At 72.8% G+C, this 113670-nt stretch carries 97 protein-coding genes and 1 tRNA gene (1 of these 98 only partly in view); 61 read left to right on the forward strand and 37 right to left on the reverse strand.

Annotation, left to right across the window (positions count from 1 at the left end):
• A protein-coding gene (locus ACIBCT_RS12085) for a BTAD domain-containing putative transcriptional regulator (RefSeq protein ID WP_399187579.1) crosses the window boundary here: on the reverse strand, positions 1 to 765 show its 5' portion. The gene continues 2715 nt to the left of window position 1, outside the view; 765 of the gene's 3480 nt are visible here — the first part of the coding sequence; the start codon lies at positions 763 to 765; the stop codon falls past the left edge of the window.
• A gap of 212 nt (positions 766 to 977) precedes the next feature.
• A complete protein-coding gene (locus ACIBCT_RS12090) occupies positions 978 to 1406 on the reverse strand; it encodes a hypothetical protein (RefSeq protein WP_399187581.1) in 429 nt (142 codons plus the stop codon).
• A gap of 210 nt (positions 1407 to 1616) precedes the next feature.
• On the opposite strand from ACIBCT_RS12090, the gene ACIBCT_RS12095 reads away from it, so the two are divergent.
• The 5 genes from ACIBCT_RS12095 to ACIBCT_RS12115 all read left to right on the forward strand — a co-directional run bounded on the left by ACIBCT_RS12095 (position 1617) and on the right by ACIBCT_RS12115 (position 4694).
• Positions 1617 to 2480, forward strand: coding sequence for a helix-turn-helix domain-containing protein (locus tag ACIBCT_RS12095; protein ID WP_399187583.1), 864 nt, complete (start codon positions 1617 to 1619; stop codon positions 2478 to 2480).
• 148 nt (positions 2481 to 2628) lie between these two features.
• Positions 2629 to 2808: a DUF397 domain-containing protein gene (locus ACIBCT_RS12100; RefSeq protein WP_344888781.1), complete on the forward strand. Its 180-nt coding sequence runs from the start codon at positions 2629 to 2631 to the stop codon at positions 2806 to 2808.
• A 143-nt stretch (positions 2809 to 2951) separates the two neighbouring features.
• Positions 2952 to 3200 (forward strand): DUF397 domain-containing protein, encoded by a 249-nt coding sequence (locus ACIBCT_RS12105; RefSeq protein ID WP_399187585.1) that lies wholly within the window; start codon positions 2952 to 2954, stop codon positions 3198 to 3200.
• A gap of 43 nt (positions 3201 to 3243) precedes the next feature.
• The gene (gene mscL, locus ACIBCT_RS12110) at positions 3244 to 3672 is read left to right on the forward strand and encodes a large conductance mechanosensitive channel protein MscL (RefSeq protein ID WP_399187587.1); all 429 of its coding nucleotides are present in this window, start codon (positions 3244 to 3246) and stop codon (positions 3670 to 3672) included.
• Positions 3673 to 4031: 359 nt separating this feature from the next.
• A complete protein-coding gene (locus ACIBCT_RS12115) occupies positions 4032 to 4694 on the forward strand; it encodes a hypothetical protein (RefSeq protein WP_399187589.1) in 663 nt (220 codons plus the stop codon).
• Between the two features lie 85 nt (positions 4695 to 4779).
• Here ACIBCT_RS12115 and ACIBCT_RS12120 read toward each other — a convergent pair whose 3' ends face one another.
• A complete protein-coding gene (locus ACIBCT_RS12120) occupies positions 4780 to 5379 on the reverse strand; it encodes a TetR/AcrR family transcriptional regulator (RefSeq protein WP_399187591.1) in 600 nt (199 codons plus the stop codon).
• Positions 5380 to 5434: 55 nt separating this feature from the next.
• Here ACIBCT_RS12120 and ACIBCT_RS12125 point away from each other — a divergent pair, with 55 nt between their 5' ends.
• On the forward strand, positions 5435 to 6238 hold the full coding sequence (locus ACIBCT_RS12125) for an SDR family NAD(P)-dependent oxidoreductase (protein WP_399187593.1): 804 nt from the start codon (positions 5435 to 5437) through the stop codon (positions 6236 to 6238).
• A gap of 146 nt (positions 6239 to 6384) precedes the next feature.
• Here the strand turns inward: ACIBCT_RS12125 and ACIBCT_RS12130 are convergent, their stop codons facing one another.
• Positions 6385 to 7374 carry a Gfo/Idh/MocA family protein gene (locus ACIBCT_RS12130; protein ID WP_399187595.1) on the reverse strand — a complete coding sequence of 330 codons (990 nt, stop codon included), beginning with the start codon at positions 7372 to 7374 and terminating at the stop codon, positions 6385 to 6387.
• A gap of 100 nt (positions 7375 to 7474) precedes the next feature.
• Positions 7475 to 9058: a peptide chain release factor 3 gene (locus tag ACIBCT_RS12135; protein ID WP_399187597.1), complete on the reverse strand. Its 1584-nt coding sequence runs from the start codon at positions 9056 to 9058 to the stop codon at positions 7475 to 7477.
• A 250-nt stretch (positions 9059 to 9308) separates the two neighbouring features.
• On the opposite strand from ACIBCT_RS12135, the gene ACIBCT_RS12140 reads away from it, so the two are divergent.
• Together ACIBCT_RS12140 and ACIBCT_RS12145 are read left to right on the forward strand one after the other, a co-directional pair.
• Positions 9309 to 10070, forward strand: coding sequence for a PP2C family protein-serine/threonine phosphatase (locus ACIBCT_RS12140; RefSeq protein WP_399187599.1), 762 nt, complete (start codon positions 9309 to 9311; stop codon positions 10068 to 10070).
• Positions 10071 to 10553: 483 nt separating this feature from the next.
• Positions 10554 to 11129, forward strand: a complete 576-nt coding sequence (locus tag ACIBCT_RS12145) for a dihydrofolate reductase family protein (protein WP_399187601.1) — start codon at positions 10554 to 10556, stop codon at positions 11127 to 11129.
• Here ACIBCT_RS12145 and ACIBCT_RS12150 read toward each other — a convergent pair.
• Positions 11111 to 11821, reverse strand: a complete 711-nt coding sequence (locus ACIBCT_RS12150) for a helix-turn-helix domain-containing protein (RefSeq protein ID WP_399187603.1) — start codon at positions 11819 to 11821, stop codon at positions 11111 to 11113. The genes ACIBCT_RS12145 and ACIBCT_RS12150 overlap by 19 nt on opposite strands.
• Before the next feature lie 269 nt (positions 11822 to 12090).
• Between ACIBCT_RS12150 and ACIBCT_RS12155 the strand changes: the two genes are divergently transcribed.
• From ACIBCT_RS12155 to ACIBCT_RS12170, 4 genes are all read left to right on the forward strand, one after another.
• Positions 12091 to 12729 carry a hypothetical protein gene (locus ACIBCT_RS12155; RefSeq protein ID WP_399187605.1) on the forward strand — a complete coding sequence of 213 codons (639 nt, stop codon included), beginning with the start codon at positions 12091 to 12093 and terminating at the stop codon, positions 12727 to 12729.
• 12 nt (positions 12730 to 12741) lie between these two features.
• The gene (locus ACIBCT_RS12160; protein ID WP_399187607.1) at positions 12742 to 14850 is read left to right on the forward strand and encodes a flotillin family protein; all 2109 of its coding nucleotides are present in this window, start codon (positions 12742 to 12744) and stop codon (positions 14848 to 14850) included.
• A complete protein-coding gene (locus ACIBCT_RS12165; protein ID WP_399187609.1) occupies positions 14847 to 20099 on the forward strand; it encodes a DNA repair ATPase in 5253 nt (1750 codons plus the stop codon). The genes ACIBCT_RS12160 and ACIBCT_RS12165 overlap by 4 nt, the downstream gene beginning before the upstream one ends.
• A 486-nt stretch (positions 20100 to 20585) precedes the next feature.
• The gene (locus ACIBCT_RS12170) at positions 20586 to 21428 is read left to right on the forward strand and encodes a nitroreductase/quinone reductase family protein (RefSeq protein ID WP_399187611.1); all 843 of its coding nucleotides are present in this window, start codon (positions 20586 to 20588) and stop codon (positions 21426 to 21428) included.
• 176 nt (positions 21429 to 21604) lie between these two features.
• Here the strand turns inward: ACIBCT_RS12170 and ACIBCT_RS12175 are convergent, their stop codons facing one another.
• Both ACIBCT_RS12175 and ACIBCT_RS12180 read right to left on the reverse strand, forming a co-directional pair.
• The gene (locus ACIBCT_RS12175) at positions 21605 to 22999 is read right to left on the reverse strand and encodes an MFS transporter (protein ID WP_399187613.1); all 1395 of its coding nucleotides are present in this window, start codon (positions 22997 to 22999) and stop codon (positions 21605 to 21607) included.
• Complete coding sequence (locus ACIBCT_RS12180) at positions 22996 to 23493, reverse strand: SRPBCC domain-containing protein (RefSeq protein ID WP_399187615.1); 498 nt, start codon at positions 23491 to 23493, stop codon at positions 22996 to 22998. Before ACIBCT_RS12180 ends, ACIBCT_RS12175 begins: the two co-directional genes overlap by 4 nt.
• 201 nt (positions 23494 to 23694) lie before the next feature.
• On the opposite strand from ACIBCT_RS12180, the gene ACIBCT_RS12185 reads away from it, so the two are divergent.
• The 5 genes from ACIBCT_RS12185 (at position 23695) to ACIBCT_RS12205 (ending at position 26388) form a co-directional block, all read left to right on the forward strand.
• Positions 23695 to 24072, forward strand: a complete 378-nt coding sequence (locus ACIBCT_RS12185) for a VOC family protein (protein WP_399187617.1) — start codon at positions 23695 to 23697, stop codon at positions 24070 to 24072.
• On the forward strand, positions 24069 to 24200 hold the full coding sequence (locus ACIBCT_RS12190) for a hypothetical protein (protein WP_399187619.1): 132 nt from the start codon (positions 24069 to 24071) through the stop codon (positions 24198 to 24200). The genes ACIBCT_RS12185 and ACIBCT_RS12190 overlap by 4 nt, the downstream gene beginning before the upstream one ends.
• A 114-nt stretch (positions 24201 to 24314) precedes the next feature.
• Positions 24315 to 24647 carry a hypothetical protein gene (locus ACIBCT_RS12195; protein WP_399187621.1) on the forward strand — a complete coding sequence of 111 codons (333 nt, stop codon included), beginning with the start codon at positions 24315 to 24317 and terminating at the stop codon, positions 24645 to 24647.
• A 38-nt stretch (positions 24648 to 24685) separates the two neighbouring features.
• The gene (locus tag ACIBCT_RS12200) at positions 24686 to 25366 is read left to right on the forward strand and encodes a winged helix-turn-helix transcriptional regulator (protein WP_399187623.1); all 681 of its coding nucleotides are present in this window, start codon (positions 24686 to 24688) and stop codon (positions 25364 to 25366) included.
• A 191-nt stretch (positions 25367 to 25557) separates the two neighbouring features.
• Positions 25558 to 26388: a phosphoribosylaminoimidazolesuccinocarboxamide synthase gene (locus ACIBCT_RS12205; RefSeq protein ID WP_399187625.1), complete on the forward strand. Its 831-nt coding sequence runs from the start codon at positions 25558 to 25560 to the stop codon at positions 26386 to 26388.
• A 165-nt stretch (positions 26389 to 26553) separates the two neighbouring features.
• Here ACIBCT_RS12205 and ACIBCT_RS12210 read toward each other — a convergent pair whose 3' ends face one another.
• A complete protein-coding gene (locus ACIBCT_RS12210) occupies positions 26554 to 27357 on the reverse strand; it encodes a PP2C family protein-serine/threonine phosphatase (RefSeq protein ID WP_399187627.1) in 804 nt (267 codons plus the stop codon).
• A gap of 84 nt (positions 27358 to 27441) precedes the next feature.
• Between ACIBCT_RS12210 and ACIBCT_RS12215 the strand changes: the two genes are divergently transcribed.
• Positions 27442 to 29361, forward strand: coding sequence for an N-6 DNA methylase (locus ACIBCT_RS12215; protein WP_399187629.1), 1920 nt, complete (start codon positions 27442 to 27444; stop codon positions 29359 to 29361).
• A gap of 26 nt (positions 29362 to 29387) precedes the next feature.
• Entirely contained in the window at positions 29388 to 30281 is an 894-nt protein-coding gene (locus tag ACIBCT_RS12220; protein ID WP_399187631.1) for a serine/threonine-protein kinase, read from the forward strand.
• Between the two features lie 107 nt (positions 30282 to 30388).
• Here ACIBCT_RS12220 and ACIBCT_RS12225 read toward each other — a convergent pair whose 3' ends face one another.
• Positions 30389 to 30931 carry a PadR family transcriptional regulator gene (locus ACIBCT_RS12225; protein WP_399187633.1) on the reverse strand — a complete coding sequence of 181 codons (543 nt, stop codon included), beginning with the start codon at positions 30929 to 30931 and terminating at the stop codon, positions 30389 to 30391.
• Positions 30932 to 31018: 87 nt separating this feature from the next.
• Between ACIBCT_RS12225 and ACIBCT_RS12230 the strand changes: the two genes are divergently transcribed.
• Positions 31019 to 32344: a carotenoid oxygenase family protein gene (locus ACIBCT_RS12230; protein WP_399187635.1), complete on the forward strand. Its 1326-nt coding sequence runs from the start codon at positions 31019 to 31021 to the stop codon at positions 32342 to 32344.
• Between the two features lie 130 nt (positions 32345 to 32474).
• Here the strand turns inward: ACIBCT_RS12230 and ACIBCT_RS12235 are convergent, their stop codons facing one another.
• Positions 32475 to 33443 carry a helix-turn-helix transcriptional regulator gene (locus ACIBCT_RS12235; protein WP_399187637.1) on the reverse strand — a complete coding sequence of 323 codons (969 nt, stop codon included), beginning with the start codon at positions 33441 to 33443 and terminating at the stop codon, positions 32475 to 32477.
• A gap of 62 nt (positions 33444 to 33505) precedes the next feature.
• Between ACIBCT_RS12235 and ACIBCT_RS12240 the strand changes: the two genes are divergently transcribed.
• Together ACIBCT_RS12240 and ACIBCT_RS12245 are read left to right on the forward strand one after the other, a co-directional pair.
• Positions 33506 to 34759 carry an epoxide hydrolase family protein gene (locus ACIBCT_RS12240; protein ID WP_399187639.1) on the forward strand — a complete coding sequence of 418 codons (1254 nt, stop codon included), beginning with the start codon at positions 33506 to 33508 and terminating at the stop codon, positions 34757 to 34759.
• A gap of 51 nt (positions 34760 to 34810) precedes the next feature.
• On the forward strand, positions 34811 to 35809 hold the full coding sequence (locus tag ACIBCT_RS12245; protein WP_399187641.1) for an MBL fold metallo-hydrolase: 999 nt from the start codon (positions 34811 to 34813) through the stop codon (positions 35807 to 35809).
• A gap of 96 nt (positions 35810 to 35905) precedes the next feature.
• Here ACIBCT_RS12245 and ctaD read toward each other — a convergent pair whose 3' ends face one another.
• Complete coding sequence (gene ctaD, locus ACIBCT_RS12250) at positions 35906 to 37570, reverse strand: cytochrome c oxidase subunit I (protein ID WP_399187768.1); 1665 nt, start codon at positions 37568 to 37570, stop codon at positions 35906 to 35908.
• A 356-nt stretch (positions 37571 to 37926) separates the two neighbouring features.
• Here ctaD and ACIBCT_RS12255 point away from each other — a divergent pair, with 356 nt between their 5' ends.
• The 3 genes from ACIBCT_RS12255 to ACIBCT_RS12265 all read left to right on the forward strand — a co-directional run bounded on the left by ACIBCT_RS12255 (position 37927) and on the right by ACIBCT_RS12265 (position 41757).
• Positions 37927 to 39267, forward strand: coding sequence for an NAD(P)/FAD-dependent oxidoreductase (locus tag ACIBCT_RS12255; RefSeq protein WP_399187643.1), 1341 nt, complete (start codon positions 37927 to 37929; stop codon positions 39265 to 39267).
• A gap of 191 nt (positions 39268 to 39458) precedes the next feature.
• Complete coding sequence (locus ACIBCT_RS12260; protein ID WP_399187645.1) at positions 39459 to 40424, forward strand: TIGR03557 family F420-dependent LLM class oxidoreductase; 966 nt, start codon at positions 39459 to 39461, stop codon at positions 40422 to 40424.
• 175 nt (positions 40425 to 40599) lie between these two features.
• Entirely contained in the window at positions 40600 to 41757 is a 1158-nt protein-coding gene (locus ACIBCT_RS12265; RefSeq protein ID WP_399187647.1) for an NAD(P)/FAD-dependent oxidoreductase, read from the forward strand.
• Between the two features lie 71 nt (positions 41758 to 41828).
• Here ACIBCT_RS12265 and ACIBCT_RS12270 read toward each other — a convergent pair whose 3' ends face one another.
• A complete protein-coding gene (locus tag ACIBCT_RS12270) occupies positions 41829 to 42698 on the reverse strand; it encodes an SIS domain-containing protein (RefSeq protein WP_399187649.1) in 870 nt (289 codons plus the stop codon).
• Between the two features lie 148 nt (positions 42699 to 42846).
• Between ACIBCT_RS12270 and ACIBCT_RS12275 the strand changes: the two genes are divergently transcribed.
• From ACIBCT_RS12275 to ACIBCT_RS12305, 7 genes are all read left to right on the forward strand, one after another.
• Entirely contained in the window at positions 42847 to 43632 is a 786-nt protein-coding gene (locus ACIBCT_RS12275) for a DeoR/GlpR family DNA-binding transcription regulator (RefSeq protein ID WP_399187651.1), read from the forward strand.
• Positions 43633 to 43991: 359 nt separating this feature from the next.
• Complete coding sequence (locus ACIBCT_RS12280; RefSeq protein ID WP_399187653.1) at positions 43992 to 45386, forward strand: cellulase family glycosylhydrolase; 1395 nt, start codon at positions 43992 to 43994, stop codon at positions 45384 to 45386.
• Positions 45387 to 45431: 45 nt separating this feature from the next.
• Positions 45432 to 46232, forward strand: a complete 801-nt coding sequence (locus ACIBCT_RS12285) for a class I SAM-dependent methyltransferase (protein WP_399187655.1) — start codon at positions 45432 to 45434, stop codon at positions 46230 to 46232.
• A 133-nt stretch (positions 46233 to 46365) separates the two neighbouring features.
• Positions 46366 to 46935 carry a dihydrofolate reductase family protein gene (locus ACIBCT_RS12290; protein ID WP_399187657.1) on the forward strand — a complete coding sequence of 190 codons (570 nt, stop codon included), beginning with the start codon at positions 46366 to 46368 and terminating at the stop codon, positions 46933 to 46935.
• Positions 46936 to 47059: 124 nt separating this feature from the next.
• Positions 47060 to 47758 carry a carbon-nitrogen hydrolase family protein gene (locus ACIBCT_RS12295; RefSeq protein WP_399187659.1) on the forward strand — a complete coding sequence of 233 codons (699 nt, stop codon included), beginning with the start codon at positions 47060 to 47062 and terminating at the stop codon, positions 47756 to 47758.
• On the forward strand, positions 47662 to 48210 hold the full coding sequence (locus tag ACIBCT_RS12300; RefSeq protein WP_399187661.1) for an RNA polymerase sigma factor: 549 nt from the start codon (positions 47662 to 47664) through the stop codon (positions 48208 to 48210). Before ACIBCT_RS12295 ends, ACIBCT_RS12300 begins: the two co-directional genes overlap by 97 nt.
• Positions 48203 to 48937, forward strand: a complete 735-nt coding sequence (locus ACIBCT_RS12305) for a hypothetical protein (RefSeq protein WP_399187663.1) — start codon at positions 48203 to 48205, stop codon at positions 48935 to 48937. The genes ACIBCT_RS12300 and ACIBCT_RS12305 overlap by 8 nt, the downstream gene beginning before the upstream one ends.
• Positions 48938 to 49239: 302 nt before the next feature.
• Here ACIBCT_RS12305 and ACIBCT_RS12310 read toward each other — a convergent pair.
• Positions 49240 to 49314: transfer RNA gene (locus ACIBCT_RS12310), tRNA-Arg, on the reverse strand.
• Positions 49315 to 49630: 316 nt separating this feature from the next.
• Complete coding sequence (locus tag ACIBCT_RS12315; RefSeq protein ID WP_399187665.1) at positions 49631 to 50116, reverse strand: C40 family peptidase; 486 nt, start codon at positions 50114 to 50116, stop codon at positions 49631 to 49633.
• A gap of 1136 nt (positions 50117 to 51252) precedes the next feature.
• On the opposite strand from ACIBCT_RS12315, the gene ACIBCT_RS12320 reads away from it, so the two are divergent.
• Positions 51253 to 52461 (forward strand): serine hydrolase domain-containing protein, encoded by a 1209-nt coding sequence (locus ACIBCT_RS12320; RefSeq protein ID WP_399187667.1) that lies wholly within the window; start codon positions 51253 to 51255, stop codon positions 52459 to 52461.
• A 79-nt stretch (positions 52462 to 52540) separates the two neighbouring features.
• On the opposite strand, the gene ACIBCT_RS12325 is transcribed toward ACIBCT_RS12320, so the two are convergent.
• Positions 52541 to 53749 (reverse strand): Cmx/CmrA family chloramphenicol efflux MFS transporter, encoded by a 1209-nt coding sequence (locus tag ACIBCT_RS12325; protein WP_399187669.1) that lies wholly within the window; start codon positions 53747 to 53749, stop codon positions 52541 to 52543.
• Between the two features lie 501 nt (positions 53750 to 54250).
• On the opposite strand from ACIBCT_RS12325, the gene ACIBCT_RS12330 reads away from it, so the two are divergent.
• A complete protein-coding gene (locus ACIBCT_RS12330) occupies positions 54251 to 54652 on the forward strand; it encodes a response regulator (RefSeq protein ID WP_344888907.1) in 402 nt (133 codons plus the stop codon).
• Between the two features lie 151 nt (positions 54653 to 54803).
• Here ACIBCT_RS12330 and ACIBCT_RS12335 read toward each other — a convergent pair whose 3' ends face one another.
• Positions 54804 to 57692 carry an AAA family ATPase gene (locus ACIBCT_RS12335; RefSeq protein WP_399187671.1) on the reverse strand — a complete coding sequence of 963 codons (2889 nt, stop codon included), beginning with the start codon at positions 57690 to 57692 and terminating at the stop codon, positions 54804 to 54806.
• A gap of 113 nt (positions 57693 to 57805) precedes the next feature.
• On the opposite strand from ACIBCT_RS12335, the gene ACIBCT_RS12340 reads away from it, so the two are divergent.
• Positions 57806 to 58426, forward strand: coding sequence for a LysE family translocator (locus ACIBCT_RS12340; RefSeq protein ID WP_399187673.1), 621 nt, complete (start codon positions 57806 to 57808; stop codon positions 58424 to 58426).
• Here the strand turns inward: ACIBCT_RS12340 and ACIBCT_RS12345 are convergent.
• On the reverse strand, positions 58378 to 59163 hold the full coding sequence (locus tag ACIBCT_RS12345; protein ID WP_399187675.1) for an alpha/beta fold hydrolase: 786 nt from the start codon (positions 59161 to 59163) through the stop codon (positions 58378 to 58380). The two genes, ACIBCT_RS12340 and ACIBCT_RS12345, sit on opposite strands and share 49 nt — an antisense overlap.
• Before the next feature lie 86 nt (positions 59164 to 59249).
• Between ACIBCT_RS12345 and ACIBCT_RS12350 the strand changes: the two genes are divergently transcribed.
• Entirely contained in the window at positions 59250 to 59804 is a 555-nt protein-coding gene (locus ACIBCT_RS12350; protein WP_399187677.1) for a TetR/AcrR family transcriptional regulator, read from the forward strand.
• A gap of 50 nt (positions 59805 to 59854) precedes the next feature.
• Here ACIBCT_RS12350 and ACIBCT_RS12355 read toward each other — a convergent pair whose 3' ends face one another.
• The 4 genes from ACIBCT_RS12355 to ACIBCT_RS12370 form a co-directional block, all read right to left on the reverse strand.
• Positions 59855 to 61066, reverse strand: coding sequence for a hypothetical protein (locus ACIBCT_RS12355; protein ID WP_399187679.1), 1212 nt, complete (start codon positions 61064 to 61066; stop codon positions 59855 to 59857).
• Positions 61067 to 61096: 30 nt separating this feature from the next.
• Complete coding sequence (locus ACIBCT_RS12360; RefSeq protein ID WP_399187681.1) at positions 61097 to 61483, reverse strand: Rid family detoxifying hydrolase; 387 nt, start codon at positions 61481 to 61483, stop codon at positions 61097 to 61099.
• A gap of 43 nt (positions 61484 to 61526) precedes the next feature.
• Positions 61527 to 62636, reverse strand: a complete 1110-nt coding sequence (locus tag ACIBCT_RS12365; RefSeq protein WP_399187684.1) for an alanine racemase — start codon at positions 62634 to 62636, stop codon at positions 61527 to 61529.
• Between the two features lie 178 nt (positions 62637 to 62814).
• Complete coding sequence (locus ACIBCT_RS12370; RefSeq protein ID WP_399187686.1) at positions 62815 to 64338, reverse strand: amidohydrolase family protein; 1524 nt, start codon at positions 64336 to 64338, stop codon at positions 62815 to 62817.
• A gap of 239 nt (positions 64339 to 64577) precedes the next feature.
• Between ACIBCT_RS12370 and ACIBCT_RS12375 the strand changes: the two genes are divergently transcribed.
• Positions 64578 to 66272: a glycosyl hydrolase family 8 gene (locus ACIBCT_RS12375; protein ID WP_399187688.1), complete on the forward strand. Its 1695-nt coding sequence runs from the start codon at positions 64578 to 64580 to the stop codon at positions 66270 to 66272.
• A gap of 146 nt (positions 66273 to 66418) precedes the next feature.
• On the opposite strand, the gene ACIBCT_RS12380 is transcribed toward ACIBCT_RS12375, so the two are convergent.
• The gene (locus tag ACIBCT_RS12380; protein WP_399187690.1) at positions 66419 to 70264 is read right to left on the reverse strand and encodes a DUF4153 domain-containing protein; all 3846 of its coding nucleotides are present in this window, start codon (positions 70262 to 70264) and stop codon (positions 66419 to 66421) included.
• A gap of 248 nt (positions 70265 to 70512) precedes the next feature.
• On the reverse strand, positions 70513 to 71202 hold the full coding sequence (locus ACIBCT_RS12385) for a response regulator transcription factor (RefSeq protein ID WP_399187692.1): 690 nt from the start codon (positions 71200 to 71202) through the stop codon (positions 70513 to 70515).
• A gap of 243 nt (positions 71203 to 71445) precedes the next feature.
• On the opposite strand from ACIBCT_RS12385, the gene ACIBCT_RS12390 reads away from it, so the two are divergent.
• The 6 genes from ACIBCT_RS12390 to ACIBCT_RS12415 all read left to right on the forward strand — a co-directional run bounded on the left by ACIBCT_RS12390 (position 71446) and on the right by ACIBCT_RS12415 (position 79988).
• On the forward strand, positions 71446 to 71967 hold the full coding sequence (locus ACIBCT_RS12390) for an SSI family serine proteinase inhibitor (protein ID WP_399187694.1): 522 nt from the start codon (positions 71446 to 71448) through the stop codon (positions 71965 to 71967).
• Positions 71968 to 72069: 102 nt separating this feature from the next.
• Positions 72070 to 72924: an arylamine N-acetyltransferase gene (locus ACIBCT_RS12395; protein ID WP_399187696.1), complete on the forward strand. Its 855-nt coding sequence runs from the start codon at positions 72070 to 72072 to the stop codon at positions 72922 to 72924.
• Positions 72925 to 73199: 275 nt separating this feature from the next.
• Positions 73200 to 74777: a protein kinase gene (locus tag ACIBCT_RS12400; protein ID WP_399187698.1), complete on the forward strand. Its 1578-nt coding sequence runs from the start codon at positions 73200 to 73202 to the stop codon at positions 74775 to 74777.
• Between the two features lie 92 nt (positions 74778 to 74869).
• On the forward strand, positions 74870 to 76903 hold the full coding sequence (locus ACIBCT_RS12405; RefSeq protein ID WP_399187700.1) for a hypothetical protein: 2034 nt from the start codon (positions 74870 to 74872) through the stop codon (positions 76901 to 76903).
• On the forward strand, positions 76896 to 78500 hold the full coding sequence (locus ACIBCT_RS12410) for a serine/threonine-protein kinase (RefSeq protein ID WP_399187702.1): 1605 nt from the start codon (positions 76896 to 76898) through the stop codon (positions 78498 to 78500). Before ACIBCT_RS12405 ends, ACIBCT_RS12410 begins: the two co-directional genes overlap by 8 nt.
• A 105-nt stretch (positions 78501 to 78605) precedes the next feature.
• Positions 78606 to 79988 (forward strand): hypothetical protein, encoded by a 1383-nt coding sequence (locus ACIBCT_RS12415; protein WP_399187704.1) that lies wholly within the window; start codon positions 78606 to 78608, stop codon positions 79986 to 79988.
• 92 nt (positions 79989 to 80080) lie between these two features.
• Here the strand turns inward: ACIBCT_RS12415 and ACIBCT_RS12420 are convergent, their stop codons facing one another.
• Positions 80081 to 81088: a winged helix-turn-helix transcriptional regulator gene (locus ACIBCT_RS12420; RefSeq protein WP_399187706.1), complete on the reverse strand. Its 1008-nt coding sequence runs from the start codon at positions 81086 to 81088 to the stop codon at positions 80081 to 80083.
• Between the two features lie 286 nt (positions 81089 to 81374).
• Here ACIBCT_RS12420 and ACIBCT_RS12425 point away from each other — a divergent pair, with 286 nt between their 5' ends.
• A complete protein-coding gene (locus tag ACIBCT_RS12425) occupies positions 81375 to 81566 on the forward strand; it encodes a hypothetical protein (protein ID WP_344888966.1) in 192 nt (63 codons plus the stop codon).
• Between the two features lie 190 nt (positions 81567 to 81756).
• Here the strand turns inward: ACIBCT_RS12425 and ACIBCT_RS12430 are convergent, their stop codons facing one another.
• Together ACIBCT_RS12430 and ACIBCT_RS12435 are read right to left on the reverse strand one after the other, a co-directional pair.
• A complete protein-coding gene (locus ACIBCT_RS12430; protein WP_344888969.1) occupies positions 81757 to 82068 on the reverse strand; it encodes a DUF3817 domain-containing protein in 312 nt (103 codons plus the stop codon).
• Positions 82069 to 82221: 153 nt separating this feature from the next.
• Positions 82222 to 83073, reverse strand: coding sequence for an SURF1 family protein (locus ACIBCT_RS12435; RefSeq protein WP_399187708.1), 852 nt, complete (start codon positions 83071 to 83073; stop codon positions 82222 to 82224).
• A 176-nt stretch (positions 83074 to 83249) separates the two neighbouring features.
• On the opposite strand from ACIBCT_RS12435, the gene ACIBCT_RS12440 reads away from it, so the two are divergent.
• Together ACIBCT_RS12440 and ACIBCT_RS12445 are read left to right on the forward strand one after the other, a co-directional pair.
• Positions 83250 to 83426 (forward strand): hypothetical protein, encoded by a 177-nt coding sequence (locus ACIBCT_RS12440; RefSeq protein ID WP_399187710.1) that lies wholly within the window; start codon positions 83250 to 83252, stop codon positions 83424 to 83426.
• Positions 83427 to 84008: 582 nt separating this feature from the next.
• Complete coding sequence (locus ACIBCT_RS12445) at positions 84009 to 85466, forward strand: flavin-containing monooxygenase (RefSeq protein ID WP_399187712.1); 1458 nt, start codon at positions 84009 to 84011, stop codon at positions 85464 to 85466.
• Between the two features lie 84 nt (positions 85467 to 85550).
• Here the strand turns inward: ACIBCT_RS12445 and ACIBCT_RS12450 are convergent, their stop codons facing one another.
• The gene (locus ACIBCT_RS12450; RefSeq protein ID WP_399187714.1) at positions 85551 to 87371 is read right to left on the reverse strand and encodes a gamma-glutamyltransferase family protein; all 1821 of its coding nucleotides are present in this window, start codon (positions 87369 to 87371) and stop codon (positions 85551 to 85553) included.
• 132 nt (positions 87372 to 87503) lie between these two features.
• Here ACIBCT_RS12450 and ACIBCT_RS12455 point away from each other — a divergent pair, with 132 nt between their 5' ends.
• From ACIBCT_RS12455 to ACIBCT_RS12470, 4 genes are all read left to right on the forward strand, one after another.
• Complete coding sequence (locus ACIBCT_RS12455) at positions 87504 to 88682, forward strand: sensor histidine kinase (RefSeq protein WP_399187715.1); 1179 nt, start codon at positions 87504 to 87506, stop codon at positions 88680 to 88682.
• Complete coding sequence (locus ACIBCT_RS12460) at positions 88679 to 89326, forward strand: response regulator (RefSeq protein ID WP_399187717.1); 648 nt, start codon at positions 88679 to 88681, stop codon at positions 89324 to 89326. Before ACIBCT_RS12455 ends, ACIBCT_RS12460 begins: the two co-directional genes overlap by 4 nt.
• Before the next feature lie 126 nt (positions 89327 to 89452).
• A complete protein-coding gene (locus ACIBCT_RS12465; RefSeq protein ID WP_399187719.1) occupies positions 89453 to 89743 on the forward strand; it encodes an SHOCT domain-containing protein in 291 nt (96 codons plus the stop codon).
• A gap of 236 nt (positions 89744 to 89979) precedes the next feature.
• On the forward strand, positions 89980 to 91392 hold the full coding sequence (locus ACIBCT_RS12470) for a tetratricopeptide repeat protein (RefSeq protein ID WP_399187721.1): 1413 nt from the start codon (positions 89980 to 89982) through the stop codon (positions 91390 to 91392).
• 101 nt (positions 91393 to 91493) lie between these two features.
• Here ACIBCT_RS12470 and ald read toward each other — a convergent pair whose 3' ends face one another.
• Positions 91494 to 92609 carry an alanine dehydrogenase gene (ald, locus tag ACIBCT_RS12475; protein WP_399187723.1) on the reverse strand — a complete coding sequence of 372 codons (1116 nt, stop codon included), beginning with the start codon at positions 92607 to 92609 and terminating at the stop codon, positions 91494 to 91496.
• A gap of 91 nt (positions 92610 to 92700) precedes the next feature.
• Positions 92701 to 94095, reverse strand: a complete 1395-nt coding sequence (locus tag ACIBCT_RS12480; protein ID WP_399187724.1) for an aspartate aminotransferase family protein — start codon at positions 94093 to 94095, stop codon at positions 92701 to 92703.
• 279 nt (positions 94096 to 94374) lie between these two features.
• Between ACIBCT_RS12480 and ACIBCT_RS12485 the strand changes: the two genes are divergently transcribed.
• Complete coding sequence (locus ACIBCT_RS12485) at positions 94375 to 95721, forward strand: M20/M25/M40 family metallo-hydrolase (protein ID WP_399187726.1); 1347 nt, start codon at positions 94375 to 94377, stop codon at positions 95719 to 95721.
• 164 nt (positions 95722 to 95885) lie between these two features.
• Here ACIBCT_RS12485 and ACIBCT_RS12490 read toward each other — a convergent pair whose 3' ends face one another.
• The gene (locus tag ACIBCT_RS12490; protein WP_399187728.1) at positions 95886 to 96410 is read right to left on the reverse strand and encodes a cysteine dioxygenase; all 525 of its coding nucleotides are present in this window, start codon (positions 96408 to 96410) and stop codon (positions 95886 to 95888) included.
• A 74-nt stretch (positions 96411 to 96484) separates the two neighbouring features.
• On the opposite strand from ACIBCT_RS12490, the gene ACIBCT_RS12495 reads away from it, so the two are divergent.
• Together ACIBCT_RS12495 and ACIBCT_RS12500 are read left to right on the forward strand one after the other, a co-directional pair.
• On the forward strand, positions 96485 to 97375 hold the full coding sequence (locus tag ACIBCT_RS12495; protein WP_399187730.1) for a LysR family transcriptional regulator: 891 nt from the start codon (positions 96485 to 96487) through the stop codon (positions 97373 to 97375).
• A gap of 142 nt (positions 97376 to 97517) precedes the next feature.
• Complete coding sequence (locus ACIBCT_RS12500; RefSeq protein WP_399187732.1) at positions 97518 to 98162, forward strand: LysE family translocator; 645 nt, start codon at positions 97518 to 97520, stop codon at positions 98160 to 98162.
• Positions 98163 to 98233: 71 nt separating this feature from the next.
• On the opposite strand, the gene ACIBCT_RS12505 is transcribed toward ACIBCT_RS12500, so the two are convergent.
• Positions 98234 to 99211, reverse strand: a complete 978-nt coding sequence (locus ACIBCT_RS12505) for an aldose epimerase family protein (protein ID WP_399187733.1) — start codon at positions 99209 to 99211, stop codon at positions 98234 to 98236.
• Complete coding sequence (locus ACIBCT_RS12510; protein WP_399187735.1) at positions 99208 to 100179, reverse strand: LacI family DNA-binding transcriptional regulator; 972 nt, start codon at positions 100177 to 100179, stop codon at positions 99208 to 99210. The genes ACIBCT_RS12505 and ACIBCT_RS12510 overlap by 4 nt, the downstream gene beginning before the upstream one ends.
• A gap of 260 nt (positions 100180 to 100439) precedes the next feature.
• Between ACIBCT_RS12510 and ACIBCT_RS12515 the strand changes: the two genes are divergently transcribed.
• The 5 genes from ACIBCT_RS12515 (at position 100440) to ACIBCT_RS12535 (ending at position 107223) form a co-directional block, all read left to right on the forward strand.
• Positions 100440 to 101354, forward strand: a complete 915-nt coding sequence (locus ACIBCT_RS12515) for a carbohydrate ABC transporter permease (RefSeq protein WP_399187737.1) — start codon at positions 100440 to 100442, stop codon at positions 101352 to 101354.
• On the forward strand, positions 101351 to 102232 hold the full coding sequence (locus ACIBCT_RS12520; RefSeq protein WP_399187739.1) for a carbohydrate ABC transporter permease: 882 nt from the start codon (positions 101351 to 101353) through the stop codon (positions 102230 to 102232). The genes ACIBCT_RS12515 and ACIBCT_RS12520 overlap by 4 nt, the downstream gene beginning before the upstream one ends.
• Positions 102233 to 102340: 108 nt before the next feature.
• The gene (locus ACIBCT_RS12525; protein ID WP_399187741.1) at positions 102341 to 104377 is read left to right on the forward strand and encodes a DUF6807 family protein; all 2037 of its coding nucleotides are present in this window, start codon (positions 102341 to 102343) and stop codon (positions 104375 to 104377) included.
• Positions 104378 to 104468: 91 nt separating this feature from the next.
• Positions 104469 to 105788: an ABC transporter substrate-binding protein gene (locus tag ACIBCT_RS12530; RefSeq protein ID WP_399187743.1), complete on the forward strand. Its 1320-nt coding sequence runs from the start codon at positions 104469 to 104471 to the stop codon at positions 105786 to 105788.
• A gap of 121 nt (positions 105789 to 105909) precedes the next feature.
• Positions 105910 to 107223 carry a polysaccharide lyase family 1 protein gene (locus ACIBCT_RS12535; RefSeq protein ID WP_399187745.1) on the forward strand — a complete coding sequence of 438 codons (1314 nt, stop codon included), beginning with the start codon at positions 105910 to 105912 and terminating at the stop codon, positions 107221 to 107223.
• A gap of 19 nt (positions 107224 to 107242) precedes the next feature.
• Here ACIBCT_RS12535 and ACIBCT_RS12540 read toward each other — a convergent pair whose 3' ends face one another.
• The 4 genes from ACIBCT_RS12540 to ACIBCT_RS12555 form a co-directional block, all read right to left on the reverse strand.
• A complete protein-coding gene (locus ACIBCT_RS12540) occupies positions 107243 to 107563 on the reverse strand; it encodes a hypothetical protein (RefSeq protein ID WP_399187770.1) in 321 nt (106 codons plus the stop codon).
• The gene (locus ACIBCT_RS12545; RefSeq protein WP_399187747.1) at positions 107466 to 107885 is read right to left on the reverse strand and encodes a transposase; all 420 of its coding nucleotides are present in this window, start codon (positions 107883 to 107885) and stop codon (positions 107466 to 107468) included. The genes ACIBCT_RS12540 and ACIBCT_RS12545 overlap by 98 nt, the downstream gene beginning before the upstream one ends.
• 104 nt (positions 107886 to 107989) lie before the next feature.
• Positions 107990 to 109738, reverse strand: a complete 1749-nt coding sequence (locus ACIBCT_RS12550; protein WP_399187749.1) for an ABC transporter ATP-binding protein — start codon at positions 109736 to 109738, stop codon at positions 107990 to 107992.
• The gene (locus ACIBCT_RS12555) at positions 109735 to 110757 is read right to left on the reverse strand and encodes a radical SAM protein (protein ID WP_399187751.1); all 1023 of its coding nucleotides are present in this window, start codon (positions 110755 to 110757) and stop codon (positions 109735 to 109737) included. Before ACIBCT_RS12555 ends, ACIBCT_RS12550 begins: the two co-directional genes overlap by 4 nt.
• 404 nt (positions 110758 to 111161) lie before the next feature.
• Between ACIBCT_RS12555 and lxmK the strand changes: the two genes are divergently transcribed.
• Genes lxmK through ACIBCT_RS12570 form a run of 3 tightly spaced genes read left to right on the forward strand, consistent with a single transcriptional unit; the run spans position 111162 to position 113484 of the window.
• Positions 111162 to 112250, forward strand: coding sequence for a class V lanthionine synthetase subunit LxmK (gene lxmK, locus ACIBCT_RS12560; protein WP_399187753.1), 1089 nt, complete (start codon positions 111162 to 111164; stop codon positions 112248 to 112250).
• The gene (locus ACIBCT_RS12565) at positions 112247 to 113320 is read left to right on the forward strand and encodes a T3SS effector HopA1 family protein (RefSeq protein WP_399187755.1); all 1074 of its coding nucleotides are present in this window, start codon (positions 112247 to 112249) and stop codon (positions 113318 to 113320) included. The genes lxmK and ACIBCT_RS12565 overlap by 4 nt, the downstream gene beginning before the upstream one ends.
• Before the next feature lie 5 nt (positions 113321 to 113325).
• Positions 113326 to 113484: a hypothetical protein gene (locus tag ACIBCT_RS12570; protein ID WP_344941908.1), complete on the forward strand. Its 159-nt coding sequence runs from the start codon at positions 113326 to 113328 to the stop codon at positions 113482 to 113484.
• The last annotated feature ends 186 nt before the right edge of the window (positions 113485 to 113670 follow it).

Below are 113670 nucleotides of genomic sequence, written 5' to 3' on the forward strand. Positions count from 1 at the left end.
GGTCAGGGCGGGGTCCTGGGCCAGGATGCGCCGCTCCATCTCCCTGGAACCCGCGTCGGGGTCCAGCCCCAGGTCCTCCATCAGCAGCCGCCGTCCTTCGGCGAGCACGGCGAGCGCGTCGGCCTGCCGGCCCGCCTGGTAAAGGGCGTGCGCCGCGAGCACCCGCAGCCGCTCCCTGAACGGGTGCGCGGCGACCAGCTGGGCCAGCCGGCCGTTCAGCGCCGCCCCCCGGCCCAGCGCCAGCTCCGCCCCGGCCAGGTCCTCCTCGATCGTCAGCCGGAACTCGGCCAGGTGCGCGGCCTCCTCGGCCGCCCAGGAGGAGGCCGCGAGGTCCGCGAGCGGCTCACCGCCCCACTCCCCCAGCGCCCGCCGCAGCTCCCGGGCCGCCCCCTCGTGGTCGCCCTCGGCCGTCCGGCCCGCGCCCGCGGCCGCGTGCTCCCGGGCCCGGCCCAGGTCGATCGCGGTGACCGGCACGTCCAGGGCGTACCCGCCCGGCCTGGTGACCAGGACCGTCGGGGCCGCCCTGCGCGTCCGGCCGGGCTCGAAGAGCCGTCGGAGCTTGGAGACGTACGCCTGCACGGTGTTGAGCGCCCCCGGGGGAGGATCGCCCTCCCAGAGCGCGTCGATCATCCGGTGCGGCCCGACCGGCCGTGGCGCGGCGAGGACGCACATGGCCAGCACCAGCCGTTGCTGGTAGGGACCGGCGTCCAGCGCCGTCCCGTCACCTGCGAGCACCCCGACCGGGCCCAGCACGCGAAAGTCCATCCGGCCCACCTCGCATTGAACTGCGCCGATAGTACCTTTCGCCTGTCCTGCCGGCCCTCACGCGACCGACCCTCACGCGACCGGCCCTCACGCGACCGGCCCTCGCCGTCACCGGATCCCGCCCCGCCGCTCCGGTCAGGCCCGGCTCCTCGGACGGGGTCACCGCCCTCCGCGTCGTGGAGGGTCGCGGAGGTCCCCCGGCCGGTGGCCCCTCACGGTTCGAGGCCCGCCCCCGCCCGCAGCCGCCGTATCCGCCCGTCCCCCTCGCAGAGCCCGCACACGTCGCCGTCGCGCTCGGCCGGCTCGACCGCCGCCCGGCCGTTCTGGCGCGCCACCGCGCCGCTCCCGCCCGGCACCGCGCCGGCGGGCTCGTCGGCACCGGCCGCGGCCAGGGCCCGCGCGGGGCCGCGCGCGCCGGTCCGCCCCTCGCCGCCGCACAGCCCGCACCGTTGCAGGGCGTCGAAGCCCGGGGAGCGGTACGCGTGCGAGGTCAGGCGACCGCGGTCGATCTCCCACCCCTGCACCCAGGCGAACGCGTCGATCTCCCCGAAGATCCAATCGTCCAGCGCCCGGAGGCCGATGATCGCTAAGCTTCGTACTCCGATCGAGCGGCCGCTCCCGCCTTCGACGTCGTGCTTCAAGGCTTCACCCCCTGAAGATTCGCCCTTCCCGGGCCTTACCCTTTGCCTACCCCTGTTTTGTGCCGCTGGCAATATGCGTCTGGCAATTGCCATGTAGTATTTGCCAGTAGATCTTTCCGTTGGTTCGTGCCACCGCTCCGTGCCGGGTCGTACCGGAGGCCGGACAGAGACCGGTCCGCCCGTCGGTGGCATCGAGAAGAGGGTGCGCCGATGGCCGAGAACAACCCGACCCTTCGTCGGCGCCGTCTCGGGGGCCGGCTACGGGAGCTGCGCAAACAGGCCGGGCTGACGGTCGAGCAGGCGGCCGAGGTGCTGCTCTGCACCCCCTCGAAGATCAGCAGGATGGAGAACGCCCAGCGTGGCGCCAGCCAGAGGGACGTGCGCGACCTCTGCGCCGCCTACGGCATCACGGACGAGGAACTGATCGACCAGCTCATGACGCTGGCCCGGGAGATCCGCAAACCCGGCCTGAAGCACGAGCACGGCGATCTCGGCAACGACGCCCTGTACACGTACATGGAGCTGGAGGCCGGGGCGTCGTCGATCACCGAGTTCCAGACCGCGTGCTTTCCCGGCCTGCTCCAGACCGAGGACTACGCCCGGGCCCTGATCCGGGGTCTGCTGCCACGGATGGCCGACGACGTGCTGGAGCGGCGCGTCGCCGCCCGCATGGCGCGCCAGCCGGCCGTGCTGGAGCGGCCGAAGCCCCCGCGCTACTGGGCCTTCATCGACGAGGCAGTGCTGCACCGGCGGGTCGGCGGCACCGAGATCATGAGGGCCCAGCTGGAGCACGCCCTGGTGGTCGCGGAGAAGCGCCACGTCACCCTTCAGGTCGTCCCCTTCGACAAGGGGGCCTACATGGGAGCGGGCAGCCCGTTCGTCTACCTGGAGATGGAGGAGGGCGTGGGCTCGCACGTCGTCTACATCGAGATCCTCGTCCGGAACGAGTATCTCGAGAGAGCCGACGACCTGGACGTGCACCGGGAGGCGATCGACCAGATCCGCGCCACGGCGCTGGATCCCCACGCCTCACTGGAACATATCGCCCGGATGATGCGGGCCTATATGGATTAAAAGAGAAAAAATGCACATTTCGTAATAAATAAAACGAACTCCCGCGTCACACCGGTGGTGTCAGGACGCCCGCGCAACAGGGGTCCTATTCTTTCCAAAGACACCGGGAGTGTCAATGAACTCACCGCAAGGCACGACCACTCCCCCCATGGAGTGGCGCATCTCTTCCCGCTGCAACGCGGGGAACTGCGTCCAAGTGGCCTTCGCGTCCGATATGGTCAGTGTTCGTGATTCCAAGAATCCCGACGGCGGCCTGCTGCGCTACTCGCGCGGCGATTGGGCCGTCTTCGTCCACGCCATCAAGCAGGGCGAATACGACCTCTCATAGATGGACTTAAACATGTACCGGGACCGAAATCACGGTCCCGGTACATAGTACAGCCAAAAAGAAACACTTACATTTTGGTGACGTATATTACGATGCTCCCGGCATGACATCCCGGCTTCACGACCGATCTTCTGGGAGAGCGCATGACGGGCCGACCTCGGTTCAGCAACAGCGTCTGGCACCGGCCGGCGTGCAACAACGGAAGCTGCGTGGAGGTGGCCTTCGAGCACGGCAGCGTCGGCGTGCGCGACGGCAAGCACGGAACGAACGGACCGGTCCTCGTCTTCACCCTGGCGGAGTGGGACTCCTTCGTCCGGTCCATCCGCCGAGGACGCTTCGACATCCCCTGGTTCCGGCGGATCGCCCGCAGGAACAGGAGGTTTGACCGCTGATCGATGGGTAGTCCAGCGTCTTCGCGATTGGAGGGCGCCAAGGATGGGCGGATTCAAGAAGTTCCTGCTGAGGGGCAACCTCGTCGAGCTGGCCGTCGCGGTCGTGGTCGGGGCGACCTTCAGCGGGCTGATCCAGGCACTGGTCAAGGATCTCATCACCCCCCTGATCGGAGCCGTCACGGGCGGCAGGCAGCCGGACTTCTCGCAGTACATGTTCACGATCAACGGCTCCAAGTTCATGTACGGCGACTTCATCAACCACCTTCTGACCTTCCTGATCATCGCCGCGGTCGTCTACTGGCTGGTCGTGATGCCGATGACCCGCCTGATCGGTTTCTTCGACCGGGACAAGAAGGCAACCGAGAAGGAATGCCCGGAGTGCCTGAGCGACATCCCGATCGAGGCCAAGCGCTGCGCGTTCTGCACCGTGGAACTGTCGCGGGTCGCGGTCGGCGACCGGCCCCCGGCCTGACGGGAAGCCCGGAGAACACCCCGCACCCCGGTTCACACCGGGCGGACGAAAGAGCGTCGCCGAGAGAGCGCGGCCCGATATCCCCTCGGGGAGTCCCGTCCCGCGTCTCGTTCCTCCGGAAATCGAGCCGATCGTTCATCGGCCCGGCCGTCCCGATGAAACGGACCGGCCGTTCCTGTGAAACGGCTCGGCTGTTCCTGTGAAACGGCCCTGCCGTCCTCGGTCGAAAGGCCGGGCCGCCCTTCCCTTCCGAGGTCGCCGGTGAAATCGGCGCCCGCGGAACGGCGGCCCTTTCCATGAGCCCGTCCGGGTGAACCCTCCGGGTCGGCGGGGCCGCGCCGACCGGGGACAATGGAATCGTGAGCTTCGAACTGGCCGTCTGGTACGAGCCCGAACCGATCTCCCGGGAGCAGGCCCGGAGCGTTCTCCAGGAGGCGCGCCACGCGGCACCGGAGGGCGTACGGGCCCGTCCGGGTGAGGCCGACCACCGTGGAGAGGACGAGGCCGAGGTCGCGGAGCCGCACCCCGGGGTGGTCGCGTTCGCCGAGCGCCTCCCCGGTGCCGGGTGGCTCTCCCCCGATCTCGTCCTGGTCACCCTGACCCCGCAGGAGGCCGACCAGGTCTCGGCCGAGGTCTTCGCGCTGGCGGCCGAGTGCGGGCTGGTCTGCTACGACCCGCAGCGGCACCTGGTGCACAACCTGGGCCCTCGGGGCGTCTACCCCACCATGGAGATGCGCACCGGTGACGGGATGATCGTGGTGGGCCCCGACCTGCGGCTCGTCTCGGACGCGCTCACCACCCTGTCCCCGCAGAACCCGTTCATGGCATTGATCGTCTTCGGCGAGCACTTCGTCCAGACCTCCCCGGAACCGTCCGGCTACGAGCTGGAGTACCGCGACAGCGTGCGCGGGCGGATGTTCCGCACGCACGTCGCCGACCTCTCCGCGGTCCAGGACGCCTTCACCGAGTACGCCACCGGCGTGCGGGCCTTCCTGGACCGGCACGACTGGCAGCCCGTCTGACGGCCCGCCCGAGCCCTGTCCGATGCCCGTCCGAGGACGTCGAGCGGACGATCCGGCGGCCCCGTGACGGCACGGCCGTGTCCGCTCAGCCGCACCCGTCCAGCGCCGCGCGCGTCTGCTCGACCGACATGGGCGGGACGGGGAGCGGGTGGGCCGCGGTGGCGCGCAGGCCGTCGAGGGTGAGCGCGAGGTGCCGCCGCCAGGCGGTGGGCGCGACGCGGGAGGTGGCGCGTACCGTCGCCGCGACCCCCCAGATCACGAAAGCCATGTCGGTGATGGTGACGTCGTCGCGCAGGGCGCCCGACTCCCGGGCGCGCTCGACGATCCGCAGCATCGACGCGTACCCGGGGTCCGTCGCGGTCGCGGCCCCGCGTACGGCGAGGTCGTTGTAGCCCAGGTCGGCGGCCTGCAGCTCGCACACCGCGGTGACGAACGTGGTGAAGCCCTCCCAGGCGTCGTCCGCCTCCAGCGCCCGCCCGGCCAGCCGCGCGACCGTCGCCACCCGGTCCTCGAACACCGCCTCCACCAGCTCCGCCCGGGTGGGGAAGCGGTTGTACAGCGTGCCGATGCTGACCCCGGCCGTACGGGCGATCTCTTCGAGCGGCACGTCGAGCCCGCGGTCGGCGAAGAGCCCTCTGGCCGCCGCCAGGAGGCGTTCCCGGTTCTGCAGGGCGTCCTTGCGCATGTCCCGGAGTCTAGCTAAGTTGAGGTCGATCTCAACTTGAGGAGGGCCTCAACATATGCGACGGACCATCGTGATCACCGGAGGCACCGGTGGCATCGGCATGGCCCTGGCCCGCCACCACGCGGGGCGGGGCGACCTGGTCGTCGCCGTGGGAAGCACCGAGGAGGGTGGCCGGCGCCTTCTGGAACGGGTTCCCGGGGCGCGCTTCGTCCGGGCCGACCTCGCCTCCGTCCGGCGGACCCGCGATCTGGCCCGGCGGCTCCGGGACGAGTTCCCGGTGGTCGACGCGCTGGTCCTGGGGGCCTTCAGGTACAACACGGTGAGGGCCGAGACCGAGGAGGGGTTCGAGCGCACCTTCGCGCTGTACGTGCTCAGCCGTCTGCTCCTGGCCGAGGGCCTGCGGGGGTCGCTGCAGGGGGCACCGGCACCGGTGATCGTCAACCTGTGCGGCGTCGGGGGTCCCCGCTCGGCGGGGATCCGCTGGGACGACCTCCAGCTGACCCGGGGCTACCGTCCCTTCACCGCGACGATGCAGGGCGCCAGGGCCGTCGAGCTGCTGGCCTCGCTCCACGACGGCGGGCGGACGCGGTACGTGCTCTACAACCCCGGGTTCGTGGCGACCGGGATGCACGAGTCCTTCGGGCAGCCGGTACGCGGCGTCGTCCGGGTGGTGTCGGCGCTGTTCGCCCAGCGGGTGGACGACGCCGTGCCGCCGATCACCGCCCTCCTCGACCGTCCCCCGGCCGCGCCGCTCACCGCGTACCGCAGGGGCAGGCCCTTCGAGCTCGCCGTGGACCGCGCCTCGGCGCTGAGGATGGAGGCGGCCGTCCGCGCGATGGTGGCGGCCGTCCCCGGCTGAGCGGGCGGATCCCGGTCCCGGCACCCGGTCCTGCCGGCGGGCCGGTCCTCCCCCGTCGCACGGCCCGTCACGCGGCCGTCGCACGGCCCGGCCTTCGCACGGCCCGGCCGTCGCACGGCCCGGCCGTCGCGCGGGCGGGCCGCGGTTCACTCGCCGGGGAAGCGGACCCCCACCTGCGCGCGGACCTCGTCCAGGATGCCCATCACGTCCAGGGTGGCCTGCCAGGGGACCAGCGGGCTCTCCAGCAGGCCCTCGCGCAGGCAGCGCATGGCCTCGGCCGCCTCGTGCAGCATGCCCTTGCCCTCGAAGGGGACGTGCACGGTCTCGGGCTCCTCGCCCGCGCGGTACAGGACGAACGTGTCGGGACGGAAGAACAGGTGCGGCAGCTCGATCCGGCCGAGCGGGCCGGAGACGGACGCGGTGACCGGGCTGTCGGTGGTGATCCCGCAGGAGAGCAGGGCGACCGCGCCGCTGTCGTAGCCGAGCAGCACCCCGGTGTTCTCGTCCACCCCCTCGGGGGTGAGCCGCGCCCAGGACCGCACCCCGGCCGGGACGCCGAGCATGAGGTGGGCGAACGAGACGGGGTAGACGCCCAGGTCGAGCAGGGCGCCGCCGCCCAGCCTCGGGTCACGGAGCCGGTGGCCGGGGTCGACCGACACGGAGATCGAGAAATCGGCGTGCACGGCGTTGACCGGCCCGATCGCGCCCTCCCCGATCAGCTCGACGATCCTGCGGATGGCCGGGATGCAGCGCATCCACATGGCCTCCATGAGGAACAGGCCGCGCTCCCTGGCCAGGTCGATCAGGCTCGCTGCCTCGGCCCGGTTGAGGGTGAACGTCTTCTCGCACAGGACGGCCTTGCCCCCCTCCAGGCAGGTCCGTACCGCGTCGTGGTGGGCGTTCTGGGTGTTGGCGACGTAGACGATGTCCACCTCGGGGTCGGCGGCGAGCTCGGCCCAGCTCCCGTGGGCGCGGGGGATGCCGTGCCGGTCCGCGAAGGCCCGCGCGGACTCCACCGACCTCGATCCGACCGCGGTCACCTCGGCGTCCGGCAGCAGCTTCAGATCCTCGGTGAAGGTCGCGGCGATACCGCCGGTCGCCAGAATGCCCCACTTGATCGGCTTAATCGCGCTCATAGCCCCATATCTCACCATGCGTCGTTGTATCAGCTCCCACCGCGGGTGCCCCCTGGGTCACGCCCGCGGGGTCCGCTCAGCCGCCCGTGTCGGCTTCCGCTCAGCCGCGCGTGTCGGCGAGCAGGGCGTTCAGCACCAGGTCGGGGTGGTCGCGCATCACGCCCCGCATCCGCCACTCGTCGGTGAACAGCGCCAGCAGGACCCCGTCCAGCGAGCGGGTGAAGACCTCCACCCCGCGCTGGCGGGCCAGGATCGGCGCCGACTCGGCGTCGGTGAGCCTGGCGATGCTGAAGTCGAGCCGGTCCATCAGGATCTCGGTGTTGAACTCGGCGGCCATCCGGTGCTTGACCACGTCGAACTGCATCGGGCCCACCGCGGCGAGCACCGGCGACTGGTCGCCCCGGACGTCGGAGCGGAGCACCTGCACCACGCCCTCGGCGTCGAGCTGCTCGATGCCCTTGCGGAACTGCTTGGACCGGCTGGAGTCGCGCACCCGGGCGGTGGAGAAGTGCTCGGGGGCGAAGCTGGGGATCCGCGGGAACTCCACGGGCGGGCCGTCGTAGAGCGTGTCACCCGGACGCAGCGCGCTGGCGTTCACCAGCCCGACCACGTCCCCGGGGTAGGCCTCGTCGATCGTGGCGCGCTCCTGGCCGAAGACCGACTGGGCGTACTTGGTGGCGAACGGGCGGGCGGTGGCCGCGTGGACGAGCACCATGCCGCGCTCGAACCTGCCCGAGCAGACCCGGACGAAGGCGATCCGGTCGCGGTGCGAGGGGTCCATGTTGGCCTGCACCTTGAAGACCAGCCCGGAGAACGGCTCCTCCAGCGGGCGCGGGTCCTCGTGCACGTCCGGGCGGGGCGTGGGCGCGGGGGCGATGTCGACCATGGCGTCCAGCAGGCGGCCGACGCCGAAGTTGGACAGCGCGGCACCGAACAGCACCGGGGTGGCCTCGTGCGCCTCGAAGGCCTTCTGGTCGTGGTCGGCGCCGATCGCGGAGAGCAGGTCGATCTCGTCCTTGGCCCGCTCCCAGTCCTCGCCCAGCTCGGCCAGGGCCCGCTCCGCGGTCAGGTCGGTCTCGATGGCCTTGGTGGCGCCACCGGGGGTCCGGGTGTAGCGGACGATCCGGTCGGCGGTCCGGTCGGCCACCCCGTGGAAGAACCCTCCGGTGCCGATCGGCCAGGTGATCGGCGTGGGCTTCAGACCGGTCCGCTCCTCGATCTCGTCCAGCAGCTCCAGGGCCTCGCGTCCGGGCCGGTCCCACTTGTTGACGAACGTGATCACCGGGATGCGGCGGTGCCGGCAGACCTCGAACAGCTTGAGCGTCTGCGGCTCCATGCCCTTGGCCGCGTCCAGCAGCATGACCGCGCAGTCGACGGCGGCCAGCACCCGGTAGGTGTCCTCGGAGAAGTCGGCGTGACCGGGGGTGTCGACCAGGTTGAACATGTGCCCGCGGTACTCGAAGCGGAGCGCGGCCGAGGTGATGGAGATGCCCCTGGCCTTCTCCATCTCCATCCAGTCGGAGGTCACCCCGCGCCGCCCGGACTTGCCGTGCACCGCGCCGGCCTGGCTGATCGCCGAGGCGTGCAGGGCCAGCGCCTCGGTCATGGTCGACTTGCCCGCGTCGGGGTGGCTGATCACCGCGAACGTGCGGCGCCGTGCCGCCTCCTGAATGATCGCGGCCATTCCTGGTCTCCTCGGTGCGTAAGGCGCGGAACTCCGGGCACGGTGCAACCGCACCGAAGGGGCCCAGGAGAGTGGTTCTGAAACAGCTTACGCGCCGCCACGGCCGTCAACAGATGTGGCAACACTTCCCCAGGCCGCTTGCGCCACCATGGTGTTCAGTGGATCGTGGAACATCTCGGTTCGCCCGTGCCCATCCCAACTGTCCGAAAGCGGCTTAGCTCGTGCAACTCGACGATCCAGTGGTGTGCATATGATCACGCTGCGCTATACGGCAGGCTCCGATGTGGGCCGGGTCCGGCAAGGCAACGAGGACGCCGCCTACGCCGGCGCGCGGCTTCTCGCCGTCGCCGACGGGATGGGCGGTCACGTGGGCGGCGAGGTCGCCAGCTCCGCGGCGATCGCCACCGTCGCGTCCCTGGACCAGGAGTGCCCCGGCGACCTCGCCGCCGCGGCCGAGGCCGGGGTCCGCAGGGCCAACCAGCGCCTGCGCGAGCTGGTCGAGGAGGACCCGACGCTCAGCGGCATGGGCACCACCCTGACCCTCATGCTCTGGAACGGGTCGCGCGTCGCCCTCGCCCACATCGGCGACTCCCGCGCCTACCTGTTGCGCAACGGCGACCTGTACCAGATCACCTATGACCACACCCTGGTCCAGACGCTGATGGACGACGGCAGGATCACCGCCGAGGAGGCCGCCCGCCACCCGCACCGGTCGATCCTGCTGCAGGTCCTCGACGGCGGCGAGAACCTCGAACTCGACCTCTCCCTGCGGGACGCCGAACTCGGGGACCGTTACCTGCTCTGCTCCGACGGGCTTTCCGGGGTGGTCGAGGCCGAGCGGCTGCGCCAGGTGCTCGCCGAGGTCGACGACCTGAAGGAGGTGACCCGGCAGCTGATCGAGCTCGCCCGCGAGGCGGGGGGACCCGACAACATCACCTGCGTGGTCGCCGACGTGGTCGAGGGGGAGCTCTCCGACGAGCCGGTGGTGGTCGGTTCCGCCGACCCCGCGTAGGACGGCACCCCGGACCGGGAACCGGTGATCCGCACGGAGAACGACGGGCCGCCCGGGCGCACGGCCGCCGGGTCCTGGCCGGGGACGGCTGCGGCGGTTATCGTCGGAGATCCGTACTCCTGCCGATCGCCGTTGCGGAGGGATGCTCCCGTGTACAAGGAATTCGCCATCGAGGCCGTGGTCTGGCTCATTCCCGTCGTGATCCTCGTCGGCCTCGCCTACATGATCACCCGTCCCGCCTGAGGCCGCGGGACCGGGACGCCCCGCCCGCTCCGCCGCGCGGGGCGGGCGGCGCCGGTCCGCACCGGCCACCGCCCGGTCGTGCGTCGCCGCCACCTCCTCGGGCCGCCGGTTCCGTACAAGACGGCCGCGGCGGTGTTTCCTAGCATGGGTGTGGGCACTTCGCCGCGTCGGCGTGCCCGCGCTCATCTGCTGGTCGATCCACCCGGCGGCCTCGTCGCCGGGCACTGAGGAGAACGTCACATGCGTGATCTGGTCTATACCGCGTTCGTTTCGCTCGACGGCGTCGTGGACTCCCCGGGCGGGCCGAGCGAGGGGCACCGCAGCGGTGGCTGGGTGGTCAACGACATCGAGTTCCTGCCCGAGGCGTTCTCGCTCAAGGGCGAGGAGCTCGAGGACACGACGGCGCTGATGTTCGGCCGCCGCAGCTACGAGGCGTTCGCACCGTTCTGGCGTGACTCGGAGGACCACGCCGCCTACAAGGAACTGCCCAAGTACGTGGTCTCGTCCACGCTGCCCGACGACGCCCTCGTCGAGGGCTGGGGGGCGACGACGATCCTGCGCTCGACCGAGGACGTCGCCGAGCTCAAGAAGAGCGAGGGTGGCGCGATCTTCATCCACGGGAGCGCGGAGCTCGCCCGGCGCCTGTCGGACGCGGGCCTGATCGACCGGTACAACCTGCTCGTCTTCCCGGTGCTGCTCGGAGCCGGCAAGAGCCTGTTCAGCAGGGCGGACCAGGACAAGAAGACACTGCGCCTGCGGACGTCGGAGTCCTACCCGAACGGCGTCGTCAAGATGATCTACGACGTCGTCGGCTGACCCAGGTCCAGGGCGATCGCGCCGCCGGTGCCCTCACGGAGTTGCAGTGCCGTACGCCCGACGTACCGGCGCAGCGCACGGGCCAGGTGCGGCTCGTCGAAGTAGCCGAGTTCGGAGACGACGTCGGCGACCGGGGTGCCGGCGGCCAGCAGCGCCGAGGCGCCGCGGACGCGTTCGATCTGCCGCACGGCGCCCTGGGTGAGGCCGGTCGCGGCGCGGAACCGGCGTTCGACGGTGCGTTCCGAGGCCACCGGACGGTGGCCTCGGCGGACCTCGGCGACCAGCGGGTCGCGGACCACGGTTCCGGCGCGCACCAGGCGGTCGACCAGGGCCTCGACGTCGTCGGGACCGGGCGTCCCCCAGCGGAGACCGTCCAGCCGGAAGGTCCGGTGCGTGACGTCGGGGAGCGCGACGCCACGGTCGACCAGGGCCGGTGTGGGCACGGTCCGGAGCGAGGTGCCCACCGCGAACTCGATGCCGACGAAGGTCGCGCCCTCCGGCACCTGCGCGGTGCCGGTCCCGGTCTCGGGACCGGAGACGTTCGCGTACGCCGTGCCGTCGAGTTCCCAGAACACCAGGCCCCAGCACACCGCCGCCACCGAGGTCATCTCCGCGACCCGGTCGCTCGTGCAGGTCCACACGGTGTCGACCCAGGGTGAGTCGGACGCGCGATTCTCGAACAGCAGTGCCATGGGAGAAGGATAGGCGCGGTTCGTCGCGCCGTCCGAGCCGGTCCACCATGCCTCAGGGCGGACGCCCGCGCCCCTGCGCGGGACGGAGGACGCCCGGATCGTTCTGCCGGGACCCCTGAGACCACCGGGCTCCCCGCGCCGATCACGTATACGAATATTTCCCGCTTCAGGGAACTTTTCCTTTTATTCAGTCTTTATCTCTACATAGTGATGAGCGCGCGCTCGGGGGAGCGCGATCCGGTACGCCAGCAGGGGGATCCGACACGCCGATGGGGCCGTTCTTCGACGCCGCGCTCTCTTTCCCGACCGTTCTTTTCACGTTCCTGCTCCTGGTGATCGTCCTTTACTGGGTGCTCGTCGTGGCCGGGGTGTTCGGGTTCGACGACGGCCCCCTCGACGGCCCTGACGGCCCTGACGGCCCTGGAGGTCCCGGCGCCGCGAACGCCACCGGCCTCCTGGGCGGCCTGGGACTCGGCGGGGTCCCGGCCGCGGTGGCCGTCTCGCTGCTGGTCGCCGTCGCCTGGTTCGCCTGCCTGGTGGGCGGCACCCTGGTCACCGGCACCCCCGCCCTGGTCGCGGTGCTCCTCGGGGCACTGCTCTGCGCCTGGGCGTGCACGCGCATCGTCGTCCTCTCGATGCGGCGTCTCGTCCCGAAGGAGCGCGTCCCCTCCCGCGCCGACTTCGTGGGCCGCACATGCGTCATCCGCACCAGGCGGGTCGGCCGCGACTTCGGTCAGGCCGAGGTCACCTCCGCGGACGGCTCCTCCGCTCTCGTACAGGTACGACAGACCGGCGACGAGGATTTCGCAGCCGGCAGCACCGCCCTGATATTCGCCTATGACCTTCCCGGCGAATTCTTCTGGGTGATGCCGTACGACGCGGAACTCGACCCCGATCGTCCGATTTAACCGAGGGACCACATGGACGTCATCTCCACCGGACTCGGCATCCTGCTCGCCGTCGTCCTCCTGCTCGTCATCGGCCTGCTCTTCCTGGTCAGCCGCCTGTTCAACAAGGTGGAACAGGGCAAGGCACTGATCGTCTCCAAGATCAACAAGGTGGACGTCACCTTCACCGGCGCCGTCGTGCTGCCCGTCTTCCACAAGGCGGAGCTGATGGACATCTCGGTGAAGACCATCGAGATCGCGCGGACCGGCCGGGAGGGCCTGATCTGCCGTGACAACATCCGCGCCGACATCCGCATCACCTTCTTCGTCCGCGTCAACAAGACCGTCGAGGACGTGGTGAAGGTCGCCCAGGCGATCGGGACCGCCCGCGCCAGCCACCAGGAGACGCTGCAGGAGCTGTTCAACGCCAAGTTCTCCGAGGCGCTCAAGACGGTCGGCAAGCAGCTCGACTTCGTCGACCTCTACACCCAGCGCGACCACTTCCGCGACCAGATCATCCAGGTCATCGGCACCGACCTCAACGGCTACAGCCTCGAGGACGCGGCCATCGACTACCTGGAGCAGACCTCGCTGCTCTCCATGGACAGGAACAACATCCTCGACGCGCAGGGCATCAGGAAGATCACCGAGCTGACCGCGATCGAGCACGTGCGCACCAACGAGTTCCAGCGCCGCGAGGAGAAGGAGATCACCCGCCAGAACGTGGACGCGCGGGAGGCCATCCTGGAGCTGGAGCGCCGCCAGGCCGACGCGGAGACCAAGCAGAAGCGCGAGGTCGCGACCATGCGCGCCCGCGAGGAGGCCGAGACCGCCAAGGTGCAGGCCGAGGAGCGGCTCAAGGCGCACGCCGCCGGGCTGCGTACCGACGAGCAGCTCGGCGTCCAGCAGGAGAACCAGGCCCGTGAGATCGCGGTCGCGGCGAAGAACCGCGAGCGGGTCCTCGCCATCGAGACCGAGCGCATCGAGAAGGACCGCCTGCTGGAGGTCATCGCCCGCGAGCGCGAGACCGAGCTGTCGCGCATCTCCAAGGACAAGGAGGTGGAGGGCGAGAAGCGCTCCATCGCCGAGGTCGTCCGCGAGCGGATCGTCGTCGAGAGGACGGTCGCGGAGCAGGAGGAGAGCATCAAGCGCCTGCGGGTGGTCGAGGAGGCCGAGCGGACCCGCCAGGCCGTGATCATCCAGGCCGAGGCCGAGGCGCAGGAGAACCTGGTCAAGGACATCAAGGCGGCCGAGGCCTCCGAGGCCGCGTCCAGGCACCGGGCCCGCGAGGCGCTGGTGCTGGCCGAGTCCCGGCAGCAGGCCGCCGAGCTCGACGCCCGCGCCAAGATCCGCCTGGCCGAGGGCGTGCAGGCCGAGGTCGCGGCGGCCGGTCTGGCCGAGGTGCAGGTGCGCGAGCGGGACGCCGCGGCGATCGAGAAGGTCGGCCGCGCCGAGGCCACCGTCGAACGGGAGCGGGCGCTGGCGGTCGCCGAGGGCGACCAGGCCAAGGCGCTCGCCGTGGCCACCTCGGTGCGCGAGAGGCTCAAGGCCGAGGCCGAGGGTGAGCAGGCCAAGGCACTGGCCGCGGCCACCGCGATCGGCGAGAGGCTCAAGGCCGAGGCCGAGGGCCTGACCGAGAAGGCCGCGGCGATGGCCGCGCTCGACGACGCGACCCGCGCCCACGAGGAGTACCGCCTGCGGCTGGAGGCGGAGAAGGAGATCCGGCTCGCCGGGGTGGAGGTGCAGCGCAGGATCGCCGAGGCGCAGGCCTCGGTCCTGTCGGCCGGCCTGTCCAAGGCCAACATCGACATCGTCGGCGGCGACAGCGTGTTCTTCGACCGGCTGATGGGCTCGATCACCATGGGCAAGGCGGTGGACGGCTTCATGGAGCACTCCGACGTCGCCAGGACGCTGGCCGGGCCGTACCTGGACGGTTCGGCGAGCCTTCCCGCCGACCTGGCCGGGATGCTGGGCTCGATCGACACCGCGGGCGTGCGCGACCTCTCCCTCTCGGCGCTGCTGATGAAGCTGGTCAAGGAGGGCGGGCCCGACGCCGACAGGCTGCGTGTCCTGCTGGCCGAGGCGCAGGCGTCCGGCGCCACCGAGATCCCGGCCGGCACGCTCGACTCCGCCCGGCGGTGACGTCCTCCACGGCCGAAGCCGTCATCGGGGCCCCCGGCGAGGGGGCGGGGCTGGACGCGGGCACCTACGAGGTGCTCCGCGCCCGGCTGGCCGAACAGGCCGCCGAGCTGGCCCGGCGGGCCGACGCGCTCAACGCCGAACGCCTGGCGGTGTTCGGCGGGACCGAGATGCGCCTGCTGGGCACCGAGCGGATCCGCACCGAGAACAACTGCGTGCCGCGCGACATCGTGTCGATCGGCGGGCTCATGCTCTTCGGCTACAACGTGTTCATCGGGTTGAAGCCGGAGACGACCGTCGAGGACGTCTTCTCCGTGCACCGGTTCGTACGGGACACCGGCCCCGCCGGTGCCCCCGGCGGCGCGGGGAACGGGGCCGCGGGCAACGAGGCCACCGGGAACGGGGCCGCAGGGAACGGGGCCGCGGACGGCGCGGGCGAGGCGGGCAGGCCGTTCCGCTTCGACCCCGCGCCGATGTTCCGCGACCCCCGCTTCGAGCACGACTTCGCCGAGCTCCACCGGTACTACCGGGAGACCCGGCTGCTCCGGCTGCGCCGCGTCGAGGGCAGGCTGCTGGCCGTCTTCCGGACCGGCCCGCAGGACACCCGCGTGCTGCGCTGGCAGGTCGAGACCGACGGCACGCTCACCTACATCGACGACCGCGGCGAGCGCGACCACACGTTCCCGCCCTCGCACGACTTCGAGTGGATCCCGGCCACCCGCGACGACCACGTCATGGGACGCCACCCGCACATCTCGATCGAGGGCGAGGTGTTCGTCGAGACGGTCGGCGGCGACCTCACCGTCAAGATCGAGAACAACACCGAGACCGGCGAGGGGATCTACCGGGAGCCCGTCGACGAGCCGCTGCAGAGCCTGGCCGACGCGGAGGTCCAGCACGCCAGGGTCGGCCCGCTGATCCTGCTGCGGGTGCGCCCGTACAAGGAGACCGAGTGGCGGCACCTGGTCTTCAACACCCGCACCAAGGGCGTGGTCCGCCTCGACGGCATCGGGCAGGCGTGCCTGCGCCTGCCCGAGGACCAGGGGATCATCTTCCCCGGCGGCTACCACCTGTCCACCGGGGCCGGCAAGACCTTCGACACCGACGTGTCCGGCCTGGAGTTCGAGCGGGTCGTCCGCTCCCCCAACGGCGAGGACGTGCTCTACGTCTTCCACGCCGGAGCACAGGGGCGGTCGCTGCTGCTGCCGTACAACGTGATCCGCAAGCAGGTGGCGACGCCGCTGTCCTGTCACGGGTACTCGCTGTTCGACGACGGCACGCTGGTGGTCCTCACGGCGGTCTCCGACGAGCCCACCCGCGTCCACCCCATGCAGGTCTGGCAGACGGCCTACCAGTCCGACCTGTACGCCGCCGGGCGGCCCGCGGGTACCGGGCCGCTGGAGCGGATCGGCAACGCCGAGCTGGTGCGGGGCATCTCCGACTGCCTGTCGGTGGCCCGCATGACCGAGGAGATGTCGCCGTCGGTGCCGGTCTTCGAGGCGCTGATCGCCGCCTGCGCCCGGGTCTTCGACCGCTACCACTGGGTGGGCGAGCACCGTCTGCACGGCCCGCTCGCCGACGTGCGGGCCACCGCCGAGCAGGTGCTGGACGAGTTCGAGGCGGTCCAGGAGCTCACCCGGCAGGCGGCCGAGGCGCTGGAGGCCGCAGGCGCCGACGTCACCGCGCTGGTACGGCGGGCACGCGTCGACGCGCCCCGGTCCGCCCAGGGATGGGTGGACCGGCTGTCGGAGCTGCGCCGCGCCCAGGGGCACCTGGTGACCCTGCGCGAGATGCGGTACGTCGACACCGGCGGGATCGACGCGCTGGGGGCGGAGCTGTCCGCCGAGCTGGACGCCACCGCGCGGAGCGCCGCGGGCTTCCTCGGCGAGCAGGACGCCTTCGCCGGCTACCACGCCGAGGTCGGGCGGCTGGTCGCGGACGCGGGCGCGATCGCCACCGTGGCCGAGGCCGGGCCGGTCGCCGAGCGGCTGGACCGGCAGGCGCGCGGCCTGGAGGTCCTGGTCGAGGTGGTCGGCACGCTCGACATCGCCGACGCCACCGTGCGCACCGCCATCCTGGAACGGGTCGGCGAGGTGCTCGGCGGCGTCAACCGCGCCCGCGCCACGCTCCAGGCCCGCCGTACGGAGCTGCTGGCCGGTGAGGGGCGGGCCGCGTTCGCCGCCGAGTACGCCCTGCTGGGGCAGGCGGTCACCGGTGCGCTGGCGATGTCCGACACCCCCGAGCGCTGCGACGAGCAACTGGGCCGGCTGATGCTCCAGCTGGAGAACCTGGAGTCGCGCTTCGCCGAGTTCGACGACTTCCTGGAGCGGCTGGCGGCCAGGCGGGAGGACGTCTACGAGGCGTTCTCCTCACGCCGCCAGGCGCTGCTCGACGAACGGGCCCGCCGGGCCGACCGGCTGGCCGACTCCGCGACCCGGATCCTGGCCGGGGTACGGCGCCGGGTGGCCGCCCTGGCGTCCCTGGACGAGGTCAACACCTACTTCGGGTCCGACCCGATGGTGCTCAAGCTCAGGGCCGTGGCCGGGGAGCTGCGCGCGCTGGGCGACCAGGTCCGCGCGGAGGAGCTGGAAGGACGGATCACGTCGGCCCGCCAGGAGGCGGGCCGGGCCCTGCGCGACCGGATGGACCTCTACGCCGACGGCGGCGAGACCATCCGGCTCGGCCGGCACCTGTTCGCGGTCAACACCCGGCCGGCCGACCTGACCCTGGTCCCCCACGAGGGCGGCCTGGCGTTCGCCGTCACCGGGACCGACTACCGCTCCCCGGTACGGGACGCGGCCTTCGCCGGGACCCGGCCGTTCTGGGAGCAGCCGGTCGTCTCGGAGTCGCCGGAGGTCTACCGGTGCGAGCACCTGGCCGCCTCGGTCCTGGCCGCGGCCGAGGACGGCGTCCTGCGCGCGGGCGGGACCCCGATCCCGGTGGAGGCGCTGGAGGAGGCGGCGGCGTCCGACGGCGGCGAGCTGCTGGAGATCGTCCGCCGGGTGGCGGAGAGCCGCTACGACGAGGGGTACGAGCGCGGCGTCCACGACCACGACGCCACCCTCGTCCTGCGGGCCCTGCTCCGGCTGCGCGCGGACGCGGGCCTGCTGCGCCACCCGCCGGCGGCCAGGGCCGCGGCCCAGCTGTTCTGGGCGTTCGGCGCCGACACCGGCGCCCGCGCGGCCTGGACGACCCGGGTGAGGTCGCTGGCCCGCGCACGGTCCCTGTTCGGCCGCGTGGAGGCGGTGCGGGAGACCCGGGAGGCCCTGGCCCGCGCGATCGGGTCCTTCCTGAAGACCGTGCGCGCCGGGGACGGCGGGCACACCGGGAACACCGGGGACGACACGGACCATACGGACCATACGGACCATGCGGACCATGCGGACCATACGGACGACACCGACGTCATGGGCGACGCCGGGGAGTACCTCTTCGAGGAGCTCGCGGGCGGGCCGGACGGGTTCGTGACGAGCGCCGGGGCCCGGTCGCTGCTGGAGCGGTTCGAACGGGCGCTGGGACCCGCCCGCGCGGAGTTCGAGGACGACCTGCGGGCGCTCGGCGACGACCTGGCCGGTCGCCTCCGCCTGGCCGAGGCGTGGCTGTCCGCCTTCGACGTCTCCGCCCGGGAGACCGTGACGGGCCCCGCGACGGACCCGGGCGCCGATCCGGGCGCGGATCCGGGCGCGGGCGTCGTGGCGGCGGGCTCCGGGACCGGCTCCGCCGAGGAGGCCGGGGCGGGACGGCCGGGCCGGGACGGGTCGCCGGAGCGGGCCGAGGCGGTGGCCGTGCTGCTGTGCGAGCTGCCGCGGTACGACTCGCGCTCGGCGACGGCCGTCACGGTCGAGGACCTGCTAGGCACCCATCCCCGGATCTCCGCGCGCCGGATGGAGCTACGCCTGGACGAGTTCCTGATCAGGACCCGACGCTTCCGCGAGCACCGGGTACCGGCGTACCGCGCCTACCAGCGGCGGCGCAACGAGCTGGTCGCGGCCGAGCGCGAGCGGCTGCGGCTGGAGGAGTTCCGGCCGAAGGTGATGAGCACCTTCGTCCGCAACCGGCTGCTCGACGAGGTCTACCTGCCGCTGATCGGCGACAACCTGGCCAAGCAGCTCGGCGCGGCCGGTGACGCCGAGCGGACCGACCAGATGGGCATGCTGCTGCTCGTCTCCCCGCCCGGCTACGGCAAGACCACGCTGATGGAGTACGTGGCCGACCGGCTCGGGATGATCTTCGTGAAGGTCGACGGGCCGGCCCTGGGTCACCTGGTCACCTCGCTGGACCCGGCGCGGGCGCCCGACGCCACGGCCCGGCAGGAGGTCGAGAAGATCTCCTTCGCGCTGGAGATGGGCAACAACGTCCTGCTGTACCTGGACGACGTCCAGCACACCTCCCCCGAGCTGCTGCAGAGGTTCATCTCGCTCTGCGACGGCCAGCGCCGGATGGAGGGCGTCCGGGAGGGCCGTGCCCGCACCTACGACCTGCGGGGCAAGCGTTTCGCGGTCTGCATGGCGGGCAACCCGTACACCGAGTCGGGCGGGCGGTTCCGCATCCCGGACATGCTGGCCAACCGCGCCGACGTGTGGAACCTGGGCGACGTGCTCTCCGGCCGGGAGGAGCTGTTCGCGCTGAGCTACATCGACAACGCGCTGACCTCCAACCCGGTGCTGGCCCCGCTCTCCACCCGGGACCGGGACGACGTCCGCCTGCTGGTGCGGCTGGCGCGGGGCGAGGAGGGGGTCCGCGCCGACCGGCTCTCCCATCCGTACTCCCCGACGGAGCTGGAGCAGATCCTGGCGGTGCTGCGCAAGCTGCTGCGGATCCAGCGGACGGTGCTGGCGTGCAACCGGGAGTACATCGCCTCGGCCGCGCGGTCGGACGCCTCGCGGACCGAGCCGCCGTTCCGGCTCCAGGGCTCGTACCGGAACATGAACCGGCTCGCGGCGCGGGTCGTGCCGGTGATGAACGACGCCGAGCTGGAGGCGGTGATCGACGACCACTACGCCGGCGAGGCGCAGACGCTCACCTCGGGGGCGGAGTCCAACCTGCTCAAGCTGGCCGAGCTGCGCGGCACCATGACGCCGGAGCAGGCCGCCCGGTGGGCGGAGGTGAAGGCGGCCCACGTGCGCTCGCAGGCCCTCGGCGGCGCCGGGGACGACCCGGTGACCCGCGCGGTGGGCGCGGTCGGCCTGCTGGCCGACCGGGTGAGCACCGCCATCGAGCACGCCGCCGACCGGCTGTCCGCCGAGCCGTGACCCCGGTGGGCGGGCGGCGTCCGGCCGCCCGCCCACCCGTCCGTCCGCGGGTGCGCGGAAAGGGCCTCCGGGAGAACGCGCCGGTGAAAGGCGTCCTACGAAAAACCCGTGTTGCCCCGTCCGGCCGTCAGGCACTACATTGAATTCATGACTGCCGGGTCGGCCTTGTGCCAAGAGCGAGTGAGTAGCCCGGCCACGGCGTGATCGCCGGGCGGGCCAGGGGCCCGCCTTTTCTTTTCCCGCGCATTCCGCGCGACGTTCTCATGAGTACGACGGTGCAGGTCACCGTCGCTTCAGCGTGCCTTTGACGAACCGGTCCCGCGGGCGGGTCATCCGCCCCCGCCGGATATCCGGCATGCCCTTTCCCATTGTCACCCGCATCGCGGACGGCATCACCCGACGGTGATTTCGCATTTCCCGCCGTGCGGTCATCCGCCATGCCCGTGAACGGTTCGCGGGCCATCGACACAGGAGTGCGTACAGAGAATGCCCAATGATTTCAACCGGCAGGTCATCGAGGAGTTCCGGGCCAACGCGGGCCGGGTCGGCGGTTTCTTCGAGGGGGCCCGGCTGCTGCTGCTGACCACGGTCGGCGCGCGGTCCGGCACCCCGCACACGACCCCGCTCGGCTACCTTCCCGACGGCGGTGGCCGGGTCCTGGTGATCGCGTCGGCCGCGGGCGCGCCGAGACACCCGGCGTGGTTCCACAACCTGGTGGCCGACCCCCGGGTCACGATCGAGACCGGCGCCTTCACCTACGAGGCGCGGGCCGTCGTGCTGAAGGGCGCCGAACGCGACCGGGTCTTCGCCCGCGCGGCCGAGGCCGACCCCGGGTGGGCGGAGTACCAGGCCAAGACCGACCGCGTCATCCCGGTGGTCGCCCTCGAACAGGCCGGGGACGGGCCTCCGGCGCCGAACGTCACGTCCTGGGGCGCGCACCTGAAGCTGGTCCACGACGCGTTCCGGCGGGAGCTGTCCCTGATCCGCGAGGAGGTCTCGCGGTCGGGTCCGGGCCTGGGCGCCCAGCTCCGGGTGAACTGCCTGACGCTCTGCCAGGGGCTGCACAACCACCACACCGGCGAGGACATGATGATGTTCCCGATGCTGGGGCGCGACCGTCCCGACCTGGAGCCGGTCCTGGAGCGGCTCCGCGAGGAGCACGACAGGATCGCGGTCCTTCTCGGCGACCTGCGCGAGGTCGTCTCCGCCGACCGCACCGACCCGCTGCCGGTGCTCACCGAGGTCGAGCGGCTCACCGGCGAGCTGGAGGCCCACCTGACCTACGAGGAGGAGCAGCTGATCCCGATCCTGGACGCGCCGGCCTCCTGATCGGCGCGGCCTCGCCCCGGGGCACCAGGTCTTCCGGGGCGCGGGTCTCACGGGGCACGGGGCTTCCGGAGCACAGGTTCTCCCGGGACACGGTTGTCGCAGGGCACTGGTCTTTCAAGACACGACGCCCCTCCGGTACGGCGGCCCGGGTCACGGGCCGCCGTACCCGGGGAGGTTCAGCGCCGGACGCTCTTGCGCCACCACCAGAACATCGCCAGGGCGGTGCCGAGCACGCAGTAGGCACCGGCCAGCTGGAAGACGAACGCCACGCCGCCCGCGGCGATCAGCACCCCCGCGATCGAGGTACCGATGCCCGAGGAGATCGAGTCCGAGGCGCTGGCCACGCCGAAGGAGCGGCCGAGTGCCGCCGGCGGCGCCAGCTTGGTGATCAGCGCGTAGGTGAGGGGGACCGAGACGGCCATCAGCACGCCCTCGACCACCGAGATCACGATGGCCATCCAGATGCTGGTCGTCAGCGCGTACGCGAAGGCCAGCACGCCCAGCAGGCCGGTGACGACGCCCACCACCAGCCGGCGCGGGGTGTCGGGCAGCACCTTGGAGGCGTGCGGCGACAGCAGCACCACCGGCAGCATCGTCGCGGTGAACGACCAGGGGATGATCGGGTCGGCCGCGCCCGGCTCGCGCAGGTAGGGACCCCACAGCACGGCGTAGACGCCGTACATGGTGGCGGTGGCCGAGACCAGGGCGACCACCGGGCCGATGGAGCGCAGCACGTCCAGCAGCGAGGGGTTCTCCGCCGTCGCCTGCCCGGCCGGGGCGGTCCCGTCCGCCTTCGCGGTGCCCCCGGTGCCCCCGGTGCCCCCGGTGGGTCCGGCGTCCCCGGTGGACCCGGCGTCCTCGGTGCTCTCGGTGGTCCCGGTGCTCTCTGTGCTCTCTGTGCTCTCGGTGCTCTCGGTGCTCTCGGTGCTCTCGGTGCTCTCGGTGGCCTTGGCGCCGTCCTTGCGCAGCTCGACGGGCAGGGCCGGCCTGCGGCTCAGCAGGCTGACGACCCCGGCGCTGCCCAGGGCCACCACCGCGAACCAGGGGGCGCCGGCGGTGCCGTCGATCACGACCAGGCCGACCAGGATCGGCCCGACCAGCGCCCCGGCCGTCCCCACGCTGTTGAACCGGCCGAAGGTCCGCTCGTGCTCGTCCGCGGGGGTGCCCAGGCCGATCGTGGTGCGCAACGCGTTCCCGGCCGCCGCCATGCCGCCCGTGGTGAACAGGTAGGCGGCGGCCATCGCCGGGATGAAGGAGATCATGATGAAGGCCAGCGCGCCGAGGAACGCCACCGCGCAGCCGCCGACCAGGGCCCGCCAGGCCCCGAAGCGGTCCACCAGCCGTCCGGTGATCAGGTTGGACGCGGCGGCGCCGAACGCCGAGCAGACCATGACGGTGCCGAGCATCGCCAGCTCGACCCCGCGGTCCAGCAGGTAGGGGACGATGATGGCGATGGTCCCCATCTGCGAGGCACGCAGCAGGAAGGCGACCGTGAAGGCACCGCGCAGCGAGACCGCGTACGCCGTCACCGGCGCGGGAGGCGGGGCGAGCCGCGCCTCGACCCGGCTCATCCCCTCTCACCCCGGTCGACGACGCCGACCGGGCTGCTCTGCGGGCCGACGGCGCAGATGTACCAGCGCATCCGGTCCAGGACACGGGGCGCCCACATCTGCCGGGCGTGCTCCAGGTCGGCTTCGGACAGGCCGCGGTGGGTGACCACGACCATGGTCGCCCTGGGGGTCGGCCAGAGCCTGATCTCGGCGACGCTGCTGCGGGTGGGCCAGCCCTCGCACTCCATGGTGACCGCGACCCGCTCGCCCAGGACCAGCTCCGCGGTGGTCGCCGCCAGCCCGAATTCCGCGATGCTCCAGCGCACCCCCTCGGAGGTCTCGCCGGCGGGCTCACCGGTCCAGGCGGCCAGGGAGGTGGGGTCGGTGAGGGCCCGGTAGATCTGGCTGGCCGTGCCGCGCTGGATGATGTCGGTGACGAGCAGCGAGTGGGTGCCGTCCTCGTGCGCGTAACTCGGGTCCTGCTTGCTGCCCGGCCGGAAACTCAGGGACGTCAAGGAAGGTTCCTCTCGGGGGGAGGGTGCCGTGACGTCACGCCGCCGCGGGCACCGGGGTGGGACGGGGCGGAACCGGCGGGGCCGCGCCCGCCGCTTGAGATCTCCGTACCGGAGCCCGGGACGGGCCCGCGACCGTCGCCGGTCGCGGGCCCGCCTGGGCTGGCCGAGTCCTCAGCCGCGCAGCTGGCGGAACTCGTGCCCATGGCCGAGAACGCGGCGCGCATCGCGGTGATCAGCGTCAACGTGCACGACATGGACCAGGCGGTGGCCTTCTACACCGACGCCCTGGGGTTCGCCGTCCGCTCCGACGCCGGGGCGCCCTACTTCGTGGAGCTGGTCAACGACGGCCCCCGGATGCTGCTGCAGCTCGCCGAGCGCCCCGCCAAGGCCGACTACCCGTCCGGCGCGTGCATCATGATCAACCTGGCCGTCGCCGACGTCGCGGCCGAGTTCGCCCGGCTCCGCGAGTCCGGCGCCGAGCTGCTCCACGAGTCCCTGCAGGACAGTCCCGTCGGCCCCTACTTCGGTGTCGCCGACCCGAGCGGCAACGTCATCGAGCTGATCCGGTTCAGCGAGTGACCAGCGTCACCGCGAGCCGTGCCGGCGCGCCCCCGCGCACCGGCACGGGCCTGGGCGCGGCCCCCGGGCGCGTCCTCACGGTGACCCGCACGGTGATCGGCGTGGCCGCCCGCGTCGCCGGCCTGTGAGCCGTCGCGACGCTGACCGGGCGGCGTCGCGCCCTGCCGGCCGCGACCGCCCGCGCGGTCGCCACCCGGCTGCCCGAGGCGGCGCGCCGGGTCTTCACCGAGTTCTTCTTCCGGATGGGCACCGGCAACGGGCGGCGCTGCGCCGAGATCGTGCTCTCCACCGCCCGGTACCCGGCAGGCATGGACGCCGCCGCGTTCACCGCCGAGATGGTCGCCCTGGTGGACTCGGTCACCGGGGCCCGTGCCGCCGACTTCGACCTGCTGCGTTTCGCCGCGGGCCTGTTCGAGCTGCAGCGCCGGCACGGGCTGCACGCCGACCCGCTGTTCATCTTCCCGCTGCTCGGCATCCTCGTCTTCGAGGGCGCCATCAACGACCACCACCCGGAGCTCGACTTCCAGGAGCTCGCGATGCCCTATCTGATCCAGGCGCTGTTCACCCGGCGCTGAGCGTTCATCGCTATACCTAATGCGAGTAAAGTCACCTCATGAAGGAAGGGCGCAGACACTACGGGCAGTACTGCGGCCTGGCCGCGGCCCTTGACGTGATCGGTGAGCGGTGGACCCTGCTCATCGTCCGGGAGCTGCTGGTCGCGCCCCGCCGCTACAACGAGCTGCTGGCCAACCTGCCCGGCATCGGCACGAACCTGCTGGCCGTGCGGCTGAGGCTGCTGGGCGAGGCCGGGGTGGTGGAGCAGCTCACCTCCGACCCGGACGGCCGAGCCCGCCGCTACCGGCTGACCGAGACCGGCCAGTCGCTCCGTCCCGTGGTGCTGGGCCTGGCCCGGTGGGGCATGCCGCTGCTGGCCGAGCCGGACCCGCACGACGAGGTGCGCCCGGAGTGGTCGCTGGTCGCGGTGGAGGCCATGATGCGCACGCCTCCCGCGGACGGCCCCGACGAGTGCTACCAGTTCCAGATCGCGGGCAAGGACGGGCGCGAGGAGGTCTTCCACCTGGAGGTCAAGGAGGGAACGGCCCGGATCGTCCCCGGCCGCGCCGTCTCCCCCGACCTGCTCGCCGTCACCGACGCGGTCACCTTCGTGGAGATCGGGGCGGGCCGGCTCGATCCGCTGGAGGCCGTCGTGCTGGGCAGGCTCCGCCTCGACGGGGACTCCGGCGCTGTGCTGCGCTGCTGCCGCCTGCTGGGCCTGATCCCCCCGACGGCCTGACCCCCGGTCTCCCCGGCCCCCGCGCGGCCGGGTGGCCCTCGCACGGCGGACCGGACCGGCCCGGCGTCCCCCACCGGCAGGGCGGACCACCCGGCACGGCCCGCGGGGCGCGTCCAATACGGTGGGCGGATGTCGGTCGATGACCGGTGGCCCGCGGGGGGCCGCCGGGCCGTGCGAGAGCAGGGAACGCAGTGAAGCTTCTTCATTCCGGGAAGGTCCGCGACGTCTACGAGGACCGCGGGGACATCGTCCTCGTGGCGTCCGACCGGGTGTCGGTGTACGACGTGATCCTGCCCACCCCCATCCCGGACAAGGGGAAGATCCTCACCCGGCTGTCGCTGTGGTGGTTCGAGCGGCTCGCCGACATCGTGCCCAACCACGTGATCTCGGCGACCGACGTACCGGCGGAGTTCGAGGGGCGCGCGGTGCGGTGCCGGAGGCTGGAGATGGCGCGGGTCGAGTGCGTCGCGCGCGGCTACCTGACCGGTGGCGGCCTGAAGGAGTACCTGGCGAGCGGGACGGTCTCCGGCGTGCCGCTCCCGTCCGGCCTGGTGGACGGCTCCAGGCTGCCCGAGCCGATCTTCACCCCCAGCACCAAGGCACCGCTGGGAGAGCACGACGAGCCCATCTCCTACGAGGACGTCGTCGCCCTGGAGGGCGCGGAGGCCGCCGGGGAGTTCCGGCGGATCACGCTGGAGATCTACCGGCGCGGGTCGGAGCTGGCCGCAGGGCGGGGTGTGATCATCGCCGACACCAAGATCGAGCTGGGCCGGGCCGCCGACGGCACGCTGACGCTCGGCGACGAGGTGCTGACCTCCGACTCCTCCCGCTTCTGGCCCGCCGACCGGTGGGAGCCCGGCCGCCCGCAGTTCTCCTTCGACAAGCAGTACGTGCGCGACTGGGCCACCGGCACCGGCTGGGACCGCAGGGAGCCCGCGCCCGAGGTGCCCGCGGAGGTCGTGGAGGTCACCCGGGCGCGCTACGTGGAGGCGTACGAGCGCATCACCGGCGAGACCTGGTGAGCACCGCGAGCGCGTGAGCCCACCGGCACCCACCGGTGCCCGCCGGCACCTACCGCGCCCGCCGGCACCCGGACGCGTCGGATCCGGACCGGTCCGGACGGATCCCGGTCAGGGTGCGGGCCGGGATCCGGCGAGGCTCATCCGGTGAGGTTCACCCGGCGGGGCTCACCGGGCGAGTCTCCTCTCGGCCGCGGCGCCCACGATGGCCGGGACGGCCGGGGTGGAACCGGTGGGCGCCGCGAAGTCGGCCACGATGCAGGTGATGTTGTCGGGGCCGCCGCCGCGGTTGGCCAGGTCGATCAGCCGGCCGACGGCCTCGTCCGGGTCGGAGATCTCGGTCAGCGTGTTGAACAGCGTCTCCGGGCCGACCACGGCGGTCAGGCCGTCGGAGCAGAGCAGGTAGCGGTCCTCGGGGTAGGCCTCGCGCAGCGACAGGTCCAGCTCGCCGTCGCCGGTGCCCTCCAGCACCCGCAGCACCATCGACCGGCGCGGGTGCTCGGCCGCCTGCTCGGGGGTGATGCGCCCCTCGTCCACCAGCGACTGGACCAGGGTGTGGTCGTGGGTGATCTGGTAGAGGGCACCGTCGCGCAGCATGTAGGCCCGCGAGTCCCCGACGTGCGCGAGGGCGAAGGTGGCACCGTCCCAGAGCATGGCGGTCAGGGTGGTGCCCATGCCGCGCAGCGTGGGGTCCTGCTCGCTCATCTCGCGCAGCGTGTGGTTCACGTCCCTGGCGACGCCCTTGAGCGTGGCCAGCAGGTCGACGCCCTCCCCCGGCAGGCTCTCGTCCAGCGCGGCCATGGCGGTGACCGCTAGGGAGCTGGCGACCTCTCCACCCGCGTGGCCGCCCATGCCGTCGGCTATGGCGAGCAGGCGCACGCTCGCGTAGCCCGAGTCCTCGTTCGCCTCGCGACGGACACCCACGTCCGAGCGGGCCGCGTAGCGCAGTGCCAGTGGTTGGTTCAGTGCCATGAGGGCAGTAAATCATTGGTTGAAGCACTTCACAAGCAAAGTCCTTGTAGACCGTCGCGGCACAGTGAACTACTGTGACCCTCCATGGAGGAGAGCCAGGAGATCACCGTGAACGCGGGCGACATCGCCCGCCTCGCCGGGGTCGGGAGGGCAGCGGTGAGCAACTGGCGCCGCCGTCACGAGGACTTCCCCCGGCCGGTGAGCGGCACCGCCTCCAGCCCGCTCTTCTCACTGCCCGAGGTCACCGGGTGGCTGCGCGCGAACGGCAAGTCGTTCGAGATCTCGCTCGGCGACCTGGTCTGGCAGCGGATGCGCACCTCGGTGGACGACCTCAAGCTGGGCGAGCTGGTGGCCAGGGTCGGCGCCTTCCTGCTGTTCCTGAGCCGCGAGCCCGCCGACTGGCGTGATCATGGGGTGAAGTCTCTCACCCGGGCGGCCGAGGTCACGACGGACCTTCCGGGCCCGTCCGATCTCCGCCTGGAGGACCTGGCCCTCGTCCGGCTGGTCGCCGAGCTCGCCTCCGAACGCGGCCCGCTGGAGGCGTTCGAGTTCCTGTGCGAGCGCTACGTCGAGGCCCACTCCCGCCAGCTCTCGGTCACCCGGGACGACGTGGCCGCGCTGATGGTCCGGCTGGCGGCCGGGAGCGGGGGCGTCGTCCTCGACCCGGCGTGCGGCGTCGGGACCCTGCTGCTGGGCGCGAACGCGGTGGCGCGCCGCAGGACCGTCCTGGCCGGGCAGGAGATCGGCGAGACGAGCGCGCTGATCGCGGCGGTGCGGCTGCTGCTGCGCGGGGCCCCGGCGCGGGTCGTCGCCGGCGACTCCCTGCGCGAGGACGGCCTGGCCGGCGAGGCCGCCGACGCCGTGGTCTGCGACCCCCCGTTCAACGAGCGGGTCTGGGGGCACGACGAGCTGGCCGGCGACCCGCGCTGGGAGTACGGCCTGCCGCCGCGCGGGGAGTCCGAGCTCGCCTGGGTGCAGCACTGCCTGGCCCACGTGCGGCCGGGCGGCCTGGTGGCGATCCTGATGCCCGCCGCGGCGGCCGGCCGCCGTCCGGGCAAGCGGATCCGCGGCAACCTGCTCCGGTCCGGGGCGCTGCGCGCCGTGGTGACGCTCGCGCCCGGCGGCCCCGACCTGTGGATGCTCCGCCGCCCGGACGGGGGACGGCCGCCGTCCCGGCTGCTGGTGGTGGACGCCGCCGACGACCTGTCGGTGGTGGAGCCGGCCTGGCGGGCGTACCTGGAGAACCCCGACGCCGAACCGCGCGGCCACGGCCGCACGGTGCGGATCATCGACCTGCTCGACGACGAGGTGGACCTGACCCCGGCCAGGCACCGCCCGCAGCAGGTCGGCCCGGACTTCCTGCGCGACTTCACCGACGCGCTGGACAGGTTCAGGGCCACCTCGGCCACGCTGCCGGACGCCACCCCGGGCCTGGAGCCGCTCGCCGAGCGCCAGGACCTGCCGACCACCACCGTCGGCGAGCTGGCCAAGGCGGGCCTGATCACGATCCTGCAGGCGCCGCCCCGGATGTCGGCCGACGAGGGCCCGCTGCCGGTGCTGACCGCCGACGACACCGCGGCCGGCGCCTCGCCCTCCGGCCGCACCGTCCTCGACCCGGCGCTGGTCATGATCAGGCCCGGGGACGTGGTGACCAGCGTGCTGGGCGCGGTCAGGGTGATCACGCAGAGCGGCGCGGCGCTCGGGCCGCAGCTCACGCTCTACCGGGTCGACCCGCAGCGGCTCGACTCGGCGTTCCTCGCCGGTTTCCTGCGCTCGGCCGACGGCACCAGGGTCCATGCCGGCTCCAGCCGCCTGGACGTGCGGCGGACGCGGGTGCCCATGCTGCCCCTGGCCGACCAGCGGCTGTACGGCACGGCCTTCCGCGAGCTGTTCGAGCTGGAAGATCGACTCCGGGCGACGAGGACGCTGGGGGAGACACTGATCCGGCTAGGCTTTGACGGACTGGTCGACGGTCATCTCCGGCCGTGCGACCACGGGGCGTGACGCCCGGCACGTCGATGGGAGGGTCGATGGTCATCGGCGACCGATACGTGCTCGACGACCTCCCGCTGGGCCAGGGAGGCATGGGGGCCGTCTACGGCGCCCACGACAGGCACCTCGACCGCAGGGTGGCCGTGAAGTTCCTGAGGTTCCTCGCCGGGTCCGACGAGGAACTGAACCGCCGTTTCCTGCGCGAGGCCCGCATCCTGGCCAGGCTGGAACACCCCGGCGCACCCGTCCTGTACGACTTCGGCACCTTCGACCAGCGACTGTTCCAGGTCATGCAGTTCATCGAGGGCGTCACCGTGGCCGACGTGGTCAGCGAGCACGGCCCGCTCCCGGTGCCCTGGGCGGCGGCGATCGCCGCGCAGGCCTGCGCGGTGCTGACGGCCGCCCACGCGCTCTCCATCCACCACCGCGACCTGAAGCCGACCAACCTGATGCTCTGCCCGGACGGGAGCGTGAAGGTCCTCGACTTCGGCCTGGCCGTGCTGCGCGAGGCCGACACCGCCCAGTTCACCCGGGTGGGCCAGATCCTCGGCACCCCGTCCTACATGGCGCCCGAGCAGATCCAGCGCGGCCTGTCCGGCCCTCGCAGCGACCTGTACGCCCTCGGCTGCGTGATCCACGAGATGCTGACCGGCCGGCAGCTGTTCACCGGCCCCACCGAGTACGCCGTGTTCGAGCGCCAGGTCAAGGAGCGCCCGCCGCGGGTGCCGGGGGTGCCGGCCGAGCTGGACCGCCTCGTCTCCGAGCTGCTGGAGAAGGACCCGGACGACCGCCCCTCCGGCGCGGACGTGCTGTACGAGCGGCTGCAGCCGTTCGCGGTGGACCTGCCGATGCTCCCGGGCTTCCTGCACCCGTCGTCGGTGCCGAGCCCGGGGCGGATGTACGCGCGGATGGTGGGCCGCGTCCTGGCCTGAGGTCCGGCCGGACCGGGGAACCCGCCGGGGCGAGGCCGGGAACGGACCTGAGGCCCGGAATCGCGGAAGGCGGCCGGACCTGAGGCTCAGGGCACCGCGACCGGCCCCTACCGTTCGGGCGTCGCGTCCCCGGAGGTGACGGCCTCGATCTCGCGGGCGGCCCACTCGGCCCAGTCCCGCTGCAGGGCGGTGAACCGCAGCCCCCACTCCAGCGCGAGCCGTCCGTAGACCGACAGGGGCTCGTCGCCCTCGGTCGCGGGCCGGATCAGCTCGAGCCGTCCGTGCTCCTCGGCGGCGATGGCGCCCTGCCTGGCCAGGTAGGCGTGGGCGTCGGCGGGTTCGACGACGCCGAGGAAGAAGACCCGCAGCAGCATGTCGCTGCGGCGCACCTGCTCGGGCTCGACCCGGGTCAGCCAGTGACGCAGCTCCGACAGGCCGGTCTCGGTCAGCGCGTACTCCTTGCGGCCCCGGGGCCCCTCGGCGACGACCTCGATCAACCCGGCACCGGCCAGACGGCCCAGCTCGCCGTAGAGCTGGCTCTGCGTGGCGGGCCAGACGTTGGCCAGGGAGAGGTCGAAGAGTTTCATCAGGTCGTATCCGCTCGCGGGTCCCTCGGAGAGCAGGCCCAGCAACGCGTGTCGGAGGCTCATGACCGCATTCTATCTTCCTATGTTGACATGTCATATCTGGAAGGTCTACTTTCGACATGTCACTACTGGAATATCAAAGGGGAGATCATGGTTCCGTCCTACCTGCGGGGCGACCTCGCACCGGTCGCCGACGAGATCGGCGCCCGGGATCTGCCGGTCGAGGGCGTCCTCCCCGCCGAGCTGACCGGCCGCTACGTGCGCAACGGCCCCAACCCGCGCCCGGGCGAGGACTCGGGCCACTGGTTCGCCGGGCACGGCATGCTGCACGGCGTCCGCCTGCGCGACGGCCGCGCCGAGTGGTACCGGAACCGGTGGACGCGGACCACCCGGTTCACCGACGGCGCCCTCTCGCTGCGGCCCGGCGGCGAGCGCGACCTGGCCGCCGTCACCGCGAACACCAGCGTGATCCGGCACTCCGGCCGCACGCTCGCGCTGGTCGAGAACGGGCTGCCGTACGAGGTCACCCCCGAGCTGGACACGGTCGGCGCCTGCGACTTCGGCGGCCGGCTGACCACGGCCATGACCGCCCACCCCAAGCGGGACCCGGACACCGGGGAGCTGCTCTTCTTCGGGTACGGCTTCGCCCCGCCCTACCTCACCTACCATCGCCTGTCGGCCGGCGGGGAGCTGGTCGAGAGCCGCCGGGTCGAGGTCCCCGGGCCGACCATGATGCACGACTTCGCGATCACCCGTGACCACGTGGTGTGGCTCGACCTGCCGGTGATCTTCGACATCGAGATGGCCAAGGCCCGCCGCGGCCTGCCCTACCGGTGGGACGACGGCTACGGCGCCCGGCTGGGCGTGATGGGCCGCGCCGACGGGCGGGTGCGCTGGTTCGACGTGGACCCGTGCTACGTCTTCCACGTCGGCAACGCCCACGAGGACGCCGCCGGCCGGGTCGTCCTCGACGCGGTCCGGTACTCGCCCGAGAGCTTCCGGCAGACGTGGGGCAGCATGGGCGGCAGCGCGACCGGCGTCCCCGGGCCCGCCGAGACCTCCTCCCTGCAGATCGGCTCGACCCTGCACCGCTGGACGCTCGACCTGGACGGCGGCCACGCCAAGGAGGAGGCCCTCGACGACCGTCCGGTCGAGTTCCCCACGCTCAACGAGGAGCGCACCGGCCTGCCGAGCCGCTACCTGTACACCGTGGCCGACGACGCCGTCGTCAAGTACGACGCGCGGACCGGCGCGAGCGTCGTCAGGCCGACCGGGGGCACGACGGGCGAGGCGGTGTTCGTACCGGCCGACGGCGCCCGCGCCGAGGACGACGGCTGGCTGATGTCGATCGTCACCGCCGCCGACGCCTCGGCGCTGCTGGTGCTGGACGCCGGCACGCTGGAGCCGGTCGCGACCGTACGGCTGCCGCGCCGGGTGCCCGCCGGTTTCCACGGCGGCTGGTTCGCCGACGCCTGAGCCCCGACACCCCCGGAGCTCCGACCGCCCTGAGCCTCGACAACCCTGAGCCTCGACCGCCCTGAGCACCGGCCGCTTTGAACCCTGAGCCTCGGCCGCCCCGGCCTCGGTCCTCTCGGCTCCGGACGCGTCAGTCCCGCGGGCCCTCCCCCAGGGCGCGCAGGCACCGCTCGGCCTGGGCGCGCAGCGCCTCGACGAGTTCCGGCGGCCCGCTGACCAGGGTGAAGGCGGTGTCCACCGAAGTGATCATCCAGACCAGCGCGGACGGGGTCTCGGCGCCGACGTGCAGCAGGCAGCCGTCGTCGTCGACGGCCTCGACGACGCCCATGCCGGGCCACACCCGGTCCGCCACGGTCTCCGCGGACTCGTGCAGGACGACCGTCGCCTGCACCGGCCAGGCCCGCGACGACAGCCGCCGCGCCAGGTAGGCCGCGACGTCGCCGTCGGGCGGTGGCCGGGGCGTGAACCGCGGGCCGGTCGGGGCGCGGGGGGTCAGCCGGTCCACCCTGAAGGTGCGCCAGTCCTCACGGCCGGTGTCCCAGGCGACGAGGTACCAGTGACGGCCGAAGCTGACCAGGCTGTGCGGCTCGACCGACCTGACCGTGTCACCACCGCGAGGGGCGGCGTAGTCGAAGCGCAGCCGCTCGTGGCGGCGGCAGGCGTCGGCGATCGCCATCAGCGTGTCCGGGCTCACCGCGGGCCCGCCGGCACCGACCCGCACGGTCGCCGTGTGCAGCGTGTTCACCCGGTGGCGCAGCCGGGAGGGCAGCACCTGTTCGAGCTTGGTGAGCGCCCGCAGGGAGGTCTCCTCGATCCCGGTGACCGGCCCGCCCGCCGCCGTGCGCAGGCCGACCGCCACGGCGATCGCCTCGTCGTCGTCGAGCAGCAGCGGCGGCAGCGACGCGCCCGCGCCCAGCCGGTACCCGGCGGTGCCCTGGACGGCGTGCACCGGGTAGCCGAGCCCGCGCAGCCGTTCCATGTCCCTGCGGACCGTACGCCCGGAGACGCCCAGGCGCTCGGCCAGCTCGGCACCGGACCAGTCCCGGCGGGTCTGCAGGAGCGACAGCAGCGTGAGCAGCCGCGCGGAGGTCTCCACCATGCCGCCAGAATGTCACGCGCTTAGGAGCGGACCCGTCCTAAGCGGCTGACAGATTCATCGGCATGACGAACACCTCGCACGAGGACGTGCACCCCTTCCGCATCGACGTCCCGCAGTCCCGGCTCGACGACCTCAAGGCGCGGCTGGCCGGTACCCGCTGGCCCGACGAGCTGCCCGGGGTCGGATGGAGCCGGGGGGTGCCCGTCGCCTACCTGCGGGACCTGGCCGAGTACTGGCGTACCGGGTACAACTGGCGGGAGCACGAGGCCGCGCTCAACAGGATCCCGCAGTACGTCACCGCCATCGACGAGCAGAACGTCCACTTCCTGCACGTACGCTCTCCCGAGCCCGACGCCGTCCCCCTGGTCCTGCTGCACGGCTGGCCGGGCGGGGTCACGGACTTCCTCGACGTCATCGGCCCGCTCTCGGACCCCCGCGCCCACGGCGGCGACCCCGCCACGGCCTTCCACCTGGTGATCCCGTCGCTGCCGGGCTTCGGCTTCTCCACCCCGCTGGCCGGGCCGGGCATGAGCGCGGCCCGGATGGCCGGGATCTTCGTACGGCTGATGGAGCGGCTCGGATACGAACGCTACGGCGTGCAGGGCTACGACACCGGCGCGTGGGTCGCCCCCCAGATGGGCGCCCAGGCCCCCGACCGCGTGATCGGGATGCACGTCAACGCCCTGCTGACCTTCCCCATCGGCGCCGAGGGCGAGATGGACGGCCTGACCGAGGTCGAGCGGCGACGCTGGCAGGCGATGGAGAACTTCAACGACGGCTACCTGCAGTGCAACTCCAAGCGGCCGCAGACGGTGACGTACGGGCTGCACGACTCGCCCGTCGGGCAGCTCGCCTGGATCGTGGAGAAGTTCAAGGAGCTGACCGACCCCGAGGAGGGGCTGCCCGAGGAGAGCGTGGACCGCGACCGCATCCTGACCGACGTCTCGGTGTACTGGCTGACCGGCACGGCCGGATCCTCGGCGCAGATCTACTACGAGGAGATCTCCGCGAACGCGTGGGGCGGGACGGCCGACGATGCCTCCGCTGCGGACGCCTGGGGCGGGACGGCCGACGACGCCTCCGCCGCGGACGACGCCGGCTGGGGCGGGGACGGGGGCGGCTGGACCCCTCAGCGCGGGACGGTGCCGACCGGCGTGCTGGTCTCCGCCCATGACGTCACCATCCGCCGCTGGGCCGAACGCGACCACAACGTGGTGCGCTGGACCGAGCTGGAGCGGGGCGGCCACTTCCTCTCGATGGAGGCACCGGACCTGCTGGTCGACGACGTCCGCGAGTTCTTCGCGAAGCTTCGCTGAGATCGTCCGACCTGATGTGCCCGGCCCGGTGGGCGAGGCAGAATACGAGCCGTGGAAGGACGATGGGCCGAGGTGGCCGACCGGGTGCTGGTGCGGCGGTACGCCGAGCTGGACCTGTCGGTGGGGCTGGTGGTGGGCGAGGGCGGCTGCCTGGTGGTCGACACGCGCGGGGACGAGCGGCAGGGGGCCGAGCTGGCCGCCGAGGTCCGCCGGATCACCGGCGCCCCCTGGACGGTGGCGATCACCCACTCGCACTTCGACCACGCCTTCGGCACCCGGTCGTTCCCCGGCGGCCCGGTCTGGGGGCACCGGGACTGCCGCGCCGACCTGATCCGTAACGGTGACCGGGCCAGGCGGGAGTGGGCCCGGTACTACCGGGACCTGGGACGTCCGGACGTCGCCGCGGACATCGAGGGGACCGAGATCGTGCCTCCCGACCATCTGGTGACCGGCCGGACGGAACTGGTCGTCGGCGGTCGCCGGATCGTCCTGGCCCACCTCGGCCGCGGTCACTCCGGCAACGACCTGGTGGTCCACGTACCGGACGCCGGAGTGGTCTTCGCCGGTGACCTCGTGGAGAACGGCGCCCCGCCCGCCTACGAGGACGCCTACCCCCTGGAGTGGCCCGCCACGGTCGCCGCCCTGCTCTCCCTCGCCGACGACGCCACCGATCCCGGGCCCGGCACCCCCGACCCCGGCACGCCCGGATCCGGCACCGTGACCGAAGCCGGGAACGGGGCCGGAAGCGGGAGCGCGGCCGGAAGCGGGAGCGTGACCGGGGGCGTGAAGGACGGAAGCGGGGACGTGAAGGACGGGAGCGGGGACGCGGCCCGACGAGGCACCGTCCCGGTCGTCACCTTCGTCCCCGGGCACGGCGACCCGGTGGACCGCGCGTTCGTGGCCGCGCAGCAGGCGGAGATCGCCGCTCTCGCCGGGCTGTGCGAGGAGGTGGCCGCGGGTCTCCTCTCCCCCGCCGAGGCCGTACGCCGATCGCCCTACCCCCGGGAGACCACGGAGATCGCCCTGCGCCGCGCGGCCGCCCCGAACTGACCGTTCCTTACCGTTCCGCACCGTCCCAGGCGAGCCCGCCCCCGGTCGTACGGCCTCGTCCCGCGGACCCAAACAGCGGGATGTACCGGAGCGCGGTCAGATCTCCTCGGAGGGCTTGGTCGGGTCGAGCTGGCGCGGCTGCATGGCCGCCCTGGGGTGGTGCAGGTCGAAGGCGGGGCGCTCGGAGCGGATGCTGGGGATCGACAGGAAGTTGTGCCGTGGTGGCGGGCAGGAGGTGGCCCACTCCAGCGAGTTGCCGTACCCCCAGGGGTCGTCGACGGTCACCCGCTCGCCGTGCCGGGCGGTGTACCACAGGTTGTAGATGAACGGCAGGGTCGAGGCGCCCAGCAGCAGCGCGCCGGCCGAGGAGACCATGTTCAGGCCGGTGAAACCGTCCAGGTCGCTGTAGTCGGCGTAGCGGCGCGGCATGCCGCGCGCTCCCAGCCAGTGCTGGACCAGGAAGGTGGCGTGGAAGCCGACGAACAGCGTCCAGAAGTGCCACTTGCCGAGCTTCTCGTTGAGCATCTTGCCGGTCATCTTGGGCCACCAGAAGTAGAAGCCCGCGAACATGGCGAACACCACGGTGCCGAAGACCACGTAGTGGAAGTGGGCGACCACGAAGTAGGAGTCGTGCACGTGGAAGTCCAGCGGCGGGGAGGCCAGGATCACGCCGGTCAGGCCGCCGAGCAGGAAGGTGACCAGGAAGCCGATCACGAACAGCATGGGGGTGTGCAACATGATGTGGCCGCGCCACATGGTGCCGATCCAGTTGAAGAACTTCACCCCCGTCGGGATCGCGATGAGGAAGGACATGAAGGAGAAGAAGGGCAGCAGGACCTGGCCGGTGGGGAACATGTGGTGGGCCCAGACGGTCATCGACAGGCCGGTGATGGCGATGGTGGCGCCGACCAGGCCGATGTAGCCGAAGATGGGCTTGCGGCTGAAGACCGGGATGACCTCGGTGATGATGCCGAAGAACGGCAGCGCGATGACGTAGACCTCGGGATGGCCGAAGAACCAGAACAGGTGCTGCCACAGCAGGACCCCGCCGTTGCGCGGGTCGAAGATGTGCGCGCCGAACCTGCGGGTCGCCTCCAGCCCCAGCAGCGCGGCCGCGAGCACCGGGAAGGCCATCAGCACCAGCACGCTGGTCAGCAGCGTGTTCCAGGTGAAGATCGGCATCCGGAACATCGTCATGCCGGGGGCCCGCATGCAGATGATCGTGGTGATGAAGTTGACCGCGCCCAGGATCGTGCCCAGGCCCGACATCACCAGCCCGGCGATCCACAGGTCGCTGCCGTACTGGGGGGAGTAGGCGGCGGTCGACAGCGGCGGGTAGCCGGTCCAGCCGAAGTCGGCCGCGCCCCCGTCGGTGAAGAAACCGAAGCTGGCGATCAGCCCGCCGAACAGGAACAGCCAGAAGCTGACCATGTTGAGCCGGGGGAAGGCGACGTCCGGGGAGCCGATCTGCAGGGGCATGATCACGTTGGCGAACCCGGCGAACAGGGGGGTGGCGAACAGCAGCAGCATCAGCGTGCCGTGCATGGTGAACAGCTGGTTGTAGTGCTCCTGGCTGACGAGCTGCATCGCGGGCTGGGCGAGCTCGGCCCGGATGACCAGGGCCATCAGCCCGGCGAACAGGAAGAAGCCGAACGCGGTGATGAGGTACATGTACCCGATCACCTTGTGGTCGGTGCTCGTGAGCCAGTTCACGACGATCGAGCCCGGCGGGCTCCTGCGCGGCGCCAGCGGTGAGGTCAGCGGTTCCTCGCGCGACCGTTCGGAGGTCGTCACGGCCCACCCCCTTCGAACCCGTTCGTTGTCGGACCGGCGTCGTCCCGGGCCGGTGCGCCGCCCGGACCGGCGGGCCGGTGGGCCGGGGGTGGCCCCCGCTCCGTACCGTCCTCCCCCCGGCCATCCCCCCGCGAGACGGCTCCCACTCGCTCGCCCGGCCATCTTGCCCGCGCGCTGACCTGCGGATTACCGGCCCCGTACCGGATCGTCCACGGTGGCGGGACGGGCGGGCCTCGGAAGCGAGGAGGTCCGGTCCGTCGCGCTTGACCGGGGGGCATACAGGGCACGCCGCTGGAAACGGAGCGTCGAAAGGAGCGACCCTGATGACCAAGCGACAGCGAGTCGTCGTGATCGGGGGAGGGTTCGCGGGCTTCACCGCCGTCCGCACGCTCTCCAGGATCGCCAAGGGTGCCGTCGAGATCGTCCTGATCAACCCCACCGACTACTTCCTCTACCTGCCCCTGCTGCCGGAGGTCGCCGCGGGCATCCTCGACCCGCGCAAGGTGGCGATCCCGCTGGCGGGCGACCGTCCCGGCGTCCGGCACCTGCTCGCCACGGTGGAGGGCGTCGACCTCCAGGCACGCCGGGTGACCTGCGTCGACTCCGAGGGAGGGCGCCGCGAGCTGGGCTACGACCGCCTGGTGATCACGGTCGGCAGCGTCAACAAGCTGCTGCCCGTACCCGGCGTCGCCGAGCACGCCCACGGCTTCCGGAGCATCGCCGAGGCGATCTACCTGCGCGACCACCTGATCCGCCAGATCGAGCTCGCCGACACCTCCACCGACCCCGAGGAGCGCCGGGCGCGGTGCACCTTCGTGGTGGTCGGCGCCGGTTACACCGGCACCGAGGTGGCGGCGCAGGGCCAGCTGCTCACCCTGGACCTGCGCGACGCGCGGCCGCACCTGCGCGACCAGCCCGTACGCTGGATCCTCGCCGACATCGCCCCGCGCATCCTGCCCGAGCTCGACGAGCGCCTGTCGAGGACGGCGCACCGGACCCTGACGGGACGGGGCCTGGAGATCCGCACCGGGACCGGCGTGGCCGAGGCGACACCGGAGGGCGTCAGGCTCTCCGACGGGGAGTTCGTGCCGACCCGGTCCCTGATCTGGTGCGTCGGCGTGCGACCGGACCCGATGGTGGAGGCGCTGGGGCTGCCCACCGAACGGGGACGGCTGCTGGTCGACGAGTACCTGAGGGTGCCCGGCCACCCGGGGGTCTACGCCTGCGGCGACGCGGCCGCGGTGCCCGACCTCACCCGGCCGGGCGAGTACACCCCGATGACCGCCCAGCACGCCGAACGCCAGGGCAAGCGCGTCGCCCGCAACATCGCCGCCTCGTACGGGCACGGGCGGCTGCAGCCGTACCGGCACGGGGACCTGGGGTTCCTCGTCGACCTGGGCGGCGCCGCAGCGGCCGCGAACCCGCTGGGCGTGCCGCTGTCGGGCCTGGCGGCCAAGATCGTCACCCGCGCCTACCACCTGCTCGCCGTCCCGCACGGCCGGGGACGGATCGCCGGGAGCTGGCTGCTGGACTTCATGCTGCCCCGCCAGACCGTCCAGCTGGACATGGTCCCGGCCTCGGCGGTGCCGCTCGCCTGCTGCGAGCCCGAGCGGGCCTCCGTGCTGAGCGGCTCGGCGTCGGGCCCGGACGGCTCGTCACGCTGAACGGCCCGAAGAGGGATCCGGACGGCTCACCACGCCGAGCGGCCCGAAGGCGGACCCGGACGGCTCACCGCACTGAGCGGCCCGAAGGCGGACCCGGACGGCTCACCACGCCGAGCGGGGGAAGCGTAAAAGAGGACGAAATTGTCGGCCCCGCGGGCGATGCGCGCGGGCGTCGGGGTAGGGAGCCGGGTATGGCAAAGATCGGTTACACGATGATGTGCGAGCAGACGCCCGCCCGGCAGCTGGTCGAGGACGTGGTCACGGCCGAGCGGATCGGCTTCGACTACGCGGTCATCTCCGACCACTACTTCCCGTGGCTGGAGGAGATGGGGCACTCGCCGTACGCCTGGTCGGTGCTCGGCGCGGCGGCCTACGCCACCCGGAGCCTGCCGCTGATGACGTACGTGACCTGCCCGATCATGCGGTACCACCCGGCGGTGGTGGCGCAGAAGGCGGCGACCATGGGCGTGCTGAGCGAGGGCCGTTTCACCCTGGGGCTGGGGGCCGGGGAGAACCTCAACGAGCACGTGGTGGGTCAGGGCTGGCCCTCGGCCGACACCCGGCACGGCATGTTCAGGGAGGCCATACAGATCATCCGCGAGCTGTTCGAGGGCGGCTACGTCACCTACCGGGGCGAGTACTTCGACGTCGACTCGGCCAAGCTCTTCGACCGGCCGGACCGGCCCGTCCCGCTGGCGATCGCCGCCTCGGGCGGCCGGTCGGGCAGGATCGCCGCCGAGCACGGGGACGCCCTCGTCGCGACGGACCCCGACGCGGGCCTGGTGAGCCTGTTCGCCGCCGAGGGCGGCACGGGCAAGCCCGTCTACGGTCAGCTCCCGATCTGCTACGACCCCGACCCCGAGGCCGCCAAGGAGCGGGCCCACAAGCTCTGGCGCTGGTCGGTGTTCAACTGGAAGGTCATGGCCGAGCTCCCCGCCCCGGTCAACTTCGACGCCGCCGCGCAGACCGTGCGGCCCGAGGACGTGGCGGAGAGCGTGCCGTGCGGCTCGGACGTGGACGCGGTCGTGGAGGCGGTCCGCGCCTTCACCGACGCCGGTTTCACCCACGTCGCCCTGGTCCAGATCGGTCACGAGCACCAGGGCGCGTTCTTCGACTGGTCGGAGAAGGAACTGCTGCCCGCGCTGCGCCGCCTCTGACGACCGTCCGGCACCGAGACCCGGCGGGTACCGCGAGCCGGTGTCCGTCGGCCGTGGCGGACCGGCCCCTGACGGCCCCCGGGACCGGGACCCGACGACCGGGACCCGACGCGCACCGGGCGGAACGCGGGCCCGCGAGAGGTTCCGCCCGGTCGTACGGGGAAGGCTCAGCGGGGTGGACGACGTCTGGGATCTGGTGGTGGTCGGCGGCGGGCCCGCCGGGGCGGCGGCGGCGCTGCGCGCGAGGCAGCTCCGGCCGGACGCGCGGGTGCTCCTGCTGGACCGGGCCGACTTCCCCCGCGACAAGGCCTGCGGTGACGGCATCGCCGCGCACGGACGCGACGAGCTCGCCCTGCTGGGCCTGCCCGACCTGATCGCCGACTACCGGCCGACGCAGCGCCTGGCGGTGGTCTCCCCCGGTGGCGCGCGCGTCTCGGCCACCTCGGCCCGGCCCAACCACGTCGTCCCCCGCAAGGTCTTCGACGCCCGCCTGGTCGACGCCGCACGGGCTCGCGGTGTCGAGGTCCGCCGCCACCAGGTCCGCTCGCTCGCCGCCCGGAACGGCCACGTCGTCCTGGACGGCACCGTCACCGCCCGCGCCGTGGTGGCGGCCGACGGGGCCAACTCCACCGTGCGGCGCCTCATCGGCGTCCCGCCCTCGCCCGACCGGCACACCGCGATCGCGGTGCGCGGCTACGCCGACGTGTCCCCCGACGACGACGTCCAGTCCATCTTCATGCAGCAGGACGGGTGGCCCGCGTACGCGTGGTCGTTCCCGATCGGCGACGGCACCGCCAACATCGGCTACGGGATGCTGCTGCCCCGGCTGCACGCCACCGGCCTGCCGGGCCGCGAGGTGCTGCACGGCCGGCTCGCCGAGTTGCTGCCCGACCTGCGCGCCCGTGACCTGCGCGCCCACCATCTGCCGCTCTCCCCCGGCAGGCCCGGGCCGGGGTCGGGACGGGTGCTGCTCGCCGGGGACGCCGCCGGTCTGATCAACCCGCTCACCGGCGAGGGCATCTACTACGCGCTCGTCTCCGGCCGGCTCGCCGGGGAGGCCGCGATGCGGGCGGCCGACGATCCGCTGCCCGCCTACCGGCGCGGCCTCGGCAAGGCCCTCGGGCGGCACCTGCGGACCACCGACGTGCTCGCCAGGGCCTCCCAGTCGCCCGGCTTCATCGACGCGGCGATCGACACCGCGGCCCGTCGCAAGGAGGTGTTCGACCTGCTGGTCGACGTGGGCCTCGGGGCGGGGACGGTTCCGGTGCCGCTGGCGATGGCCGTCCTGCGCCGCTGGGCCCTGAACGGCGTCCGGGGTCGCCGGGGGCCCTGACCGTGACGGCCCGGGCACGGGCGTCAGGGCGTCAGGGCGTCAGGGCGTCAGGGCGTCAGGGCGTCAGGGCGTCAGGGCAGGATCACCGAACGGGTGAGGTTGCGCGGGTTGTCCGGGTCCAGGCCGCGGGTCCGGGCGAGTTCGACGGCGAGCCGCTGGGCCCGGACGAGGTCGGCCAGCGGGTCGAGCGCGGTGACCGTGGTCAGGGCTCCGGTGCGGGCCACGTCGTCCAGCAGCTCCTCCTGACCGCCGAAGAACCACACCAGGCTCTCCTCGTCGGCGAGGCTGATCGGCCCGTGCCGGTACTCCAGCGCCGGGTAGGCCTCCGACCAGGCCAGGGCGGCCTCCCTGAGCTTCAGTGCGGCCTCCCTCGCCAGGCCGCCGGTCCATCCGCGGCCCAGGAAGGTGAAGCGCCGCCGGGTGAGCGCCCCCTCGGGCAGCGGCGTGGCGAGCGCGGTCTCGGCCTGCGCGACCAGGTCGTCGGGCGCCTGCCCCAGGTGCGCGCGGAGCAGCGCGAGAACGCAGGTGGCGAACCGGGTCTGCACCACGGAGCGCTCGTCGGCGAACTCCAGCGCGATCACGGTCCTCGCCGCCGCCGAGACCGGGGTCGCGGGGTCGGCGGTGAGGGCGACCGTGGGGACGTCGCCCGCGGCGCCGAGGGCGTGCAGCACCTCCGTGGTGGTACCGGAGCGGGTGATGGCCACCAGCCGGTCGTAGCGCCGCGGCGGCAGCTCCGAGGCGGGGAAGGCGTCGGTCTCCCCCTGGCCCGCCCGCTCGCGCAGGGTCGCGTACGCCTGCGCCATGTACAGCGAGGTTCCGCACCCGATCACGGCGACGCGCTCGCCCGTCTCCGGCAGGCCCGCCGGGTCCGCCGCGCCGAGTTCCAGCGCCTGCCGCCAGCACTCGGGCTGGCTCGCGATCTCCCGCAGGACGTGCGTCACGTACGCCTCCCGTTGATGCTCGTAGATGCTTGCAAGATGCCATGTTCGAGCATCGATGAGCAAGTGGAGGTGTTCCGATGCTCGGTACGCTTCGCGTGGCGGAACCGCGGCACGGGCGGGGACGGCGAGGAGGGCGAGGAGGGCACCCATGACGAGCCATGACCGGTGGAACGCGCTGCTCGCGATCCTGGCGCGGGACGGCAGGGTCGAGGTCGACGCCGTGGCCGGCGAGCTCGGGGTGTCGGCCGCCACCATCCGCCGCGACCTCGACCACCTGGACCGCCAGCAGATGCTGACCAGGACCCGGGGCGGCGCCGTCGTCAACGCGATCTCCTACGACCTGCCGCTGCAGTACAAGGCGGCCAGGCACGCGCCCGAGAAGCACCGGATCGCCACAGCCGCGGCCGCCCTGGTCCCGGCGGGCGCGGTCGTCGGGCTGAACGGCGGCACCACCACCACCGAGGTCGCCCGCTGTCTGGCCACCGGTGCCGATCCGCGCCGCCGGGACGGCGAGCCGGCTCTCACCCTCGTCACCAACGCCCTGAACATCGCCGGCGAGCTGGTCGTGCGCAGGCACGTCAAGCTGGTGGTCGTCGGCGGCGTCGCCATGCCCGCCTCGTACGAGCTCATCGGGCCGCTCGCCGACGGCGTGCTGCGGGAGATCTCGCTGGACCTGGCGATCCTCGGCGTGGACGCGCTCGACCCCGAGCACGGCGCGTTCGCCCACCACGAGGGCGAGGCCGGCGTCAACCGGCTGATGGCCTCCCGTGCGGCCCGGGTGGTCGTCGTGGCCGACTCCTCCAAGCTCGGCATGCGGGCGTTCGCCCGGATCTGCCCGTGCGAGGACATCGACGTCCTCGTGACCGACGACGAGGCCCCGGACGCGACGGTCCGGCGCTTCACCGACGCGGGGATCGAGGTCGTCCGCACCTGACCGGCCTCGCCCCGGTGAACCCGATCGTCTGAACCGTCCCCCGGCTGCACGCCCGCCGTCCGGGCGGCGCCACCCCGTGCCCACCGGCGCGTCCGCCCCCTCCCACGTGGAATTTTCATGACCGGACGAGTCCCGGGAGGTCCCGTGCGGATCGTCACCGTCGTGTCATGGAGGGGTCCGGCCAGCTCAGCACCGCCGTGACGGCCGGGGAGACGGACGGGGCGCACGGGGCGCGGCAGGGCGGCGCGGCGGCGGCTGTACAGCTCCGGTGGCGCTGCCTACATTCTGGGGGGCTTTCCACCAGGCCCTCGGTCGTCGACGCGTCGCCGGCCGTTGCGAAGAACCAGCGAGGAGATTCGATGGGATCCATACGGCGGCTTTCCACGGCCGGCGCGGCACTCGTCGCCATGGCCGTAGCCCTGTGCGCCGTCATGCTCACGGGCCTTCAGCCCGCGCATGCGGCGGTGGGGCTCCGCATCAGCGGCACGGACATCGTCGAGGCGAACGGCCAGAAGTTCATCATGCGCGGGGTCAACCACCCGCACGTCTGGTACACGGGCCGGACCTCGTCGTTCGCCGACGTCAAGGCGCTGGGCGCCAACACCGTGCGCGTGGTGCTGGGCACCGGCAAGCGGTGGGGGCCGTCCAACGACGTCGCCGACGTGATCTCCCTGTGCAAGCAGAACCGGCTGATCTGCGTCCTGGAGGTGCACGACACCACCGGGTACGGCGAGGAGGGCGCGGCCGCCTCGCTCGACGAGGCCGCCGACTACTGGATCAGCCAGAAGAGCGCGCTGGTCGGCCAGGAGAACCACGTCGTCATCAACATCGGCAACGAGCCGATCGGCAACACCAACGCCGCCCAGTGGACCGGCGCGACCACCGCCGCCATCAAGAAGATGCGCGCCAACGGCTTCCAGCACCTGCTGATGGTCGACGCGCCGAACTGGGGCCAGGACTGGCAGTACGTCATGCGGGACAACGCCCAGACGGTCCTGGACGCCGACACCCTGCGCAACACCGTGCTGTCCATCCACATGTACGCCGTGTTCAACACCGCCTCGTCGATCACCGACTACCTCGACCGGTTCGAGGCCAACGGGTGGCCGCTGGTCATCGGCGAGTTCGGCTGGCGGTTCAACGCCGGCGAGGTGGACCACGAGACGCTGCTGTCGGAGGCGGTGTCGCGGGGCCTGGGCTACCTCGCCTGGTCCTGGAGCGGCAACACCGATCCCATCCTGGACATGGCGGTCGACTTCGACCCCGCCCGGCTCACCACCTGGGGTCAGCGGATCTTCAACGGCGCCAACGGCATCAAGGCCACGGCCAGGGAGGCCACCGTCTACGGTGGCGTCACCCCGACCCCCACCCCCACTCCCACTCCCACTCCCACGCCCACCCCGACGCCCACGCCCACCCCGACGCCGAGCCCGGGAGGCTCGTGCCGGGTGGCGTACGTGATGAACTCCTGGAACAGCGGGTTCACCACCAGCGTCACGATCACCAACACCGGTGGCTCGGCGATCAACGGCTGGCGGCTGGCGTTCACCCTGCCCTCCGGCCAGACCTTCACCAACGGCTGGAACGCGTCGTACGCGGCGACCGGTTCGCAGGTCACCGCGACCAACGCCGGCTGGAACGGCACCCTCGCGCCGGGCGGCTCCGTCACCATCGGCTTCCAGGCCACCCACACCGGCAACACCGCCGAACCCACCTTCTTCGCCCTGAACGGAGGCTCCTGCCAGGCGGTCTGATACCCGGCCCGTCCCCGTCGCCGAACCGTCGTATCGTCTCCTCGTATGAGGCGTGACACATGGGTGGTCGGTGACGCGTACGAGGCCTATGTCGGCCGGTGGAGCCGTCCCGTCGCCGAGGAGTTCCTCCGATGGCTGGACGTGCCCACCGGCCGGCGATGGGCCGACGTGGGCTGCGGCACCGGGGCCCTCACCGAGACGGTCCTGGCCATGACGGATCCCGTGCGGGTCCTGGGCGTGGACACCTCCGAGGGGTTCCTGTCCCACGCCCGCACCCGGATCGTCGACGTCCGGTCGGCCTTCTGCGCCGGCGACGCCGGATCACTGCCGCTGCCCGGCCGTCGTCTCGACGCCGTGGTGAGCGGCCTGGCGCTCAACTTCACGCCCGACCCGCGGCGCAGCGCGGCCGAGTTCGCCCGGGTCACCGCGCCGGGCGGTGTGGTCGCCGCCTACGTCTGGGACTACGCCGAGGGCATGGGCATGATGCGGTACTTCTGGGACGCCGCCGTCGCCCTCCGCCCGGACACGGCCGCCTCCGACGAGATGCGGCGTTTCCCCCTCTGCCGTCCCGAGCCCCTCGGCCGCCTGTGGGCGGACGCCGGCCTGCGCGAGGTGACGGTACGGGCGATCGAGGTCCCGACGGTGTTCGCCGACTTCGACGACTACTGGACGCCGTTCCTCGGCGGGCAGGGAGCGGCCCCCGGGTACGTCGCGTCCCTGGACGACGAGCACCGCGACGCCCTGCGCGATCTCCTGCGCACCCGCCTGCCCGTCCGGCCGGACGGCTCCGTCCACCTCTCCGCCAGGGCCTGGGCGGTACGGGGAGTGGCCGCCGGGACGGGGTGAGTCCCGGTTCACGACGGGCAGGCGCAAAAAACGGGTGGCGCCGATCGACGTCGGAACGAACCCGAGAACGTACGTACCGGAGCACGGCCGCGGATGCGACGGCCGCGTCCCGCCGATCCGAAGGAGAGTCGCCATGGCCACGGTGGAGGCGAACATCTCGATGTCACTGGACGGTTTCGTCACCGGCCCGAACCTCGACCGCCACCCCGGCCTGGGGGAGGGCGGCGACGTCCTCCACGCCTGGGTCGGCGAGGACCGGAGCATGGACCTCGCCATCGGCGAGGACCGCGAGCTCGCCGGATCGGTCGTCACCAGCCGGAAGGTGTACGACGAGACCGAGGGCTGGGAGGCCGAGGGCGGGTTCTACCGGTTGCCGGTGTTCGTGGTCACCCACCGGCCGCACGACGTGGTCGTGAAGGGCGAGACCACGTTCACGTTCGTCACCGGGGGCGTCGAGCGCGCCGTCGAGCAGGCGATCGAGGCCGCCGGGGACAGGCCGGTGCACATCATGGGCGGCGCCGGCATCATCCAGCAGGCGCTGGCGGCCGGGCTGGTCGACGAGCTGTTCCTGCACGTCGCCCCGGTGATCCTGAACGGCGGCACCCGGTTGTTCGAGCACCTCGGCCGTCAGATCCGGCTGGAGCGCACCGAGGTGATCGAGTCCCGCCACGCCACTCACCTGCGGTACCGGGTCCTGAGGTGACCGCCTCCTCCTGAGGTGACCGCCCCGTCCTGAAGGGCGTCCCCGTCCCCGACGGTCCCGGTCCCCGATGAAATGATGGCCGTCATCCGGGTCGCCCGTGGTGATCCCTTCTTCGGAGGTCCTTGTGCTCGTGCTGGCGGTGGCTCAACCGCACTGTGTGCCGTACGACGTGGAGAAGAACGCGGTACGGCACGCGGAGATGGTGCGAAGAGCAGAGGCCAGGGTGGTGATATTTCCGGAATTGTCGCTTACGGGGTACCACCTGGACGCTCCGGCGATCACCGCGGAGGACCCGAGGCTGAGGCCGATCGTGGAGGCCTGCGCGGAGACGGGGGCGCTGGCCCTGGTCGGGGCACCGGTCGCAGAAGAGGGGCTTGAGTACATCGCGATGCTGGCGGTGGACGGCGCCGGGGTCGGGGTGGCCTACCGCAAGGTCAACGTGCACTCCAGCGAGGACCGGTTCGCCTGCGGGGAGCGGTCCGAGGTGATCGAGGTGAACGGCCTGCGGCTGGGACTGGCGATCTGCCGGGACCTGATGATCGCGCAGCACGCCGAGGAGACCGCCGCGCTGGGGATCGACGTCTATGCGGCCGGGGTGGTCCACCAGGCGGCGGACGTGGCGGTTCAGCAGGAGAGAGCGCGGCGGATCGCCACCGATCACCGTGTCTGGGTGGCGGTGGCGAGCTTCGCGGGACCGACCGGTGGCGGCTTCGAGCACACGGCCGGGTGCTCGGGGTTCTGGAGGCCGGGTGGCGACCTGGCCGCCCAGGCGGGACCGGAGCCGGGCGAGATCGTCCGCCTGACGATCGGCCAGCGCTCCTGATCCCGGGCCGCAGGCCGGGATCGGCGAGTGGTCGCCGCACGAGGATTTCAGCCGGGTCTTCGACGCTCACTTCCCGAGGCGGGATCCGTCCATGGCTGTACGGGATCGCCACCAACCTCCTGGCCGGGCACCGGCGGAACGAGGTACGCCGGCGGAAGACGCTCAGCCGGGCCGAGGCGGCCGACGACCAGGAGGGACCCGAAGGCCCGGTGACGACCAGGCTGGCCGCGCGGCAGGTGACGGGCAGGCTCGCGGGGGCACTGGCCGGTCTCGCCAAGCGTGACCGCGACGTGGTCCTCCTCCTCGCTCTCGGCGGCCTCAGCCACGCGGAGGTGGCCGCCGCCCTCGGCATCCCGTACGGGACCGTCGCGTCCCGGCTGAACCGGGCGCGCAAGCAACTGCGCAAGGCCCTGGGCGACGCGAACCCCCTGAAGGAGGCCCACGATGGATGAGATCAGCCTGCTGGGGCAGGCCGTTCCGGACGTACCGCCTCCCTCGTCCCAGGTGGTGGCCCGTGCGCGTGACCGGCTGACCGCCGAGGAACGGCGGCCGACCGGTCGTCGCAGCTCCAGGCGACGTCCCGGCTGGGCCTGGGCACTGGCCTGCGCCGCGGTGACGGCCGTCGTGGCCTTCGCCGTGGTCATCATGACCGGCGGCCTGACGGCTCCGTCTCCCATCGCCCCGTCTCCGTCCGTGCCACCCACGTCCGTCCCGCTCACGCCGTCCGTCGAACCACCGGCCACGTACGAAGGGCTCCGGCTTCTTCGCTCGAAGACGGCGCGGAGCACGGCGACGAAGGTCACCCTGAGGTTCCGCCCCACCAGCACCAGGACAGCGATCGTGCTGCGCTGCTCCGCACCGGGCTCTTTCGTCCTGGTCTCCGAACCCTGGGAGCACGGCTTGAGCGAGGCGCCAGGTGTCTGCGGCCCCGACGGCACGCGCAGCCGTTTCGGCGACAAGAGTCACGAGCCCGGCTGGACGAGCCGCACCCACACGGTCACGTTCTGGGTTTTCCCCCCGGACGCCCCGATCATGTCGCCCCGCGACGCGTTCAGGTGCGGCAAGGCCGTGTGCGACGGGAGGTACAGGCTCGACACGAAGACCGCGGATACGCTCGCCGCCCGGATCGGTACACGCCCCCAGCCCTGGTCGGTCGCCGTCTACGACGCTTCCCGATAGGACTGCCTCGGTCGCCGCCGCGAGCCGTTCCACGACGGTGAGCGGCGGGACCTGCCAGTGGACCGGACACGTGCGAGGACACCGATCGATCGTGCGGGTACATCGGCCGCTCAGTCGGCCGGTGGGTCCGCCACCACCGGCGCCCCGCCGGACATGCAGACCCGGCGAGCAAGAACGACCATGCCTCGCGGCCGTCCACGGCACTCGGCATCCGATGTCTCCATCACTGGATGACGGCGCACCGGACCATCACCGGGACAAGCGAAAGGCCAGGTCAGAGAGTCTCTGACCTGGCCTTCGGTTGGTGCCCCCTGCAAGATTCGAACTTGCGCTCCCGGCTCCGGAGGCCGGTGCTCTATCCCCTGAGCTAAGGGGGCCAACGCGTGATTACATTACCAGCATCCTGGGGGGAACCGACACTCAGATAGGGAACCGGTGATCACCAAGGGGACTCGGGACCGCCTTGGAGCAGTGGATCGGCGGAACCGCGGGGTGACGGGCCGCCGCCGGAGGGCTCGAAGCGGTCCGGCGAGGGCGACCGGTCGGCTCAGGAGCATGGGGTGGAGCAGGCCGTGATCGCTTCGGGGGTGATCGGTGGTGGAGTGGGCCACGGCTGCTTCGGGGACGACCGGTGGGATCCAGGGACGGTCGCCTCACGGGTGAGCGATGAGGTGCGCCCGGGAGGGACGGGGGTCAGCCCGCAGAGGGGCGGACGGCGCCTCGGTAGAGGGAGCGGTAGTAGGGCGAGGCGGCGAAGTCGACGGTTCTGACGACGTCACCGGTCTTGGGGGCGTGGACCATGATCCCGTCCTTCAGGTAGACGCCCACGTGGGTGGGATCCTTCTTGGCGTCCTTGCCGAAGAAGACCAGATCCCCCGGCCGGAGCCGGGAGAAGGGGATCTTACGACCCTGCCTGAACTGGGTGCCGGTGTAGTGGACGAGCGTGATCCCCGCCTTGGACCAGGCGTGCAGGGCGAGACCCGAGCAGTCGAAGCCCCCGCCGGTCGGGCCCGTGCTCGAACCGCCTCCCCAGACGTACGGCCTGCCGAGCTGGCGGAGCGCCGCGGCGGCCGCGATCTCGCCTCGTGAGGGAAGAGCGCGTTCTCGTGACGACGGCCGCCTTCCCTTCAGAGACGCCTGCCGCCGGTCGGCGAACGCCTTCCCCTTTCGCGAGGACATCGGCCCGCCGGACGTCGCCTCGGGTGTGCCGGAGAACGTCTCCTGCCCACCCCGGAGGGTCCCGGACGTCCTGCCGAAAGCAGACGGCCCACCGGGAGGAGACAGCCTGCCGGAAGCGGATGTCGTGCCGGGAGTGATCGAGGTCGTCGGCCGTCCGCCGGAGGCCGGAGGCTTCGCGGGCCACCCACTCGCGGCCGTGGACTCCTCCGGGGACTCCTCCTGCCGCAGGCCCGCACCCAAGGACTCGGACACCTCTCCACCCGTGATCGGGGGCTTCGCGGGTCGCCCGTCCTGGGCCATGAGCCCGGATGCCCCTCCGTCCAGGGTCGTGAGCTCAGACGACCCTCCGCCCGAGGTCGCGGGGTCAGATGGCCCTCCGTCCGGGGCCGCGAACCCGAAGGGCCGCCCGTCCACATCCGCGGGCCTCTCCTGCCACCAGCCCTCGGGCGAGAACTCCCCCGGCCGGCGGCCTTCCGGTTGCGTGGCGACCGGCGGCTGCTCACCTCCCCGAGCCGACAGGGCCGTCGGTCGGTGGCCGTTCACGGCCGGAGAGGCGGACAGGGCGGGAAGATCGGGCGAGGTGGATCCACAGGCCAGGGCGAGGGCGGCGCGTGTCTCCTCCGGCAGCCGGTGGACGGCCCCCGGCGGGGCGGCCCGGAGGAACGGGAGGAAGAGGCTGACCCAGATGTCGCAGACGGCCGCGGGGAGGTGCGGCGCGGGGATCTGCGGGCCCCCTGCCAGGGCGGCCGAGAGGATGGTGACGGTGGCGAATTTCGTGATCACGCACGGCCTCCTGGGCTCGATGAAGGATCGAGGTCCCAGGATGCGCGGGAGACGCTGATCCCCAAGAAGCCGAATGTGGTTCTGTGGATAACCGGAACGGGCCTCCGACCGGGATGTTCACCCCGGGACCGGCGGCCGTGGTTGCTCACGGGCCACTACGTCAACTAGAGTTGACATATGAACGGTGCGCGGCGGATGACACCCACGCCAGATACGACGACCATCGCCTTCCGAGGTGAACCGGTGACGACGGTGCGGCTCCGGGAGGAGCTCGAGCGGGCGGGCGCCACTCGCCGGGGCACCGGTCACACCGCTCATCGGGGCGCCGCTCACCGCTCGTACGGTGCCGGGTCATGACGGGCCCGTACGGCGACGAGGAGCTCGCGGCAAGGCTCCGTGACGCGGTCGGTGAGCGTCACCCGGTGGTGGCCGCCGCCGCCGTCTCCCCCGGCGGCACGAGAGTGACGAGCCTGGGCGCCCCCCTCGGCGCGGACTTCGAGATCGGCTCCATCTCCAAGGGGGTGACCGGCCTGCTCTACGCCGACGCGCTCGACCGCGGGGAGATCGGCCCGGAATCGACCCTCGGTGACTTCCTGCCCCTCGGAGACGTTCCCGCGGCGGGCGTGACGCTGGCGTCGCTAAGCACGCATCGGTCGGGCCTGCCGAGGTTGCCCGCGTCCGCCAAGCCGTGGCGGCGGACCTTCTCCCTGTGGAGGCACGGTACGAACCCCTACGGCGAGGACCTCGACGAGCTCCTCGCCCAGGCCCGGGAGGTACAGGTCGGGAGACCGCGCCCCCGGTACTCCAACCTCGGGTTCGAGTTGCTCGGTCACGCGATCGCGCGCGCGGCCGGTACGACCTACCGGGAGCTCGTGAACGAGCGGATCGCCGAGCCACTGGGACTCGGCGTGTTCTACGTCCCCTCGGCCCCGGACGAGCTGCGACCCGGTGCGATCACCGGCAGGACCAGGTCGGGCCGGGAACAGCAGCCCTGGACGGGAGAGGCGCTGGGGCCCGCGGGCGGGATCCGGGCGTCGATCGAGGACATGGCCACGCTGACCTCCGCCCTGCTGGACGGCAGCGCTCCCGGCATCACCGCCCTCGATCCCGTGACGACGTTCGCCGGACGGGCGGTAAGTATCGGCGCGGCATGGGTCGTCCTCGAAACGAAGGGACGTTTCGTCACCTGGCACAACGGCGGCACGGGAGGGTTCCGTACGTGGATCGGAATCGACCGGGCGGCCGGAACCGGAGTCGTCGTCCTCTCCGCGACCGCGATCTCGGTGGACCGTCCCGGATTCGTCATGCTGGCGAAGCTCACCGAGGAGGCCGGTGCAGCCGGGCACACCGGAGGGACCGGGGAGACCGGGCAGGCCGGGCAGGCCGGGCAGGCCGGGCAGGCCGGGCAGGCCGGGCAGGCCGGGCAGGCCGGGCAGGCCGGGCAGGCCGAAAACATCAAGAACACCGAGGACACCGAGGACACTGAGGACACTGAGGACACTGAGAAGGCCGGGGGCATCGGCGGGAACGGACCGGCCGGAAGACCCGGGAACCCCGCGTAGGCCGGAGAGGCCGCGCGGGGCGCTCTCCGGCCTTCCGCACGGAAGACCTTCTCCGCACCGTACGATGCGGCGCGGGCGGCTACGTCACCACGGAATCCCCGTGAGCGGAATCCCCGTGAACGGGATCCCCGGGAGGATTCGCCGTCCCGCGCCGGATCCCCCGGGCCGCACCGGCGACGACGAGCGCGAGGGCCACCATCAGCGCGCTGACCCAGAGCGGCGAGCGGTACCCGAGTCCCGCGCCGATGGGGATCCCGCCGAGCCAGGGACCGATCGCGGCGCCCACGTTGAACGCGGCCGTGGCGAACCCTCCGGCCAGGGTCGGCGCCCCGGCCGCCGCGTAGAGCGCCTGTGAGATCAGCGTCGATCCGACGGCGAACGCCAGGGTCCCCTGGACGAGGACGAGCGGAACCGTCGTCACCGGGTTCCCGGCGGTCACCGCGAACACCACCCAGCCGATGAGCAGGGCCGGCCCGCCGGCCGCCAGGAGCAGCACGGGTCGCACGTCGGCGACGCGGCCGCCGACGGTGACGCCGAGGAACGACCCCAGGCCGAAGAGCGCCAGCACGGCGGGCACCCAGGCGGGCTCGATCTCGCTGACGACGGTGACCAGCGGCGCGAGGTAGGTGAAGGTGCAGAACGTCGCGCCGTTCACGAGGGCCCCCAGGAGCAGGGTCACCAGGAACCGCCGATCGCGCAGCGAGCGCAGCTCCCCGCGTACGCTCACGTGGGCGGGGTCGGGGGCGCCGGCCGGGACGGCCCGCAGGATCGCGATGACGGCCGGCACCGACACGGCGGCCACCGCCCAGAACGCCGAGCGCCATCCCCACAGCTGGCCGAGCAGCGCACCGGCGGGAACGCCCACGACGCAGGCGAGGGTGATGCCACCGAGCAGGACGGAGGTGGCGCGGCCCTTGGCGCCGGGCGCGACCATACCGGTCGCGGTCGCCAGGGCCACCGCCAGGAACCCCGCGCCGGCCAGCGCCCCGATGACGCGCGTGGCCAGCAGCACCCCGAAGTCGGTGGTGACCGCGCCGAGGACGTGGACGAGCAGGAAGGTGATCAGGAAGGTCAGAAGCGAGCGACGTCGCGACCGGCGCAGGCTCAGGACGGCCATCAGCGGCGCGCCGACGACCATCCCCACCGCGAACGCCGAGGTCAGCGACCCCGCCGCGGGGATGGACACGTGCATGTCCCGTGCGATGTCCGGCACCAGGCCGGACAGCATGAACTCGGACGTTCCCTGGGCGAAGACCGCCAGTCCGAGCAGATGGACGACGAATGGCATGACAGGACTCCACAGCCACATGGTGGATCGGTGAGAGAGAACGGGACCGCGCCCGTACCGGAGAAGGAACGTCCGATCGGGGCGCGGTCACCGCGCAGAAGGACCCGCCGGCGTCACGGAGGTGACGCACGGTCCAGGTCGGACACGGCCCGCTCTACGGTGATCCGGTGGCGGTGGTCGCGGACGGCGACGACCGCGGCCTCATCGGCCACGGTGCTTCGACGCGACGACGTGGGCGGCCACCGGACGACCGGTGGCTAGAGTCTTGACGCCTCGGGGCTGGACACAGGCGCAAGCTAGCAAGCCCGGGAACGGCGTGTCCACCCGTTTGACCGCGGGCCCGCCGAGCGGTGCGGCACGCCCTACCCGGGACGGGCGGGCGGGAGAGCCGAACGGGAGGACCGGACGGACGGGACGGGTCTCCTTCCTCCTGCGGTACGGGTACGTGGACATCCGCGGAAACCCGCGCGGGGACGCGGCGGAGCGGTTAGCCTCACGCCCGTGGGAGAGGTTCTGGGCAGGGTGTTGGTAGTGGATGACGACGACGTCATCCGGCAGCTCATCGCGGTCAACCTGACCCTGGAGGGGTTCCAGGTCGACACGGCCTCCGACGGGCAGGACTGCCTGGACCGGGTGCTGGACGTGATGCCCGACGTCATCACGCTGGACGTCATGATGCCCAGGCTGGACGGCTGGATGACCGCCACCAGGCTGCGGAGCGGCGAGGGGACCGGCCACATCAAGGTGGTCCTGATCACCGCGCGGGCGCAGGAGGATGACAAGCGGCGGGGCCTCGGCATCGGGGTGGACGCCTACCTCACGAAACCCTTCGACCCGGCCGAGCTGATCCAGGTCGTACGGGAGCTGGCCCTGACCGCGCGCAGCGGCCGGAACGGCTCCTGACCCTCCGCGCCACACGGGAACGCCTCCGGCCGCACGCCGACGCCGGGACGCTTCCGGCCGCACGCCGGAGCACTTACCGACATGTCGTGACATGGCGGCGGGCCACCGCGTCCTCCCCCCCGTCTCGGCGGGCCACCGCGTCCTCCCCCCGTCAGAGAAGGTCGTCCCGATGGGCCACGGCCGCGGCCTGGGTGCGGGAGGCGACGCCCAGCTTCGACAGGATGTTGGAGACGTGCACGCTGACCGTCTTCTGCGCGATGAACAGCCTCTCGCCGATCTCGCGGTTGGGCAGCCCCTCGGCCACCAGGGCGAGCACCTCCCGCTCGCGGGCGGTGAGCGGCGCCGCCCGCCCGGGGGCCGATCGCGCAGGGACCGGTCGCGCAGGGGCCGATCTCGCGGAGACCGGGACCGGCTCCTCGCCGACCGTGGACGGCGGCGCGGAGAAGCGCGCCCTGCGGCCCAGCTCGGCCAGGGCCGCGCCGAGCGGTTCCGCGCGCAGGGACGCGGCGGCCTCGACCGCGAGCCCCCACTCCTGCTGCGCCCCGGCGCGGTCCCCGGCGGCGAGCAGCGCCTCGGCCAGCCGATGGCGCGAGCGCGCGACCTCGTAGACGAACCCGAAGTCGAACGCCTCGACCACCGCGCGCCACGCCGCGACGTCGAGGCGGCCGCGCGCGCGGTGCCACTCGGCCTCGGCCCTGGCCAGCCAGGCCAGCCCTTCGGGCCCGAGCGGCCCCCGGCGGACGGACCCGGGGCCGATGGCCGCGGGCGTCCTGGCCCGTTCCAGGAAGGCGTCGGCCTCGCCGGGACGTCCCAGCTCGGCCAGGGCCCACAGGGCGGTGCTGCTGAGGCGGATCGCGGCGGGGTCGTTGACCGGAAGGCCCTCGATCGCCGCGCGGGCGTGTTCGAGGGCGACCTCGGCCTCGCCGTGCCACAGGGCGTGCTCGGCGGCCAGGCCGCGGGTCATGGCGTTCACCAGGGGGTCCCTCTGACAGAAGGGCTCCAGCCACGACAGGCGCTCCTCGACGACGGGCAGGCCCCTGGCGACCTCGACGAAGAGCGCGAAGGACGACAGGAGCGCCTCGGCCGGGGTGCCGACGCGGACGGCGAACCCCGAGGCGACCTTCTCGGCCGCCTCCCACTCCCCGGCGACGTAGTGGACGAGCAGGCGCAGGAAGCGCAGGTCGGTGCCGAAGGTGCTCCACTTGAGCCCGCTGTCGTAGGCCAGCCGCAGCCCCCGGTCGGCGCTGACCGCGGCCTCGGCGAGGTCGCCGTTCTCGTACTGGACCCGGGCCTGGGTGAAGATGGCCCGCAGGTCGACGGCGAGGTTGCCGGAGCTCTCGGCGGTGGCGCAGGCGAGCAGTTCCTTGGCCCGGGGGATGTCGTCGGCGAGGGCGGCCAGCGCGGCGAGCGTGATCAGCGCGCTGGTCTCGGCGTCGGCGGCGCCGCTCGCGCGGGCCGTCTCCAGGGCACGGCCGGCCATGGCCTCGACCTCGTCGTGCCGCTCGCTCCACTGCAGGGAACGGGCATAGGTGGCGAGCGCGCGGGCGAGCACCGGCCCGTCGGGGGCCGCCTCGACGGCGGCGTGCGCGGCGGCGATCGCGCCCTGCTCGTCGTCGAGGTCGGTGAGGATGTACGACAGCCGCTCGTTGATCTCGGCGGAGGGCGGGAGCCGCCGCAGCTGAGAGATCGCCCGGTGGTTGTCCCCGCTGTCGGCCGCTGCGGTGGCGCTGCGGACCGCCAGGCTCACGTGGTCGATCCCGGCCCGGTCCTCGGCGTCCGGCACCCGGTCCCACAGGCCGAGCGCCCGGTCGAAGTGGCGGTGCGCCTCGGCGGGAGCGCCCAGCCGCTCGGCCCTGCGCCCGGCCTCCACGGACGCGGCCAGCGCCTCGGGCAGGTCGTGCCCGGCCAGGTAGTGGTGGGCGAGCTCGGCCGCGGACCCTCCCCGGGCCGTCAGCAGGCGGGCGAACTCCCCGTGCATCCTGGTCCGCTCGCCGGGCAGCAGGTCGTTGTAGACGGCCTCCTGCAGGAGCGCGTGCCGGAAGGCGTAGCCGTAGTCCCCGTCGGGCTGGAGCAGGCCGCGCGAGACGATCTCCCGCATGGCCTCCTCGAAGGCCAGGTCCTCCAGGCCGGAGGCCCGCTGGAGCAGGTCGTGGTCGGCCCGGCGGCCCGCGACGGCCGCGCCGCGGAGCACCTGCTGCGCCGGGTCGGAGAGCAGCTCGGTCCGGGAGAGCAGCAGACCGGCCAGGCCTTCGGTCATCGAGGAGCCGTCGGAGGCGGCCTCCAGCAGTTCCTCGGCGTAGAACGGGTTGCCCTCGGCCCGGTCGACGACCTCGCCCATCACGCGGGGGTCGGTGCCGCCCAGCGCGGCGAGGTAGTCGGTCATCTCGTGCCGGTCGAGGGGCCCCAGCTCCACCGACGTCACCGAGGGCAGGCGGTTGAGCTCGGCGAGGACCCGGCGCAGCGGATGGCGCCGGTGCAGGTCGTCGGTGCGGTAGGTGCCGACGAGGCAGACGCGCTCGGTCTGCAGCATCCGGCTGAGGAAGACCAGCAGGTCGCGGGTGGACTGGTCGGCCCAGTGCAGGTCCTCCAGGACCAGCAGCACGGGTTGCGCGGACAGGAAACCGAGCACCGAGCCGAAGAGCTGCTGCTGGGTCAGGCCGGAGGTGCTCTCCATGCCGGGGTCGGTGCCTCCCGGCAGCAGCCTGCCCAGGACCGGCCGCGCGTCGAGCGCCGCGCGGAGCTCCCCGCGCGCCGAGCGCAGGGCGTCGGCCAGCGGAAGGTACGGCAGGACGTCGCCGAGTTCGGCGCACTGCCCGATGAGCACGGCGAATCCGGCCGAGGCGGCCCGCTCCGCCAGCTCGGCGATCATTCTGGTCTTGCCGATGCCCGCGTCGCCGCCCAGCAGGGCGACCCCGGCCTGTCCGGCGGCGGCGGCGTCGAGCACCTCGGTCAGCCGATCGAGCTCCCTCGATCTGCCGATCAGCGCGCTCCGCCCGCTCCGCCACCCCACGTCGGCGAGTATCCCATGCTGCTCCGGCACTCACCGACCCCCACCGGCGGCGTCACCCGAGGACGGGCCGGGCCGATTGGTCCGCTGAAGCGCCCGCGCATTGGTCCTGACCCTGGCAGGCCGCGCGGTCCTAGGGTCGAGGCATGATCTCCCCGTCCACATTACTGATCTTCGCGCTGGCGTCCCTCGCCCTGGTGCTGATACCGGGCCCGAACCACATCTACATCATCACCCGCGCGGTCTCGCAGGGCCGGGCCGCGGGCGTGGCCAGCGCGTTCGGCGTGGAGGTGGGCACGATGGTGCACATCGCGGCCGCGGCGGCCGGTCTGTCGTACGTGATCGCGCAGTCCGCCACCCTGTTCAACGTGATCAAGTGGGCCGGTGTGGCCTACCTGGTCTACCTGGGCGTCCGGGCGCTGACGAGGAGGCAGGAGCTCGCGGCCGGACAGGCCGTGCCGCAGCCGCTGCGGTCGGTCTTCCTCGAGGGCGTCGTCGTCAACGTGCTCAACCCCAAGGTCATCCTCTTCTTCCTGGCCTTCCTCCCGCAGTTCGTGGACCCCGAGGCGGGCGCGGTGCCGTTGCAGATCGCCGTCCTGGGCGGGACCCTGCTGCTGCTGGGACTGCTCTCCGACCTGATCTACGCCCTGAGCGCGGACGCCCTCGGCAGACGGCTGAGGGCCAGGTCGGGCGTGCTCGGCAACCTCAGCGGGGTCGTCTACCTGGGGCTGGGGGTCGCGACCGCGCTGTCGGGCCGCTCCACCTGACGGGACGGCCCGGTCAGGGCATGCGGGTCCCGCCCGCACCGGTCGACCTGGTCGCACAGGTCGCCCAGCAGGCGGGCCAGCGGGCCGGGGGCGACCAGGACGCCGAGGTGTCCCCGCCGGGGGATCAGGATCAGCCGCCCGTCGCGGCAGGCGCGGAGGAAGTCGCGCTCCTGCGACCGGAACGGATCCCTGGCGCCGTTGACCAGCCACACGCGTCCCGGGTACGAGGCCAGCGCCGCGAGCTGGTCGTGGCCGGAGACCGCGTCGACGACCTGGGGCAGCACCTCGCTGGAGAGCCCTCCCGCCACCGCCGCCTCCCCGGCCGGGCCGGGCAGGAGACGGCGGAGCGCGAGCGCCCCGAGCCGGTCGGCCAGGGCCGGGTCGCGGGCGGCGAGCGAGGCGGCGAACCGGTAGAGGCGGGCCGTGGCCGGGTTCCGGGCCGTGCACCCCATGGCGACCAGCCCGGCCACCCGTTCCGGGAGACGTCCGGCGGCGGCGATGCCGACGTATCCGCCGAGCGAGAGACCGGCCACCAGGGCGCGGCCGCCCACCGCGTCCACGGCGTCGGCGACCGCCGAGACGGCCGCGTCCATCGTGAACGGCTCACCCCTGCGGGTGCCGTGGCCGGGCAGGTCGGGCGCCGTCGTAGGGCGGTCCAGGCGGGAGATGACCGGGTCCCACATGGTCGCGCTGACCCGGACGCCGTGGACGAGAACGATGGGGAGCACAAGGGACATGGCGGACCTCCAAGGTCTCCGGGGCTCGGGGGCTCCGGAGACCTCGATTAGAACACAACGCACCGTTGCGTTGCTATGGTGGGCGCATGGCACCGCGCAGCGAACGGCAGATCTTCCGGGCGACCCTCGAACTCCTCGCCGCCAGGGGGTACGAGGGCCTGACGGTCGAGGGGGTGGCCGAGCGGTCCGGGGTCAACAAGACGACGATCTACCGGTGGTGGCCGTCCAAGGCGGCGCTGCTGGCCGCCGCGCTGGTCGAGGCCGACCTGCTCGCCCTGGAGCCGCCCGACACCGGCGCCCTCAGGGGGGACCTCGAAGCCCTGGTCGAGGGGATGGTCGCCCTTCTGACCCGTCCCCCGGCCTCCGACGTCGCGGTGGCCGCCCTCGGCGCGGCCGTCCACCACCCCGAGCTGGCCGAGGCGTCCCGGCGGTTCTTCGCCGACCGGTTCGCGCGGGAGGCCGCGGTCTTCGAGCGCGCGCGGCGGCGCGGCGAGCTGTCCGCCACCGCCGACCCCATGCTGATCATGGACCTGCTCGCCGGGGCGGTCTGGTTGCGCGCGATCTTCCGGGGCCTGCCCCTCGGCGAGGGTTTCCCCGCCCAGGTCGTGAGCGCCGTCCTGGACGGCTCGGCCACCCGCTGAGGCCGGACGGACCGCCCACGAAGGACGACTCCCGGAAGGGCAGGGCCCGGTCAGGCGGACAGCGCGCCCGGGATGCGGTCCAGGATCGGGTAGGGCATCAGCCCGTACGCGTAGAAGTCGACCGCGTCGGCGCCCGCCGCCCGTACGGCGCGGACCTTGGCGGCGAGCCGTTCCGCCGAGTCGGTGTCGGGGAGGCCGGGACGCAGCACGGCCCGCAGTTCCCTGTCCTTGCCGGTCGAGCGGCGGTAGGCGACCACGTCCTCGGCCACCCTGCCCGCGTCGCGGGCGTAGGCGAGCACGCCGAGCGAGGGCACCAGGTCGCCCAGGGCGACCAGGTCGACGCCGAGCTGCCAGGAGTCGTGCGCCGCCAGCCCGGAGGAGGGCAGGCCGTCGTTGTAGCCCTTGACCGCGCCGGTGGCGTCCAGGAAGACCAGCCGCGAGCCCTCCGCGGTGACGGCGGTGGAGACGTCGGAGACCAGCGAGGTCACCGTCTCCGAGCGGGCCCGCGCGTAGGCGACCACCTCGGGGCCCGCGTACGCGGTCAGCGCCGCGCGGGTCACCTCGCCCTGCGCGGGCGGGGCGCCGTCGAGCACCGCGCCCACGATCCTGGAGCACTCCTCCCGCGCCACCTCGGCGTTGACGCCCAGGTCGGCGGCGCGGCGCATGCAGAAACCGCAGAAGCACAGGCCGAGCAGGAACGTGTCCATCGGCCCGAGCGGGACGAAGCTGCGCTCGTGGTGGTAGCCGTGGCCGAAGGTGCCGAAGTGCAGCGCCTCGGCCACCACGCTGTCGACGCCCTGCCTGGCCACGGCCCGGCCCAGCGCCACCGCGTACAGGCGCACGTCCGGGTGGGAGGGGCACAGGTCCGCGGGCGAGCCGCGGTCGCCGAAGCAGTTGCGCACGGTCACGTCGGGTTCGGCCAGGCCGAGCGTGGTGTTCTGCAGGAAGACGGTCCAGCCGTGCAACGCCAGCCCGCGCTCGGCGGTGGCCTCGCGGAGCGCGGCCAGCGGCTCGTCGGCGGCCCCGTCCTGGAGCGGCGGGACCAGCCGCAGCTCGTCGAACAGGTCGGCCGGCGGTACGAAGTGCGCGCCGTCCCTGCGGACCGTCACCCGGGCGCGGCCGTGCGGGGTGACGTCGCGGGCGCGGTGGTAGGCCGCGGCCACGGTCACCCCCCGCACCCCGTACCCGGTGATCCGGTCGAGGACCGCCTCCATGCCCTCCCCGCGTACGTCCTCGACGTAGACGTATAGCGAGCTGTCCAAGCCGTCGCCCTCCCTGGAACCGATCGGACCCTAGCGCGGCCGGTGGGCCACGAAGTCGATCTCGACGAGGATGTCCATCAGCTCCGAGCCGACGGTCGTGCGCACCGGGTAGGGGCGGGTGAAGTAGGACTTGTACGCCTCGTTGTAGGCGGCGAAGTCACGCTTGAGGTGCTGCAGGTGCACGGTCGCCTTCACCACGTCGTCGAAGCCGAGCCCGTGCGCGGCGAGGATGGCGCCGAGGTTCCGCATCACCTGGTGGGTCTGCTCGGCCACGTCGGTGCCGACGACCTCGCCGGTCTCGGGGCTCAGCGGCCCCATGCCCGAGGTGTAGACGAAGTCGCCGACCACCAGGCCCTGCGAATAGGCCCCCACCGGCGCGGCTCCCTCGTCGGTCCGCAGTTCCTGCTTGGCGCTCATCTCACAACACTCCTCAACGATGGGAAGGACGGGACATCGGGAATCAGAAAAAGGTGTTCAGCAGGCCGACGACGACGTGGTCGTCGTCGACCACGGGCATGACCCGCCACTTGTCGAAGGCGGTGCACGGGTGGGAGATGCCGAACGACACCAGGTCGCCCGGCCTGACCGGCGAGCCCGGCGCGAGCCGCAGGACCGCGTGCTGGTCCTGGACCTTGAGCACGGTCGCGTCCGCGACGGCCCCGCGCGGGATCGGCAGGCCCTCGTCGAAGGGCGCGTCCCGCTTGCCGAACCCGACCACGGCCAGGCCGGGTTCGGGAACGCTCAGCACGTGCGCCCAGATCTCCAGCGCCGCGCGCAGCTCCCCGTCCATCCGGGTGTACGGGGTGCGCTCGCGGTAGTAGCCGTCGTCGTGGGAGACGTAGGCGCCGCTGCGCAGCATGACCTTGGCCGGGCAGGTGACGAGCTCGCGGCCGATCACGTCGAACCACTGGCTGCCGCCCACCGACAGGATCGGGTCGCGGACCCGCAGGTGCTCCAGCGCCTCCAGCAGCCGGTGCAGGTAGGCCCGGACCTCCCCGGCCGAACCCAGCGAGCCCTCGTACCCGGCGACGCCCGCGAGCTCCACCCCGTCGGCCGCCTGTGCCGCCGAGGCGACCTCCAGCAGGTGCTCCAGGGTGCGGCTGCCGCCCCGCCCGCCCGGGTGGCCCAGCTCGGCCAGCACCCGGAACGGCCTGGTCCCGGCGTGCCGGGAGAGCGTCTCGACCCCGGCCGTCGAGTCGACGAAGCACAGGAACTCGAACGTCTCGTCCGCGGTGAGCTCTGCGGCCAGGGCGTCGAGACCGGCCGGGTCGAAGACCTGGTTGGCCAGCACGATCCTGGGGACGCCGAACTCGCGCAGGGTGAGCGCCTGGCTGGGGGTGGCGACCGTCATGCCCCACGCGCCCGCCTCCAGCTGCGCCTCGATCAGCTCGGGCGACATGGTGGTCTTGGCGTGCGGGGCGAAGATCATCCCGTACTGGCGGGTGAAGGTGGCGAGGGTGGCGATGTTGTGCTCCAGCGCGCTCCGCCGGGCCACCATCACGGGGAAGGTGAACGCCCCGCCGAACAGCGACGTCCCCACGGCCCTGCCGGGGTCCACGATCCCCTTCACGTCCCCGCCCCTCCCTGTGCTCGCCCCGGGATCCCGGTGGCCGATCGGCCGCCGATGTCCGGGCATGGGAGATCACGTCCCCCTCGTTCGCCCTGAGGACCCTATCCTCACGGCGCCCCCTTCGGGGACGAGTCTCACGCACGTCTCATCGGCGGCCGGGCGCCGCCGCGGGCGCGTCTCAGGGACGCAGCGCCCTGCCCGGGGTCGCTCCGGTGAGCAGCCCTCCGGCCAGGACCGGCACCCCGGAGACGAGGACGTCGCCGACCCCCGCCGCCAGGGCGCGCGGGGCCGCGTAGGTGGCCAGGTCGGCGACCGCCCCGGCGTCCAGGACGACCAGGTCGGCGACCTGGCCGGGACGGACGAGCCCGCGGCCCTCGAGGCCGAAGCGCCGGGCCGGGTGCGAGGCGAGGTGGACGGCCGCCTGCTCCAAAGTCCAGTCGCCGGTCTCGCGCACGTGGTGGCCGAGCATCCGGGCGAACGCCCCGTACGCGCGGGGGTGCGGGTGGCCGCCCACGTAGATGCCGTCGGAGCCGCCGGTGTGGGCCGGGTGGCGCAGGATCGCGCGGACCGACTCCTCGCCGCCCGCGCCCTCGTCGGGACGGGCCACCACGCACCCGGCCTCCAGCCGGGTGTCGATCAGGATCCTGCGGCAGAACTCCCCCGGCTCCAGCCCGGCCCCGGAGGCGGCCTCGGACAGGGTCAGCCCCTCGGCCCACTCGGCGCCGGGCACGTGCGAGAAGGTGATCCTGGGCCAGAGCGTCTCGTCCCACTCGACCGGCCGGGTCTGGAGCATCTCCAGCGCGCGGTCCGTGTCGGCGGCGGGGACCCACCCGGGCAGCGCGACCATCGCCAGGATCGTGCTGCCGCGCAGGTAGGGGTAGGTGTCGAAGGTGACGTCCAGCCCGCGCAGCCGGGCCTCGTCGACCAGCGGCAGCAGCGTGGCGGCCGGGCCGTGGTAGTGCGAGACGTGCACGGCCGCGCCCGAGCGCCGGGCGATGTCGGCCACCTCGGCCATCCCCTCCGGGGCCGACGCGCCGTACCCGCGCATGTGCGTCACGTACGGCAGGTGGTCCAGCGGGGCGCACAGGGCGGCGATCTCGGCGGCGTCGGCGTAGCGGCCCGGGGCGTACTCCAGGCCGGTGGAGAGCCCGACGGCCCCCTCGGACAGGCCGCGCTCGACGCGGGCCAGCATGGCGGTCAGCTCCCCGGCCGAGGCGGCGCGTTCGGCCGCGCCCATCACGTCGTGCCGGATCGTGCCGTGCGGCAGCAGGTAGGCGGTGTTCAGCGCGGTGGCCCGGTCGTAGCCCGCGAGCAGCTCCGCCACGCCGAGCGGCCCGTCGGCCAGCGGGTGGGAACCGTTGATCGCGGCGAAGTACCGGGTGACGTAGGCGAAGGTCTCCGGGGTGGTGCACGGCGCGTAGGAGAGCCCGTCCTGGCCGAGCACGAACGTGGTCACCCCCTGCCGGAGCGCGGCGAGCTGCACGTCCGGGTCGAGGACGAGGGCGTCGCCGTGGACGTGGCAGTCGACCAGGCCGGGCATCACGTGGCGTCCGGCGGCGTCGACCGTGGTCGCGGCCTCGGCGCCGTCCAGGCGGCCCACGGCGGCGATCCGGCCCCCGGTGACGCCGACGTCGGCCCGGTGGGCAGGGGCCCCGGTGCCGTCCAGCACCAGGCCACCGCTGATCAACACGTCGAACGACATGCCCGGATTCAATCATCCGCGGGGTGCCCGGCACAGCGGAACGCCCCGTTACCCGCCGGTCTCCCGGACCGTCCGTCCCCGCCCGCGGACCAGGTCGTGCCCGTCCCCGGGGCCGGTCGCGCCCGCCTCACCCGGGAACACGGATCTTCCACCGCTTGACGAGGGATGGTAGGAATGGTGGCATCTTCCACTAGTTAGGAACCTTTCCTAACTAGATGATCGAAGAGAGGGCACCCCCTGTGCATGCGAGACCGCGTCTCCGACACCCCTCGACCGTCCTCATCCTGGCCCTGGCCTCGGCGCTGATCGCGTCGATCTTCGTCCTGGTGGCCCCGCCCGGCTTCGCCGCCGACTCCCTGCTCTCCCAGGGACGCCCGGCCACCTCGTCCTCGAACGAGGACGGCACGCTGCTCCCCGCCGCCGCCTTCGACGGCTCCACCGGCACCCGCTGGGCCTCCGCCGAGGGCCACGACCCCGAGTGGCTCCGCGTCGACCTGGGCGCCTCCGCCACCGTCTCCAGGGTCAGGCTGCTCTGGGAGGCCGCCTACGCCACCTCGTACCGGATCGAGGTCTCCCCCGACGGCTCGGCCTGGACGCAGGTCTACGCGACCACGACCGGCAACGGCGGCACCGACGACCTGACGCTCTCGGGCACCGGCCGCTACGTGCGGATGTACGGCCTGTCCCGCGGGACCCCCTACGGCTACTCGCTGTACGAGATGGAGGTCTACGGCACCCGGGGCGGCGCCACCCCGACGCCGACGGTCACCCCGCCCCCCGGCGGCCCGGCCGTGCCGTTCGGCTCCCACAGGATCCCGTACGCGGCCGGGACGCTGCGCCCGAGCGGCCCGGTGGCCGCGCTCGACCAGAAGGTGATCGACTACTACCGGGCCTGGAAGGCCGCCTTCGTCAGGCAGAACTGCGGCAACGGCTGGTACCAGATCATCTCCCCCGACGCCGACCACCCCTACGTGGCCGAGGCGCAGGGCTACGGCATGGTGATCACCGCCACGATGGCCGGCGCCGACCCCGACGCGAAGAAGATCTTCGACGGCCTGGTGAAGTACGTGCTGGCCCACCCGTCGTCGATCACCCCCGGCCTGCTCGCCGCCGAGCAGAACGCCGCCTGCCAGAGCGTCAACGGCGGCGACTCGGCCACCGACGGCGACCTCGACGTCGCCTACGGCCTGCTCCTGGCCGACCGGCAGTGGGGCAGCTCGGGCACGTACGACTACAGGAAGCTCGCGATCGACCACATCAACGCCATCAAGGCCGGTGAGGTCAACCCGACCACCAAGCTGATGAAGCTGGGCGACTGGAGCAGCGCGGGCGACCGGTACTACTGGATCAGCCGCTCGTCGGACTGGATGATCGACCACTTCCGGGCGTTCCGGAAGGCCACCGGCGACACGACCTGGGACACCGTCCGCGTCAACCACCAGAACCTGATCGCCTCCCAGCAGGCCGCCCACGCCCCGAACACCGGCCTGCTGGCGGACTTCGTGGTCGACACCGACACCACCCCCAGGCCCGCCCCCGGGCAGGTGCTGGAGGACGCCAACGACGGCCGGTACTGGTGGAACGCCTGCCGCGACCCGTGGCGGATCGGCAACGACGCGGTGACCAGCGGTGATTCCAGGTCGCTGGCGGCCGCGCGCAAGCTGAACACCTGGATCAAGGGCAAGACCGGCGGGAACCCGGACAACATCGCGATCGGCTACTCGCTCAACGGCACCCAGATCTCCGGCGGCAGCGAGCCGGCCTACTTCGCCCCGTTCGCGGTGGCGGCGATGACCGACCCGGGCAGCCAGGCGTGGCTGGACGCGCTGTGGACCAAGATGGTCAACACCCCGTTCACCGCGAGCGACTACTACTCGACCAGCATCCAGCTCCAGGTCATGATCACCGTGACCGGCAACCACTGGGTCCCCTGACCTGCACCCGCCCCCGCGCGGACGCGGCCCCCGCCTCCCGGGCGGGGGCCGCGTCCTTTCGAACGGGCCGCGTCTCCTCGAACCGAACGGGCCGCGTCCTCTTGGACGGGCCGCGTCCTCTCGGACGGGCCGCGTCCGCGCGGCGGTCAGTACTGGGAGGGGATGTCCGACCGGGAGACGGTCTGCGGGCACACGACGCCTTCGAGCACCGGTCTGCTCGCCAGCAGCTCCCTCGCCTGCCCCCGCGCCAGGTTCCAGCCGTTCCAGGGGTCGGGCCCGGCCAGGTCGTTGGCGGCCACGACGTCCCGCAGAACGCAGCTGCGGGCCGGTTCGGGCAGCCGGTCCAGCGCGGGCACCGCCTCCGCCCCGAGGTCGCCCAGGTAGTCCAGGTCCACCCCGGCCGGGCCGCGTACGGCGATCTGGGTCTCCGCGACCCGCAGGTCGGGGTTCCACAGCGCGAACGCGAGCAGCGAGACGCTGGTCATCACCACGAGGGTCCTGGGCAGCCAGTACGCCTGCCCGCGCCCGACGAGCCGGGCCGCCCCCGCGGCGAGGACCAGGGCGAAGACCCCGCCCAGCCACCACACCGTCGCGGCCACCGAGGCCCGCAGCCGGGAGAGGCCGTAGGCGTCGGCGTACAGGCCCAGGCGGTGCAGCGCGGAGACCAGGACGACCAGGGTCAGCACGCACAGCAGCCCGAGCAGACCGGCCATCAGCCACCGGTCGAAGCCCTTCAGCTCCAGCGCCCCCGAGGCGACCGCCACGATCGCCAGCACGAACACGCTCACCACGACGAGCTGGAAGAACCCCGAGCGCGCGTACTCGGCGTAGGTCAGGCCGGTGGCGGAGACCACCCATCGGGTGCTGCCGAACAGCACGGTCAGCTGCATCCCCACGAACGTGGCGAACAGCAGGTTGAGCGCGGTCAGCGGGAGCACCCACAGGATGCGGCCGGCCGCGACCTTGAAACCCGGCGTGCGCGGCTCGGCCACGGGCCGCAGGCCGACCAGCACCGCCGAGGCCACCGTGGCCGCGAAGACCACGAACAGCACGATCCGCAGCGGCATGGACTCCGCCCAGTCCTGCACGCTCAGCACCCGCTCGACGGCCTCGGCGAAGACCGCGTCCGCCGAGGCGAACAGCGCCCCGAACACCACCAGCAGCACGACGGTCAGCCCGCCCCCGACCAGCAGGGGCATCACCCGCCCGCGGGCCGCGAGCGCCCTCAGCCGGGGACCGAGGAACCACGGCACCGGCAGCAGTCCCAGGATCACCGACGCGCCGCCCCTGAGCACCCCGAACCAGCCGCGACCGGCTCCCGACAGGGCGAGCGCGGCCGTCAGGAACCCGGCCAGCGACACCACGCCGACCAGCCAGTCCGCGTCCCTGAACAGCACCGTGACGACCAGGCCGTAGGCGATCGCCGCCAGCGCCACCGACCAGGGGGTGATCCGCCGGCGCACCGCGGGGAACACCGCCGCCCCCATGGCGACGGCCACCAGCACGAGCCCCAGCCCGGCCCTGCTGTACGGCACCGCGACCGCGGCGAGCAGGCCGACGGCGGCCGACGCCGGGAGCACCCAGCGGGGCGTGTCCGGCAGATCCGGCCGGGGCAGGATGGGCGGCGCCTCGTAGCCTCCCGCCCCGCGCCCGCCCGGGACCCCCGCCTGCGTCCGGGCGGGGACCGTCACGCCCGCGGTCCCCGGGTTCGCGCCCGCCTGGCTCGTGCCCGCCTGGCTCGTGCCCCTCGGGTACGGGGTCCCGGGCGTCGTGGTTCCGGGATTCGTGGTTCCGGGGCTCGTGGTTCCCGGGGTCGTGCCTCCCGACGCGCCCGCGGCCCCCGCTCCCGCGACCGCGGCGCCCGCGGCGCTCGTGCTCCCGCTCACGGGCCCCGTCGCGCCCTGTCCGGCCGGGACCCGCCTTGCCACGGCCCCTTGGACCTGGTGCCTGTCCGGAAGCCGCTCATGGACGGCGAGGGGGTCGTTGAAGGAGGTGGTGGCGCCGAGGACCGTACCGACGAACCCGCCGCCCACGAACAGGACGGCGGCGGCCATCATCCCGAGCATCGAGTCGATCCCCGACATGGCGATACCGACGACCATGGCGCAGAGCCCTCCCGCGACACCACCGAGGAAGACCCCGAGGAACGCCCCCGCCCAGTTCCGCACCACGACCTGTTGCGGACGCGCGTCCCCGCTCCGGACCAGGACCGGCTGCGGGGGGTACGGCGGGACTCTCGACGGTGACGGCGACGGCGACGCCGGGGACGCCGTCGGCCGAGCCGGTTCGTCCCCCTCGTCCGCCCCTCCCGAACCACCGGACCCGTCCGGGCCACTCGGGCCACCCGGACCAGCCGGACCAGCCGGACCAACCGGGGCAGCCGGGGCACCCGGACCGGCCGAGCCACCCGAACCACTCGGCCCATCCGAGCCACCAGGGCCGCCCGGCCCATCCGAGCCACCAGGGCCGCCCGGCTCACCGGAACCGGAGCCGGAGCCGCCCGACGAACCCGATGAGCCCGCCGTGCCCGGGTCACCGGACGTAGCCGGTCCGTCCGGACCACGGGATCCGGCGGAACCGGCCGTTCCGGACGATTCGGGAAGCCCGGACGACCCGAACGGAACGGGTGGGCCGTCCGGCTCCGGAGGTCCGCCCGGGGGCGTGCCGTCCGCGGGACCCCGGCCCGGAAGAACGGGCGCGAGGGGACCGGCGCCCCCGGCCACCTGCCCCGGCCTCCCCTCCCCCGCCTCCGCGACGGCAGCCTCCGAGGCGGGCGACTTCACGACGAGCGACTCCACGACGGCCGACTCCGGGGCGGCCGGTTCCGGCACGGACGGTTCCACGACGAGCGACTCCGAGGCGGTCGGCTCCAATGCGCGGGAGGTGCGCGACGGGGCCTCCCGGGCCGGAGGCTCCCCGGTGGAGGGCACCCGGGCCGAGACCCCGGCGCCGACGGGGCCGTGAGCGGGCGAGCCCTGGGCCGGGGAAGACGGGGAGGTCATCTCGATCCTTTCCGGGAGGTCGGTCACCACGTGGCAGCCGACACCGTCCTCGACGCGAATGGAGCCGCCGTGCAGCTCGACGATCTCCTTGGTGATGGCCAGACCCAGCCCGGCGCCGCCGTCGTCGGCGGCCCGTCCGGCGTCCAGCCGCGAGAAGCGCTCGAACGCCCGCGTCCGGTCCTCGGCCGCGATACCGGGGCCCTGGTCGCTCACCCGCAGCCGGACACCGTCCCCGGAGGCCGCCGCCGCCAGGACCACCACCCCACCGGCGGGACTGTGCCGTACCGCGTTGTCCAGCAGGTTCGCGAGGACCTGCGCGAGCAGGTCGGGGTCGGCGCGCAGGCTCAGCCCCTCGGGGACCTCGCAGCGGGCCGTGACGCCCTCCCTGGCCAGTACGGCCTCGCGCAGGGCCTGCTCGCACAGCGGGCGCAGCTCGACGTCCTCGCGCTCGATCAGGCGGGCGCCGGACTCCAGCCGCGACAGGTCCAGCAGCTGGGCGACCAGCCGCCCGAGCCGCTCGGTCTGCGCGAGCGCCGTGCCCAGGGTGACGGGATCGGGATCGGAGACCCCGTCCACCACGTTCTCCAGTACGGCCCGGAGCGCGGTGATCGGCGTGCGGAGCTCGTGGCTGACGTTGGCCACCAGCTCCCGGCGCTGCCGGTCCACCTCGCCCAGGTCGGCGGCCATCGCGTTGAAGGCGCGGGCCAGCTCGCCCACCTCGTCACGGGAGGTGGCGGTGACGCGCAGGCCGTACCGGCCCTTGGCGATGGTCTGCGCGGCGGCGGCCATCTCGCGCAGCGGCTTGGTCATTCCCCGCGCGAGCAGCTGCACCATGATCAGCGCGAACACCGCGGCCACCGCGACGCGCACGTCGCGCGAGTATCCGGCGTTGATGCCGACCTCGTTGACGACGAACGCCGCCACCACGGCCAGCAGGATCACCATGCCGAGCTTCGCCTTGATCCGGCCGAGGAAGTCGAGGGGTCTCACTGGTCGGCGCATCCCGATGTCGAAGTGATGGGTGTACATGGGTTCGAGTGACGACGGGGACGATCGGTTCTCGCCCGTTCGCGGGCACCGGCCCAGGACGCCGGACGTGCCCACGCCGCCGGTCGCGCTCCGGACGCCGTCGGCCGCCCGCGGGACGCCGCCTGCCGCGTTCTGGACGCCATCGGCCGCGCTCGGGACGCCGCCGGAGCGCGCGGGCGCTCACCCGCGGCCCGGCCCGTGCCGCGCGGTCACGGCTTGACGAGGGCGTAGCCGACACCGTGGACGGTACGGACGATGCCGGGCCCCAGCTTGCGGCGCAGGGCCCGGACGTGGCTGTCGACCGTGCGGGTGGCCGCGGCCTCGGAGAAGCCCCAGATGTCGGTCAGCAGGCGTTCCCTCTCGAAGACCTGCCCGGGGCGTTCGGCCATGCGGCAGAGCAGGTCGAACTCGGTCCTGGTCAGCTGGGCCTCGGTGCCCCGCACGTAGACCCGGCGCTCGGCGGTGTCGATCTCGACGTCGGCGACGCGGATGACCGTGTCGTCCACGGCGAGCTGTGAGGCCCGCTCGACCCGGCGCAGCAGGGCGTGCACCCGGGCGACCAGCTCGCGCATGCTGAACGGTTTGGCCATGTAGTCGTCGGCCCCGACCCCGAGCCCCACGAGCAGGTCGGTCTCCTCCCCCAGCGCGGTGAGCATGAGCACCGGCACCGGCCTGGCCGCCTGCATCCGCCGGCACACCTCCAGGCCGTCGAGACCGGGCAGCAGGCGGTCCAGCACCACCACGTCGGGCCCGGTCCTCGCGTAGGCGGCCAGCGCCGCCTCCCCGTCCCCGGCGATCTGCACGTCGAAGCCCTCGGCGGCCAGCCGGTGACGTACGGCCCGCGCGATCGTCTCGTCGTCCTCGACCACGAGGACGCGTCGTTGCTGAGGGGTTGCCATGCTCGGCAGCGTAGACCGCGGCGGTGCAGAAGACCTGGGGGGAATTGTGAAGGTTTCGCGCACGGCCCGGCCGTCGGCGCCGCCATGCCCGGACACCCCCCGTGCCGGTCGTGACGGATTTTACCGACCGGTGAAAATCTTGACCGATGCCTGAAAACCGTCGCTTGGTGACCGGATCACGGCAGGTCAGGCTGGGAACACCGAACTTCATGTGATCTGGGGATGATAACGATGGGGCCATTCATGAGGCATATCGTCTGCCTTGCAGCCCTCACCGGCTGGATGGCCACCCTCGGGGTGTCGCCCGCGAACGCCGGTCCGGACGGCGGGCCGTCGCCGGGGACGCCGGTCATGGCGCGGGTGCCGGACCCGTCGGGGCCTTCGCGTCCGGCGGGCCCGTCGGGCCCCTCGGATCCGGCGGAGCGGCGGGGCGGGTCCACCGGCCTCGTCCTGGGCCGGGCGGTCGTGCTCTCCATCAACCAGGGAGCGACCATCTCGCCGACCACCCGGGTCGTGGTGCTGCAGTGCACGCCGATCAGGGGAGGAACGCACCCGAAGTCACAGAACGCGTGTGCGGCCCTGATCCGCGTGAACGGCGACGTGGGGAAGATCAAGCCGTCGACGAAGGCGTTCTGCCCGTTGATCTACGACCCGGTCACGATATCGGCGGGCGGCATCTGGGACGGCCGGTTCTACGTGTCCTCCCAGACCTTCAGCAACAACTGCCTGCTGCGGAGCTCGCTCGGAGACATCGCCGTCTTCTGACCGCGACCTCCGCCCGGCCCTCCAGCCCGGCCCTCCGGCCCGGCCCGTTCCGGACGAGGACCGCGACGGGGACCCGCCCGCGGGCGGAGCTACCGTGTCAGGGTGATCGATGTTCCCGCATACCTCCGCAGGATCGGCGCCCGGGTGGACGGCCCCCCGAGCGTGGAGTCACTGCACCTGCTCCACCGGGCCCACGCCGAACGCGTGCCGTACGAATGCCTGGAGATCTGGCTCGGACGCTCCACCACGGTGGATCCCGCGGAGTCGGCGGCCCGGATCGTCCGGGGCAGGGGCGGTTACTGCTACCACCTGAACGGCGCCTTCTCCGGGGTGCTTCGGGAACTGGGCTACCGGGTGACCAGGCACGTCGGCGGGGTCCAGGGACGCCGCCCCGAGGACCAGGCGGGGGCGACCGGCAACCATCTGGTGCTCACGGTGTCCGGTCTGCCCGATCCGCAGAATCCCGGTGGCGAGTGGCTGGTCGACCTGGGAATGGGCGACGGGCTGCACGCCCCCCTGCCGCTCGTCGCGGGCACCTACCGGCAGGGGCCCTTCACCTACGGCCTGCGTCCCTCGGAGGCGGAGCCCGGCGGATGGCGGTTCGACCACGACCCGCGCGGTTCCTTCGCCGGCATGGACTTCCGTACCGCACCCGCGCGGATGCCGGAGTTCGCCGGGACGCACGAGTTCCTGTCCACCTCCCCGGAGTCGGGGTTCGTCCGCGTGGCCACGGTCGCACGACGCGACGCCGGAGGCGCCGACATCCTGCGCGGCCTCGTCCTCACCCGGGTGGGCGACCGGGAGCACGGCCTCACCGCGGAGACCGAGCGCGACTACTTCGAGGTGCTGGCCGACGTCTTCGCGCTCCCCCTGACCGACGTCACCCCGGCCGAACGCGCCGCGCTGTGGCGGCGCCTGTGGACCGCCCACGAGAAGTGGGCGGCGGACCGCGGCTGATCCTTCCCCCTCCCCGGGCCGCCCTGGGCCGACCGCGGCCGACCCCGTTCCCCGGGCCGTCCCGCTCCGGCCGCGGCTGCCCCCCGTTCTCCGGGCCGTCCCGCTCCGGTCGCGGGATCCGGTGGCCGCCTCGTCGCCTCTTCCGGGTCTTTGCGAGGATTCCCCTGTCCCATGAGGGCAGGGGCCGGAAACGAATACGACGGCGAAGTCCCAGTTCGTTGGTTCATGTGCCACTAAGTGACTATGTTGCTGTCCGCGATGGGATGGCGAACGGGGTGAGCAGGATCGACACTCAAGTGCTGGCAGGCCGCTACCGGCTGCTCAACCCCCTCGGCGAGGGCGGGGCGGGCACGGTCTGGCTCGCCGCCGACGAGACGCTCGGCCGCGACGTGGCGGTGAAGGAGGTACGGATCCCGCCCGGCCTCGACGCCGCCGGGCGGCAGGAGGTCTGTGCCGCGGCGCTCCGCGAGGCCAACCTCGCCGCCCGGCTCAAGCATCCCTCGATCGTGACCGTCCACGACGTGGTCATCGAGCAGGACCGCCCCTGGCTCGTCATGGAGCTGCTCTCGGGCGCGTCGCTGGAGCAGACCGTCCGCGACCGCAGCCCGCTCCCCGTCCACCAGGTGGCCAGGATCGGGGTCGGCATCGTCAGCGCGCTGGGTGCCGCCCACGCCGCCGGGGTGGTCCATCGTGACGTCAAGCCGGGCAACGTCTTCCTGACCAGGACGGGCAAGGCCGTCCTCACCGACTTCGGCGTCGCGGTGGTCGAGGGCGAGGGCACCTCCAGCCGTACCGACCACCTGGTCGGCTCGCCCAACTACATCGCGCCCGAACGGCTCCGCGGCGAGCGCGGCGGCCCGGCCTCCGACCTGTGGTCCCTCGGCGCCACCCTCTACTTCGCCGTCGAGGGGACGCCCCCGCACCCGGCGGAGAGCCCGATCGCGGCGATCGGCCGGGTGCTCACCGAACCGCCCAGGCCGCCCGAGCGGGCGGGCCCGCTGGGCCCGCTGCTGATGCTCATGCTCGACCCGGTGCCCGAGGCCCGGCCGTCCTTCGACGCGGTCGCCCGTTCCCTGGCCGAGCTGGCCTCCGGGCGCACGGCCGTCGCCCTGCCGCACGTCCCGGACCGTCCCGCGCCCGCGCCGTCGTACGCGCACGGCGGCGTCGTACCGCCGGACGGGCGGAGCCGGAGGCGCGCGGTGCTGTGGGCCGCCGCCGAGGTGGCGGCGGTCGCGGCGGTCGTCGGGATCACCTTCGGCGTGACGTTCCTGTTCGCCTCGGACTCCACGGCCGCCGGGGAGAAGAAGGTCGGGCTCAGCGAGAGTCCCGGAGTCTTCGCCACACCGGTGGACGTCTGCGCGCTCATCCCCGCGGCCATGGCCGGCCGGCTGCTGCCCGCTCCGGCCGAGGGCAAGCCCACCAACGACGGGGGATGCCAGTGGCCGACCTCCGGGGCCGGGCTGGAGGTGCGCCTGTCCGGGGACAAGCAGTGGGGCAAGAGCCCCCGCCAGGCCCACGAGCTGTTCGTGAACCGGCGCAACGGTGTCATCCCCAGCGGGGAGAACGCCTGGAGCTGGCCGGAGATCCAGGCCGGCCTGCGCTCCTCCCGCTCCACCGCGCCCAGGACGGTGAAGCCCGTCGGGGACGAGTCCTTCGGCTACGACGTCTACGAGAACCGGAAGACCGGCAGACTGGAGCAGAGCTACGTGGTCGTACGCGTGGACAACCTCGTTCTCGACGTCGGCTACAGCGTGGTCGACGGCAGCAAGGACGGACCGGCGATCCAGGCCGGCGCCCACACCGCCGCGACATGGATCGCGAACGCGTTGAACAAGCAGAAAGCTGGCGAATGAACCATCCAGACCTCCCCCGACCCCAGGGCAGGCACGCCGGTGGGCAGGCTTCCGCGCCGGGACCGGGGGTCGCCGGAGCCGAGGGCGCGCCGATGCTTGAGCAGAGCTCGCTGGAGCAGGTGATCGCCCGGTTCGGGCCGATGTCCCCGCAGCAGACCGCGGTGGTCGGCCTGGCCGTGCTGGACCGGCTCGTGTCCATGCACACGCAGGGCATGCTCCACGGTGACGTGCGGCCGAGTTCGGTGCTGCTCGGCCCGCACGACCAGATCACGCTCGCCGCCCCCTCCCTGCCGTCCTCGCTCTTCACCTCCCCCGAGGGCGTGACCAGCCCGGCCGCCGACCTGTGGTCGCTCGGCGCGACCCTGTACACCGCGGTCGAGGGCCGTCCGCCGTCGCCCGGCGCCTCCCTGGACAACGCCGGGCCGATCGCCCCGGTCCTGTTCCGCCTCCTCGCCGGGGAACCCTCCCAGCGACCGGACCCGGCCACCCTGCGGGCCGCGCTGGTCGACGTCTCCCGGTACCGTCCCGGGTCGCCCTCCCCCGCGGACGCGCCCCCGCCGGTCCCGCAGAACGTGCCCCCGCCCGTCCCGGGAGCCTCCGGTACGGACGCGTCCCCCCGCTTCGGTGTCGACGTGCTCAGCCCCTCCGCCACGCCGGCCCCCTTCTCCTCCGGATCGTCGCCCGCCTTCCCCCAGGCGGGAGCCTTTCCGCAGACGGCCGCCTTCCCCCAGGGGAACGTCCCGGGCTCCGGGACGGCCGCCCCTGGCTCCGGGAGTCCGGAGACGGCCGGACCCGCCGGGCCGGGAGGGCGGGAGGAGCACGGGGACGTCCCGTCCGCCGAGGGGGACGTGACCGCGCCCTTCAGGAAGACCCTGAACGACCAGATGTCCGACATCACGGCCGGCCTGACCCTGCGGGACGTCCCGGACCCCCGGCAGGCCCCGTTCCCCTCCCGGGACGTCTCCGCGTCCCGGCACCCGTCGGGTCCCTCACCCGTCCACGACCCGCTCGCGCCCCGGCAGGACCCGGCCGGACCGCCGGACGCGTCCACCACCCGGCAGGACCCTCCCGGAGGCCCGGACACGCCCGCCGCCTGGCTCGCGCTGCCCCCGGGCTCCCCGGCCCGGACGGCACAGCAGGGCCCCTGGCAGGGATCGCCGTCGGGGGCGCAGGGCCCCTGGCGGGAGCCGTCGGGCGCGCACCAGGGACCGCCGCGTCCCTCGCACGCCGGACCGCCCCAGCAGGGCCCGCCCGGCCCGCAGGACCGGGAACGGCCGCAGGGGTCGGGGCCGCACGAGGCGCTCCGGGGACCCGGCCTGCCGGAGCCCGGACGGCAGGACCCGTCGCAGCCCGGCACGCCCTTCCGGCCGGGGCCGCCGCCCCACCCCGCGCACGGCCGGGCCGAGGTGAGCGGCGCGAGCGGCACCACCGGTGCGCCCCGCAGGCCGGAGGACGAGCCGACCGAGCGCTCCACGAGGACGGCGGGGGTGCTCGTCCCCAAGCCCGTGGTGGCGCTGACCGGGGCGCTGCTGTTCGGCATGGCGGTCGCCATCGGCGTGCTGCTCACCTCGGTGCTCACGAACCCGGCCGACGACGCGTTCCCCTCGGAGCCTCCGGGCGCCAAGGGCCGCTTCGCCACGGCGCCCCGGGCCTGCAGCCTGCTCGACGAGAAGCAGGCCGCCGAGGTCGTCCCCGGCTTCAGGAGCTCCGAGGTCGAGCATTCCGCGTGCGACTGGCTCAACCAGCAGGACTGGCGCAAGCCCAACGTGGAGAAGTACGACCTGCGGGTCCGGCTGATCGCGCAGAAGGAGGTCGCGCGGGCCAGGGAGTACCTGGCCGGCAGGAAGAAGGACATGCTCGACAGGGGCCTCCTGGCCACCCCCAGACCCGCCCCGCCCAAGGACCTGAGCGGCATCGGCGAGGAGGCGTTCACCGCGAGCACGTCCAACTCCATCAACCTGTACGGCGGCTCGTACAAGACGACCGTGATCTTCCGGGTCAGCAACCTGATCGCCGAGGTCGACTACGAGCGGGGCGGCGTCAAGGAGGATCCGGACGGCCACATCAGCCAGGGCGCGCTGAAGGTGGCGCGGTGGCTCACCGAGTCCCTGAAGACCGATGACTGACGGGCCGGCCGGCCGGGCGGCCGGCCCGCTGCCCGTGCTGGCCGGCCGCTACCGGGCCCTGGAGAAGCTGGGCGCGGGCGGCATGGGCGTGGTGTGGCGGGCCCGCGACGAGCTGCTCCACCGCGAGGTGGCCATCAAGGAGGTCACGCTCGACCCGAAGCTGCCCGAGGCGCAGCGCACCGAGACGCGCGAGCGCACCATGCGCGAGGCCCGCGCCGCCGCCCGGCTGGGGCACCCGTCCATCGTCGCCGTCCACGACGTCGTCGCCCAGGACGGCCGCCCGTGGATCGTGATGGACCTGGTCCGGGGACGGTCGCTGGACCAGGCGATCCGGGCCGGCGGGCCGCTGCCGCCGCACCGGGTGGCCGCGATCGGCCTGGCCGTCCTGGACGCGCTGGCCCTCGCGCACAGCCGGGGCATCATGCACCGGGACGTGAAACCGGCCAACATCATGCTCTCCCACGACGGCGAGGTGCTGCTGACCGACTTCGGCATCGCCACCGTCGAGGGCGACGTCCAGCTCACCTCGCCGGACGCGCTGGTCGGCTCTCCCGGCTACATCGCCCCCGAGCGGCTGCGCGGCCAGGGCGACGGGCCCGCCGCCGACCTGTGGTCCCTGGGCGCGACCCTGTACGCGGCCGTCGAGGGCCGGGGGCCCTTCCAGCGCGGCACGCCGGTCGCCACCCTCGGGGCGGTGCTCACCCAGGAGACGCCCTTCCCCTCCCGCGCCGGGGAGCTGGCCCCCGTCCTGCTGGCCGTCCTGGCCAAGGATCCCCGGCACCGGCCGGGAGAGGCCGGGTTGCGCGCCGCGCTGCGGCGGGTCGCCCAGGGACTGCCCGCGGGCCCGCTCGCCCCGGCGACCGTGCCGCGCCAGGAACTGCGGGTGGCGGACGGGACCGGGGCGCCGCAGGGGACGGGGGCTCCCGCGGACCGGGCCGCCGTCCCGGCCGGGCGGCGCCGTACCGGCCTGATCGCCGGAGCCGCGGTGGGCGCGGTGGCGGTGGTGGCGACCGGGGTGGTCCTGATGACCAGGGACGACCCCGGGGCCTCCACGGTGCCGCAACCGACCGGAGCGGCGCGGACGGCGCAGGTCGGACGGTTCGCCACCGCTCCCGAACCGTGCTCGCTGCTGACCACCTCGCAGGCCCTGACCGTGGTGCCGGGCGCGTCGTCCTCGCCGATGGAGTCCCAGAGGGGCGAGGAACCCTACTGCGTCTGGGACGGCCCTCAGGACGACCCGCCCGACCGCAGGCTGAGCGTCGCGGTCGGCCACAAGACCCCGGTCCCCGGCAAGAGCGGCCCCGAGACCGCCCACGCGTTCTTCGCCTCCGAACGCGCCAGGACCGTCGCCGACGAGGGCAGCGGCCCGTTCGGCACCACCGGGCCGCTCAGGAGGATCGACCGGATGGGGGCCGAGGCGTTCACCTACGACGTCGTCGGCCTGGACCGGGTCTCCTGCGTCATCCGGTTCCGGGTGAGCAACCTGCTCGTCAAGGTCGACCTCTCCGAGGACGGGAAGCGGGCCGGTACGCCGCTGCGGCGGCAGGCCCTGCGGATAGCGCGTCAGGTCTCCGAGGAGCTGAACAGCCGTGACTGAGAACGGCACGCCCCGCACCACCCGCACCGCCCTGGCCGGGTCCGACACCCTCACCGGCCGTGCCCGGCACGGCACGGACACCGGTACCGATACCCGGGGGACCGGATGACCGACCCCACCCTGCTGGCCGGACGTTACCGCCTGCTGGAACGCCGCGACCACGCGGGCACGAGCTGGCGCTCGCGTGACGAGCTGCTCCGCCGCGACGTGACGATCGCGGAGGTGCGGCTGCCGCCACCGGGGCCGTACCGGGAGGGGCTGCTCGCGCAGATCCGCGCCGCGGCGGGTCTGCGGCACCCGGGCGTCACCGCCCTGCACGACGTGATCCCGGGCCATGACCGGCTCTGGCTGGTCATGGAGGCGGTCGAGGGCCGTTCGCTGCTGCAGACCGTCAGGGCCGACGGGCCGCTCTCCGACGAGCGGGCGGCCGAGGTCGGGCTCCGGGTGCTGGACGCGCTGACCGCCGCCCGCGAGCAGGGGGTCCACCTGGCCGCCACCCCCGACACCGTGCTGCTCACCCGGAGCGGGCGGGTGGTGCTGACCGGTGTCGTCGCCCTCGCGACCGGTGACGAGCTCCACGACCTCGGCGCCACCCTGTTCACCGCCGTCGAGGGGCGGACGCCCGGGACCGGTGAACGCCCGGTACCCGTGATCGGGGACGGGACGCCCCTGGCCGCACCGGCCACCGGCCCGCTGGGCTCCACGGGTTCCGGCCCGCTGGTCCCGCTGGTGGAGGGGCTGCTGACGTCCGGCTCGGGCCACCGCCTCGACGCCACCTCGGTACGGCTGACGCTGGAGAGGATCGCCCCGGGAGCGGCTCCCGGTCCTGACCGGTCCGCCCCCGGCCGGGCGGGCGGGATCGGCGCGGGGTCGCGCAGGACGCTCCTCGCCGCCGCCGTCGCCCTGGCCGTCCTGCTGGTCGGCGGCGGCCTCGCCGTCTGGCTCTGGCCCCGTCCCGCCGAGCGGGCACCGGTCGCCGCCGCACCGGTCACGCTGCCCACGACGTTCACCCGCGAGCCCGACCCCTGCACGCTCCTGTCCGCCGACCAGGCGGCCACGCTGGAGCTGGAGACCACCCCCAGGAGGTCGGGGGACCACGAGTGCCGGTGGAGCACCGACACCAGGCAGCCGAGCAACCTGCGCTACAGCCTGCGGATCTTCGCCGTCCGCCTGCCCTCCGACGAGAAGGCCCGCGAGCTCTACGCGCGCTTCCTCGAGCAGGAGCGCACGCGGACCAAGACGTCCGTGGGCCTGCCGCTCACGGTCACCAGGCCCGCCGCCCCGGTGGCCGGAACGGGCTCCGAGGCCTACACCGTCGAGGGCACCAACAAGATCACCTACTACAGCTCGACGGTCTTCCGGGCGGCCAACCTCGTGGTCAGCGTCCAGTACGAGCGTGGTTCCGCCGAGGACGCCGGCAACAGCACGCGCGAGGGCGTCTCGACGGCCACCCGGTGGGTCCTGGAGAGGCTCGCCCGGGCGAGATAGCCCCATCGGCATCGGTGGAGCCCGTCGGCTCTGGGAAGCGCCGCCGACGTGGAGTGCCCCCGCCGGGGGGCGCCGTCAGCCGGGGGGCGCCGTCAGCGGGGAGCGCCACCGCAGGGAGCGCCGTCTGCGGGGAGCACGAAGCGGACCGCGCGGCGTTCGAGCGGCCCTCCGCAGGCCCGGCAGAGCAGGACCGGGCGGGAGGCCGTACCGCAGAACGTGTGGGTGATGGAGAACGCCGAGCCCGCCGGGACGGGAAGCTCGCGCTGGGCCCAGTCGACCAGGAAGGCGAAGACCGAGAAGAAGGCCAGCCCCTTGTCGGTGAGGCGGTAGGAGCCGTCCGGCCGGGAACCGAAGACGTCCAGGTCGACGAACCGGCGCAGCCGGTCGGTGAGCACCGACGGCGCGATGCCCAGACCGGACTGGAAGTCGACGAAGCGGCGGACGCCGAGGAAGGCCCCCACGAGAACCCCGCTGCTCCAGCGGTCGCCGAGGATCTCCATGGACGCCTGCCGGTAGCCGATCGGGTCGGCGGGGGCACCGGCGCGGACCGTACGGCGGTGCAGCCGGGGAGATCCGATCGCCTCGGGCGAGGCGGCCGCGCGGGACACGGCGCGCCCGCGACGGGCCGGGCCGGTCAGGGCGGTCGCGACCGGTGAGCCGTTCTCGGTCCGGGTGTCGCGGGCGCTCATCGGCCTCAGGCAGGTCCCGCAGCCGAGATAGGGCTCGGCGTCCCGGCCGCACCGCTCGTGCAGCAGCGGCGGGAGCCCTCCCGGGGCGACCCAGTCGCGTTCCCACACCTGGATGGCCATCAGCAGCGTCCACAGCCGCAGCCCGCGCTCCGTCAGCCGGTACTCGTGGCGGGTGCGGCCGTCGCGGTAGGCCGACAGCTCGAAGACGCCGTGGCCGACCAGTTCCCTGAGGCGGGCGGCGAGGACCGACTCGGAGATGCCCAGCGCGTCGCGCCAGCCGGCGAAGGTCCTGATCCGCAGCAGGAACGCCCGCTGCAGGATCAGCAGCACCCACCGGTCCGCCAGGATCGCCAGTGCCTGCCCGATCGCACCGAGCTCGGTCCGTCTCGGCTCCCGCTCAGCGCCGCTCACACCCCGCCCTTCCACCCTGCCGCCGTCCGTACGGGCGCCCGTTCCCGGTGGGCACGGTCGTGCCCGTCCGCCCGCATCGCCGGTGTCACCGGCGTTTCCGGGCTCCGGTGGACGCGGCGGGAATCGTGCCCCTCCAACGGGCGCGGTGAACATCCGGTTCCCGGCGGGATGGCGGCGATCACGATATATCTCGGTCGGAACCACCGGGACGGGTCCATACGTTGAACCGGCGACGCACAATGAACTACAGACGGGGCGCCCGCCCCGCGTTCGGAGGATGTTGAGGATGTCGCCCGTCCAGAAGTACGCGATCGGCGCCGGAGCAGTGGTGTTCCTGTCGTGGCTGTTCCTGCCGAGTTTCGTGACGATGCTGATCCTCCTGGGCGTCGTCGCCGCCCCGGTCGTCGGCTACCTGATGCTCGACCCGTCCCAGCGCGCGCGGCTCAAGCGCTCCCGCCGCCGCGGTCTCGGCCGCTGAGGCGGCGCCGGAGGCATGCCCGGCCGGGCGTCGGCCCTGCCGGGGCCGGCGCCCGCCCTCGCCACCCGATCCCCACGGCCTGAACGGCCCGGCCCTCTCCGGGCCGGGGTCTTCCGGGCCGGGGTCTTCCGGGCCGGAGCCCTATCCGGCCGGGGCTCTACCGGGCCGCGTCCCGGCGGGCCGGGGCCGGTCAGGCGGCGGGGGTGGCGAGCTCCGCCTCCACCCGGCGGGTGACCTTGCGCTCGAACACGAACGACAGCAGCGGCACGGTGCCCGCGAGCATCACGCCGAGGATGTAGGGCCAGGTCCACCGGGCCTTCATGCCCAGGTTCATCGTGGCCACGAGATAGAGCATGTAGAGGAAGCCGTGGATCGGAGAGACGATCTTCGAGGGCTCCTCGATGCCGAAGCCGTACCTGAGCACGATGCAGGTGACCAGGACGAGCAACATCACGCCGACGATGTACGCCAGGACACGGAAGGGCTTGAGAGCGGATTCCACGGTCGGTTACCTCGGTCTTGAAGTTCGCGGTTCACGGGGTGGTGCGGGAACGGGGGTGGTGCGAGAACGGGGGCGGTGCGAGAACGGGGGCGGTGCGGGAACGGGACGGTGCGGGCGGGGGTCACGACGTCGTCCGGTCCCGATGCTTCCGGTTCACGGCGCGGCACGGGTCCGCGGCGCGGTCTCCGCGGGCGTGCCGGTGGCGTCCGTCGTCGCGGTCGTGGCGCCCGTCGGGGCCGTCGCGTCCCTCGGGGGCACGGCACCCGCCGGGACCGTCGCGCCGGTCCCCTCCGTCCGGCCGCGGAGCGCGTCGCGCACGAAGTGCCACCACATGAAGACCGCGAACAGCCCGAAGATCCACCACTGGGCGGCGTAGGCGAGGTTGCGCCAGGTCAGCCCGCCGGGCTCGGTCGGCGGGGAGATGCTCACCGGCTGAAGGGCGACCGCGGGGGCGGGCGACTGGGAGGCGGCCACCACGAACCCGCTGCGCAGCTTCGCCCCCCGCCACAGGTTGATCAGTTCGGCCGACGAGACGGTCATCACCTGTCCCGGCGGCAGTTGCCGGGGCCGGCGCTGCACGCTCTCGGTGTCCTCCGACGGCTGCAGCCTCCCGCTGACGGTCACCCTGCCCTCGGGCACCGCGGTCGCCGGGTCCTGGGCCGTGGCCACCCTGCCGCGCACGATCGGAACGGTCGTGCCGTCGCCGAGGTCGAGCGCGGTGAGCACCCACAGGCCGCCTTCGCGTCCGGCCACCAGGAGCTGCCTGGAGGGGTCGAAGGTGCCCTCCGCGGTCACCCGGCGGCCGATCATGTCGGCCGTCATGTGCCGTCCGGGCGTGGTGAGCGAGGCGACCGCCACCGGGGCGGGGTCGAGCGTCGACCGGGGCCTGCCGGAGTCCTCGAAGACACCGAGCTGCCACCTGCCCAGCAGCCCGCACGTGACGAGCGCTCCGATCGCGAGCAGGTGAAGCGCCACCACTCGGGCGGAGAACAGGATCCGGAGCATGACACCACGCTATCCGTCCCGGTCGGCGGTCCCGTCCCCAGCACCCACCCCGATCCGGTACCGGTACGCTCCGCCTCCGGCCTGGGCTCCCCGACATCCGGCACTCGATGCGGGCTTTCACGAAAGTGCCACAAATCAGTGTTGGGGAGGCGTCCCGTGTCGCTAAAGTCATCCCCATGTCAGATCCTCAGCAGATTGACCCCGCGGGCAACACCCAGGCGTTCCGCGCGTTCGCCCAGCGCAAGGACCCGGAGGCCGCCCCCGAGAAGCGGTCTCTCACCCTGCCGATCACGGCGGCCGTGGTGGTCGCGGTGCTGGTCGTCGTCGCCGTGGTCGCGTACCTGATGCTCTGATCCTCCGGCGACCTCCCGAGGACCGCGAGGGCCCCTCCACGCCCCCCAGGGGGCTTCCGAGGGCTCCCGGCCGCTCCGCGGGGGACGTTCGCGAGGACGTTCAGGGGCCCGCGGGCCCCTTCGGCGCCGATGGCCTCCGCCCTCGGCGCTTTTCGCGTTCCCCGGGCCTCGCGCCTCCGGGACCCCGCGTTCTCCGGACCTCGCGTTCCCTGCTTCCCGGACCCAGCGTTCACCAGACCCCGCGTTTCCCGGGTTCTCGGCTTCCCGGGCCGCGCGTTTCCGGGACCTCGCGTTTCCCGGCTCCCCGGACCTCGCGTTCCCCGGCCCCGTGCTCCCCGGACCCCGCGTCCCTCGAAGAAGCCCGTACCCTCGCGAATCCCCGCGTCCTCCCCGGTCGCGTCCCATACCGACCGGTCGGTGTGACGCGGCTCACCCTCGCCCCGCTATGGACGGCGGCACGGCCCGCTCATTACATTGGATCTTGAATCCAATAGCACGAGGCACGGAACGCTCCCATCGCCGCGACCGGACCAGGAGCACGCCGGAGAGGTCGTCACCGGAAACGGCCAGCGAGGAGACCGTATGAACGCGCGTCCCGGGATCACGATCATCGGTTCCGGTTTCGCCGGGCTGGGCATGGCGATCAAGCTCAAGGAGGCCGGGTACCACGACTTCGTCATCCTGGAGAAGGCCGCCGAGCTCGGCGGGACCTGGCGGGACAACACCTACCCCGGCTGCGCCTGCGACGTCCCCTCGCACATGTACTCCTTCTCCTACGAGCTCAACCCCGGCTGGTCGCGGATGTTCTCCCCGCAGGCCGAGATCCAGGACTACCTGCGGGCCTGCGCCGACAGGTACGGCCTGGGACCGCACCTGCGGTTCGGCCGCGAGGTCGTCGGGCTGGAGTACGACGACGCGGCGCGTGACTGGCGGGTGAGCCTCTCCGGCGGCGAGAGCCTCACCACCAACGCCGTGGTCTCGGCGACGGGCGCGCTGCACGTGCCGTCGCTGCCCGCGATCCCCGGCCGCGAGACCTTCTCCGGCCCGTCCTTCCACTCGGCCCGCTGGGACCACTCGGTGGACCTGACCGGCAGGCGGGTCGCCGTCATCGGCACCGGGGCCTCGGCGGTCCAGTTCGTCCCCGAGATCGCCCCGCGCGTCTCCCGCCTGCACCTCTTCCAGCGCACGCCGCCCTGGATCCAGCCCAAGCCGGACTTCCCCTTCTCCCCGCGGGCGAAGCGGTTCCTCGCCCTGCCCGGCGCGGCCCGCGCGCTGCGCGCCTCGATCTACTGGGCGCTGGAGACCCGGGCGCTGGGCTTCGCCGTGGACCCGCGCCTGATGAGGGTCCACGAGACCTCGGCCCGGCGGCACCTGGCCGCCCAGGTGCCCGACCCGGAGCTGCGCGCCCGGCTGACCCCGGACTACACGATCGGCTGCAAGCGCATCCTGATCTCCAACGACTACTATCCGGCGCTGACGAGGGAGAACGTCGAGGTGTTCACCGACGGGGTGCGGGAGATCCGGGAGAACTCGATCGTCGACGCCACCGGCCGGGAGACCGAGGTCGACGTGATCGTGTACGGCACCGGTTTCAAGGTCACCGACGCCCTGGGCGGGCAGCGGATCGTCGGCAGGAACGGCAGGAAGATCCAGGACGCCTGGCAGGACGGCGTGGAGGCGTACCACGGCATCACCACGACGGGTTTCCCCAACCTGTTCTTCCTGCTCGGCCCCAACACCGGCCTGGGCCACAACTCGGTCGTCTTCATGATCGAGGCCCAGGTCCGGTACGTCCTGGACTGCCTGCGCCTGCTGTCGAGGACGAAGGCCAGGGCGCTGGACGTCCGGCCCGAGGCGCAGCGCGCCTACAACGACCGCCTGCGCGCGCGCCTGGACCGGCTGGTCTGGAGCGAGGGCGGCTGCCGCAGCTGGTACCTCGACGAGCACGGCGTCAACAGGACCCTCTGGCCGGGCTTCACCTTCGAGTACTGGGCGCGCACCCGGAGGCCGAGGCCCGCGGCCTTCGACCTCGTCCCCTGACCCGCGGCGCGCGTCCCCGGTCCCGGCGGCGTGCACGGGCTCCCGGGCCGGGGTGTCCCGGCCCGGGAGCCTGCACGGCCGCGGTTACCTGCGCTCGCTGACCACCAGGGCGCTGCCGCCGCCGCGCCGGGTCGGCTCGGCGACCGCCTGGAGCCTGCCGCGCGACAGGAACTCGACCGCCGTGGCCGCGCCGATCTCGGGGTTCAGCACCAGGCTGTGCCCCCGCCCGGTCAGCTCGGCGCCGTAGCGGTCGAGGTAGGCCTGCTCGGCCTGGGTCTGCGCGGTGTTGCGCTGCGTGGCACGCGGGGCGGCCAGCGCCTCGGGCAGCGACATGCCCAGGTCCCAGCGGTTGACCAGGATCTGCAGCACGGTGGTGATGATCGTGGAACCGCCGGGCGAGCCCAGCGCGAGCAGCGGCTTCCCGTCGGACAGCACGATGGTCGGCGCCATCGAGGAACGGGGCCGCTTGCCCGGTCCGGGCAGGTTCGGGTCACCCGGGGCCGGGCCGAAGGTGAAGTCGGTCATCTCGTTGTTGAGCAGGAAGCCCCGGCCGGGGACGACGATGCCGTTGCCGCCGGTCGACTCGATGGTGATGTTGTAGGCGACCACGTTGCCCCAGCGGTCGGTGACCACCAGGTGGGTGGTCTCGGGACCCTCGGGAGCGGCCTCGGTCGTCCGGGCCGACGGCGTGGCCGGGCACGGCCCGTACGTCCCGTCGGGGGTGCCCGGGGCGGCCGGGTGCGGCATCGCCCGCTCGCCGATCAGGCAGGCGCGCTCCTTGGCGAACCCGTCGGAGAGCAGTTCCCTGACCGGGACGCCCGGGATGTCGCCCACGTACTTCCCGCGGTCGGCGAAGGCGAGCCGGGAGGCCTCCAGGTACTCGTGCTGGCCGACCTCGGGCAGCGCCTCCAGGATGTTCAGCGCCTCCCCGACCGTCGTGCCCCCCGAGGACGGCGGCTCCATGCCGTACACGTCCATGCCCTTGTACGTCATCTTCGTGGGCGGCCGCTCCAGCGCGCGGTAGGCCCTCAGGTCGGACGTCTCCATCAGCCCGGGGCGCACGTTGCGGGTGGAGCCCGGTGTGACCGGCGGCTTCTTGACGGTGGCCACGATCTCGGCGCCGAGGGGGCCGCGGTAGAGCCAGTCGCCCCCGCGCCTGCCGAGCGTGCGGTAGGTCTCGGCCAGCTCGGGGTTGCGGAAGGTGGAGCCGACCGCCGGCGGGGCGCCCCCGGGCAGGTAGAGCCTGGCGGTGGAGGTGAAGTCCTTGAACCGGGCCGCGTTGGCCGCGGTCTGGTCGTGGAAGGTCTTGTCGACCGTGAACCCCTTGGAGGCGACCTCGATCGCGGGCCGCAGGGCCTGGCGCAGCGAGAGCGTGCCGAACCTGCGCAGCGCCAGCTCCCACTGGGCCACGCTGCCGGGGACCCCGGCCGACAGGCCGCTGGTGACGGCCTCCTCGAACGGGATGCCCTCCAGGGACGTGGAGGTCATCGCCTTCGGCGCGGTCTCCCGGCCGTCGATCGTGTGGACCTTCTTGCGGCGCGCGTCGTAGTAGACGATGAACCCGCCCCCGGCCAGCCCGGCCGAGTAGGGCTCGGTCACGCCCAGCGTGGCCGCGGCGGCGACCGCGGCGTCGACGGCGTTGCCGCCCCGGCGCAGCACCTCCAGCGCGGCCTTGCTCGCGTCGAGGTCGACGGTCGAGACCGCGCCCCCGTACCCCTCGGCGACGGGCTTCTTCTCCGCGCGGGGTGGTTGCGGCGGCGTCTGCGACGCCGGTGCGAGCGTTCCCGGGGGCGCCTGGGGTGGCGCCGAGAGCGCCTGCGAGGACGCCGCCGCGGGGTTGACGAGCAGGACGGAACTTCCCGCGAGGATCCCCGCCAGGGGGACGGCGACACGACGATTGATCATTGATGACCTCCCGCAGACAGCTTGGCCCAGTCTCCGAGCCTTGTCAGCCCCCTTCCCTACCCCGGACGAAGTACCACCTTCTGCCCCACCGGGTGGACGCGGCCGCGGGGGAACGTCCGTACAGTGCTGAGCGTGCACGCCAAACCCCGTCCGGCGGACCTGCTGCTGCCCCTCGTCGCGGGGTTCTTCCAGGGCGTGGGCACGCTCGCCGCGCAGCGCTGGCAGATCCACGACCCGGGGCTGCTCCGCACCCCGCTCGACCCGCTGGGCTGCGCGCTGCTGCTGACCGGCCCCCTCGCCCTCGTGGTACGCCATCGTCACCCGGTGTTCGGCATGCTCGTCGCGGTGGACTCGACCGCGCTCTTCATGGCCCTGGGCTACTCCTACGGCCCGGTCTTCCTCAGCCCGGTGATCGCCTTCCACCACGCCGTGGCCGCCGGTCACCGGCGGGTGGCCTGGTCGGTCTGGGCCGCGGCCTACGGCTTCGTCGTGGTCTACACGGTCTGGTTCGCCCCGGTCCCCACCCGCGACTGGTTCCACCTCCTCACGGTGGCCGCGCTGATGGGCCTGGTGCTGGTGGTCGCGGAGTTCTCCCGGACCCGCAGGGAGCGGCGGGCCGAGCGCGCCAGGACCGAGGAGGAGGAGTCGCGGCGGCAGGCCAGCGAGGAGCGGCTGACCATGGCCCAGGAGCTGCACGACGTGCTCGCGCACAACATCTCCCTCATCCACGTGCAGGCCTCCACCGCCCTGCACCTCATCGACGAGCATCCCGAACAGGCCCGGACCGCGCTCACCACGATCAAGCAGGCGTCCAAGGACGTGCTGACCGAGATGCGCTCGGTGCTCAGCGTGCTCCGCGACGACGCCCCGCGCTCCCCCACCGCCGGGCTCGGCCTGCTCGACGACCTCGTCGGCCGCACCGGGCTGCCGGTGGAGCGGGAGGTCACCGGCGAGGTCAGGCCGCTGCCCGCCGAGGTCGACCGGGCCGGGTACCGCATCGCGCAGGAGGCCCTGACCAACGTCGCCCGGCACGCCCCGGGGGCGTCGGTCAGGCTCGTGCTCGACTACGGGCCGCGCACGCTGACCGTCCGGGTGACCGACTCGGGCACCGAGGGCGGCGAGGCCCACGCGGAGGGCCTGGGGGGCGGGAACGGCATCCCGGGCATGCGGGAGCGGGCCTCCGCCCTCGGGGGGACGCTGACCGCCACCCGCCACGGCCGGGGCTTCCGCGTCGAGGCCCGGCTCCCGATCCCGGAAGCGTCCCGGCCGCTCCCGGAGGCACCACGACCGATCCCGGAGGCACCCCGATGATCAAGATCGTTCTCGCCGACGACCAGGCGCTCGTCAGGGCCGGGTTCCGCGCCCTGCTCGACGCCCAGCCCGGCATGACCGTGGTGGGCGAGGCCGGGGACGGTGCCCAGGCCCTGCGGCTGGCCGCCGAGCAGCGGCCCGACGTGATCCTGATGGACATCCGGATGCCCGGCATGGACGGGCTGACCGCCACCCGCGAGATGCCCCCCGGCCCGAAGATCATCATCCTGACCACCTTCGAGCTGGACGAGTACGTCTTCGAGGCCCTGCGCAACGGCGCCAGCGGCTTCCTGGTCAAGGACACCGAACCGGCCGAGCTCATCCAGGCCGTGCGGGTGGTGGCCGCGGGCGACGCCCTGCTCTCCCCGGGCGTGACCCGGCGCCTGATCGCCGAGTACGCCAGCCGCGCCAAGGAGCCCCGGCGCACCCGCGAGCTCGGCCCGCTCACCGAGCGGGAGCGCGAGGTCCTCGCCCTGGTCGGCACCGGCATGACCAACGACGAGATCGCCGGCGCGCTGTTCATGAGCCCCGCCACCGCCAAGACCCATGTGAGCCGGGCCATGATGAAGCTCCACGCCCGCGACCGCGCCCAGCTCGTCGTCATCGCCTACGAGTCCGGCCTGGTCCGCCCCGGCTGGGCCTGACGCTCCCCCCGGCCGCGCCCGGTGGGCCGCGTCGTACACCGCCCGCGGTAGGGCGGGACGGGACCGCGGGGCGATTCGCGGCGAGGCCCCCGGCGGGAGGCTTGACGTGTCGAAGGAGGTGAGGACATGGACGTCCTCTCGATGGTCCCGTCAATGGTCCCGCACGGTGGGCCCGGACCGTGGTGGCCGGTGTTCCCGGCCTTCTGGATCGTGTTCTGGATCGTGGTGGCGACGCTGGCGTTCCGGGCCCGCCGTGCGGGCCGGGGGCCGTGGGCCGCGCGCCGCACGCCCCCGGCGGCTCCCCCGCAGAGCCCGACCGCGGCGGCCGAGCAGATCGTCGCCGAGCGGTACGCCCGCGGCGAGATGAGCGGCGACGAGTACCTGGAGCGCGTGTCGGTGCTCCGCAGCGGCGCCTGACCGAGATCCCGGGCGGCCGGCCATCCGGGCGGCCGTCCGTCCGTCCGCTCGGCCCGTCCGCTCGGCCCGTCCGCTCGTCCAGGAGCGGTCGGGCGCTCCTCCGGGAGCGGACGGACGGCCGCGGGTCCGGAATCGGGAACGGCGCGGGCCCGATGTGCATGATTACCTTCCGTCACCGATCGGTTACGTGTCACCCTGTGATCTGTCGGCCGCGTGCCGTCAGCGAGGAGGGTGACATGGAATGGGGGCCCGACGACCCGGAGACGACCGCGGGGCTGGTGCCCACTCCCCGCATGCCCGCGCACGAGAACGACGCCGACGGCGAGACCGGGCTGCTGCTGGCCGCGCACGGCGGTGACGTGCAGGCCGCCCACCTGCTCGGCCGTCACTTCGCGCAGCGGGGCGACCGGTCGGCGGCCCGGCACTGGTGGGAGCGCGCCGCCGCCGCGGGCAACCTCGACAGCGCCTACAACCTGGGCGTCTGGCACGAGAAGCACGGCAGCCCCGGGGACGCCGCCAGGTGGTACGAGCTGGCGGCGAAGGCCGGTGACGTCGAGGCCGCGGTGAACCTGGCCACGCTCCTGCTCGACCAGCACGGTGACGTCCCGGCCGCCCGCCGCTGGTTCGAGACCGCGGCCAGGGCGGGCTCGCGGGGGGCCGCCCGGCGGCTCGCGCTGCTCTGCGAGGACTGCGGGGAGGCCGAGGCCGCCGGGGAGTGGCACCGCAGGGCGGCGATGGACGGAGACCTCGCCTCCGCCCACGACCTGGGGTTCCTCGCCTACGCGTCCGGGGAGGAGGACGAGACGCTGCGCTGGTGGGAGCTGGCCGCCCGAGGCGGCCACGCCGACGCGGCCTACCATCTGGGGCTGTTCCTGCAGGCCAACCGGGATCCGGAGGGGGCGGAGGCGTTCTTCCGGCTGGCCGCCAGGAACGAGCATCCCGGCGCCGCGTCCCAGCTCGGCGGGATCGCGCTCTCCCTGGGGGACCTGCGCACCGCCCGCGCCTGGTTCGAGCGCGCGGCCTGCACCGGCCGGATCGACGACCAGCGGACGGCCGGGTTCGTGTGCGTGGAGATGAGCGACGCGCAGGGGGCCAGCCACTGGTTCAGCCGGGCCGCGGCGGGTGGCGATCCCGAGGCGGCCTTCAATTTCGGTCTGCTCCTCATCGCCGAGCACAGCGATCTCCAGGGCGGGCAGCACTGGTTCCGCCAGGCGGCACAGGCCGGTCACCACCGGGCCGCGGTGGAGCTGGCCGCGCTGCTGTCGGCCGCGGGTTTCGCCCGCGAGGCCGAGCGCTGGCTGCGCGATCCGCCGTCCCCGCTGTGGGACCGGGCCACCGAGCCCGAGCTGGTCGCCCGGGCCGAGCTGGCCGCGGCCGCCGTCGCCCGCCGGGGCGGCACCCCGCTGAGGGTCTCCGACCTGACCGAGGTGCTCGGCACCTGGGACCTCGTCACCCGGCCGCTGCGCGACCACACCGACGTCACGACCTGGCTGACCGAGCGGAGCGGGCTGCCACGGGGCGCCGTCGAGCACCTGGCGTCCGTACGGGCCACGCTGCTGCGTCCCGGCGGGGCGCCCTGGCCGACCCCGGTGGAGATCGAGCACGTCCTGGTCACCGCCCGCGCGCTGCGCACGGCCCTGCCCGCGTGACCGTGCCGTGGGGCCGATCACGCGGGTGGGAGCAGGTCACGCGGGCGGGCACGGGACGACCTGCGCCGTACGGCAGCGGGTCGTACGGCCCGGCGGGGACGTCAGGCGGCGAGGGCCTCGGAGACCGGCACGTGCGGCAGGCCGAGGGAGAGGCCGACCTGCTCGTTGGTGAGCCGCCCGGCGTGGGTGTTGAGGCCCGGGGCGAGGGAGGCGTCCCGCTGGAGCGCGGACCTCCAGCCGAGGTCGGCCAGCTTGACCGCGTAGGGCAGCGTGGCGTTGGTCAGCGCGTAGGTGGAGGTGTGGGCCACCGATCCGGGCATGTTGGCCACGCAGTAGAAGATCGAGTCGTGCACCCGGTAGGTCGGCTCGGCGTGCGTGGTCGGCCGGGAGTCCTCGAAGCAGCCGCCCTGGTCGATCGCGATGTCGACGAGCACCGAGCCCTTCTTCATCCGGGAGACCAGCTCGTTGGAGACCAGCGTCGGGGCCTTGGCGCCGGGGATCAGCACCGCGCCGATGACCAGGTCGGCCTCCAGGACCTCCCTCTCGATCGCGTACGAGGTCGAGACGAGGGTCTTCATCCGGCCCTGGTAGATCGCGTCGATGAAGCGCAGGCGGTCCACGTTGAGGTCCAGGACGGTGACGTCCGCGCCCATGCCCACCGCGATCTGGGCGGCGTTGAGCCCGGACACGCCGGCCCCGATGACGACCACCTTGGCGGGGGCCACCCCGGGCACGCCGCCGGGCAGCACCCCGCGCCCGCCGTTGAAGCGCATCAGGTTGTACGCGCCGACCTGCGGGGCCAGCCGGCCCGCGACCTCCGACATCGGCGCGAGCAGCGGCAGGGTGTTGCCGACCTGGACGGTCTCGTACGCGATGGCGGTGACCTGCCGCTCCAGCAGGGCGGCGGTGCACTCGCGACCGGCGGCGAGGTGCAGGTAGGTGAAGAGCACCTGGCCGGGGCGCATGCGGTGGTACTCCTCCGCGATGGGCTCCTTCACCTTGAGGATCATCTCGGCCTGACCCCACACCTCGTCGGCGGAGTCGAGGATCTTGGCCCCGGCGCCGAGGTACTCCTCGTCGGACAGGTGCGAGCCGAGGCCCGCGTCACGCTGGACGTAGACCTCGTGACCGTGGCGGACGAGCTCGTGCACCCCTGCCGGGGTGGCCGCGACGCGGTATTCGTGGTTCTTGACCTCGCTGGGGACGCCGATCTTCATTGATCTTCCCTTTCCTGTCATCGGTACGGTGGGACTCCCGGGGCGTCGGGCGGTGACCCGCCGGCCCCGGCCGGGGGCACCGGCCCCGCGTTCACAGACGGCTCCACGCCTCCGTCAGCACCGAGCGGAGGATGGACTCGATCTCGTCGAACTCCGCCGGGCCGCAGATGAGCGGCGGCGCGAGCTGGACGACCGGGTCGCCGCGGTCGTCGGCGCGGCAGTACAGCCCCGCCTCGTAGAGGGCGCCGGACAGGAAGCCCCGGATGAGGCGCTCGGACTCCTCGGCGGTGAAGGTCTCCCTGGTGGCCTTGTCCTTGACCAGCTCCACGCCCCAGAAGTAACCCGAGCCGCGCACGTCGCCGACGATCGGCAGGTCGAGCAGGCGCTCCAGGGTGGAACGGAAGACCGGCTCGTTGCGGGTGACGTGGCCGAGCAGGTCCTCGCGCTCGAACAGGTCGAGGTTGGCCAGCGCGACGGCCGAGGAGACCGGGTGCCCGCCGAAGGTGTAGCCGTGGGCGAACATCTCGCTGCCGCTCTTGAACGGCTCGAACAGCCGGTCCGAGACGATCATGGCGCCGATCGGCGAGTAGCCGCTGGTCATGCCCTTGGCGCAGGTGATGATGTCGGGGACGTAGTCGAACTTCTGCCCGCCGAACATGGTGCCGAGCCGGCCGAAGGCGCAGATGACCTCGTCCGAGACGAGCAGCACGTCGTACTCGTCGCAGATCTCCCTCAGCCGCTTGAAGTAGCCGGGCGGCGGCGGGAAGCAGCCGCCGGCGTTCTGCACCGGCTCGACGAAGACGGCGGCCACGGTGTCGGGGCCCTCCATCTCGATGGCGCGGGCGACGCGCTCGGCGGCCCAGAAGCCGTACTGCTCGGGCGTCATGCCGGGCACGCCGGTGATCTCGTCGGCCCGGTAGTGGTTGGTGTTGGGCACCCGGACCGACCCCGGGACCAGCGGCTCGAACATCTGCTTGAAGGCCGGGATGCCGGTGATCGACAGGGCGCCCTGCGGGGTGCCGTGGTAGGCCACCTGGCGGCTGATGACCTTGTGCTTGAGCGGCCTGCCGGTCAGCTTGAAGTACTGCTTGGCGAGCTTCCAGGCACTCTCGACGGCCTCGCCGCCGCCGGTGGTGAAGAAGACCCGGTTGAGGTCGCCGGGGGTCTCCGCGGCCAGGCGCTGCGCCAGCTCGACGGCCTTGGGGTGGGCGTAGGACCACAGCGGGAAGAACGCCAGCTCCTGGGCCTGCTTGGCGGCGGCCTCGGCCAGCTCGCTGCGGCCGTGCCCGGCCTGGACCACGAAGAGGCCGGCGAGCCCGTCGAGGTAGCGCTTGCCGCGCACGTCGTAGATGGAGGAGCCCTCACCCCGGACGATCATCGGCACCTCGGCGCCCTCGTACGCGCCGTGCCGGGTGAAGTGCATCCACAGGTTGTCCTGTGCGGCCTTCATGAGCGAGGCCACGTCGGTGTTCTCAGGGTGCGTCATGGCGATCTTTCCTCGTTGAGCCGGGCTCCCCACAGTCTGCACTCCAGAAAGGTTCTTGCCAAGTGAAAGCGTGGCATTGGAGTGCAAGAACCCCGGAATCCGCAAAACCGTCATGTAACAACGACGAAATCCGCGATGGTGCGGCGGGGCACGCCGGATCCGTCCGACCCCGGTTCCACCGTGCGGAACCAAGGTGTGCTGGAATCGTGCGCGGACACGGCCGTCCCGGCCGTTGTGGTGCAATGGGACGCACCAGATATAGAGATTCGAGGGAACGTCGTGACTCCTGACGAGATCGAGAACGCCGTCACCGCCGGCATGCCTCAGGCGATCGCGGACCTCAAGCGGCTCGTCGCCATCCCTTCGGTCGCCTTCCCCGGTCACCCGGAGGAGCCGGTCCACGCGGCCGCCGCGCTGACCGAGGAGCTGCTGCGCAGCACCGGCCTGCCGCACGTCCGGCAGATCCCCGTCGAGGGCAGCTTCCCGGCCGTCTACGCCGAGGCCCCGGCCCCGCCCGGCGCGCCGACCGTGCTGCTGTACGCGCACTACGACGTGCAGCCCGCCGGCGACCCCGCTCTGTGGCGCACCTCGCCCTTCGAGCCGACCGAGATCGACGGCGCGATCTACGGCCGCGGCGCGGCCGACGACAAGTCCGGGGTCCTCTCGCACGTCGCGGCGCTCCGCGCCTTCCAGGGCCGCTTCCCGGTCGGCGTCAGGGTCGTCGTCGAGGGCCAGGAGGAGTACGCGGGCGAGCGGCTGGAGTCCTTCGTCGAGCAGAACCCCGAGCTGTTCCGCGCCGACGCGATCGTGGTCGCCGACACCGGCAACCCCAGGGTGGGCGACCCGTCGGTGACGACCTCGCTGCGCGGCATGGGCGCCTTCACGATCGAGGTGCACACCCTGCGGGAGTCGCTGCACAGCGGCTCGTTCGGCGGCGCCGCCCCGGACGCCCTGGCCGCGCTGATCCGGATGCTGGCCGCCCTGCACGACGACCACGGCGACATCCGGGTGCCGGGCCTGCCGCGCGGCAGCTTCCTCGGCGCCGGCCCGTCGGAGGAGGAGTTCCGGGCCACCGCGGGCGTGCTGGACGGCGTCTCCCTGGTCGGCTCGGGATCGCTGGCCGACCGGCTGTGGGCCTCGTACGCCATCACGGTCACTGGCCTGGACGTGCCGTCGGTCTCCGGCGCCATCAACGCGGTCCAGGCCGTCGCCAGGGCCAGGGTGACCGTGCGGGTGCCCCCCGCGGGCGACCCCAAGACGACCGTCGAGGCCGTGGTCGACTTCCTGCGGCAGGTCGCCCCCTGGGGCGTCCAGGTCGAGGTCGGCGAGTACAACATGGGCTCGGGCTACCTCGCCGACACCGGTGGCGCCGCCCGCTCCGCGCTGAACCGGGCGATGGAACGTGCCTTCGGCCGTCCCCCGCGCGACATCGGCGCCGGCGGCTCGATCCCGCTCGTCTCCACCCTCGTCCGGCAGTTCCCGGCCGCCACGGTCCTGCTCTTCGGCGCCGAGGACGACGACGCGGCGATCCACGCCCCGAACGAGCGGGTCGACATCGAGGAGTTCCGCCGCACCGCCACCGCCGAGGCGCTCTTCCTGCACGAGTACGGCTCCGCGACCGCCTGACGGCCGTCCGGCCCCGTCCGCCGGGGGCGTCGCTTCGAGCGCGCCCCCGGTGGAACCACCCTTCGGTGGACGGCCCTTCGCGGGGGGCCTCTCGACGGCTCCTCAGAGAGGACGGGCGGCCCCACGCGGGGACTGGGTGGCCCCCCGGCGGAGGGACAGGTCTCTCAGCGGACGGGCAGGTCGTAGGTCCGGCGGACGCTGGTGGGGGCGGCGCTCAGGTCGGCGCCGTAGATGTGCAGCGAGATCGCGGTCTCGTCGCCCGTGTTGTGCACCCGGTGGATGTCCCCGGGAGGGGCGAAGCCGCTGACCTCCCCGGTCAGGTTGGCCGTGCGGCCGATCTCGGTCAGGTGGTCACCGTGGTCGCGGTAGAGGGTCTCGTACTCGACCCCCTGCAGGACCCCGAACACGCACCAGGCGATGTGGTCGTGGATCACCGTCTTCTGGCCGGGCCGCCAGACCACGGCCACGACCGAGAAGGTCTCCTCGGTGTGCAGGGTGTGCGCGGCGTAGTGGTCGGGGTCGCCGAGGCGCTCGGTCTCGGTGAGGATCTCCGGGGACGGGAGTCGTTCACGCAGCAGACCGGCCACGGCGAAGGCGGTGGCCCGGGGTCCGGCGGAGGAGGCGGTGAGCTCCCGGACTCCCTCGACCAACTCGGCCAGGCCCGGGCGGGTGAGCGTCAACGTCGTCATGGATCCAGGATGCTCCGGACGACCCATAACGTCTAATGCGCATTTATCCCCTGATTCATCGATAAAGTTAATACATGCTGGATATCGTGCGTCTCCGTGTTCTCGCGGCCGTGTCCCGGCACGGGTCGGTGACCGCAGCGGCCAGGGAACTGCACTACTCGCAGCCCTCGGTCAGCCACCACCTGGCCAAGCTGGAGGCCGAGACCGGCGCCAAGCTGATCCAGCGGGCCGGGCGGGGCATCAGGCTGACCGAGGCGGGCCGCCTGCTGGCCGAGCGCGCCGTCGAGATCATCGGCCGGCTCGACTCCGCGTCCGCCGAGCTCTCGGCCCACGTGGGCCTGCGCGCCGGACGGGTCAGGCTGGCCGCCTTCCCCTCGGCGCTGGGGACGTTCGTGCCGAGGGCCGCCACCGCCCTCGCCGGGGAGCACCCCGGCCTGGAGCTCCGGCTGACCGAGACCGAGCCCCCGGACGCGCTGCGCATGCTCAGGGCGGGCTACGTGGACGTGGCCGTGATCTTCCGCTACGACGGCACCGCCCCCGAGGCCGACGGGATCCGCCTGCTCCACCTGCTGGACGACCCCAGCTACCTGGTCATCCCGGAGGCCGCGAGCGCCGCGGTCCCCGGGGCCGACGGCGGTCTCGCCTCCTACCGGGACTCCCGCTGGATCGGGGGGTGCGACCGGTGCCGTACGCACCTGCTGGAGCTGTGCGACAGGGCGGGCTTCGAACCGGAGATCGCCTTCACGACCGACGACGGCGTCGCCGTCCAGGCCCTGGTCGCCGCCGGGGTGGGGGTGACCGCCCTGCCCGGTCTGGCCCTGCGGGCCCACCGGAACCCGGACGTCACCGCGATCGAGCTGCCCGGCTCGACCCGCCACGTCTACGCGGCCACCTACGGCGAGCCCCCCGATCCCCCGGCCACCACGGCCCTGCTGACCGCGCTGACCTCGGTGACGCGCCCCTAGCGACCCGCCCGTCCCGGGCCTTCCGGGCGGGATCCGGGCGGGATCCGGGCCGGGACCGGATCGGAGCCGGGGCCGGGACCGGGACCGGGACCGGGCGGAAAATGTGAGGCGCCGGGAGAGAGGACGACCCTACGATCCGGGTATGCCGGATCCGACAGCCCTCGCGCTCTTCGTCGCCGCCACCCTCACCCTGCTGCTCGTCCCGGGGCCCGCGGTCGTCTACATCGTGACCCGCAGCGTCGCGCAGGGCCGCTCGGCCGGTCTGGTGTCGGTGCTGGGCATCCACCTCGGCTCGCTGGTCCACGTGGCCGCCGCCGCGTTCGGCATCAGCGCCCTGCTCGCCACCTCGGCGACCGGATTCATGATCGTCAAGTACCTGGGCGCGGCCTACCTGATCTGGCTGGGCGTGCGCAGGCTGACCGCGCGGCCGGACGCGGACGAGACCGTCGAGGCCCCGGTCGCCGGCAGGTCCCGGCTGTTCTGGGAGGGCTTCGTGGTCAACGTGCTCAACCCGAAGACCGCGATCTTCTTCCTGGCCTTCCTGCCGCAGTTCACCGATCCGGCCGCCGGGCCGATCGCCCCGCAGATCGTGCTGCTCGGCCTGGTCTGGACCCTGCTCGGCCTGGTCAGCGACGGCGCCTACGCCCTGCTCGCCTCGGCCATGGCCGGCCGCCTGCGCCGTTCGGCCCGCGCCCGCCGCCGCCTCGACGTCACCAGCGGCGTCGTCTACCTGGGCATGGGCGCCGTCGCGGCCCTCAGCGGCGAGAGTGCGGCTGCCAAGGCCTGACGGTGCCCCCGCCGGAGGGCCCTCGGTGCCGGAGGGACCTGACGGCCGGAACGCCCGTCCGCCCGGGAGAGTCAGGAGAACCGGTAGACGGTGGAGGAGGTGTACTCCTCCCCCGGGCGCAGCACCACCGAGGGGAAGTCCGGCCGGTTGGGCGAGTCCGGGAAGTGCTGGGTCTCCAGGCACAGTCCCGCGTACCTGTCGTAGGCGGTGGCGACGCCGTCCAGCATGTTGCCGGTGTAGAACTGCACGCCGGGCTCGGTGGTGGTGACCGTCATGACCAGCCCGCCGGTCGGCTCGCTCACCTCGATGACGGCGCCGCCGGCACCGCCGTCGCCGCTCCGCAGCACGTAGCAGTGGTCGTAGCCGTTGCCCAGTGCCGGATCGTCGATCCGCTCGCCGATCCGGTGCGGCGCGGTGAAGTCGAACGGGGTGCCCGCGACCGGGGCGAGCTCCCCGGTCGGGATGAGCGTGTCGTCCACCGGCAGGTAGTGGTCGGCGTCCATCCGGACCACGTGCCCCAGCACGTCACCGCCACCGGCGAGGTTGAAGTAGGAGTGGTTGGTGAGGTTCAGCACGGTCGGTGCGTCGGTGACCGCCCGGTAGTCCAGCCGGATCGCGTCCTCGTCCAGCGTGTAGGTGACCGAGGCGTCGAGCGTGCCTGGGTAGCCCTGCTCGCCGTCGGGGCTGACGTGGCGCAGGGTCATCGCGGTGTCCGAGGCGTCGACGACCTGCCAGACGCGCCGGTCGAAGCCGTCCGTCCCGCCGTGCAGGCTGTTGGGGCCGTTGTTGACCGGCAGCTCGTAGGTCCGGCCGTCGAGGGTGAAGCGCCCGCCAGCGATGCGGTTGCCGTACCGGCCGACCACGGCGCCGAAGTAGCGGCTGCGCGTGAAGTAGTCGGCGAGGTCGGGGTAGCCGAGGACCACGTTCGTCCCGGAGACCTCCAGGGTCTGCAGGATCGCCCCGTAGCTGAGGATCGAGGCGCGCATCCGCCCCTTCGACAGCACGTGCCGCTCGACCGGCTCGCCCGACGGGGTGGTTCCGACGTTCATTTCTGCGCCTCTCCGGTGGATTCGCGGACGACCAGGCTGGTCTCCAGGGTCGCCAGGGTGGGCGTGGCTCCGTCGCCGAAGGAGTGCAGCAGCAGATCGACGGCCATCCGCCCGGCGGCGGCCGTGGGCATGGCCACGGTGGTCAGTTTGGGGCGGTTCAGCCGGCCGGACACGATGTCGTCGACACCGACCACGCTGATCTCGCCGGGGACGCGGACGCCCCGCTCGTACAGTCCCTCGATGAGCCCGATGGCGACCAGGTCGTTGTAGGCGAGCACGCCCGTGACCCCCGAGCCGATCACCTCGGCCGCGGCGGCGAGACCGCCCCGCTCGGTGGGCGCGTTCGGGCCCATGATCACCACCTCGACCCCCTCGGCGGCGGCCGCGGCGGCGCACATCTCGCCGCTGGTCCACGAGCCGGAGGGGCCGGACAGCAGCGCGATCCTGCGGTGGCCGAGCCCGGCCAGGTGCTCGATCGCGAGCCGGGCGCCCTGGCCGATGTCCATCAGTATCGTCGGCATGCCCTTCACCCGGCGGTTGACCACCACGAACGGCACGTCGGCGTGCAGGCGTTCTATCACCCGGTTGGAGAGCCGGGGACTGCACAGCAGCACCCCGTCCACCTGCTTGGCGAGGGTGTGGATCAGCTCCTCCTCGACCAGCGGGTCCTCGTCGGTGTCGGCCACGAACACGTGGTAGTCGCGGGCCCTGGCGTGCGCCTGGGCGGCCTTGATCAGCGGGGGGAAGAAGGGGTTGGAGATGTCGGCGACGATGAGGCCGATGTTGTGGGTCCTGCCGGTGGTCAGGGCGCGCGCGGCACGGTTGGGCCGGTAGCCGAGGTCCTCGGCGACGGCCAGCACGCGGTTACGGGTCTCGCTGTTGACCAGGTGCGGCGCCGAGAACGTGCGGGACACGGTCGAGACGTGCACTCCCGACGCCCGCGCCACGTCCCTGATCGTCGCTGCCACCGTACTCCTCCGTCGCGACCCTCCTGCGGGTCCTGGAGAACATTAGTGCAAGCGGTTGTACCGCTGTCAACGACCGAATCCGACGATTCCCGGAAGGTTCCGGCATCCTATCCGGACCGCTGAAAGTTGCAAATATCGAAAAATGGGCAGATAAGCGGGCGTTTACCAAATTGGGCCCTTGACGTTGCCGGGAGATGTCCGCAATGTTTCATGCAACCGGTTGCAGTTCCTGACGCCGACTCGGAAGGAGGTTGCCGGTCATGGCAATCACCCCCACGAGTCCCCGGGCGCGCCGCCGTCCCGGTCGTGCCGCCAGGACCCCCTACGTGCTGATCGCACCCGCGGTGATCGCCATGCTGGGTTTTCTCGTCTACCCGATGGCCGGCGTCCTCTACTACAGCCTCCAGCACTACAACGTCACCAGGCCCTGGGACAACGGCTTCGCCGGACTGGAGAACTTCCGCACGCTGCTGTTCGAGGACCCCCTGTTCTGGCAGAGTCTGGGCTTCAGCCTCAAATGGGTCGGCGTCGAGGTCGCCCTGCAACTGGTCTTCGGCCTGGCCCTGGCGTTGATCGTGAACGAGACCTTCGTCGGCCGCGGGCTGGCCCGCGCGGCGGTCTTCTCCCCCTGGGCGGTCTCCGGGGTGCTGACGACCGGCATCTGGATCCTGCTCTACAACCCGACGACCGGGCTGTCCCGCTACCTCGCCGACCTGGGGCTGATGCGGTACGGGGCCGCGCCGCTGGCCGACCCCGACACGGTCTTCTGGGCGGCGGTGCTCGCCGAGCTCTGGCGCGGGGTGCCGTTCTTCGCGATCCTGCTGCTGGCCGACCTGCAAACGATCTCCAAAGAGCTCTACGAGGCGGCCTCGGTGGACGGGGCCGCGCGGCTGCGGCGCTTCGTGCACATCACGCTCCCCCACCTCAAGGACGCGATCATCCTGTCCACGCTGCTGCGCTGCGTGTGGGAGTTCAACAACGTCGACCTGCTCTACACGCTGACCGGCGGCGGCCCGGCGCACGCCACCACCACGCTGCCGTTGTACGTGGCCGCCAAGGCCGTGCAGTCCCACGACTTCGGATACGGCTCGGCGCTGACGACCGTCGCCTTCCTGATCCTGACCTTCTTCTCGATCGCCTACCTGCGGCTGAGCAGGTTCGGAGCGAAGCCATGACCCTCCAGACGGCCGAACGGCCGCGGCTGGCCCCGCCCGCGACCGCGCCGCGGCCCGGACGGCAGGACCGGGGACGGGCCCGCCGGTGGGAGATCTGGGTCCCCCTCGGGCTGTACCTGCTGTTCACGCTGGTGCCCTTCTACTGGATGCTGGTCTTCGCGTTCCGGCCCCGCGGGTCGACCTCGCTGCTGCCCTGGCCGATCACGTTCGACAACTTCGCGACGGTCTGGAACGACCTGAGCTTCGCGCTCTTCTTCAGGAACAGCCTGATGGTCGGTGTCGCCTCGCTGGTGATGACCACCGTGGTCGCCCTGGCCGGCGGCTACGCCCTGGCCAGGTACGAGTTCCGCGGCCGGACACCGTTCATGATCGGGATGCTCTGCACCCAGTTCATCCCCGGCGCGATGATGCTGATCCCGCTCTTCGAGATCTTCCGTACCCTCGGCCTGGTCAACTCGCTGTGGAGCCTGGTGATCGCCGAGACGGTCTTCCAGCTGCCGCTCTCGCTCATCCTGCTCGGCGGCTTCATCAGGAACATCCCGGTGGAGCTGGAGCAGGCCGCCTGGGTGGACGGATGCGGCCGGCTCCGCGGCTTCTTCGCGGTCGTGCTGCCGCTGCTGCGCCCGGCGCTGGTCGCGGTCGGCTCGTTCGCCTTCATCCACAGCTGGAACAACTTCCTGTTCGCGCTGATGTTCATCAGCGAGCAGGAGAAGTTCACGGTGCCGGTCGGCCTCGCGTACACCCTGGGCGAGTTCAGCGTGGACTTCGGCGCCCTGGCCGCGGGCGGCGTCGTCGCGGCGGTGCCGGTCGTCCTGGTCTTCGCGGTGATCCAGCGCTACCTGGTGCAGGGCATGTCGGCCGGGGCGGTGAAGGGATGACGTCCTCCGCGAGCTCCGCGAAGCCGTCCCCGGGCCCGGCGACGGCCCCGGGCCCGGCCACCGAGATGGGGAACCCGTGAGGCCCGGACTGCGATGGGAGGCGGCGTGATGGAACCGGTTCGCGTGGTACTGGCCGGGGCGCACGGACACGGCTGGTGGCACCTGTCGAACGTGCGGAGGCTGGCCGAGGCCGGGCTGGTGGAGCTGGTCGGGGTGTGCGACGTCCGGCCGGTCGACGGCCTGCCGGACGGGACGGAGTTCTCCGGCGACCTGGCCGCCCTGATCGGGCGTACCGGAGCCGAGGTGACGATCCTGTGCACGCCCATCCACACCCACGCGGACCTGGCGGAGAAGGCGCTGCTCGCCGGCACGCACCTGCTGCTGGAGAAGCCGCCCGCCGCCACGTACGCCGACTACCTGCGGATCGCGGGGACGGCGCGCCGGACCGGGCTCGCCTGCCAGGTCGGTTTCCAGAGCCTGGGATCGGAGGCCGTCCCCGCGGTGCGGAGGATGATCGCCGAGGGGGCGATCGGCCGGGTCACCGGGATCGGCGCGGCGGGCGCGTGGGAACGGCCCTACTCCTACTACGGCCGGGTCTCCTGGGCCGGCAGGCGTGAGGTGGACGGCGTACCGGTCGTGGACGGCGCCCTCACCAACCCGCTCGCGCACGCGACCGCGACCGCGCTGGCCGTCTCCGGGGCCGAGGTGCGGGACGTCGAGGTCGAGCTCTACCGGGCCAACGCGATCGAGGCGGACGACACCTCGTGCGTGCGGCTGCGGATGGACGACCGGACCACGGTGACGGTCGCGGTCTCGCTCTGCGCGGACCGGCGGCACGAGCCGTACCTGATCGTGCACGGCGAGCGGGGACGGATCAGGCTGACCTACACCGAGGACCGGATCGAGTTCGACGGGACCTCGGTCGTGCACCCCAGGACCGACCTGCTGGAGAACCTCGTCGCGCACCTGCGCGACGGCGCGGAGCTGCTGGTGCCGCTGGAGAGGACCGCGGGTTTCATGCGCGTCCTGGAGGCGGTACGGCTGGCGCCCCCGCCCCGGGCCATCCCGGACGTGTTCCAGGAGGTGGGCACCGAGCGCCGGGTGCTGCCCAGGATCGCCGAGGTGACGGCGGCGAGCGCGGAACGGCTGGCGCTCTACTCGGAGCTGCGGGTGCCCTGGAGCAGGCCCTTCCCCGGAGCCGAGACCGGGACCGGCGACCCGGCGGGCGTCGCGCCGGGCCCTTCCGCGAGCCCCTCGCCGGGCGTCTCCGAGGGAGCGGCGCGGCCGGGGACGGGAGCGGTCCCGCCGGGGCCGGGGGCGGTCCGGCCTGAGCCGGCGCGGCCGGTGCTGGTGGCGCACGGCCGCAAGGTCGCCGAGTACGTCGTGGCGCCCGACATGCCGCGGACGTCCTCCCCCCGGCCGTACCTGCACCCGGTGCGGACGCTGGCCGGCACGACCGTCACCGAGGTCGCGCCCGCCGACCACCCGCACCACCTGGGCGTGTGCGTCGCCATCTCCGACCTGGGCGGGGGCAACTTCTGGGGAGGCCGCACCTACGTCCGCGACGCCGGTCCGTCCTGGCTCGGCGACCACGGCGTGCAGCGGCACCTGGAGTTCACCTGGTCGGACGCGTCGGGGTTCGGGCAGGCACTGGCCTGGGAGGGCCCGGACGGCACCGAGACGGCCCGCGAGGCGCGGAGCGTGCGGGCGGTGGAGCTCATCGGCTGCTGGGCGCTGGAGGTGTCGTTCACGCTGACGAACCTCACCGGCGAGCCGCTGGTGATCCGGAGCTCGGCCACCAAGGGCCGCGCGGGCGCCGGGTACGGCGGGTTCTTCTGGCGGGCCCCCGCGTCCTCCGCAGACCGCCGGGTCTTCACCGCGGACGCCGAGGGCGAGCCGGCCGTGCACGGCTCGACGGCGCCCTGGCTGGCCATGACGGCGCGGAAGTGGACCCTGGTGTTCGTGCAGCGGGACGATCCCTGGTTCGTCCGGGTGGAGGAGTACCCGGGGGTGGGCGCGGCGCTCGCCTGGGACACCCCGCTGGTGGTCGAGAACGTCCTCCGGCGGCGGGTGGTCACCGTCGTCGCGGACGGGCGGCTGAGCCCGCGCGAGGCCGCGGCGCTCGCCGAGGAGGTCGCGTGGTGACGGGCCGGGCGCGGCGGGGTCTCCCGCCGAGGGCCGCGTACCCGTACGGTCACACCACGTCGGGGGAGACGAAAGAGAGAGGTGGAGGGCAATGATCTCACGCGCGAAGCGCCTGGCGGTCCTGGTCGTGACCGTGACCATGGGCACCGGCCTGGCCGCCTGCGGTTCGGACGAGCCGTCGGCCTCCGAAGGCGGGAAGACCACGCTGACCTTCTGGGACGACAACGGCGGCCCCGCGCGCACCCCCGTGTGGCGGCACATCATCGCCGAGTTCAACAAGGTCAACCCCGGAATCCAGGTCAGGTACGTCGGCATCCCGATCGCCCAGGCCCAGCAGAAGTACGACACCGCCATCGCCGGCGGCGGCCTGCCCGACGTGGGAGGCATGTCCACCGCGATGCTCGCCGGCCTGGTCGCGCAGAAGGCGCTGGAACCGCTGGACGACCGGCTCTCGGGCGGCGCGCTGAACGGCAGGCTGAACGAGCAGGTGCTGTCCACGGTCAAGAACACCGTGCCGGACGGCAGGACCTACATGGTCCCCCTGTCCACCAACATGGGCGTCTTCTGGTACCGGACCGACTGGTTCAAGGAGGCCGGCCTCCGGCCGCCCAGGACCTGGGACGACTTCTTCACCGCCACCGAGAGGCTCACCGACACCGCGCGGAACCGCTACGGCTTCACCCTCCGCGGCGGCGCCGGCTCGATCGCGCAGATGCTGGAGGTCGTGTACGGGCAGTCCGGCATCACCGAGATCTTCGACGCCTCCGGCAGGTCGACCGTCAACGACCCGAGGAACGTGGAGGCCCTCACCCGGCTGGCCGGGCTGTACAAGAAGGTCACGCCCGAGGCCGACATCGGCAACGACTACACGAAGATGGTCGCCCAGTTCGACGGAGGCAACATCGGGATCATGCAGCACAACCTGGGCTCGTACCAGGACCACGCCAAGACGCTCGGCGCGGGCAAGGTGGCCGCGATGGCCGTGCCCGCGTCCTCGTCCGGCGCCCGCTCGATCCTGTCCAACCCGGTCTCGGGCATCGGCGTGTTCGCCTCCGGCGGGAACAAGGACGCGGCGTACCGGTTCGCCGAGTTCGTCGCCTCCAAGGAGATGAACAGTTACTGGTCGGAGAAGACCGGTGTGCTCCCGGCCAACACCGACGTCGCCGACGAGCCCTGGGTCGCCGGGCTGCAGCACGTCTCCACCGCGCTCAAGGTCCTCAACGACCCGGCGACGAAGGTCGTGCAGATGCCCTACCACCTGCCGGAGTTCAACGCGATCACCAAGACCGACATGGAGCCCGAGTTCCAGAAGGTCCTTCAGGGCTCCCTGCCCGCCAAGGACTTCCTGGACGCGTTCGCGGCCAAGCTGACCGAGGCGCAGACGTCGTACAGACAGCGCAACGGCGGCTGAGCCCCCACAGACCGGAGGTGGGTGCGTCTCTCCTGACCGGGGCGCGCCCGCCTCCCACCACCCGGAAGGCTCTCGGGGACCGTACGGAGCCTCCTTCCGCCTGACCCGTGAAGGAACCACCATGAAACGAGCCGTCGCGCTCACCGCCCTGCTCTCCCTGGCGGTCCTGGCCGCCCCGGCCGCCTCCGCCACCGCCGTCTCCCCGTCCTCCGGCTCCGCCTCGTTCCAGGGCCCACGGCCGGACCTGGGACGCCAGACCCTGCCTGCGGGTGACGGCTGGGCCTCCGAGGGCACCGGCACCACCGGGGGCGCCGCCGCGCCCGCCTCGAACGTGCACGTCGTCTCCACCCGCACCGAGCTGGCCACCGCGCTCGCCGCCCCCTCACCGTCGATCGTCTACGTGAAGGGGACGATCGCCCCCGAGAGCACCTGCGCCGACTACGTCACCGGCGGCTACACGCTGGAGGGCTACCTCGCCGCGTACGACCCGGCGGTGTGGGGCAGGACGGCCAAGCCGTCGGGCCCGCTGGAGGCCGCCCGCGTCGCCTCGGCCGCCCGGCAGACCTCCGACATCAAGCTCAAGGTCCGCTCCGGCACCACCGTCGTCGGCCTGGGCAGGGACGCCCGCATCCGCGGCCTCAACCTGCACGTCGACAAGGCCGACAGCGTCATCATCCGCAACATCACCTTCGAGGACACCGCCGACTGCTTCCCGCAGTGGGACCCGACCGACGGCGCCGAGGGCAACTGGAACTCCCTCTACGACAACATCACGGTGACCGGCTCCACGCACGTGTGGGTCGACCACAACACCTTCACCGACGGCGACAACCCCGACTCCGCCCAGCCGCGCCACTTCGGCAGGCCGTACCAGGTCCACGACGGCCAGCTCGACATCACCAACGCCTCCAACTTCGTCACCGCGTCCTGGAACCGGTTCTCCGGCCACGACAAGACGATGCTGATCGGCTCGACCAACAACCCGGCGAACGACGCGGGCAAGCTGAACGTCACCATCCACCACAACCACTTCGAGAACGTGCTCCAGCGGCTCCCGCGCGTGCGCTTCGGCCAGGTGCACGTCTACAACAACTACTACGAGATCCCCGACGCCGAGACCTTCTCCTACGCCCTGGGCGTGGGCGTGCAGTCGCAGATCTTCTCCGAGAACAACTTCTTCCGCCTGGGCCGCGCGGTGGACCCGGCCTCGATCGTCCGCAACTGGGGCGGCACCGCCATGACCTCCCGCGGCGACGTGCTCCGCGTCGGGGGCCGGGTCGTCCCGATCGACCTCGTCGCGGTCCACAACGCGGTCAACGACCCCGACCTGGGCGCGGACGCGGGCTGGACGCCGGTCCTGCACACCGGGATCGACCCGGCCGAGTCGGTGCGCCGCTCGGTCTCCCGCCACGCGGGCGCGGGCGAGCTCCGCTAGGAGTTGTCCGGAGTTCGGATCATGTGGTTGAGGTGAGGAGCTTCGGCCACATGACCGAGCCTCGGAGGTAGAGCCCGGCCTCGTAGCTTTCCGGGGCTTTGCCGTAGCGGGTGGCCAGACCGCGCCAGGTCCTGAGCTTCTGGAAACAGCGTTCGACGGTGTTGCGCCGCCGGTAGCGCTGCGCATCGAAGCCGGCGGGCCGCCCGCCCGCTGAACCTCTCTTCTTCCGATCGGCCCGCTGATCACTCTTCTCCGGGATGACCACGGTGATCTTGCGGCGGCGCGGGTAGGAGCGGTTGGCCTTGGAGGAGCAGGCCTCGTCCGCGGCCACCGCGACCACCGCGGCAGGGCGGGTCCGAGGCCGGCCGACCCGGCCGGCTCCTGACGCGCCCGCACGATCGTGGAGTCACACTGACCACCTCCAGCCCGACCTGCCCACGCAAAGCGGCCTCGACGAGCAGCGCGTCCACCAACCCCTGAAACACCCCGGCCTTGGCCCAGCCACTGAACCGGGAATAGAACGTGGACCAAGACCCACACCGCTCCGGCACATCACGCCGGCCAGATCCCGTACGAAACCGCCACAAGATCCCGTCGAACCGATCACGCACCCGCCGAGGAAGCGGCCCGATGACCGCCACCGACAGATACGGCTCGATCAACGCCCCTCGGCACCCTTCACATCAAAACGCGCCACGTCCGAGTTCTACCAGCCACAGCCAGCCCGTCACCGGGCCTATCCAGGTCCGGACGCCGAACAGCTCTCCTAGGCGGGCCGGGCGGCGAGGAACTGGGTGGCGGCGAGCTCGCGGTACAGGTCGTCGGTGCCGAGCAGGTCGGCGTGGGTACCGGTGGCCCTGACCCGGCCGCCCTCCATCACCACGATCTGGTCGGCACCGGTCACCGTGGACAGCCGGTGGGCGATCACCAGCACGGTGGTCTCCGAGGACACCTCGGCGATCACCTCCCGCAACAGCAGCTCGTTGACCGCGTCGAGCTGGGAGGTGGCCTCGTCCAGCAGGAGCAGGCGGGGGCGGCGCAGCAGCGCCCGCGCGATGGCCACCCGCTGGCGCTCGCCTCCGGAGAGCATGACGCCGCGATGACCCACCTCGCTGTCCAGCCCCGCGGGGAGGCGGGCGACCAGCTCCTCCAGCCGTGTCAGCCGGAGCACCCGCCCGATGGCCTCGTCCGAGGCGTGCGGCGCCGCCAGGACCAGGTTCTGCCGGAGCGTGCCGTCCAGCACCGGCGCGTCCTGCTCCACGTAGCCGAGGGCGGCGCGCAGCTCGGCCGGCCGCCACTGCCGGATGTCGCGCCCGTCGACGCTGATCTCGCCGCCCTGGCGTTCGTAGAACCGCTCCAGCAGGGCGAAGACCGTGGACTTGCCCGCCCCCGAGGGGCCGACCAGCGCCGTCACGCCACCTGCCGGGACGGCGAAGGACACCTCGTGGTGCGCCGGCGGGCGGCCGCCGCCGTAGCCGAAGGCCACGTTCTCGAACCGCACGCCGGCCGGCGCCTGCAACCGGTCCGTGCCGACCGGGCCCGGCGGCGAGGTCTCCTCCGCCGGGAGGTCCTCGATCTCCCGGATCCGGCTGAGCGCCGCCAGGCCGCCCTGCACCCGGGTGACCCCCTGCAGCAGCTGGGCGATCGGCGCGACCAGGTAGAACAGGTAGAGCAGGAAGGCCACCAGCGACGACACCTGCAGGGCCCCGGAGGCGACCCGGGCCCCGCCGACGCCGAGCACCGCCACGAAGGTGAGCTGGGCGGCGCCCCAGGAGGCGGTGCCCGCGACGGAGGTCCACCAGGCGACGGCGACACCGCGGTCGCGGGCCCGGCGGGCCGCGCCGGCCACCGCGTCGATCTCCTGCTGCTCGGCGCCGGCGGCCTTGACCGTACGGAAGGCCTGCAGCACCCGGTCCAGCGCCGCGCCCATCTCCCCCACCGACTCCTGCGCCTGGACCGAGGCCCGCCGGATCCGCGGCATGACCAGGCCCACCAGCCCGCCGACCAGGACGAGCACGCCCACGGTGACCAGCAGCAGCGGCCCGTCCATGAGCGCCATCATCACCACCGCGCCCACCAGCATGAACACCGCGGTGACCGACTCGACGATCCCGTCGGTGAACACCGCGCGCAGCAAGGTGGTGTCGGAGGTGACGCGAGACAGCAGGTCGCCGGGCTTGAGCCGGTCCACCTCGCAGACGGGCAGCCGCAGCATCCGGTCCACCAGGTCGCGCCGGGCGCGGTAGACGATGCCCTCCCCCATCCGCTCCAGCACGTACCTGCCCAGCGCGCCGGCGAGCGCGCCTGCCGCGAGCACGACCACGGTCAGGCCCAGCAGCGGCCCGGCCGGTGAGCGCTGCGCGCCGAACGCCTCGACCGCCGTCTTGGCCAGCAGCGGCATCGCCAGCCCGGCCAGCGAGCCGGCCAGGGTGAGCGCCCCGCCGAGCGCCAGCAGGCCGCGGTGGGGCCGCAGGTGGTCCAGCAGCGACCGCCAGGAACCGTGCGCGCGGCTCATGCCGGGGCGGGAGCGAGGTAGGCCGGGCGAAGGGCTATGCGGCGGCGGACCTCCTCGGATCCGAAGTGGTGGTCCAGGCGCCGGGTCGCCTCGGCCCAGTCGCGCATCGAGCGGATCGAGGACAGGGTCTCCACCACGAAGGGGTCGCGCCAGCGTTCGATCGAGCGCTGCCACAGGGTGAGGGGATCGTCGGCCAGCAGGCTTCCCACGGTCCCTTCGTAGATGGGCATCGCCCGGACCTGCCCGTCGGGCTCCACCTGCATCATCGGGAAGCCGTAGCGCGCGATCATGTCGGGGTTCATCTGCAGCAGGAAGTTGTCGGTCGTCATCACCTGCACCGAGGGCGGCGCCAGGGATTGCAGGTGCGTGACGCGCTCAGGGCTCGCCAGCGTGCTCAGTTCCTGTTCGGTGAGCAGCTCGCCCTCGAAGCCGGGCCTGCTGGCCAGCCCGGACGGCAGCACGGCGCCGAAGATGAGGAACGCCATGTTCGCGAAGCGGGGGGCGACGGCGGTGCAGAACTCCTCCATCTGGTGGAAGTTGCCGCGGGTGACCACGCAGTCGATGCCGAACCTGACCTCGTGGTGCGGGGCGACCTCGTCGAGGATGGCCAGCGCCCGCATCGCCCGCTCGAACGAGCCGGCCCGCCCGCGGATCCCGTCGTGGACCTCGGCGCTGGCCCCGTCGACGCTCACGGTGATCCGGGAGAAGACCCGGACGGCGTCCCGGGCCGCCCGCGGGGTGAAGGTCCAGCCGCCGGTGTAGAGGTTGACGGCGATGCCGGCCTGCCTGATGCGCTCGGCGACGTCGAAGATCCCCCGCACCAGCAACGGTTCGCCGCCGGCGAACTCCACCGACTCCGGGCCCAGGGCGACGATCGCGTCGGCGACCCGGAGCATCTCGTCGTGGCCCAGCTGGCGAGAGGGCCGCCTGCCCGATTCGGAGTAGCAGTGCGTGCATCGCAGGGGGCAGGCATAGGTGACGTCCCAGGTGACGGTACCGGGCCCTTTGAGGCTGCTCATGGCATTCCCTTCAACGCCTGACGGTCGGTGGGCGCCAGCATGCGCGGCACCGCTTGTGCCGCACTTGGAAGCGGCTGCAGCGTGTCCTCGGGCGCGCAGGGCACTCGCTCCCGCCTGCCGCGAACCACCTGGAAACACTGTGACCTGCGCAGACAATGGTGGCGACGCTCGCTGTGACGGCGGGCGCCGTCCTCGCCACCCGCACCTGCAGTCGCTTCCAAGTGCGGCGCAAGTAGCGCCTTGCATGCTCTGAACCGCGGTCAGCCGGACACGGTCCGACGTCACGTCCGGACGTCGTGTCCGGCCCGGGGATCGCGGACGTCCGTTCCGACGACGGGGAGACGCAACCATGCACGACGAACGCGTACCGGCCGCGCACGCGGCCCTTGTCCCGGGAGCCGGCGATGGCGGTGCGTGAGCGGCTGACGCTGGAGCCGGTACCGCTGGAGCAGGTGCCCGAGGTCACCCGCTTCCTCACCGAGCTCGGCCTGGGAGCGCTGCGGCAGGACGCGATCACCGCGTTCTTCGGCCGCAACGACAGCTGGGCGGGGGTGACCGACGCCGGCGTCCCGGTCTTCGTCAAGAAGACCCTCGGCGAGGCGGACCTGGTCCGGCTCAGGGTGGAGCGGACCAGGGCGATGAGCGCGCTGCTCGACGGACACCAGGTGATCAACGCGCCCCGATTCCTGGGCGGCGACGCCGAATCCGGCCTGGTGGCCTTCACCCTGCTGCAGGACGCCCGCAGTGGAGCCGACCTCGCCTCCGACGATGACTTCACCTGGGAGCTGGCCCGCTCGGCCGGTCTGCAGATCGGAACGCTCCACACCCTCCAGGCGCCGCCGGTGGTGGCCCAGGACACCTCTCCGCCGCCGGTCCCGCCGCTCGGCCGCCTGTCGGCTCTCCCGCTGAGCGTCTACGCGGCCGCGAGCGGCGCCGAGCTGGAAGCGTGGGCGATCCTGCACAACGACCCCGCGATCGTCGAGGCGATCGGCGACCTGGCGCGGTGGGAGCGCAGCGCCCCCCGTGTCCCGGTGCACTGCGACATCCGGCTCGACCAGTTCCTGCACCACGACGACACCCTCTACCTGACCGACTGGGAGGAGGCCAGGGCGGCCGACGCCGCGCGCGACGTGGGCGCCTTCGCCGGCGAATGGCTTTACCGGGGCGTGCTCGGCATGGCCGGCGGCGACGACACCCCGAACGAGCGCGAGGTCGTCGCCAACGGCACCCGCCGCTTCGAGGCCCTGCGGCCCTGCGTCGAGTCCTTCTGGTCGGGCTACCTGCAGGCCAGGCCCGCGGCGCGCTCGGATCGCGAGCTGGCGGCCAGGGCGGCGGGTTTCGCCGGCTGGCATCTGATCGACCGGCTCATCGTGGCCGGCCACCGGCGCGGGCGGCTGTCACCCCTGGAGCGCGCCGCGGCCGGCGTCGGGCGCAGGCTCCTGCTCGACCCCGCAGCCTTCCCCACCATCCTGGGCCTTGGAGACGAACGATGACGCGGGCACTGATGCGGGCACTGGAGCGGGTACGCGTCGGCGCGGACCTGACCTCGGCCACCGTGGACGGCCGGGAGATCACCGCCGGCGGTCCCAAGGCCCTGCGCAAGGTGCTCGCCGACGCGCTGTACGAGGCCTTCCACACCGGCCGCGACCCGCACAGGGAGCAGCCGCGCAGGCCACCGCACGACCCCGGCTTCGAGCAGGAGCTTCGCGCGATGGTCCCGCACGACAGCACTCGCGTCCTGGCCACGGTGGAGCCCGGCTCGCCGGCGGTGGTCCGGCTGAACGGCGTGCGCGTGCTGATCCCGCAGGACCGGATCGGCGCCGAGGCTCGCACCGAGACCGGCGGCGAGACCCCCGGCCGGACCCGGACCGGGACCGGCACCGGCACCGGCACCGGCACCGGCACCGGCACCGGCGGCGAGGCCGGCGGGGGGCTGTCGCGCTGGGTCACCCTGCCGGCGGTGTTGCCGGCACTGTCGCCCGGCTTCCTGCTCGTCAACGGATCGCAGGGCCACGGCATGCAGGAGGGCGCCTGCGTGCGGGTGTACGCCGGAGCCCGGACGCCCGACGCGGCCCCCGGGCTGTGGGGGGCGATGCTGGCGCGGCTGGAGGAACTGCGGCTGCCCTACCGGGCCAAGGTGCTCTCGGCCCGAGACCACTACCCCCGCCGCGACAGCGTCGTCGTCTATCTGGGGCGGCGCTCCTGGCACGCCGCCCCGGACGTCGCCGCGGCCGCGGCCGCCGCCGGCGGGCTGCGCGAGGACCTGTCCCTCTATGTCGCCGCGCTCGGCCGCGGCGTCGGCTGGGCCTGGGAGCCGCACGACCTCCGGCCGGGGATGCGTGGGCTGAGCTTCGGCGAGCACCGCTCCCAGGCCGTCGCCGCCGGGCTGGTGGCCTGCGCCGGGCAGGGCGGCGACCGGGAGCAGGCGGTGACCGAGGCGCTGCGGGCCGCCGGGGCGATGCCCGGCGCGGTGCACCGCAACCTCGCCTCGCCACCGCTCCCCTTCGAGACCACCGGACCCGAACCCGGGTCCGGAACCCGCGAGATCCAGGAAAGGAGGTGAACACCATGTCCACCGAGATCCTGATGGAGGGCGCCGACGCCTACACCTCGCTCGCCGAGGTCGCGACGGTCCCCGGCGGCGACAACCTCGAGGCCTTCCCGCCCAACAGCTGGCTCACCAGCCCGCTGTGCAGCATCGCCTACACCATCCAGTCCGGCTGCTGACGAAACCGCGTGGCGGCCTCGCGACACGTGCGGCCACGCCACGACCCCACATTCACCTGAGAGCAACAAGGAGAACACCATGTCCACTGAAATCCTGATGGAGGGCGCCGACGCCTACACCTCGCTCGCCGAGGTCGCGACGGTCCCCGGCGGCGACAACCTCGAGGCCTTCCCGCCCAACAGCTG

The organism is Streptosporangium sp. NPDC050855 (genome assembly GCF_044456585.1).
In the GTDB taxonomy this organism is placed as follows: Bacteria; Actinomycetota; Actinomycetes; order Streptosporangiales; family Streptosporangiaceae; genus Streptosporangium; species Streptosporangium longisporum.

Bases quoted from the DNA above. Each gene is read 5' to 3' on its own strand.
- ACIBCT_RS12095 (WP_399187583.1), top strand. From the start codon at position 1,617: ATGGCCGAGAACAACCCGACCCTTCGTCGGCGCCGTCTCGGGGGCCGG.
- ACIBCT_RS12100 (WP_344888781.1), top strand. From the start codon at position 2,629: ATGGAGTGGCGCATCTCTTCCCGCTGCAACGCGGGGAACTGCGTCCAA.
- ACIBCT_RS12105 (WP_399187585.1), top strand. From the start codon at position 2,952: ATGACGGGCCGACCTCGGTTCAGCAACAGCGTCTGGCACCGGCCGGCG.
- mscL (WP_399187587.1), top strand. From the start codon at position 3,244: ATGGGCGGATTCAAGAAGTTCCTGCTGAGGGGCAACCTCGTCGAGCTG.
- ACIBCT_RS12120 (WP_399187591.1), bottom strand. From the start codon at position 5,379: ATGCGCAAGGACGCCCTGCAGAACCGGGAACGCCTCCTGGCGGCGGCC.
- ACIBCT_RS12125 (WP_399187593.1), top strand. From the start codon at position 5,435: ATGCGACGGACCATCGTGATCACCGGAGGCACCGGTGGCATCGGCATG.
- ACIBCT_RS12130 (WP_399187595.1), bottom strand. From the start codon at position 7,374: ATGAGCGCGATTAAGCCGATCAAGTGGGGCATTCTGGCGACCGGCGGT.
- ACIBCT_RS12135 (WP_399187597.1), bottom strand. From the start codon at position 9,058: ATGGCCGCGATCATTCAGGAGGCGGCACGGCGCCGCACGTTCGCGGTG.
- ACIBCT_RS12140 (WP_399187599.1), top strand. From the start codon at position 9,309: ATGATCACGCTGCGCTATACGGCAGGCTCCGATGTGGGCCGGGTCCGG.
- ACIBCT_RS12145 (WP_399187601.1), top strand. From the start codon at position 10,554: ATGCGTGATCTGGTCTATACCGCGTTCGTTTCGCTCGACGGCGTCGTG.
- ACIBCT_RS12150 (WP_399187603.1), bottom strand. From the start codon at position 11,821: ATGGCACTGCTGTTCGAGAATCGCGCGTCCGACTCACCCTGGGTCGAC.
- ACIBCT_RS12155 (WP_399187605.1), top strand. From the start codon at position 12,091: ATGGGGCCGTTCTTCGACGCCGCGCTCTCTTTCCCGACCGTTCTTTTC.
- ACIBCT_RS12160 (WP_399187607.1), top strand. From the start codon at position 12,742: ATGGACGTCATCTCCACCGGACTCGGCATCCTGCTCGCCGTCGTCCTC.
- ACIBCT_RS12170 (WP_399187611.1), top strand. From the start codon at position 20,586: ATGCCCAATGATTTCAACCGGCAGGTCATCGAGGAGTTCCGGGCCAAC.
- ACIBCT_RS12175 (WP_399187613.1), bottom strand. From the start codon at position 22,999: ATGAGCCGGGTCGAGGCGCGGCTCGCCCCGCCTCCCGCGCCGGTGACG.
- ACIBCT_RS12185 (WP_399187617.1), top strand. From the start codon at position 23,695: ATGGCCGAGAACGCGGCGCGCATCGCGGTGATCAGCGTCAACGTGCAC.
- ACIBCT_RS12195 (WP_399187621.1), top strand. From the start codon at position 24,315: ATGGGCACCGGCAACGGGCGGCGCTGCGCCGAGATCGTGCTCTCCACC.
- ACIBCT_RS12200 (WP_399187623.1), top strand. From the start codon at position 24,686: ATGAAGGAAGGGCGCAGACACTACGGGCAGTACTGCGGCCTGGCCGCG.
- ACIBCT_RS12210 (WP_399187627.1), bottom strand. From the start codon at position 27,357: ATGGCACTGAACCAACCACTGGCACTGCGCTACGCGGCCCGCTCGGAC.
- ACIBCT_RS12215 (WP_399187629.1), top strand. From the start codon at position 27,442: ATGGAGGAGAGCCAGGAGATCACCGTGAACGCGGGCGACATCGCCCGC.
- ACIBCT_RS12220 (WP_399187631.1), top strand. From the start codon at position 29,388: ATGGTCATCGGCGACCGATACGTGCTCGACGACCTCCCGCTGGGCCAG.
- ACIBCT_RS12225 (WP_399187633.1), bottom strand. From the start codon at position 30,931: ATGAGCCTCCGACACGCGTTGCTGGGCCTGCTCTCCGAGGGACCCGCG.
- ACIBCT_RS12230 (WP_399187635.1), top strand. From the start codon at position 31,019: ATGGTTCCGTCCTACCTGCGGGGCGACCTCGCACCGGTCGCCGACGAG.
- ACIBCT_RS12235 (WP_399187637.1), bottom strand. From the start codon at position 33,443: ATGGTGGAGACCTCCGCGCGGCTGCTCACGCTGCTGTCGCTCCTGCAG.
- ACIBCT_RS12240 (WP_399187639.1), top strand. From the start codon at position 33,506: ATGACGAACACCTCGCACGAGGACGTGCACCCCTTCCGCATCGACGTC.
- ACIBCT_RS12255 (WP_399187643.1), top strand. From the start codon at position 37,927: ATGACCAAGCGACAGCGAGTCGTCGTGATCGGGGGAGGGTTCGCGGGC.
- ACIBCT_RS12260 (WP_399187645.1), top strand. From the start codon at position 39,459: ATGGCAAAGATCGGTTACACGATGATGTGCGAGCAGACGCCCGCCCGG.
- ACIBCT_RS12275 (WP_399187651.1), top strand. From the start codon at position 42,847: ATGACGAGCCATGACCGGTGGAACGCGCTGCTCGCGATCCTGGCGCGG.
- ACIBCT_RS12280 (WP_399187653.1), top strand. From the start codon at position 43,992: ATGGGATCCATACGGCGGCTTTCCACGGCCGGCGCGGCACTCGTCGCC.
- ACIBCT_RS12285 (WP_399187655.1), top strand. From the start codon at position 45,432: ATGAGGCGTGACACATGGGTGGTCGGTGACGCGTACGAGGCCTATGTC.
- ACIBCT_RS12290 (WP_399187657.1), top strand. From the start codon at position 46,366: ATGGCCACGGTGGAGGCGAACATCTCGATGTCACTGGACGGTTTCGTC.
- ACIBCT_RS12305 (WP_399187663.1), top strand. From the start codon at position 48,203: ATGGATGAGATCAGCCTGCTGGGGCAGGCCGTTCCGGACGTACCGCCT.
- ACIBCT_RS12315 (WP_399187665.1), bottom strand. From the start codon at position 50,116: ATGTCCTCGCGAAAGGGGAAGGCGTTCGCCGACCGGCGGCAGGCGTCT.
- ACIBCT_RS12320 (WP_399187667.1), top strand. From the start codon at position 51,253: ATGACGGGCCCGTACGGCGACGAGGAGCTCGCGGCAAGGCTCCGTGAC.
- ACIBCT_RS12325 (WP_399187669.1), bottom strand. From the start codon at position 53,749: ATGCCATTCGTCGTCCATCTGCTCGGACTGGCGGTCTTCGCCCAGGGA.
- ACIBCT_RS12340 (WP_399187673.1), top strand. From the start codon at position 57,806: ATGATCTCCCCGTCCACATTACTGATCTTCGCGCTGGCGTCCCTCGCC.
- ACIBCT_RS12345 (WP_399187675.1), bottom strand. From the start codon at position 59,163: ATGTCCCTTGTGCTCCCCATCGTTCTCGTCCACGGCGTCCGGGTCAGC.
- ACIBCT_RS12350 (WP_399187677.1), top strand. From the start codon at position 59,250: ATGGCACCGCGCAGCGAACGGCAGATCTTCCGGGCGACCCTCGAACTC.
- ACIBCT_RS12360 (WP_399187681.1), bottom strand. From the start codon at position 61,483: ATGAGCGCCAAGCAGGAACTGCGGACCGACGAGGGAGCCGCGCCGGTG.
- ACIBCT_RS12370 (WP_399187686.1), bottom strand. From the start codon at position 64,338: ATGTCGTTCGACGTGTTGATCAGCGGTGGCCTGGTGCTGGACGGCACC.
- ACIBCT_RS12385 (WP_399187692.1), bottom strand. From the start codon at position 71,202: ATGGCAACCCCTCAGCAACGACGCGTCCTCGTGGTCGAGGACGACGAG.
- ACIBCT_RS12390 (WP_399187694.1), top strand. From the start codon at position 71,446: ATGAGGCATATCGTCTGCCTTGCAGCCCTCACCGGCTGGATGGCCACC.
- ACIBCT_RS12405 (WP_399187700.1), top strand. From the start codon at position 74,870: ATGCTTGAGCAGAGCTCGCTGGAGCAGGTGATCGCCCGGTTCGGGCCG.
- ACIBCT_RS12410 (WP_399187702.1), top strand. From the start codon at position 76,896: ATGACTGACGGGCCGGCCGGCCGGGCGGCCGGCCCGCTGCCCGTGCTG.
- ACIBCT_RS12415 (WP_399187704.1), top strand. From the start codon at position 78,606: ATGACCGACCCCACCCTGCTGGCCGGACGTTACCGCCTGCTGGAACGC.
- ACIBCT_RS12425 (WP_344888966.1), top strand. From the start codon at position 81,375: ATGTCGCCCGTCCAGAAGTACGCGATCGGCGCCGGAGCAGTGGTGTTC.
- ACIBCT_RS12435 (WP_399187708.1), bottom strand. From the start codon at position 83,073: ATGCTCCGGATCCTGTTCTCCGCCCGAGTGGTGGCGCTTCACCTGCTC.
- ACIBCT_RS12440 (WP_399187710.1), top strand. From the start codon at position 83,250: ATGTCAGATCCTCAGCAGATTGACCCCGCGGGCAACACCCAGGCGTTC.
- ACIBCT_RS12445 (WP_399187712.1), top strand. From the start codon at position 84,009: ATGAACGCGCGTCCCGGGATCACGATCATCGGTTCCGGTTTCGCCGGG.
- ACIBCT_RS12450 (WP_399187714.1), bottom strand. From the start codon at position 87,371: ATGATCAATCGTCGTGTCGCCGTCCCCCTGGCGGGGATCCTCGCGGGA.
- ACIBCT_RS12460 (WP_399187717.1), top strand. From the start codon at position 88,679: ATGATCAAGATCGTTCTCGCCGACGACCAGGCGCTCGTCAGGGCCGGG.
- ACIBCT_RS12465 (WP_399187719.1), top strand. From the start codon at position 89,453: ATGGACGTCCTCTCGATGGTCCCGTCAATGGTCCCGCACGGTGGGCCC.
- ACIBCT_RS12470 (WP_399187721.1), top strand. From the start codon at position 89,980: ATGGAATGGGGGCCCGACGACCCGGAGACGACCGCGGGGCTGGTGCCC.
- ald (WP_399187723.1), bottom strand. From the start codon at position 92,609: ATGAAGATCGGCGTCCCCAGCGAGGTCAAGAACCACGAATACCGCGTC.
- ACIBCT_RS12480 (WP_399187724.1), bottom strand. From the start codon at position 94,095: ATGACGCACCCTGAGAACACCGACGTGGCCTCGCTCATGAAGGCCGCA.
- ACIBCT_RS12490 (WP_399187728.1), bottom strand. From the start codon at position 96,410: ATGACGACGTTGACGCTCACCCGCCCGGGCCTGGCCGAGTTGGTCGAG.
- ACIBCT_RS12495 (WP_399187730.1), top strand. From the start codon at position 96,485: ATGCTGGATATCGTGCGTCTCCGTGTTCTCGCGGCCGTGTCCCGGCAC.
- ACIBCT_RS12500 (WP_399187732.1), top strand. From the start codon at position 97,518: ATGCCGGATCCGACAGCCCTCGCGCTCTTCGTCGCCGCCACCCTCACC.
- ACIBCT_RS12505 (WP_399187733.1), bottom strand. From the start codon at position 99,211: ATGAACGTCGGAACCACCCCGTCGGGCGAGCCGGTCGAGCGGCACGTG.
- ACIBCT_RS12515 (WP_399187737.1), top strand. From the start codon at position 100,440: ATGGCAATCACCCCCACGAGTCCCCGGGCGCGCCGCCGTCCCGGTCGT.
- ACIBCT_RS12520 (WP_399187739.1), top strand. From the start codon at position 101,351: ATGACCCTCCAGACGGCCGAACGGCCGCGGCTGGCCCCGCCCGCGACC.
- ACIBCT_RS12525 (WP_399187741.1), top strand. From the start codon at position 102,341: ATGGAACCGGTTCGCGTGGTACTGGCCGGGGCGCACGGACACGGCTGG.
- ACIBCT_RS12530 (WP_399187743.1), top strand. From the start codon at position 104,469: ATGATCTCACGCGCGAAGCGCCTGGCGGTCCTGGTCGTGACCGTGACC.
- ACIBCT_RS12535 (WP_399187745.1), top strand. From the start codon at position 105,910: ATGAAACGAGCCGTCGCGCTCACCGCCCTGCTCTCCCTGGCGGTCCTG.
- ACIBCT_RS12550 (WP_399187749.1), bottom strand. From the start codon at position 109,738: ATGAGCCGCGCGCACGGTTCCTGGCGGTCGCTGCTGGACCACCTGCGG.
- ACIBCT_RS12555 (WP_399187751.1), bottom strand. From the start codon at position 110,757: ATGAGCAGCCTCAAAGGGCCCGGTACCGTCACCTGGGACGTCACCTAT.
- lxmK (WP_399187753.1), top strand. From the start codon at position 111,162: ATGGCGGTGCGTGAGCGGCTGACGCTGGAGCCGGTACCGCTGGAGCAG.
- ACIBCT_RS12565 (WP_399187755.1), top strand. From the start codon at position 112,247: ATGACGCGGGCACTGATGCGGGCACTGGAGCGGGTACGCGTCGGCGCG.
- ACIBCT_RS12570 (WP_344941908.1), top strand. From the start codon at position 113,326: ATGTCCACCGAGATCCTGATGGAGGGCGCCGACGCCTACACCTCGCTC.